Annotated in this window: 94 protein-coding genes, 1 tRNA gene and 1 pseudogene (2 of these 96 only partly in view); 29 read left to right on the top strand and 67 right to left on the bottom strand. The window is 53.5% G+C overall.

Annotated elements, in window-relative coordinates:
* From phoA to SP99_RS04590, 4 genes are all read right to left on the bottom strand, one after another.
* Window positions 1-376, bottom strand: the start of a protein-coding gene (gene phoA / locus SP99_RS04605; RefSeq protein WP_047957858.1) for an alkaline phosphatase. The gene continues 1,040 nt to the left of window position 1, outside the view; 376 of the gene's 1,416 nt are visible here — the first part of the coding sequence; it begins with the start codon at window positions 374-376; its stop codon lies beyond the left edge, outside the window.
* A 99-nt stretch (window positions 377-475) separates the two neighbouring features.
* Window positions 476-736 (bottom strand): anti-adapter protein IraP, encoded by a 261-nt coding sequence (gene iraP / locus SP99_RS04600; protein ID WP_045285202.1) that lies wholly within the window; start codon window positions 734-736, stop codon window positions 476-478.
* Between the two features lie 154 nt (window positions 737-890).
* Window positions 891-2,105, bottom strand: coding sequence for a multidrug efflux MFS transporter (locus SP99_RS04595; protein ID WP_025756222.1), 1,215 nt, complete (start codon window positions 2,103-2,105; stop codon window positions 891-893).
* Window positions 2,106-2,273: 168 nt separating this feature from the next.
* A complete protein-coding gene (locus tag SP99_RS04590) occupies window positions 2,274-2,957 on the bottom strand; it encodes an extensin-like domain-containing protein (protein WP_047957857.1) in 684 nt (227 codons plus the stop codon).
* 103 nt (window positions 2,958-3,060) lie between these two features.
* Between SP99_RS04590 and ddlA the strand changes: the two genes are divergently transcribed.
* On the top strand, window positions 3,061-4,161 hold the full coding sequence (gene ddlA / locus SP99_RS04585) for a D-alanine--D-alanine ligase (protein WP_047957856.1): 1,101 nt from the start codon (window positions 3,061-3,063) through the stop codon (window positions 4,159-4,161).
* On the opposite strand, the gene SP99_RS04580 is transcribed toward ddlA, so the two are convergent.
* Window positions 4,158-4,394 carry a DUF2754 domain-containing protein gene (locus SP99_RS04580; protein ID WP_047957855.1) on the bottom strand — a complete coding sequence of 79 codons (237 nt, stop codon included), beginning with the start codon at window positions 4,392-4,394 and terminating at the stop codon, window positions 4,158-4,160. The two genes, ddlA and SP99_RS04580, sit on opposite strands and share 4 nt — an antisense overlap.
* A gap of 249 nt (window positions 4,395-4,643) precedes the next feature.
* On the opposite strand from SP99_RS04580, the gene SP99_RS04575 reads away from it, so the two are divergent.
* Window positions 4,644-4,943 carry a DUF2755 family protein gene (locus SP99_RS04575; RefSeq protein WP_025756226.1) on the top strand — a complete coding sequence of 100 codons (300 nt, stop codon included), beginning with the start codon at window positions 4,644-4,646 and terminating at the stop codon, window positions 4,941-4,943.
* Here SP99_RS04575 and SP99_RS04570 read toward each other — a convergent pair.
* The 3 genes from SP99_RS04570 to SP99_RS04560 form a co-directional block, all read right to left on the bottom strand.
* Complete coding sequence (locus SP99_RS04570; protein ID WP_025756227.1) at window positions 4,940-6,037, bottom strand: DUF1615 domain-containing protein; 1,098 nt, start codon at window positions 6,035-6,037, stop codon at window positions 4,940-4,942. The genes SP99_RS04575 and SP99_RS04570 overlap by 4 nt on opposite strands.
* A 14-nt stretch (window positions 6,038-6,051) precedes the next feature.
* Window positions 6,052-7,272, bottom strand: a complete 1,221-nt coding sequence (gene sbmA / locus SP99_RS04565) for a peptide antibiotic transporter SbmA (RefSeq protein ID WP_047957854.1) — start codon at window positions 7,270-7,272, stop codon at window positions 6,052-6,054.
* Between the two features lie 114 nt (window positions 7,273-7,386).
* Window positions 7,387-7,920, bottom strand: a complete 534-nt coding sequence (locus SP99_RS04560) for a cysteine hydrolase family protein (RefSeq protein ID WP_047957853.1) — start codon at window positions 7,918-7,920, stop codon at window positions 7,387-7,389.
* A gap of 203 nt (window positions 7,921-8,123) precedes the next feature.
* On the opposite strand from SP99_RS04560, the gene ampH reads away from it, so the two are divergent.
* Window positions 8,124-9,284, top strand: coding sequence for a D-alanyl-D-alanine-carboxypeptidase/endopeptidase AmpH (gene ampH, locus SP99_RS04555; RefSeq protein WP_045285196.1), 1,161 nt, complete (start codon window positions 8,124-8,126; stop codon window positions 9,282-9,284).
* Window positions 9,285-9,286: 2 nt separating this feature from the next.
* Here the strand turns inward: ampH and SP99_RS04550 are convergent, their stop codons facing one another.
* Window positions 9,287-9,910 carry a helix-turn-helix domain-containing protein gene (locus tag SP99_RS04550; protein WP_047957852.1) on the bottom strand — a complete coding sequence of 208 codons (624 nt, stop codon included), beginning with the start codon at window positions 9,908-9,910 and terminating at the stop codon, window positions 9,287-9,289.
* Window positions 9,911-10,003: 93 nt separating this feature from the next.
* On the bottom strand, window positions 10,004-12,760 hold the full coding sequence (locus tag SP99_RS04545) for an autotransporter outer membrane beta-barrel domain-containing protein (protein WP_047957851.1): 2,757 nt from the start codon (window positions 12,758-12,760) through the stop codon (window positions 10,004-10,006).
* A gap of 431 nt (window positions 12,761-13,191) precedes the next feature.
* On the opposite strand from SP99_RS04545, the gene hemB reads away from it, so the two are divergent.
* Both hemB and SP99_RS04535 read left to right on the top strand, forming a co-directional pair.
* Window positions 13,192-14,166 (top strand): porphobilinogen synthase, encoded by a 975-nt coding sequence (hemB, locus tag SP99_RS04540; protein WP_025756233.1) that lies wholly within the window; start codon window positions 13,192-13,194, stop codon window positions 14,164-14,166.
* Window positions 14,167-14,238: 72 nt separating this feature from the next.
* Complete coding sequence (locus SP99_RS04535; RefSeq protein WP_047957850.1) at window positions 14,239-15,939, top strand: bifunctional ornithine lipid synthase OlsF; 1,701 nt, start codon at window positions 14,239-14,241, stop codon at window positions 15,937-15,939.
* A gap of 79 nt (window positions 15,940-16,018) precedes the next feature.
* Here SP99_RS04535 and tauD read toward each other — a convergent pair whose 3' ends face one another.
* From tauD to mmuP, 6 genes are all read right to left on the bottom strand, one after another.
* Window positions 16,019-16,870 carry a taurine dioxygenase gene (gene tauD / locus SP99_RS04530; protein WP_047957849.1) on the bottom strand — a complete coding sequence of 284 codons (852 nt, stop codon included), beginning with the start codon at window positions 16,868-16,870 and terminating at the stop codon, window positions 16,019-16,021.
* A complete protein-coding gene (gene tauC / locus SP99_RS04525) occupies window positions 16,867-17,694 on the bottom strand; it encodes a taurine ABC transporter permease TauC (protein WP_047957848.1) in 828 nt (275 codons plus the stop codon). The genes tauD and tauC overlap by 4 nt, the downstream gene beginning before the upstream one ends.
* Window positions 17,691-18,458: a taurine ABC transporter ATP-binding subunit gene (gene tauB / locus SP99_RS04520; RefSeq protein ID WP_047957847.1), complete on the bottom strand. Its 768-nt coding sequence runs from the start codon at window positions 18,456-18,458 to the stop codon at window positions 17,691-17,693. Before tauB ends, tauC begins: the two co-directional genes overlap by 4 nt.
* A 10-nt stretch (window positions 18,459-18,468) precedes the next feature.
* Window positions 18,469-19,431, bottom strand: a complete 963-nt coding sequence (gene tauA / locus SP99_RS04515; protein ID WP_025756238.1) for a taurine ABC transporter substrate-binding protein — start codon at window positions 19,429-19,431, stop codon at window positions 18,469-18,471.
* A 686-nt stretch (window positions 19,432-20,117) separates the two neighbouring features.
* The gene (gene mmuM / locus SP99_RS04510) at window positions 20,118-21,050 is read right to left on the bottom strand and encodes a homocysteine S-methyltransferase (RefSeq protein WP_047957846.1); all 933 of its coding nucleotides are present in this window, start codon (window positions 21,048-21,050) and stop codon (window positions 20,118-20,120) included.
* On the bottom strand, window positions 21,037-22,437 hold the full coding sequence (gene mmuP / locus SP99_RS04505) for an S-methylmethionine permease (protein ID WP_008503244.1): 1,401 nt from the start codon (window positions 22,435-22,437) through the stop codon (window positions 21,037-21,039). Before mmuP ends, mmuM begins: the two co-directional genes overlap by 14 nt.
* A gap of 335 nt (window positions 22,438-22,772) precedes the next feature.
* On the opposite strand from mmuP, the gene SP99_RS04500 reads away from it, so the two are divergent.
* Both SP99_RS04500 and SP99_RS04495 read left to right on the top strand, forming a co-directional pair.
* A complete protein-coding gene (locus SP99_RS04500; protein WP_008503245.1) occupies window positions 22,773-23,882 on the top strand; it encodes an AI-2E family transporter in 1,110 nt (369 codons plus the stop codon).
* Between the two features lie 119 nt (window positions 23,883-24,001).
* Window positions 24,002-25,786, top strand: coding sequence for a diguanylate cyclase (locus SP99_RS04495; RefSeq protein WP_047957845.1), 1,785 nt, complete (start codon window positions 24,002-24,004; stop codon window positions 25,784-25,786).
* 73 nt (window positions 25,787-25,859) lie between these two features.
* On the opposite strand, the gene SP99_RS04490 is transcribed toward SP99_RS04495, so the two are convergent.
* Window positions 25,860-26,771 (bottom strand): LysR family transcriptional regulator, encoded by a 912-nt coding sequence (locus SP99_RS04490; protein ID WP_047957844.1) that lies wholly within the window; start codon window positions 26,769-26,771, stop codon window positions 25,860-25,862.
* Between the two features lie 109 nt (window positions 26,772-26,880).
* On the opposite strand from SP99_RS04490, the gene SP99_RS04485 reads away from it, so the two are divergent.
* Entirely contained in the window at window positions 26,881-28,086 is a 1,206-nt protein-coding gene (locus SP99_RS04485) for an L-dopachrome tautomerase-related protein (RefSeq protein ID WP_047957843.1), read from the top strand.
* Here the strand turns inward: SP99_RS04485 and SP99_RS04480 are convergent.
* Window positions 28,083-28,487 (bottom strand): helix-turn-helix domain-containing protein, encoded by a 405-nt coding sequence (locus SP99_RS04480; RefSeq protein WP_047957842.1) that lies wholly within the window; start codon window positions 28,485-28,487, stop codon window positions 28,083-28,085. The genes SP99_RS04485 and SP99_RS04480 overlap by 4 nt on opposite strands.
* Window positions 28,488-28,610: 123 nt before the next feature.
* Window positions 28,611-29,255, bottom strand: a complete 645-nt coding sequence (locus SP99_RS04475; RefSeq protein ID WP_045286822.1) for a TetR/AcrR family transcriptional regulator — start codon at window positions 29,253-29,255, stop codon at window positions 28,611-28,613.
* A 188-nt stretch (window positions 29,256-29,443) separates the two neighbouring features.
* Here SP99_RS04475 and SP99_RS04470 point away from each other — a divergent pair, with 188 nt between their 5' ends.
* The 9 genes from SP99_RS04470 (at window position 29,444) to catA (ending at window position 40,370) form a co-directional block, all read left to right on the top strand.
* Window positions 29,444-30,928 carry an efflux transporter outer membrane subunit gene (locus SP99_RS04470; RefSeq protein WP_072060255.1) on the top strand — a complete coding sequence of 495 codons (1,485 nt, stop codon included), beginning with the start codon at window positions 29,444-29,446 and terminating at the stop codon, window positions 30,926-30,928.
* A 52-nt stretch (window positions 30,929-30,980) separates the two neighbouring features.
* A complete protein-coding gene (locus SP99_RS04465; protein ID WP_045286823.1) occupies window positions 30,981-32,123 on the top strand; it encodes an HlyD/EmrA/EmrK family protein in 1,143 nt (380 codons plus the stop codon).
* Window positions 32,124-32,136: 13 nt separating this feature from the next.
* Window positions 32,137-33,681, top strand: a complete 1,545-nt coding sequence (locus SP99_RS04460; protein ID WP_047957841.1) for a DHA2 family efflux MFS transporter permease subunit — start codon at window positions 32,137-32,139, stop codon at window positions 33,679-33,681.
* 673 nt (window positions 33,682-34,354) lie between these two features.
* Entirely contained in the window at window positions 34,355-34,966 is a 612-nt protein-coding gene (locus SP99_RS04450) for a flavin reductase family protein (RefSeq protein WP_047957839.1), read from the top strand.
* A gap of 161 nt (window positions 34,967-35,127) precedes the next feature.
* A complete protein-coding gene (locus tag SP99_RS04445) occupies window positions 35,128-36,201 on the top strand; it encodes a catalase family peroxidase (RefSeq protein WP_047957838.1) in 1,074 nt (357 codons plus the stop codon).
* Window positions 36,198-36,785, top strand: coding sequence for a cytochrome b (locus tag SP99_RS04440; protein WP_047957837.1), 588 nt, complete (start codon window positions 36,198-36,200; stop codon window positions 36,783-36,785). The genes SP99_RS04445 and SP99_RS04440 overlap by 4 nt, the downstream gene beginning before the upstream one ends.
* Before the next feature lie 401 nt (window positions 36,786-37,186).
* Entirely contained in the window at window positions 37,187-37,681 is a 495-nt protein-coding gene (locus SP99_RS04435) for a putative pterin-binding protein (protein ID WP_025756248.1), read from the top strand.
* Window positions 37,682-37,698: 17 nt separating this feature from the next.
* Window positions 37,699-39,630 (top strand): GGDEF domain-containing phosphodiesterase, encoded by a 1,932-nt coding sequence (locus tag SP99_RS04430; RefSeq protein WP_047957836.1) that lies wholly within the window; start codon window positions 37,699-37,701, stop codon window positions 39,628-39,630.
* A 62-nt stretch (window positions 39,631-39,692) separates the two neighbouring features.
* Entirely contained in the window at window positions 39,693-40,370 is a 678-nt protein-coding gene (gene catA, locus SP99_RS04425; RefSeq protein ID WP_047957835.1) for a type A chloramphenicol O-acetyltransferase, read from the top strand.
* A 65-nt stretch (window positions 40,371-40,435) separates the two neighbouring features.
* Here catA and SP99_RS04420 read toward each other — a convergent pair whose 3' ends face one another.
* A complete protein-coding gene (locus SP99_RS04420) occupies window positions 40,436-40,729 on the bottom strand; it encodes a contact-dependent growth inhibition system immunity protein (RefSeq protein ID WP_047957834.1) in 294 nt (97 codons plus the stop codon).
* A 38-nt stretch (window positions 40,730-40,767) separates the two neighbouring features.
* On the bottom strand, window positions 40,768-41,109 hold the full coding sequence (locus SP99_RS04415; RefSeq protein ID WP_047957833.1) for a hypothetical protein: 342 nt from the start codon (window positions 41,107-41,109) through the stop codon (window positions 40,768-40,770).
* Window positions 41,110-42,287: 1,178 nt separating this feature from the next.
* On the opposite strand from SP99_RS04415, the pseudogene SP99_RS25280 reads away from it, so the two are divergent.
* A pseudogene (locus SP99_RS25280) lies at window positions 42,288-42,458 on the top strand (DUF4225 domain-containing protein); the annotation flags it as partial.
* On the opposite strand, the gene SP99_RS04410 reads toward SP99_RS25280, so the two are convergent.
* From SP99_RS04410 to proB, 4 genes are all read right to left on the bottom strand, one after another.
* The gene (locus SP99_RS04410; RefSeq protein ID WP_047957832.1) at window positions 42,455-42,769 is read right to left on the bottom strand and encodes a hypothetical protein; all 315 of its coding nucleotides are present in this window, start codon (window positions 42,767-42,769) and stop codon (window positions 42,455-42,457) included. The pseudogene SP99_RS25280 and the gene SP99_RS04410 overlap by 4 nt on opposite strands.
* A 591-nt stretch (window positions 42,770-43,360) precedes the next feature.
* Window positions 43,361-43,433, bottom strand: a tRNA-Thr gene (locus SP99_RS04405).
* 111 nt (window positions 43,434-43,544) lie between these two features.
* Window positions 43,545-44,798 carry a glutamate-5-semialdehyde dehydrogenase gene (proA, locus tag SP99_RS04400; protein ID WP_047957831.1) on the bottom strand — a complete coding sequence of 418 codons (1,254 nt, stop codon included), beginning with the start codon at window positions 44,796-44,798 and terminating at the stop codon, window positions 43,545-43,547.
* Window positions 44,799-44,809: 11 nt separating this feature from the next.
* Window positions 44,810-45,913, bottom strand: a complete 1,104-nt coding sequence (proB, locus tag SP99_RS04395) for a glutamate 5-kinase (RefSeq protein ID WP_025760272.1) — start codon at window positions 45,911-45,913, stop codon at window positions 44,810-44,812.
* 304 nt (window positions 45,914-46,217) lie between these two features.
* Here proB and phoE point away from each other — a divergent pair, with 304 nt between their 5' ends.
* On the top strand, window positions 46,218-47,270 hold the full coding sequence (phoE, locus tag SP99_RS04390; RefSeq protein ID WP_047957830.1) for a phosphoporin PhoE: 1,053 nt from the start codon (window positions 46,218-46,220) through the stop codon (window positions 47,268-47,270).
* A gap of 107 nt (window positions 47,271-47,377) precedes the next feature.
* On the opposite strand, the gene crl is transcribed toward phoE, so the two are convergent.
* The 3 genes from crl to gpt all read right to left on the bottom strand — a co-directional run bounded on the left by crl (window position 47,378) and on the right by gpt (window position 49,646).
* Entirely contained in the window at window positions 47,378-47,779 is a 402-nt protein-coding gene (crl, locus tag SP99_RS04385; RefSeq protein WP_025760274.1) for a sigma factor-binding protein Crl, read from the bottom strand.
* A 57-nt stretch (window positions 47,780-47,836) separates the two neighbouring features.
* Complete coding sequence (frsA, locus tag SP99_RS04380) at window positions 47,837-49,081, bottom strand: esterase FrsA (RefSeq protein ID WP_047957829.1); 1,245 nt, start codon at window positions 49,079-49,081, stop codon at window positions 47,837-47,839.
* Window positions 49,082-49,187: 106 nt separating this feature from the next.
* Window positions 49,188-49,646: a xanthine phosphoribosyltransferase gene (gpt, locus tag SP99_RS04375; protein WP_003863205.1), complete on the bottom strand. Its 459-nt coding sequence runs from the start codon at window positions 49,644-49,646 to the stop codon at window positions 49,188-49,190.
* Window positions 49,647-49,903: 257 nt separating this feature from the next.
* Between gpt and pepD the strand changes: the two genes are divergently transcribed.
* The gene (gene pepD, locus SP99_RS04370; protein ID WP_047957828.1) at window positions 49,904-51,361 is read left to right on the top strand and encodes a cytosol nonspecific dipeptidase; all 1,458 of its coding nucleotides are present in this window, start codon (window positions 49,904-49,906) and stop codon (window positions 51,359-51,361) included.
* Window positions 51,362-51,423: 62 nt separating this feature from the next.
* Here the strand turns inward: pepD and dinB are convergent, their stop codons facing one another.
* The 8 genes from dinB to SP99_RS04330 form a co-directional block, all read right to left on the bottom strand.
* Window positions 51,424-52,482: a DNA polymerase IV gene (gene dinB / locus SP99_RS04365; protein WP_025760189.1), complete on the bottom strand. Its 1,059-nt coding sequence runs from the start codon at window positions 52,480-52,482 to the stop codon at window positions 51,424-51,426.
* A 106-nt stretch (window positions 52,483-52,588) separates the two neighbouring features.
* The gene (gene nqrM / locus SP99_RS04360) at window positions 52,589-52,792 is read right to left on the bottom strand and encodes a (Na+)-NQR maturation NqrM (RefSeq protein WP_025760188.1); all 204 of its coding nucleotides are present in this window, start codon (window positions 52,790-52,792) and stop codon (window positions 52,589-52,591) included.
* Complete coding sequence (gene nqrF / locus SP99_RS04355) at window positions 52,792-54,015, bottom strand: NADH:ubiquinone reductase (Na(+)-transporting) subunit F (protein ID WP_025760187.1); 1,224 nt, start codon at window positions 54,013-54,015, stop codon at window positions 52,792-52,794. Before nqrF ends, nqrM begins: the two co-directional genes overlap by 1 nt.
* 10 nt (window positions 54,016-54,025) lie before the next feature.
* Window positions 54,026-54,622 (bottom strand): NADH:ubiquinone reductase (Na(+)-transporting) subunit E, encoded by a 597-nt coding sequence (gene nqrE, locus SP99_RS04350; RefSeq protein WP_023334613.1) that lies wholly within the window; start codon window positions 54,620-54,622, stop codon window positions 54,026-54,028.
* Window positions 54,623-54,628: 6 nt separating this feature from the next.
* Window positions 54,629-55,267: an NADH:ubiquinone reductase (Na(+)-transporting) subunit D gene (locus tag SP99_RS04345; RefSeq protein ID WP_047957827.1), complete on the bottom strand. Its 639-nt coding sequence runs from the start codon at window positions 55,265-55,267 to the stop codon at window positions 54,629-54,631.
* On the bottom strand, window positions 55,260-56,054 hold the full coding sequence (locus SP99_RS04340; protein ID WP_047957826.1) for a Na(+)-translocating NADH-quinone reductase subunit C: 795 nt from the start codon (window positions 56,052-56,054) through the stop codon (window positions 55,260-55,262). Before SP99_RS04340 ends, SP99_RS04345 begins: the two co-directional genes overlap by 8 nt.
* Window positions 56,047-57,282, bottom strand: a complete 1,236-nt coding sequence (locus SP99_RS04335; protein ID WP_047957825.1) for an NADH:ubiquinone reductase (Na(+)-transporting) subunit B — start codon at window positions 57,280-57,282, stop codon at window positions 56,047-56,049. Before SP99_RS04335 ends, SP99_RS04340 begins: the two co-directional genes overlap by 8 nt.
* Window positions 57,283-57,285: 3 nt before the next feature.
* On the bottom strand, window positions 57,286-58,629 hold the full coding sequence (locus SP99_RS04330; RefSeq protein ID WP_047957824.1) for a Na(+)-translocating NADH-quinone reductase subunit A: 1,344 nt from the start codon (window positions 58,627-58,629) through the stop codon (window positions 57,286-57,288).
* Window positions 58,630-58,927: 298 nt separating this feature from the next.
* Between SP99_RS04330 and dpaA the strand changes: the two genes are divergently transcribed.
* Complete coding sequence (dpaA, locus tag SP99_RS04325; protein ID WP_025760182.1) at window positions 58,928-59,668, top strand: peptidoglycan meso-diaminopimelic acid protein amidase; 741 nt, start codon at window positions 58,928-58,930, stop codon at window positions 59,666-59,668.
* Here dpaA and SP99_RS04320 read toward each other — a convergent pair.
* Both SP99_RS04320 and lpcA read right to left on the bottom strand, forming a co-directional pair.
* Window positions 59,639-60,406 carry a class II glutamine amidotransferase gene (locus SP99_RS04320; RefSeq protein ID WP_047957823.1) on the bottom strand — a complete coding sequence of 256 codons (768 nt, stop codon included), beginning with the start codon at window positions 60,404-60,406 and terminating at the stop codon, window positions 59,639-59,641. The two genes, dpaA and SP99_RS04320, sit on opposite strands and share 30 nt — an antisense overlap.
* A gap of 46 nt (window positions 60,407-60,452) precedes the next feature.
* Window positions 60,453-61,031 (bottom strand): D-sedoheptulose 7-phosphate isomerase, encoded by a 579-nt coding sequence (gene lpcA / locus SP99_RS04315; protein ID WP_025760181.1) that lies wholly within the window; start codon window positions 61,029-61,031, stop codon window positions 60,453-60,455.
* 239 nt (window positions 61,032-61,270) lie between these two features.
* On the opposite strand from lpcA, the gene fadE reads away from it, so the two are divergent.
* Complete coding sequence (gene fadE, locus SP99_RS04310; RefSeq protein WP_047957822.1) at window positions 61,271-63,715, top strand: acyl-CoA dehydrogenase FadE; 2,445 nt, start codon at window positions 61,271-61,273, stop codon at window positions 63,713-63,715.
* A 108-nt stretch (window positions 63,716-63,823) separates the two neighbouring features.
* A complete protein-coding gene (locus SP99_RS04305; RefSeq protein WP_045285103.1) occupies window positions 63,824-64,594 on the top strand; it encodes an amidohydrolase in 771 nt (256 codons plus the stop codon).
* A 51-nt stretch (window positions 64,595-64,645) separates the two neighbouring features.
* Here SP99_RS04305 and SP99_RS04300 read toward each other — a convergent pair whose 3' ends face one another.
* The 7 genes from SP99_RS04300 to SP99_RS04270 are packed head-to-tail and all read right to left on the bottom strand — an operon-like array spanning window position 64,646 to window position 72,420.
* Complete coding sequence (locus SP99_RS04300) at window positions 64,646-66,247, bottom strand: gamma-glutamyltransferase family protein (protein ID WP_047957821.1); 1,602 nt, start codon at window positions 66,245-66,247, stop codon at window positions 64,646-64,648.
* Between the two features lie 9 nt (window positions 66,248-66,256).
* Window positions 66,257-67,132, bottom strand: coding sequence for an ABC transporter permease (locus SP99_RS04295; protein WP_047957820.1), 876 nt, complete (start codon window positions 67,130-67,132; stop codon window positions 66,257-66,259).
* 2 nt (window positions 67,133-67,134) lie between these two features.
* Window positions 67,135-68,076: an ABC transporter permease gene (locus SP99_RS04290; protein ID WP_045285101.1), complete on the bottom strand. Its 942-nt coding sequence runs from the start codon at window positions 68,074-68,076 to the stop codon at window positions 67,135-67,137.
* 18 nt (window positions 68,077-68,094) lie between these two features.
* Window positions 68,095-69,609 (bottom strand): ABC transporter substrate-binding protein, encoded by a 1,515-nt coding sequence (locus SP99_RS04285; RefSeq protein ID WP_197086097.1) that lies wholly within the window; start codon window positions 69,607-69,609, stop codon window positions 68,095-68,097.
* Window positions 69,610-69,611: 2 nt separating this feature from the next.
* Window positions 69,612-70,694, bottom strand: a complete 1,083-nt coding sequence (locus tag SP99_RS04280) for an ABC transporter ATP-binding protein (protein ID WP_047957818.1) — start codon at window positions 70,692-70,694, stop codon at window positions 69,612-69,614.
* Window positions 70,691-71,704, bottom strand: coding sequence for an ABC transporter ATP-binding protein (locus SP99_RS04275; RefSeq protein ID WP_047957817.1), 1,014 nt, complete (start codon window positions 71,702-71,704; stop codon window positions 70,691-70,693). The genes SP99_RS04280 and SP99_RS04275 overlap by 4 nt, the downstream gene beginning before the upstream one ends.
* Complete coding sequence (locus SP99_RS04270) at window positions 71,701-72,420, bottom strand: FadR/GntR family transcriptional regulator (RefSeq protein ID WP_047957816.1); 720 nt, start codon at window positions 72,418-72,420, stop codon at window positions 71,701-71,703. The genes SP99_RS04275 and SP99_RS04270 overlap by 4 nt, the downstream gene beginning before the upstream one ends.
* A 798-nt stretch (window positions 72,421-73,218) precedes the next feature.
* Here SP99_RS04270 and SP99_RS04265 point away from each other — a divergent pair.
* The 5 genes from SP99_RS04265 to SP99_RS04245 all read left to right on the top strand — a co-directional run bounded on the left by SP99_RS04265 (window position 73,219) and on the right by SP99_RS04245 (window position 80,184).
* Window positions 73,219-73,881 (top strand): helix-turn-helix transcriptional regulator, encoded by a 663-nt coding sequence (locus tag SP99_RS04265; RefSeq protein ID WP_082137888.1) that lies wholly within the window; start codon window positions 73,219-73,221, stop codon window positions 73,879-73,881.
* Between the two features lie 155 nt (window positions 73,882-74,036).
* Window positions 74,037-74,672: a hypothetical protein gene (locus SP99_RS04260; RefSeq protein ID WP_047957814.1), complete on the top strand. Its 636-nt coding sequence runs from the start codon at window positions 74,037-74,039 to the stop codon at window positions 74,670-74,672.
* 262 nt (window positions 74,673-74,934) lie between these two features.
* The gene (locus tag SP99_RS04255; protein ID WP_047957813.1) at window positions 74,935-77,184 is read left to right on the top strand and encodes a type I secretion system permease/ATPase; all 2,250 of its coding nucleotides are present in this window, start codon (window positions 74,935-74,937) and stop codon (window positions 77,182-77,184) included.
* The gene (locus SP99_RS04250; RefSeq protein ID WP_370513386.1) at window positions 77,181-78,458 is read left to right on the top strand and encodes an HlyD family type I secretion periplasmic adaptor subunit; all 1,278 of its coding nucleotides are present in this window, start codon (window positions 77,181-77,183) and stop codon (window positions 78,456-78,458) included. Before SP99_RS04255 ends, SP99_RS04250 begins: the two co-directional genes overlap by 4 nt.
* Before the next feature lie 4 nt (window positions 78,459-78,462).
* The gene (locus SP99_RS04245) at window positions 78,463-80,184 is read left to right on the top strand and encodes a TolC family protein (RefSeq protein ID WP_047957812.1); all 1,722 of its coding nucleotides are present in this window, start codon (window positions 78,463-78,465) and stop codon (window positions 80,182-80,184) included.
* A 74-nt stretch (window positions 80,185-80,258) separates the two neighbouring features.
* On the opposite strand, the gene SP99_RS04240 is transcribed toward SP99_RS04245, so the two are convergent.
* From SP99_RS04240 to SP99_RS04145, 20 genes are all read right to left on the bottom strand, one after another.
* A complete protein-coding gene (locus tag SP99_RS04240) occupies window positions 80,259-81,260 on the bottom strand; it encodes a hypothetical protein (RefSeq protein WP_047957811.1) in 1,002 nt (333 codons plus the stop codon).
* Window positions 81,261-81,270: 10 nt separating this feature from the next.
* Window positions 81,271-82,203, bottom strand: a complete 933-nt coding sequence (locus SP99_RS04235; RefSeq protein ID WP_082137887.1) for an ACP S-malonyltransferase — start codon at window positions 82,201-82,203, stop codon at window positions 81,271-81,273.
* A gap of 10 nt (window positions 82,204-82,213) precedes the next feature.
* On the bottom strand, window positions 82,214-83,602 hold the full coding sequence (locus SP99_RS04230; RefSeq protein WP_047957810.1) for a hypothetical protein: 1,389 nt from the start codon (window positions 83,600-83,602) through the stop codon (window positions 82,214-82,216).
* Window positions 83,599-84,387: an outer membrane lipoprotein-sorting protein gene (locus SP99_RS04225; protein WP_047957809.1), complete on the bottom strand. Its 789-nt coding sequence runs from the start codon at window positions 84,385-84,387 to the stop codon at window positions 83,599-83,601. Before SP99_RS04225 ends, SP99_RS04230 begins: the two co-directional genes overlap by 4 nt.
* A gap of 9 nt (window positions 84,388-84,396) precedes the next feature.
* Window positions 84,397-85,707 (bottom strand): ABC transporter permease, encoded by a 1,311-nt coding sequence (locus tag SP99_RS04220; RefSeq protein WP_047957808.1) that lies wholly within the window; start codon window positions 85,705-85,707, stop codon window positions 84,397-84,399.
* Window positions 85,708-86,355: a hypothetical protein gene (locus SP99_RS04215; protein ID WP_047957807.1), complete on the bottom strand. Its 648-nt coding sequence runs from the start codon at window positions 86,353-86,355 to the stop codon at window positions 85,708-85,710. It abuts the gene before it with no gap.
* On the bottom strand, window positions 86,339-87,046 hold the full coding sequence (locus SP99_RS04210) for an ABC transporter ATP-binding protein (RefSeq protein WP_025759033.1): 708 nt from the start codon (window positions 87,044-87,046) through the stop codon (window positions 86,339-86,341). Before SP99_RS04210 ends, SP99_RS04215 begins: the two co-directional genes overlap by 17 nt.
* A 9-nt stretch (window positions 87,047-87,055) precedes the next feature.
* Entirely contained in the window at window positions 87,056-88,006 is a 951-nt protein-coding gene (locus tag SP99_RS04205) for a hypothetical protein (protein WP_047957806.1), read from the bottom strand.
* Window positions 88,007-88,024: 18 nt separating this feature from the next.
* Complete coding sequence (locus SP99_RS04200) at window positions 88,025-89,242, bottom strand: beta-ketoacyl synthase (RefSeq protein WP_047957805.1); 1,218 nt, start codon at window positions 89,240-89,242, stop codon at window positions 88,025-88,027.
* A gap of 4 nt (window positions 89,243-89,246) precedes the next feature.
* Window positions 89,247-91,805, bottom strand: coding sequence for a beta-ketoacyl-[acyl-carrier-protein] synthase family protein (locus SP99_RS04195; RefSeq protein WP_047959771.1), 2,559 nt, complete (start codon window positions 91,803-91,805; stop codon window positions 89,247-89,249).
* A gap of 96 nt (window positions 91,806-91,901) precedes the next feature.
* Window positions 91,902-93,062 (bottom strand): aminomethyl transferase family protein, encoded by a 1,161-nt coding sequence (locus SP99_RS04190; protein WP_047957804.1) that lies wholly within the window; start codon window positions 93,060-93,062, stop codon window positions 91,902-91,904.
* A 29-nt stretch (window positions 93,063-93,091) separates the two neighbouring features.
* A complete protein-coding gene (locus tag SP99_RS04185; protein WP_013095701.1) occupies window positions 93,092-93,373 on the bottom strand; it encodes an acyl carrier protein in 282 nt (93 codons plus the stop codon).
* Window positions 93,374-93,394: 21 nt separating this feature from the next.
* Entirely contained in the window at window positions 93,395-93,943 is a 549-nt protein-coding gene (locus tag SP99_RS04180; protein ID WP_025759038.1) for a hotdog family protein, read from the bottom strand.
* A gap of 3 nt (window positions 93,944-93,946) precedes the next feature.
* Window positions 93,947-94,702 (bottom strand): SDR family oxidoreductase, encoded by a 756-nt coding sequence (locus SP99_RS04175; protein WP_047957803.1) that lies wholly within the window; start codon window positions 94,700-94,702, stop codon window positions 93,947-93,949.
* Window positions 94,703-94,722: 20 nt separating this feature from the next.
* Complete coding sequence (gene acpS / locus SP99_RS04170; RefSeq protein ID WP_025759042.1) at window positions 94,723-95,091, bottom strand: holo-ACP synthase; 369 nt, start codon at window positions 95,089-95,091, stop codon at window positions 94,723-94,725.
* An 18-nt stretch (window positions 95,092-95,109) separates the two neighbouring features.
* A complete protein-coding gene (locus SP99_RS04165; RefSeq protein ID WP_047957802.1) occupies window positions 95,110-96,729 on the bottom strand; it encodes a ShlB/FhaC/HecB family hemolysin secretion/activation protein in 1,620 nt (539 codons plus the stop codon).
* Between the two features lie 88 nt (window positions 96,730-96,817).
* A complete protein-coding gene (locus SP99_RS04160) occupies window positions 96,818-100,690 on the bottom strand; it encodes a beta strand repeat-containing protein (RefSeq protein WP_082137886.1) in 3,873 nt (1,290 codons plus the stop codon).
* Window positions 100,691-100,984: 294 nt separating this feature from the next.
* The gene (locus SP99_RS04155) at window positions 100,985-103,132 is read right to left on the bottom strand and encodes a polysaccharide biosynthesis tyrosine autokinase (RefSeq protein ID WP_047957801.1); all 2,148 of its coding nucleotides are present in this window, start codon (window positions 103,130-103,132) and stop codon (window positions 100,985-100,987) included.
* Between the two features lie 17 nt (window positions 103,133-103,149).
* The gene (locus tag SP99_RS04150) at window positions 103,150-103,599 is read right to left on the bottom strand and encodes an arsenate reductase/protein-tyrosine-phosphatase family protein (protein WP_047957800.1); all 450 of its coding nucleotides are present in this window, start codon (window positions 103,597-103,599) and stop codon (window positions 103,150-103,152) included.
* A 1-nt stretch (window position 103,600) separates the two neighbouring features.
* Window positions 103,601-104,740, bottom strand: coding sequence for a polysaccharide export protein (locus SP99_RS04145; RefSeq protein WP_047957799.1), 1,140 nt, complete (start codon window positions 104,738-104,740; stop codon window positions 103,601-103,603).
* Between the two features lie 363 nt (window positions 104,741-105,103).
* Here SP99_RS04145 and SP99_RS04140 point away from each other — a divergent pair, with 363 nt between their 5' ends.
* The gene (locus SP99_RS04140; RefSeq protein ID WP_047957798.1) at window positions 105,104-105,799 is read left to right on the top strand and encodes a LuxR C-terminal-related transcriptional regulator; all 696 of its coding nucleotides are present in this window, start codon (window positions 105,104-105,106) and stop codon (window positions 105,797-105,799) included.
* A gap of 109 nt (window positions 105,800-105,908) precedes the next feature.
* Here the strand turns inward: SP99_RS04140 and SP99_RS04135 are convergent, their stop codons facing one another.
* Together SP99_RS04135 and SP99_RS04130 are read right to left on the bottom strand one after the other, a co-directional pair.
* Window positions 105,909-106,748: an OmpA family protein gene (locus SP99_RS04135; protein ID WP_269431361.1), complete on the bottom strand. Its 840-nt coding sequence runs from the start codon at window positions 106,746-106,748 to the stop codon at window positions 105,909-105,911.
* 201 nt (window positions 106,749-106,949) lie between these two features.
* Window positions 106,950-115,343: the 3' portion of an Ig-like domain-containing protein gene (locus SP99_RS04130; RefSeq protein WP_047957796.1), read on the bottom strand. It continues 4,692 nt past the right edge of the window; only the last 8,394 of its 13,086 coding nucleotides appear in the window; its start codon lies off the right edge, out of view; the stop codon is at window positions 106,950-106,952.

Raw genomic sequence — 115,343 nt, 5'->3', positions numbered from 1 at the left:
CCGCCGAATCGGTTACGTAATCCGGTTTACCGGTTTTTTTATCCAGCGAATAATGGGTATATTGTCCGGTCAGGGGTAATGCGTCGATACCTTTAAAAAAGCCGCCCGCACCTTCAGCATAATTTCGCGCCGCCGTGATTTCGGAATCACCCATTCCATCGCCGATAAGCAGAATAATATTTTTCGCGGGTTTTTCATTAAGCGAAGCGCGAATAGCGGCGGTTTGATCTTCCGACAATCGGCGCGCGCCGCCAGGCTGGGTGATATCCCCTTTTGCTGCACGATTATCCAGCACGTGAGTCTGGTGGGTGTCAGCATAAATGGCAGGGGTAAATAACAGGGGAAGTAATGCAATGAAAAGTGCGCTCTGTTTCAATTTATTTTCTCCATGTACAAATACATAAAAATAAAAACAGAGCGACTATAGGCATCCTGCATGACAATTCTATGACACGTCGTTACGTCCTGTGACGGTTTAGCTGCGCGGATGCCTTAACAGCTTCTTTACGTACTGATGAAGCATCTCTGCATCCTCAACCGGCACCTGCGATTCAGGCCTGACGCTCTCCAGCGCACCTTCCACGCTCTCAATCAACGCCTGTTGCTCGCTTTTCGCCATCTGTCGCAGCAGCGCGGTAACCACAATTTCCAGTGCTTCGACCTGGGCGACCAGCTCTTTTGATTCCTCTTCCTTTTGTGCAAGCTTGACCAGCAATTCCGCAATCAGATTTTTCATCGTGCTATTTCCTTATCAGTTTTGTCTGAAGTTAGCATTCTGAATCGGTTATGCAAAGAGAAGATATTTATTATGGTATGCAAAAGTGATGTGGGCATAAAAATAAATGCCCATCACGACCAGCGAAACGTTTTTCTATTAAAAAGCGATACGGTTATCTCGCCGATTTCGCCTCCGCCATTTGTCTGCGGCGGCGCAGCGCAATTGCCAGCTGGATAATATTGATTAAAACAACCATCGCCGTGGCAGCAAATACCCAACGAAAACCCGCCATCGCCGAAACGGATGCGCCAATAAGCGGACCGGCAACATTCCCCAGATACATAAATGACTGGTTATATCCAAAAATACGCCCGGTCACCTGGTCGCTGGAATATTTGACCAGCAAGGTCTGTACCGCAGGCAACATGGCACCATCGGCAAAGCCGAGCAGAAAACGCAGGACGCCCAGCTGTAGCGGAGAGGTGACAAACGACATGGCGAAAAAGAGCACCACCGCAAAGCAAAGCGTCGCCATCAGAATGCGCGCTGTGCCGATCCGGTCACCCAGTTTTCCGAGACGCGGCGCGGAAATCAGCGCCGATACCCCCGGCACGGCGGCAATCATCCCGCTGAGAAACGCAATATTGTTGCTGTCTGGCTCCATCGATTTAATAAACAGCGCCAGAATCGGCCCCACCGAACCGTTACAGAGCTGGATAACCATGGTGGTCACAAACAGGCTGATCATCAGCCCCGGATAAGGCAGCGAGGCGAACACGGCCTTACCGCTCAGGCGTTCAGACTTGCTGATAACCGGGCGGCCGCCCTCTTTGATAAGAAAGAGCGTCACCAGAAAACTGATCACCAGCAGAACCGCAGTGATGATAAATACCGCGCGCAGCCCGACATGGTCCGCCAGAAAGCCTCCCAGCAGCGGGCCACCGATAACGCCGCTTATCTGCGCCGTGGAGAGCGTACTCAGCGCCCAGCCGCTCCGCTCACGCGGTACCTGAGAGGCGACCAGGGCCATGGCATTGGGAATATACCCGGAAGTCAGTCCCATCACCGCCCGCAGGAAGAACAGCTGCCAGACGTTGGTGGCAAAGGCCTGCAGCAGAATGGCGATCGCCATCCCGAGCGAAGCGCGCAGCAGCATCAGCTTCCGGCCCTTCCGGTCGGCCAGGCTGCCCCACATCGGCGACACAATCGCGGACACCAGAAACGTGACGCTGAAGGTCAGACCGGACCACATGGAAAGCGCTTCATGCGAGGTCACCCCCAGTTGTGAAACGTACAGTGGCAGGAACGGCAAGATCTGGCTAATGGCAAGCCCGGTAAAGAAGCAACCGAACCAGACCGAGATGAGATTAACTTTCCAGGATTCCATAAAGAAACAGTCTTCATTTTTAGGCGAATTCGCCGACAGATTAGCAAGTTACGCGTGTTGACGTCGCACCAGAGATGCGGCCCGACAGACTTTGGTGTTTTATCTTCCCTGTCATCATATTTGTGAAATAAGTCACAATTCATCCATTTCCTGGCGGAATATTATGCTTCAGCGGCAGAGCCCGAAACCGCGCATCCCCAGATGAAAGTGGTTGGCATGCGCCGCGTTATACTCCGGTCCCAGGCCGTTCCCGTAATAGCCGCAGCTCGCCGCCAGCATAGCCTTTAACCATGGTTGCGTTTTTGCGCCCTTCCAGCCGTTCAGGACCGTGACGCGCTCTCCGTTTGCCAGCCGAAATGCGGCGATATCCAGCGCCTCCGCCGTGGCATGTTCACTGCGTCGCGCGTCGGGGCGGTGATAAATATTGCGGCAGGCAAAGCTGCCGAGGTGATCGATGCGCGTCAGGTCACTGCCCATAAAGCGTTTTGTCAGTGGCCGGGCCTGCTGGTGGATATAGAGCGCTGAACCGAGCGCCAGCGGACAGCTGGCAAGGAAACTGCTGTTCAGACTGACCGGGCCGAAATCGCGCACGCGCACGACGTTGTTAAGCGGGCACGCTCCGCCGCTGTCCGCCACCGGCTGGGAGCGGATTAGCGCGCGTTGGTTAGCCTGGGACAGCAGACTCGTGCATGCCTCGGGGGTTAAACGCCGCAGCTTATACTGGGTGATTCGGCCGGGTGGGTCGTCAAGCGTCAGCGGTATGAAAGGGTTGTAGTAAGGCGGCAACCAGTGGTAACCCACCGTTGCGACTGCGATAAGAATCAAAACGGTCAGCAGCGTTTTTCCTTTCACTCGCCCCCCTCAACATTACCCAAAACATTATGGCAGAAGGTCGCGAAACCCGCCGGGCATCGTGGTATGTTATTGGCTTTTCGTCAGACTGGAAGAGAGTGAGATGGCTAAGCAGCGCGTAGGTATTGTCTTTGGGGGAAAATCAGCGGAGCACGAAGTGTCATTGCAATCGGCCAAAAATATCGTCGATGCGATCGATAAAAGCCGTTTCGACGTGGTGCTGCTGGGCATTGATAAACAGGGTCAGTGGCACGTTAACGATGCCAGCCAGTATCTGCTGAATGCCCACGATCCGGCGCATATCGCCCTTAATCCTTCGGAAATTAGCGTCGCCACCGTACCCGGCGTCGTGAAGGGACAACTCATCGACGCAGGCAATGCGCAGGCTCTCGCCCAGATTGACGTTGTTTTCCCAATCGTTCACGGCACCCTTGGCGAAGATGGTTCTCTGCAGGGAATGCTGCGCATGGCCAACCTGCCGTTCGTCGGCTCGGATGTTCTCGGTTCCGCCGCCTGCATGGACAAAGACGTCACCAAACGCCTGCTGCGCGATGCCGGGCTGAATATTGCGCCGTTCGTCACCCTGACCCGCGCCAACCGCGACAAACACAGCTTCGCGCAGATTAGCGAACAGCTGGGTCTGCCGCTGTTTGTGAAGCCTGCCAACCAGGGTTCCTCCGTGGGCGTCAGCAAAGTGACAAACGAGGCACAGTTCACCGAGGCCGTCCGTCTGGCGTTTGAGTTCGACCATAAAGTGGTGATTGAGCAGGGCATCAAAGGCCGCGAAATTGAATGCGCCGTTCTGGGCAACGATTTTCCGCAGGCGAGCACCTGCGGTGAAGTGGTTTTAAATAGCGATTTCTACTCGTACGACACCAAATACATTGATGATAAAGGCGCCCAGGTGGTTGTGCCTGCGGCTATCGATCCGGAGATCAACGATAAGATCCGGGCGATCGCCATTCGCGCCTATCAGACGCTCGGCTGCTGCGGCATGGCGCGCGTGGATGTGTTCCTGACGCCGGAAAACGAGGTGGTGATCAATGAAATCAACACGCTGCCGGGCTTCACTAACATCAGCATGTATCCGAAACTGTGGCAGGCCAGCGGCCTGAGCTACTCAGACCTGATCACCCGCCTGATCGAACTGGCGCTTGAGCGTCACGCCGCCGACAGCGCGCTGAAAAGTTCCGTAAACGGTTAATCGGCTCTCTTCGCCGTTTCCGTCTCATCCGCTGTCGACTCTTCAGGACGACGGCGGATAATCAACCCCGCCAGCCAGAAACTGATGACCCAGGTCACCAGCCCAACAGCATAGGTTTGCCACCCTTTTGCCTCAAATCCCAGCAGGCCCACGACACCGTTAAGAATAAAGATGAGCCCGATAGCAAAGGCGTAGTAGTGCCAGTCTCGGCGTAGTTTGGACGTGAGCTTCATAACAACTCCGGCAGGAAAAAAAGACATCCTCTCACAGTTTTACGGTCAGGTCTGTGGCAGATGCGGAAAATCTGAAACGCGACGCAATTTCACTTAAGTGACAAAATTGTGATGTGCTGCAGAAATCGACAATCCAGGAGAATTCCGGCAGGGAAATTACCACGATTCTGATATTGACAAATGCGATGACCTGTCAAACTCACCCCGTAAGACGCGTATTGAAACAGAGTGATATTTTCGGGAGGTCATATGGCTGACTTTACATTGTCGAAACCGATTTTTGGCGGCAAACCAAAAACCTCCACGGCGGGTAATATCGCTTATGCCCTGTTTGTCCTGTTCTGCTTCTGGGCCGGCTCGCAGCTGCTCAATATGCTGGTCCATGCGCCAGGCGTTTATGAACACCTGATGCAGGTCCAGGACAACGGACGCCCGCGGGTTGAGATTGGATTGGGTGTCAGCACCCTGTTCGGTCTGATCCCCTTCCTCGCGGGGTGTATGATTCTCGGCGTGGTGGCGTTAGTTCTGCGCTTTCGCCGTCGCCATTAAAGCCCCATACAGCGAGCCCGGCGGTCATCCACGCGTTTTGCGAACCATGCGGTGGTCAGGTTACGCGTGATCTTCGGGCTTTCCAGCTGGATCCCCGGCAGGATAGCCCTCGGTAGCGTTTTCCCGCTTTTCTTCTCTGCCAGCGCAAACACCTTCCTGTACAGATCCGTTTTCTCAAATGCCAGGCTGTCGCCTTTCTCAAGCTGACGGCGGATGTCGCTGTTGCTCATGCCAAGCGTTGTCGATAATTTCCGTACTGCCAGTTCGGTGCTTCCCGCCTCGCTGCTTCCGTAAGCGATGAGATCGCCATCCAGCGCCAGCTTCACGCCGCTTGCGCGGCTGACCGCACTCTGAAATGCCGCATTACGGCTGGCATACCAGCCCGCGTTAAAATCGGCAAAGCGGTACAGCGGCTCATCGTAGTTCGCCGGGTAGTTCAGCAGATGATATGTGCCAAACCACAGTCCACCGCGCAGGGAGAAGACCTCCTGGCGCACCGTGCCGTCGATTTTCCACGGGTAGCCGTCAGTATGCTTCTCTGCGAACGCAATACTTACCTGCATCGGGCCACCGGTATGCACCGGGTTAAGTGAGCCAAACAGCTTCTGCCCCATCGGCACCATGTTGATGAAATCATCGAAAATGGCGCTGAGCTGTTTTTCGGTTTTCACCGTATCCAGCCGGTCACTGTAGCTTTTGCCGTTCGGCGAGGTGATTTTAAGCGCGGTGTGCACGAGAAATACCGGGATATGCATGGATTCCGCGCGACGGTCGATCTCTTTCCAGGCAATTTTGTTCAGACCCGGCACAACCGGGTCTGACTGATACATCGACTCCTGCTGCGCCACCGCCAGCACCGAGCAGATATTCTCCTCAGTGGGGGCAATCTTTTGGCTTTCAAAGGTTTTTGCCAGAGCATCTGCCCACGCGTTGCGATCCTTCACGCTGGCGGGCATTTTCTGCCGTACCACGCTTGCCACATCGACGGGCTTCTCTCCTTTTTTCAGCGGAGCGGCCCCTTTTTCGGCACAGCCCGCCAGGACGAGGGCGGCCAGTAAGGACAACGGTAACGCGCGCGGTACGGCAAAAGACATAGCAACTCCCTGTATTAGCTAAACGTATTGGTCACTTCCTGCAGGTCACGATCGTCCAGCTCGCGTTCAAAGCTGCGCAGACGTTTGTAGATGGACATCAACTCCACCAGCGTGGTCCAGGAGCTGATCAGGTACTGAAACGACCCGCGAACCTGACCGAAAACATTGGTGATCTGCGTCATCAGACCGAGGGTAATCGTACCCGCAACAATCGACGGAAACAGCAGGAACAAACCGAAAACATTATCCACCTGCAGGTACAAAATACGCGCAATGTTGAAATACATATAGTGGAAGTAGAGACGGAAATAGTTACGACGCACGGCGCCAAACAGCTCGCGGACGGTCGGCGGCGAGGCGCGGCTGGCATCGTCTTCACCGTAAACCAGCTCTTTACGGTATGCGGCTTCGACGCGTTGATTTTTAAACTCCAGTCCCGGCAGTTTGATCCCCACCACCGCCAGCAAACCCGTTCCCATCAGCGACCAGACAATCGCGGCAATCACCAGACCATACGGCAGATGACCAACAATCGGCAGATCCGGCACGTGCGCCGAGAGCGTTACCAGCACAGGCAGGAAAGCAATCAGCGTCATGATGGCATTGATAAAGCTGACACCCATGTCTTCAAGGGTGGAGGCGAAACGCATGGTGTCTTCCTGCACACGCTGCGCGGCGCCTTCGATATGGCGCAGGTGCTGCCAGTGCGCCATGTAATGTTCGTTCATCGCGGTACGCCAGCGGAAAACGTAGTGGCTGACGAAAAAGTTGTTCATCACGCCGATGACCACCGCAATAAGAGCGATACCGAGGAAGATCCCTACTTCATGGTAGAACTGGTTGATGGTCACCTTATGCGGTGAACTGAGGGCAGTCTGGATCAGATCGTAGAACGGTGCATACCAGGCGTTCACCGCCACGCCCACTTCCACGAGGAACCAGGTCACAAAGATAATCAGCGATGTGCCGAGAATTGACCAGTACTGCCAGCGGTGCGGAGAATAAACAAACCAGAACAGCGCAAACAGCCCCACGCATACCATGTAATAGGCGTAAAACAGCAGGTAGCTCAGCGACCAGAAGCGCGCGGCGCTAATCGGTACTTCGCCCGTCGCGCCGGTAATGCGAGCCAGCCACGCGCCGCCGCCCGCCTGCCAGAAAATGACAGCGATCAGTGCCCAAAGAAATGCCGACAGGAAAAAAGGCCCCGGCTTTGGGAAAAAAGACTTAAACATAATGCTTCCTTCTTGTTGTTATGGCTGTTGCTGTGTACAACACATCACCACACGAAAATCTGCCTGAGCCAGTCTCCCGACTCAGGCAAAAAGGTCAGACCCAGGGGTTGATAATTAGTTCGCTTTCCAGTTTTCGAGAATTGTTTCGGTGCGTTTCACCGCGAGAGGATTCGCTGGCGCAATGAAGTTACGCCAGACGTCGTTGTGGTGGTTGATCAGGATCTGTGCTTCTGCAGCCGGGCGGTTGGATGTGGTATGGGCATCCTCTGCGACGGTGATGTGATACCCCCGACTGACGCCGTTCTTGATTGTCGCGTCAACACAATAATCCGTGGCGCAGCCGCAGATCACAAACTCGTGAATGCCCTGCTCACGCAGCAGCGTCTCAAGCTCGGTGTTGTAGAAGGCATCACAGGCAGTCTTCGTCACGTAAAACGCGCCGGCTGGCTGGTCCAGCTCGGGAAGCAGGGCAAAACCTTCACTCCCCTCCTCAAGCCCACCCTCTTCCGTGTGCTGAATAAAGATGACGGTATCGGCCGCCTGCGTAAGCTGGTTAATACGCGAAACACATATTTCTCGCTGAAGACGAGGGGTCTCAAACACCCCTTGCTGCATATCGACAACCATCACCACACGCTTCTCAGACATACCGTTCTCCGTAAAATTGAGTGACACTGGTGCCTATCATAAGCCCGATGTCACAAAATGGGAGATGGCGCCTGAGTAAATTGTTTATATTTACCCATGGTTACGTTTTTCTCGCTATGTTATGTAATTCGGGGCATTGCGCGACATCGATTAGTAGTATAAATACCCATTACTTTCCTCATTCACTTCATGGATGCTCTTCGTTGAAACGTTGTCTGCTCTTTTTTGCCGCGCTGTGTGCGGTGAGCTTTTCTACCGCCCAGGCAGCCCAACCGCTGACGGCGCCGGTTTTAGCTTCTGATATTGCCGATCGCTACGCGAATTTAATCTATTACGGCAGCGGCGCGACCGGGATGGCGTTGGTCGTGATCGACGGCAACCAGCGAGTGTTCCGCAGCTTTGGCGAAACGCGCCCGGGTAATAACGTTCGCCCGCAGCTGGATTCCGTTATCCGCATCGCGTCCTTAACCAAGCTGATGACCAGCGAAATGCTGGTGAAACTCCTCGACCAGGGCGTGGTGAAACTCGACGACCCGCTCAGCAAATATGCGCCCCCGGGCGCGCGGGTACCGACATATCAGGGGACACCGATCCGGCTGGTGAACCTTGCCACCCATACCAGTGCCCTGCCGCGTGAGCAGCCTGGCGGCGCGGCGCATCGTGACGTCTTTGTCTGGCCTACGCGCGACCAGCGCTGGAGTTACCTGAGTACCGCCACGCTGAAGGTGGCGCCGGGTTCGCAGGCCTCTTATTCAAACCTGGCATTTGACCTGCTGGCGGATGCCCTCTCAACGGCGGCCGGCAAACCCTACCCTCAGCTGTTTGAAGAGCAGATCACCCGTCCGCTGGGGATGAAAGACACCACCTTTACCCCTTCCCCGGATCAGTGCCGTCGTCTGATGGTGGCCGAGAAAGGCGCAAGCCCCTGTAATAACACGCTGGCAGCCGTGGGCAGCGGTGGGGTGTATTCCACCCCTGGTGATATGATGCGCTGGATGCAGCAGTTCCTCTCCTCGGATTTCTACACTCGCAACAGCCAGGCCGATCGGATGCAGACCCTGATTTATCAGCGTACGCAGTTGAACCGCGTCATCGGGATGGACGTGCCGGGTAAAGCCGATGCCCTCGGCCTGGGCTGGGTCTATATGGCGCCGAAAAATGGCCGTCCGGGTATTATCCAAAAAACGGGCGGCGGCGGGGGCTTCATTACCTATATGGCAATGATCCCACAGTCAAACGTGGGGGCGTTCGTGGTGGTCACCCGCTCACCGCATACGCGTTTCGTCAATATGAGTGACGGTATTAATAATTTAGTGGCTGAACTGAGCGCCAATAAAGCCCAGGTGCTCACCGCGTCGAACTGATCTTAATACTCCATGGGCAAGCGGTTGATGCTAACCAGCTTGCCCCGGCTCATGTTGATATAGTTTCCTTGCCGAAGCGCGGCGAGAACCTCTGCCACCACCGAGCGCGAAATTCGGGTGCTTTGTTGAATATGATTCATTACACCAATTTTTGAGCGCAGCGTTTCATCCCACTCCGCCATATTCAGCAGCATGGCGCGGATCTGGTGGTAGGAATTATTTCCCACCAGTTGCATATCGCGTTTCGCAAGAAGGTAATTTATCCACGATAACCAACTGAAGGCCTCTTTCCAGAGCGCATTCTGTTGTATGAGTTGCCGGGTGGTGTCAGACGATAAATAAAATCCCGTGCAGGGTGTTTTGGCGACCACGTTGTATTTCTGGCAATGTTTAATCATCACGGTGGACAGGCCCAAAATAAATGGCGATTTTGCCATACCCACCAGCAATTCATCAGAATGACGATAAATATCAATTATACCGGTTTGTAATACGATCGTGCGGGGCTCATTATACTCACCGGATAGAATGAATTGTTGTGGCGCAGATTGAAAAGGGGTACTGGCTGCTATCAGACACTGTTCGAGCCGGCTTAATTCAGCAAGTGGTTTCGCATTAACGCTCATGCAGACCTCAAGACATCCGTATTTGTCGGTTCAATATTATTTTTTATTTTTATCGATAAAAAAGCGGGGGATAATTCCCCCCGCTGACAGACATTACCAGGTATATTTCACGCCCACATTGGCGCCCCAGTTCTGGTCAACGTCGCCGCCGCCCAGATAAGTGGCATCTGTGTAAGCGCTGAAGTTCTTCGTGAAGCTGAACTGTGTCCCCAGTCCCACGCGCACAGCGGAACCTTCTACGCCGTTATCGATGCTGTCACCGTTAATATCAGCATTGTTATCAGCGTCATCATAGACCCAGGCCAGTTTGAAGTATGGCGTCAGAGCCTGGTCACCGCTGTAGTTGAAGGTGTATCCCGCATCAAGGCCGAGTTCATAACGCAGGCTATCGTAAGATTGCCCGTCAACGCGCATGTCGTTACTCAGACGGTAATCATCACCCGACTGGAACAGGCCCGAGACGGCAGCGTATGGCGTCACGTAGCCAGACAGGTTGGGTTTCCAGTCATAGCCCAGTTTCATTCCAAAGCCTACTGCATCTGTCGTGGTATTACCGTCCACGTACTGACCTTTGCTCATAGTTGCGGAAAGATCATTATTGAAACGGGTATAGCTCAGGGAGCTGTCGAGGAACATATCGTTCGCAAACTTCGCTGAGGCATAGATCATCGCCGTCTGGCTATCCTGATCAACCTGACCGGTACGATCGCTGATATCCCCCTTCGCGAACCCTGCCGCGCCACCGACGATCCACTTCGCGTTATTACCGTCGATCTGCGTATCCAGACCCACCATAATGCCGCTGACGTCCTGATCGTAGCTGATAACGCCGTTGTCACCGTCGAAGTTGCCGCCAAAGTAGCTCACCCATGCCCCACCGTTATCCGCAAGGCCGTGACGGCTGTTGGTCAGACGCGTCCCTACGGTATCCTGCTGCAGGTTCCAGATGTTGGTATTAGCAGAAGGAATGCTCAGCGCCATATTGGCGTAGTCGGTCAGCTCTTTCTGCTGCAGAACGACGGTATCCCCCTGCTGCTTCGCCTGGTAGGTATAAGCACCTAAATCGGCTTTGTTGGCGGCAGTGAAGCTGGCTGCTGTATCCGCGTTATTGTCATAGACACGGACGATCTCTCTGTTTTTGTAATCGGCAACGGAACCGGCCCCCGTCGCATCGTCGATACGCACCTTGTAGTTGCCTGCGACATCACCGTTCACCGCCAGATGGCCGTCAGAATTCAGCGCCACAACACCATAGTCGTAATCGGCTTTGTGCGTATCGTTAGTGGTATAGCGTGCGTTGTTCAGATCGCTGTTCAGCACGTAATCACGGCTGGCTACATTCAGCACACCGCCATCGGTCAGTACCATATTGTGCGTATCAACCTGGCCCAGACCCAGTGCCAGCTCAGCACCGTTATCGACGGTGATGGTGTTGGCATACAGCTCAGCCGTTTCTTCCGTGAGTGCCGCAAGGCTATAGCTGTCCAGATACAGATGGTCGGTCGCCACGCCACCGCTGTCGCCCACGTTCAATGATGAGGCATTGGTCAGAGTGATGGTATCCGCCAGCAGGCCAGAATTTTCAACATTCACCTGCGACTGGTTGTTTACCTTCAACGTATCGATATTCGACTGCTTACGGGTATCCCACTCAGAGCCGTTATCCAGCGTGACGTTAAACAGACCGCTCTGATAAACATCCTCACCTGCAACGTGACCGTTGCTGTCGTAGATGGAATCAGGCCAGATACTGTTCGGAGAGAGCGCTCGCCAGTCAACATTGCTGTATCCCTGGCCATACATTTGTGACGTGCTGATGGCTTCCACGCTGGACTGCGCAGCACCTACCCATTTGCTGCCGTTGGTCAGCGTGACATCCAGCTTGTCGGTGCCATCCCAGCCGTTGGTGGTTGGGTTATACACGCCGTCTGCGGTGGTATCGGTTGCCGGATCCCCGTTCTCATAGAAGTTGTTGTCAAAGGTGCTGGTGAAGAGGATATCGCCCGTCACGGTGGAGTGATCAAACGTCGCGGTGGTTTGCATCGCGTTGTCAGACGCACCAGCAGTAACGATCAGCGCCGCATCATCTGACGCGGTGGCATTATTCTCACCATAATCACTCGGCTTCGCTGTCTGTCCGTAGAACCCGCTGGTGCCCAGATCGCTGTATGCGCCAGACGTCAGAACAGAGTCTTTTACCACCAGGGTATTGGTGAAGACATTGCTGCTGTTGGCCACCCCTTCAACGTTATCATACGGTGTGTTGTCTCGCTCCTGCGTTCCCTGCGTCAGCGTAATACCCGCTATGTGGGAATTATTCTGAATGACAATATCCGATTCAACATCAAGCGTGATGGCATTACCCAGCGCGTAAGTATCCAGAGAGTGCGCTTCAGTGCTATTACCGTCAACCACATCATAAGCATAGTGCTCATAGGCATCGTTGATGGTCGTGTTATCCACCGTCAGGCTAAAGCGATCGTACTGAGTTCCATCATGTTCGGTACAAGTGGTATCCATGCAGGCAGAAGTGATCATGCCATTAATCGTGCTGTTAGATATACTCAGCGAATGCGTTTGTCCATTAGCACCATCGTTCAGATAATACGTTGAAATAACGCCATTCACGGTGGATTTATTAATCGCCGGATAAATATCACCGTCATGGCTGTCACCAGCGTAATCCCAGTCAGCATACCCATAATACCAGGGTGTCGTCACGGTATTATCATATCCATAAATATTATATGTCGTGCCGGAAATATCTTTCGCATTGGCCTGAGAAGCGATAGCCAGGGTACAGGCTAATCCAAGTTGAGATACAACCAGTTTCTTTTTCCATGTTTGCATTGGGTCATCCCTCCTCAGGGACATAAGCAAGTTTGTCCATCAAATCATTTGGCAATATTTTATTGCGCAGCGAATTATGCATTTTCATTTCGAAAAGGTTCAATGAATGATTCAATTAAGTCCGGATACAGACAAACAGCATCAAAAACGGGTAAACAAACACGACAAAACAGTCACATGGAAAATAAACGCCATAAGCACAGGGAATATTTTAAAGAATAAGAAATCATTATTTATGATATATCTATTTCAATACAGAAATTTCACCAATACTTCACGCCGTTAAAACCGCGCTTTTCTCGTTATATAAAGTCATCGCCTGAAACATCGCAGAGCGCATTTCGCATTAACAAAAAGCCCACTTTCGTAAAACCACAGCCGCCACTTTGATGTACACTAGCCCTCTTTGTTCCACAAACATCAGGCATACCATGACCGATTTAATTGCACGCCCCCGCCGCCTGCGCAAGTCACCTGCACTGCGCGCCATGTTTGAAGAGACAACCCTGACCTTAAACGATCTGGTGTTGCCGATTTTTGTCGAAGAAGAGATTGATGACTACAAGGCCATCGAAGCCATGCCTGGCGTGATGCGCATTCCTGAGAAGCATCTGGCGCGTGAGATCGAACGTATCGCCAACGCGGGGATCCGCTCGGTGATGACCTTCGGCATCTCCCACCATACCGACGCGACCGGCAGCGACGCGTGGAAAGAGGATGGCCTCGTCGCCCGCATGTCGCGTATCTGCAAAGAGACCGTGCCGGAAATGGTGGTGATGTCCGACACCTGCTTCTGCGAATATACCTCGCACGGCCACTGCGGCGTGCTGTGCGATCATGGCGTGGATAACGATGCCACCCTGTTGAACCTGGGCAAGCAGGCTGTCGTCGCGGCCGCTGCAGGAGCCGATTTCATCGCCCCTTCAGCCGCGATGGACGGCCAGGTTCAGGCAATTCGCCAGGCTCTGGATGCGGCGGGCTTTACCGACACCGCCATCATGTCCTACTCCACCAAATTTGCCTCTTCCTTCTACGGCCCGTTCCGTGAAGCTGCCGGTACCGCGCTGAAGGGCGATCGTAAAACCTATCAGATGAACCCGCTGAACCGTCGGGAAGCGATCCGCGAATCCCTGCTTGATGAAGCCCAGGGTGCTGATTGCCTGATGGTGAAACCGGCTGGCGCGTATCTGGATATTCTGCGCGACATCCGCGAGCGTACCGAGCTGCCGCTGGGCGCTTACCAGGTCAGCGGTGAATATGCGATGATCAAGTTCGCCGCGCTGGCGGGTGCGATTGACGAAGAGAAAGTGATCCTGGAAAGCCTGGGGGCGATCAAACGCGCGGGTGCGGATCTGATCTTCAGCTACTTCGCACTGGATCTGGCTGAGAAAAAAATCCTCCGCTAATCTTCACCAAACTGCAATACAACCGACATCTCCTCCTTCTACTGTCTGGGCAAGACGGCAGGAGGAGTGACCATGTTTAGCCTCGATAGCGTTCTCGACGATCTTTGGCCTCAGGCGAGGCCTGCACCCTGGCAAAAAAGTCTGTTAAAAAGACTGTTTTACGAAGACGAATTTCAGCAGTTTGCCGCCGCCCACCGCCACCTGAAAGGGCTGGATATGGTGGAGCAGGTTCTGGAACATCTTGATATCGTCTGCACCATTTCCGCCCGCGACCTCGAACAAATCCCCGAACATGGCCCGCTGGTCATTATTGCCAACCACCCGACAGGGACGCTGGACGGGCTGGCGTTGCTGTACGCCGTCTCCCGCGTGCGGCGCGACGTTAAAGTCGTCACTAACCGGATGCTGACCCACCTTGAGCCCCTCAGCTCGCTGTTTATTCCGGTGGACAATATGGGCGGCAGGACGGCGAAAACATCTCTGGTGCAGATGGAACAGCATCTGCAAAATGCGGGCGTGCTGATCTTCTTCCCGGCGGGCGAAGTCTCTCGCCCCACGCGCAAAGGCATTCGCGATAAAAAATGGCACCCAGGATTTATCAAACTCGCCGGCAAGCTGCGCGTCCCGCTGCTTCCGGTACATATTCAGGCCCACAACAGCCTGCTCTTTTATGCCAGCACGCTGCTCTCCCCGACGCTGTCGATGCTGCTGCTGATGCAACAGATGTTTCGCCGCCGTCACAGCCAGCTGCCGATAAAAATCGGCCAGCAGATTGCCTGGCATCACTGGCATAGCGCCACCCTTTCGTCGCGTGAGATGGCCGAGCAGTGTCGTCAGCACGTGATGCGTCTTGGCAAGGGAGTGCCTGGCGTCTTTAAAACCCAGTGCGCCATTGCCCGTCCGGAAGATCGTGCCACCCTGAAACGCGCGCTGGCGCAAGCCGAATGTCTGGGCAAAACCAGTGACGGTAAAACGATCTATCTTTGGCAGCGCAACGGCCAGGAAGATGCCCCGCTGCTGCGCGAACTGGGCCGTCTGCGCGAGATTGCTTTTCGCGCGGTGGAGGAAGGGAGCGGTAAACGTCGGGACACTGACCGTTACGATGATGATTATCTGCACCTGATCCTCTGGGATGATGAGGATCTGGAGATCGTCGGCGCATATCGCTTTATGCCAACCGCCAGCCAGGTTGAACGTCGCGGTCTGGAAGGGTTGTACAGCTACAGCCTGTTCCACTACGACGATAAAATGCAGGACGTGCTGGAACACGGCATTGAGCTGGGGCGCAGCTTTATTCAGCCGCGCTACTGGGGTCGCCGCGGCCTGGATTATTTATGGTCCGGCATTGGGGCTTACCTGGCGCGCTATCCGCACTATCGCTACCTGTTTGGCCCGGTCTCCATTTCCGGCGGCTTACCGCCTGCCGCACGGGATCTGCTGGTGGCCTTTTACCGCCTGTGGTTCCCGGCGACGCATCCGCTCGCCGCGTCACGTCAGCCTTACCCGGCCTCCCTGCCGGACGTTCTGGCGCAGTTTGGCGGCGTGGATTACGTGGACGATCTGACGAAGCTGAAATCCCTGCTCGGCAATCTTGGCTGCGGTATTCCGCCACTCTACAAGCAGTATTCCGAGCTTTGCGAACCCGGCGGCGTGCAGTTTATTGATTTTGGCAGCGACCCGTCGTTCAGCGACTGCGTCGACGGGCTGGTGCTGGTGGATTTGTGTTATCTCAAGGCGAACCGCTATCAGCGGTATATTGAGGCGCACCTTTAACCCCATTGCCCGGTGGCGCTACGCTTACCGGGCCTACATTCAAACGTAGGCCGGGTAAGGCAACGCCGCCACCCGGCAATCAAGATGCACGGTAAAACGGTTTATCCCCTAAAATCGTCGCCCGCTGCATAATCCGCCGCTGGGGCAGATAGTCTGCATTGGCATAGTGCTGTGTCACGCGGTTATCCCAGATTGCCAGATCGTTCTCCTGCCAGCGCCAGCGCACCTGGAACTCCGGTTTGGTGATATGCGCGAACAGGAAACTTAACAGCGCCTCACTCTCTTTTTCCGTCACGTCCACAATGCGCGTCGTGAACCCTTCGTTCACAAACAGCGCCTGCTTGCCCGTGACCGGATGGGTGCGCACCACCGGGTGCAGCAGCGGCGGATGTTTCGCAACCGCCTCCAGCCAGCGCTGATGCTCCGCCTCGGTTTTCCGGTACTTGTATTCCGGGAACGACTTTTTGAAGTCATGCTCCGCCCGCAGGCCGCTCAGCAACGTCCGGAACGGTGCCGACAGCGCCTCATAAGCCGCGATACCGCTGGTCCACAGCGTATCGCCTCCCGTTTCCGGCAGCTGCTTCGCCGCCAGAATCGCCCCGGCCGGTGGCGTCTCGATAAAGGTCACATCGGTATGCCAGTTATCGTTATCCGGCGGGTTATCGTTGTGGGTATCCAGGACGATAATCTCCTCTACCCCTTCGGCATGCGGATAAACCGGATGAATATGCAGATCGCCAAAGCGCAGGGCCAGCGCACGCTGCTGCTGCGGGGTGAGCGCCTGCTCGCGCAGGAATACAACCTGATGGCGCAGCACCGCATGGTACAACTGCTCGAACTGATTATCGCTCAGGGGACGGGTTACATCCAGGCCCGACACCTGCGCGCCAATAAACGGCCCCAGTGGGGTAATGGTCAGACGTTCACTCATTGTATTTCTCCATGCCAGGGCGTCAGACGGCGCTGTAACGCGCGCAGCCCCAGTTCTAATCCGAAGGCGATCACGGCGATCACCGCGATCCCTGCCAGCACCACGTCAGTCGCCAGAAACTCTCCCGCCGACTGCACCATAAACCCTAATCCCCGCGTGGCGGCGATCAGCTCAGCCGCCACCAGCGTTGACCAGCCCACGCCAAGTCCAATGCGTAACCCGGTTAAAATTTCCGGCAGCGCGCCCGGTAAAATCACGAACAGCAGCACCTGCGTTCGGCTGGCACCCAGCGACTGCGCCGCGCGGATCCTTACCTGCTGGGCGCTTTTCACCCCCGCCAGAGCGGACATGGCTACCGGGGCAAAAATCGCCAGATAGATCAGCAGGATCTTTGACGTTTCACCAATGCCGAACCAGATCACCATCAGCGGCAGATACGCCAGCGGCGGCACCGGGCGGTAAAGCTCAATCAGCGGGTCAAGAATGCCGCGCACCGTCGGGCTTAACCCCATCGCGATGCCGACCGGAATACCCAGCACCACCGCCGCCAGCAGCGCCACCAGAATGCGCGTCAGGCTTGCACCGAGATGCTGCCAGAGCGTGGCATCCATAAAGCCCTGCGGCCCGGCGATGGTAATCAGTTTGGCCAGCACCTGTCCCGGCGGCGGCAGGAACAGCGGGCTGACCCACGCCTGCGCGGCAACCAGCCACCACACCGCGAGTAACGCCAGCAACGTCCCCACGCTGAGCGTGATCTGGCGGGAGAACGGCCAGCGTAAGCTGAGGCGCGTGCGGCGCGTTTTTTCACTGAAGACAATGCTCATGAGAAAGCCTCCCGTTGGTCAAACACGCGGCTTAAGACGTATTCACGCTGTTCAATAAACAGCGGATCGGATTTGATGCTGCGCACGGGTTCCCCCGCAACGTAGCGGCGGGCAAAATCCAGCGGTAAGCGCTCCCGCACGCGACCCGGCCCCGGTGAAAGCAGCACCAGTTCGGTGGCCATAAATACCGCCTCTTCAATATCATGGGTGATCAGCAGCACCTGCTTGCCCGTTTCATGCCACAGGCGTAAAAGCAGGGTTTGCATCTGCTCCCGGGTGAACGCATCCAGCGCGCCGAACGGTTCATCCAGCAGTAACAGCTGCGGGTTAGCCGCCAGCGCGCGGGCAATGCCGACCCGCTGGCGCTGGCCGCCGGAAAGCTGCCAGATAAACCGCTTTTCGGCCCCTTCGAGCCCCACCTTTTTCAGCATCTCCCGCGCGATGGTCAGCCTTTTTTCACGACTGACGCCCGCAAGCTGCAGCCCAAATGCCACGTTTTCCTGCACGTTGCGCCAGGGGAGCAGCCCTTCGTTCTGGAAGACCACGCCGCGCTCGGCGCCCGGGCCCTCCACCCTTTTGCCTTCCAGTTGAATGGTGCCATGCTGATACGGTACAAACCCGGCGATCAGATTCAGCAGCGTGGTTTTCCCGCACCCGGACGGACCCAGCACCACCAGCAACTCCCCGCTGTCCAGCGTCAGGTTGATCTCTTCTAACGCGGGTTTACCACCGTAATCGGCAGACAGATTTGTAATATTCAGCATGGCGGACTCCTTATTTCACAAAGCGGTCGGTCACGTACTGGCTGTAATCCGTCGCCACAGCGGGCACTTTGCCCTGCTCTTTCAGGAAAGTGGCCGTATCCACAATCGCTTTGTTTACCGGCCCGGTCAGCTGTTGTACCTGCTGCGCGGGGGTCAGATAGGTATTACCCTTCACCAGCCCCGGCACGTCCGCTTCCGGCACGCCGCTCAGGCGGGAGAGTTTTTCCAGGTTGGCAGGCTGCTTCAGCCACTCATCCGGGTTGCTGATGTAGGGCTGCTGGGCGTCAATGGCGCTTTTGGCAAAGGCCTTCACCACCTCAGGATGCTTCTCAGCGAAGTCTTTACGCACGACCCATACGTCGAGGGTTGGCGCGCCCCACTGGCCCACTTTTTCGGAGTCGGTCAGCACGGTGCCCTCTTTTTCCAGCTCGTTCACGGCCGGTGCCCAGACGTAAGCCCCGTCAATATCGCCGCGCTGCCAGGCCGCGATAATGGCCGGCGGCTGCAGGTTGATAATTTGTACCTGACCCGGTTTGATGCCCCAGTGTTTGAGCGCCGCCAGCAGGCTGTAGTGAGTGGTGGAGATAAACGGCACGGCGATACGCTTGCCGATCAGATCTTCCGGTTTGGTGATGTTTTTCTTCACCACCAGCGCTTCGGAGTTACCGAGCTGTGACGCCAGCAGGAACACCTCAATCGGTACCTGCTGGCTGGCCGCGACCGCCAGCGGGCTGGATCCGATATTGCCGATCTGCACATCGCCGGACGCCAGCGCGCGCACCACGGCCGCCCCGCTGTCGAACTTACGCCAGTCAACTTTTGCGCCGCTCTCTTTGGCAAAGGTGTTATCCGCCTGCGCGACTTTCGCCGGTTCCGCAGAGGTTTGATACGCGACGGTGACGTCCACCGCCTGCGCCTGAAATGCCCACAGCGCCAGGGCGCCGAGTAGTGTGATTCGCGATGAAATTGCCATAATGCCTGCTCCCCTTGTTGTTATGAGGGCAGTATTTCCGGCGGAGGAATTTTGATAAAGGAATTAAAACGAATCGCTAATAACCATTCGTTTTTAGATAAAAAGCGGGAAAGGATAGTGAATTTTGTGCGGTGTTTTTTCCCTCTCCCCGTGGGCTGAGGGATCCCCAGTAATTTTTTTACCGAAAGCGACGAAGGTTGTTTCAGGAAAATGAATGAATTACAGCGATGCCCTGGTCCGGCTGTAAATCGCCGAGGCGTTTCCGTAAGGCCGGGGCGAGGCGCAGGGATGCGCCGAGAGGGCGTGGCCTGCAGGGATGCAGGCTCATGCCCGACCCGATAGCCTGAAGGAATAAGCTGAGGACAAAATTGCCGGGAGCAATTTTGGACAGCGCCTGCGCTGGCCCTGAAAGGGTGAGCCCCAAGGATGGGGCGAGCAATCCGCGAAGCGGCGATTTACCGCCGGGAGCCCGGGTCGCCAGGGTGGTGGCGATTGAGCCACCCTGGCACGTTCACCGGTCATGTCGTTACAGAGTAGCAAGGAACACAAAGTGAACGGAATTACCTCCACAGTCGTATGTTCCCCCCTCACCCCAGCCCTCTCCCTCAAGGGAGAGGGGGTCGACTGTGCAGACATTATTTTGTGGGGATCCCTCAGCCCCGTGGGAGAGGGTTAGGGTGAGGGCCTCAGCGCTTCGCGTTAAGCTCAGCAATATCCTTCGGCGTGGTGCGACAGCATCCGCCAATCAGCTTCGCACCGGCGTCCAGCCACTGGGGCAGATACCCCGCCAGCGTCTCACACGCTTCGCCGTGGTGGTGCCAGGTTTTGGTCACCGCATCATAATGCTCGCCCGAGTTCGGGTAGACCACCAGCGGCAGCGCCGTCAGGCTTTGCAGATGTTTCAACGCCGCCGTCGTGTTTTCCAGAGCGATACAGTTAATGCCCAGCGCGACTATCTGCGGAGAGCTTGCCAACACGCTGACCACATCACGCAGCGGCGTACCGTCGCTCAGGTGTTCGCTATCACGTAAGGTAAACGAGAACCACGCCCGGGCGCGGGGATACTCGGCCAGAAGTGCCGCCAGCGCCCTGATTTCCGCAAAGGACGGCAGCGTTTCACACGCCAGCAGATCGGCACCGGCATCCAGCAGCGCTTCCACGCGCGGGCGGTGGAAAGCAGTAAACTCTTCAGCACTGCGCACATAGTCGCCGCGATATTCCGAGCCATCCGCCAGAAAGGCGCCATACGGCCCCACGGAGCCGGCGACCAGCAGCGTGCCCGCATGCGCATTTTCAGCCAGATACGCTTCACGCGCCTTGCGCGCCAGCGCCACGCTTTTGCCGATCAGCGCCCGGGATTGCGCTTCATCGAGGCCGCGTGCCGCAAAGCCCGCAGGCGTCGCCTGATAGCTGGCGGTTATGGCCACCTGCGCGCCAGCCCGGTAGTAATCGAGGTGGACTTCACGGATGAGCTCCGGGTTTTCCATCAGTACTTTGGCAGACCAGAGGTTGTCTGCAAGATTACATCCCCGCGCTTCCAGCTCCGTCGCCATCGCGCCATCCAGCACCACAAACGGCTGTTTTTCGAGGATGGCGGTAAGCGGATTATTCTGCGACATGTTCAGGCTCCTGCGATGTCATATTTCGGGTCAGGTAGTACGCACCATAACACAGGGCGACAAACGGAATCCCGCAATAAAGGGCAATGCGCTGGCTCGGGTCAAACCACAGGCCGACACAGGCCACCACGCAGAGGATAAAACCGAGTACCGGCACCAGCGGATACCACGGCGCACGGTACTGCAGCGCAGAGAGCGGCTGGCCGGACTGCAGATGACGACGACGGAAAACGAAGTGCGACGCGCAGATGCTGATCCAGACCGCCACTACGGCAAAGCCCGAAATTGCCGAGAGCGCCACGAACACCGTATCCGGCGCCACCACGCTTGAGAACAACGCCAGTACGCCGCCGAGCATGGAAACGGAGAGCGCCGTCAGCGGCACGCCGTTTTTGTTCACCCGGGCAAAGCAGCGCGGCAGCGTTTTCTCATTAGAGAGCGACCACAGCATGCGCCCGGAGGCATACAGCCCGGAGTTCGCCGCCGAGAGGATCGCCGTCAAAATCACAAAGTTAAAGATGTCCGCCGCGTAAGGAATCCCCACCTTTTCAAACACCAGCACGAACGGACTCTTTTCCACGCCCGCCTGCTGCATCGGGATCAGCGCCGCCAGCACAAAAACAGTACCGATAAAGAAGATAATCAGCCGGGCAATGGTGGTACGGATAGCCACCGGGATCACCTTGTGCGGGTTTTCCGTTTCACCCGCCGCGATACCGATCAGTTCGGTCCCGGAGAAGGCAAAGTTCACCGCCACCATGGTCATCAGGATCGGCAGACCGCCGTGCGGGAACCAGCCCTCGGCGGTGATGTTGCTTAAGCCCGGCGCGGGTGAACCGTCCTGCATCGGGATAAAGCCAAAGACCGCCGCACCGCCAAGAATAATAAAGGCGATAATGGTGATGACTTTCACCAGGGAGAACCAGAACTCACCTTCCGCAAAGAAGCGCGTGGAGATGACGTTAAGGCCAAAAATCACCACGCAGAAGACCACGCACCACGCCCAGACGGGCACCTGCGGGAACCAGTACTGCATACAGAACCCGGCGGCGGTAAAACTCGACCCGAGCGCCACCGTCCAGGTGAGCCAGTAGAGCCACGCCACGGTGTAACCCGTCGCCGGGCCAAGATAACGCGCGGCATAGACGTGGAACGCGCCGGTTTCCGGCATCGCCACGGAGAGCTCGCCCAGACACTGCATTACCAGCCAGACCACCAGCGCGCCTATCAGGTACGCCAGTAGCGTACCGGCCGCCCCGGTCGTCGAAATAATGTATCCGGTATTGAAAAATAACCCTGTCCCAATGACGCCACCCAGCGAGAGCATAATCAGGTGGCGTGTTTTCATGGTGCGCTTAAGCTGCCCATTTTCTTGTTGTGTTTGCATATTACCTTCTATACGTATGGACATCTAAACATCCAAAGAAGGTGTGTTATACCGCGATTGTTAATAAAAAGCTAGATGACCAGACGTAATCGGGCACGCCGCGCGCTGAGTCTGGGGTGGGTGGTGAGGATCACATAGAGAATCGGACGCCAGGCCATAGACACCTCCGCAAGCAGATACTTACAGCATGGTGCCGGACGAGACGTTCTTCGGTCAGTCGAAAGTGGTATCCGTGAAGAGCGGCGTCATACCGCAACGCCACCCGGCGCAAGGGTTGGTAATTCTCACAATCAGTTCTATAGTCGACACAGTTTCTTAGTAACCAGGACTGACTGATGCGCTTTAACGGACTGACCAAAGGTTTCTTTATTTTCATCCTCGCCCTTGTGACATGGGCGTTCTTCGACGTGCTGTCGCCCTACTTTTCCGCCATTCTGTGGGCCGCCATTCTGACCGTCATCTTTAACCCGGTAAAAAACAAGCTGCGCGCCGCGCTGGGGGATCGCAACGGGCTGGCCTCGTTGTTGACCATCGGCATTATCTGTCTGATCGTCTTTATCCCGCTGATGGTGATCCTCTCTTCACTCGCCATTGAGCTGAACGTGGTGTACACCAAACTGCAGGAGAACAACACCCAATTCCCGGAGGTGGTGGCCAGCATTTTCAATCATCTGCCTGACTGGGCCAGCGGTTTCCTCGCGGATCACAACCTGACCAACGCCGCGCAGATCCAGAAAAAACTCTCCGATGTCGCCCTGCAGGGCGGGCAATATCTCGCCGGCAGCGCGTTTCTGATTGGCAAAGGCACGTTTGGCTTCGCCATTAGCTTCGGCATCATGCTCTATCTGCTGTTCTTCCTGCTGAAAGACGGCCCGTATCTGGTGCGCCAGATCCTCGACTCCCTGCCCCTGTCCGATTTCGCCAAGCAACACCTGTTCGCCAAGTTCGTCGGCGTTTCCCGCGCCACGGTAAAAGGGACGGCGGCGGTGGCCGTGGTGCAGGGCATACTCGGCGGAATTGCCTTTGCAATTGCGGGTATCGACGGCAGCGTACTCTGGGGCGCGCTGATGGCGTTCCTCTCGCTGGTGCCGGCCATCGGCTCGGCGATTGTCTGGGTACCGGCCGCCATTTTCCTCTTCGCCACGCATCAGATCTGGCAAGGGCTGTTTATTGTCGGCTTCTTCGTGATCGTCGTCGGGCTGGTAGATAACATCCTGCGCCCGCTGCTGGTGGGGAAAGACACCAAAATGCCGGACTACCTGATCCTGATCTCCACCCTCGGCGGTATGGAGTTGTACGGCATTAACGGCTTTGTCATTGGACCGCTGATTGCTGCGCTGTTTATCGCCTGCTGGAACCTCTTCTCCGGGCGCGACCACGAAGGCAACGCCGAAGAGCTGGACGCGGATTTCATTGAAGAGGGAAAAAACCCTCCAGATTTGTAAGGATGTGACGATAAAGACCTCACCAGGCGGCACTGTGCCGCCTTTTTTTTCGCCTTAAATCAAACGTTTTCTATAATTTGAAGAACGCCGTCCTCTTCATGTTGTAAAAGGATCATCTGGTGCGAATCGCGACGATAACAAACTGGGCCTACGGTGCCACGGTCTGCCTGACCATCGCCTCTGGCATCATCATGCTGATGGCGTCCAATGCCGACACGCTTGAGCGTCAGGCCGTTGAACAACGCCAGCGTTTTGATGCGCTTACGGAAGATATCGAAACCGATATCTGGGCGCAGTCTGATTTAGCCCGGCTGTACGTCATCAAAAAAGATCCGCAGGTTCTCAAAGAATATAACCAGGCCGAAAACAGCCTGAAGCGCATCGAGCTTCGGCTGGAAAAGCTGCAGGATAATGGCGCTTCGGATGAAGAACTGGCCCTGCTGCATGAAGGAATAAAGATCGTCGATGAACTGCAGGACGAACAGCAAACCGCACTGAACAGCCTTGAACAGGGTGACGACGCTCAGGCCGTTGCCCTGCTTTATGGCGCACCCTATGAGCAGGAGCTTGAGCGCGCCCAGAACCAGATCGATCACTTTCGCCAGATACTCGACAAACGCGTTATCGCCTCCGTTCAGGAGGCGACAAAAAAATCGAAAGCGCTGCGTACGGCTTCTGAAATGATGGTCGGCCTGACCGCCCTGCTGTTCCTGTTTGTCCTTGGTTTTATCCTGAAACGTCGCGTGCTGCGCCCCGTGGTGCGGTTGAGCGACGTGGTGCACCGCCTGGCGTCACAGGATTACGCGGTTGAAACGCCCAATTTCAACCAGATTGATGAGATAGGTGACATGGCGCAGGCCATCCGCATCTTCCGTGAAAACGGGCTTGCGCGACAGCGTCTGGAAAGAGAGCGTGATGCCGAATGGGCCATCCGCGAGCTGCTGGCGCGCATGACCCAGCGGCTGCAGGGGTGTGAGAAAGTTAACGATGTGATTAACGTGGCGGAGCTGTTTGCCCCCAATATCGCGCCGGGGATCGCGGGCCGGCTCTACGTCCTCGACCGCGATCCGTGGCAGATGCGCTGCGTCGCGCACTGGTTGTCGCCGACCGGTGAAGAAGCCACGTTCCCTCCGGATGAGTGCTGGGCCATACGGCGCGGGCAGAGCCACCCGCCGGTAAACGGTGAACCGGATATTGCCTGCTATCACCTGCCGGCGTCAGAAGGGGACAGTTCGCTGTGCGTCCCCCTTATCGCCCAGGGCGAGGCCATTGGTTTACTCTCCTTCCAGAATATCACTGCAGAAAATGCCCCTTACCGCGCCTATCTGGAACTGATGGCTGAAGCACTTGGGCTGGCGCTGGCCAACCAGCGTCTGCGCGACGCGTTGCTGGAAAAAGCGTTGTTTGACCCGCTCACCGGCCTGCGTAATCGTCATCATCTGGAAGATACCCTGCAAACCCAAACGGCACAGGCGATGCGCAGCGGCGAGCCGTTAAGCTGCATGATGATCGATATCGACCACTTCAAAAGCATTAATGACCGGTTCGGCCATGAAGCGGGCGACCTGGTTATCAAAAGCGTGGCGTCGATTGTTCAGCGGGCCACACATGACAACGGGTTGGCATTTCGTTACGGAGGCGAAGAGTTTCTGGTGCTGCTTTCCGGTGCCGATGAAGAAGAAGCGCACGCCTGTGCGCAGAAGATTTACATCGGCGTGCATGAGCTGTCGCTTCGCTACGGGCTGACCGAGATTGGGCCGGTGGACGTGTCGATTGGGATTGCCAGCTACCCGCAACATGCCCAGACCGACAACCTGCTGCGCGCCGCGGATGTGGCGTTATACCGGGCGAAAGAGCTGGGCCGGTCGCGGATCGTGAGCTTTGGCATGCTGGAGGCGGGTTAGCGGGGCTTTGCGCCTGCTCCTGCGGATGGCGAGAAATGGCACGCGCGATGTGTTAACTGACCAGGCAACAAAATCAACCCTCAACGCCTTCTTGCCGGGTCAGAAGATCAATCATTGCCCGGGTGGCTGCCGACTGATGTCGGTGCGGTGCAAACAGCACGGAAAAAGGTCGCGATCGTCCCCGGAGTTGTGGCAGCACCTCAACTAACTGGCCGCGCTGTATTCTGTCCCGGACGATAAATTCATAGCTCTGGCAGATCCCCATCCCCTGCTCCGCGAGCGACACCACGCCGAGTACATCGTCTGATATTTCGATGGTTGACCCCGGCAACCAGTCAATATCGCGCCCTTCATCCCGAAATACCCAGGGGGCGATACGCCCGGTGCGCGGCATGATAAACGGCAGGCACTGATGATGCTGCAACGCCTCCAGCGTCTGAGGTCTCCCTCTCCGATGCAGGTAGTCCGGGGAGGCGACCAGCAGCAATGCCGCCTCTTCCAGCTTACGCGCCACAAGCCCACTGTCGGGCAGCTGTCCCAGACGGATCGCCAGATCGAACCCCTCCGCGATCAGGTCAACGTTGCGATTGGTAATGTTCAGCTCCACCTGAACGCGTGGATAGCGTTGATTATACTGCGCCAACAGCGGGGGCAGGCGGTAGTGGGCATAGGTGGTGGGGACACTCATTCTCACGCGACCGGTCAGATCACCCTCCTGACCCCGGCCAACGCGTTCGGCGTCATCAAGCAGAGAGAACGCAGTACGCGCCTGCTCAAGATAGACGCGTCCGGCTTCTGTCAGCCCCACCCGGCGGGTCGTGCGCTGTAACAGCTGCCGTCCAAGACGCGCCTCCAGGCGGGTGACCGCGCGGCTCAGCACCGAAGGCGTGGTTGAAAGGGCAACCGCTGCGCCCGTAAAGGAGCCGTGTTCAACCACAGCAATGAAGACTTCAACGTCGCCGAGGTAATCGAATTTCCGGCTCATTTTGCTCTCTCAGGAACAAATGTTTTTCAATCTGGCTAATTTATCTCCCGTTGGGCGATGAGTAAAGTGGCCTGCATTCATCACCTGAACGTGCCACTGGAGTCTGCCAATGTTCAACCGCGCCCTTATTCTGCCCGCCATCGCGATGGCGGCATTGTTCTCTTTTCCGCTCTTCGCCAGTGCAGAGAATCACGCCCCCCTTGAGCGCTGGCGTAGCTATGCTGGCGTAACCTGGGATAGCCCGCAGGACGGGCAAACGCCGACGACGTTTACCGGCTCAGTGAATGCGCCCATTGCAGGTATCCATTTTGATGCCAGCGACCGGGCCTTTGTCAGTACGCCCCGGCTGGTTTCCGCCGCAGCCCCCGCCACGTTGAGTATTCTGGATACCACGTCGCAGTCCGGCCCTGCCCGCCTGACGGCGTTTCCGTCCCGCGAGGGCAATGCGGTGAACACCGATCCCGCTCACAGCCTGCGCAACGTGCTCGGTTTTTATATTGACCGTAAAAACGGCTGGCTATGGGCGCTGGATATGGGGTTCGTCGCGGGAGAAGCCCAATCGCCTGCGGGGTCGCAGAAGCTGGCGGTGCTGGATCTCAACTCAGGCCGCACCATTAAACGTATCGCTCTGGATGATGTGGCGGACCGCAAAGCCAGTTTCCTGAATGATGTGGTGGTCGATGAGAACCGCCGTGTCGCTTATATTTCCGACAGCGGATCGCGGAGTGCTCCTGACAACCAGGTGGGGCTGATTATCGTCGATTTCGCTACCGGTACGGCCCGGCGCGTGCTCGATCGTCACCCTGCGCTGCAGATTGAGCCTGGCGTTGACGTCGTCTCGCATGGAGCGGAAGTCTGGCCAGGTAAACCCTTACTGATTGGTATCAATGGCATTGCGCTCTCTCCCGATGCGGGCACACTGTACTGGACGGTGACAACCGGAACCCGTGCGTATGCGGTACCCACCGCGATACTGAGGCAGCCTGCGTCAACCAATGCGCAAATCGCCGAACAGATCCGCGATTTGGGTAGCGTGGGAGGCAATACCGACGGGATGGTGACAGATGAAAAAGGCAACCTCTACATCACCGATGTCACACGCAATGGTATCGTCAGATACGATCCTGAGACCCATTCCATGTCGCTGGTTGCGGCAAATGAAGAGGTGCGCTGGCCAGACACGCCGGCAATCCGTCCGAACGGGGAGCTGATCTTTACCTCAAGTCGCCTCAATGACCATTTTGCGGGAGCCGTTAAACCGGGAGAGGAGCGCTATGATTTGTGGCGCTTGCGTCTCAGTGCTTCAAAGGATTAGTCGCGCGTTACCTCAGTAATCAACATCGACAAACCATTCAGGTAATCCCTTTTTTTAGCCAACTCACGGTATTTGGTTGGGGAAAGTCCATATTGATTTGAGAACGCTCTGCTGAAGGTTGACGGCTCTTCATAGCCTAACATTGTAAATATATCTGAAACAGAAAGTTGCGTATGTCTGAGCATATGCGCGGCTTTTTCAAGTTTCCGGATTCGGATATAAAGACCTATACTTATGCCACACTCCTGGCGAAAGTTTCGTTGAATATAAGCCAATGAATAACCGGATTTTCGTGCCACATCCAGAACGGTAATGGGTCTATACAAATTCGAGTCAATCCAGTGAGTCAGGGACTTAATTACAGTTTCACGATCTTTTAAGAGAGTAAACTTTATACACATAAGTATCCACGAAATTTATTTACAAGAAGGCCGCTGGCAAAGTCATCCCATGACAATTGAAAATAAATATTTCCTGAAAGAAAAATCACCCTAAGAATAGGGTGAAAGAACGCTTACTGTATTTTAGAAGGATGTACTTGCAACACCCTCATTTTTCTCTGGACCATACAGTTTCATAAACGCATTAACGGAGGCCTGCGCTTTCCTGACGATTTCACTTTCGTCAGGCTGATCTTTTCTTGCTTTTAAAAGCAAGGGTTCCAGTATGTCAGCCTGGAGAAGAGAACGAAAATACTCAGCCGCCAGCACAGGATCATCTTTTCTTAAGATGTTTTGATTCATTAAATCGGTAAACAGCGCTGAAACATTTGAACGCAGTTTTTGCATTCGCGCATAATATAACTCTCCGATACCCGATCTTCCGGCCTCGGAAATCATTAATCTTTGCAAATCCACAATATCCGGAGAGCAAATATAACGTAAAAAGGCAACAGCAAATTGCTCGATGACAAGCTGTGGTGATTTTCTGAAAAGGCGCACCTGCCCTGCAGTTTCAATAGTCATGCTCTTTATATACTGTTCAGTTTCTGAAGACATGCACTCTACAAATAGCTCTTCTTTCGAAGAAAAGTGACTGTAAATTGTCGATTTTGAGCCACCCACAATCGCGTTAATCTCTGAGATAGACGTGGCATCAAATCCTTTTTGTCGAAACAGTCCGGATGCAACCTCCAGAATCTGTTGCCGTTTAAGCGCTCTTTTATCCATATGTTTCCTCGTTAGTTTAGGTGTCTGGCCGGGGCCAACACTTTTTGTTCTCTGATTTCGGAATCACGTCAGATAGTAGGGTTCGTAATCGTACTGACGAGTACATTTTCATTTGACGGCGCTCAGAAGTCAAGATATAAAGTGTACCGTACTGTACGGTACTGTATTTGGACTACTCAATGAACAGCATGACGAGCGTACTGATGAAAGGTTTCCAGGAGACACTCCCGGGGTGTCGTATTTCCGGTTTAACCCGGTCCAGCATAGTGATGGGTTGTGTTGTCATTTCCGCCATCAGTATGAGCGGATGCGCCATAATCCCCGATCTTGGCACCCCACCGCTTATGAAGACGGTCACACAACTTAAAAGCGATCAAAGCTTCCCGCACCAGAACGGCCAGTGGCCGAAAGATGACTGGTGGAAGAAATACGGTGACGAGCAGCTCAACGGGCTGATTGATGACGCGCTTAAAAATTCCCCTACCCTTAACATCGCCGAAACGCGCGTAAAACAAGCACAAGCAATGACGCAAAGTGCGAGCGGATCGCTTTTCCCTGAAGTCACCGCCAACGCCAGCTTTATTCGGGACAAAATGAGTTACAACTATGTGACGCCTGAAAGCGCAACGCCTCAAAACTGGAACAGCTACGGGCGTACCACACTTGACATGAGCTGGGAAATTGATTTTTGGGGTAAAAACCGCGCCGCGCTCGCGGCTGCAACGTCAGGCGAAATGGCGGCCGTTGCAGAAGCTGCACAAACAAGACTGGTGCTCTCTTCGTCTATTGTTAACGTTTACGCAGAGCTGGCGCATTTATACACCGTTCGCGAAACGCTTAACGATACTCTCGCTATACGAACCAGTACGCTTGCGTTGTTCCGGCAACGACATGACGCGGGGCTTGAGGATTTATCCAGCCTTCAACAGGTCGAGACGCGTCAACTCAACGCAAAAGCAAACCTGGTGGCGATAGATGAAGCCATTGCGATCAAAAAACATGCCCTCGCGTCATTGATCGGTGACGGGCCAGACAGGGCGCTGGCAATAACCGCACCCAAAGCAACGCTATTAGCGCATGAGGAACTTCCGCCCAATATCGCTTTAGATCTGATTGGTCGACGTCCGGATATTGTCGCTGCACGCTTACGCGCAGAGGCAGCAGCAGAGCAAATCAAACAAAAAAAAGCCGGTTTTTACCCCAGCGTGAATCTGGTTGCCTTTGCCGGTTTCCAGTCTTTAGGCATTAACAACTTAACCCAAAGTGGCTCAGCAATAGGTAGTTTTGGTCCGGCCATATCGTTGCCTATATTTAACACGCAAAAGCTTCAGGGTGATTTGAAATATGCCAGCGGTGAATATGACATTGCGGTTCAGGTTTATAACGACACCTTAACGAATGCACTTCGGGAAGTGAGCGATGCGCTGACCAGCAGAGCATCTCTTAAAGACGAGATACTTTATTCCCGAAGTGCCGTCACGTCAGCAGAAAAAGCGTATTCACTCACCAGACAACGATATGAAGGAAAGGTCGCTGATTATCTCGATGTCTTGTCTTCAGAAGATGAGCTGGTCGCGGCCCGCAGAAAATTAGCCGATGTAAATTCTCGCGCCTTCACTGTCGATGTCGCATTAGCGCGCGCATTAGGCGGCGGATATACCTCGAATAAATAGTCATTTTCAAACATCAACTTCATTACCAAATAGTGGAAACAAAGGAAATAAAATGAGTCACTCTGCAGCTATTGACAGTCAAAACATTGAAACGTCAGATATTAAAAAGAAAAAAAGAAAACGTCTGTTCTCTTATCTTGCATTAAGTATTGCGCTTGCTGGTACTGGCTCATTTATTTATTGGGAGTTAGTGGGTTCCCGATATGTTGAGACCGATAATGCCTATACCGATGTCGAATCTGCACAACTCTCTTCCGCAATTACCGGTACGGTAAGCGCCATCCTGGTGACCGATTCGCAGGTGGTAAAAAAAGGCGATGTTCTGGTCCAACTGGATCCGACTGATGCAGAGTTAGCCCTGAGTCAGGCTGAAGCAAACCTGAACCTGTCTATCCGGCGGGTAAATGGATATAAGGCCAATGATACAAAGCTTGGCGCAGAAGTTTTGGCGAATGAAAAAGAACAAAAACGCCTGTTGGCCCAGGTTGATGCCGCAAACGCTGACTTACAGCGCGCAACTGTCGACCTTAAGCGACGCGAAGCATTAATGCAGACAGGTGCGATTTCAGGTGACGAACTGACGCGTATTCAAAACGTTTATGCTTCCGCACTGGCAAACCTGAATGCCGCGAAAGCGGCTGTGGCGCAAGCTGACGCAGCGAGACAAGCGGCAGTGGGGGCAAGACAGGCCAATGCCGTAATGATTGAGGATGCGAATACCGAGACCAACCCGGAAGTTGCACTTGCAAGGGCGAAGCGCGATCAAGCCAGACTGGATCTGGAAAGAACCGTGATCCGTTCGCCAGTCGATGGCGTGGTTGCACGACGCCAGGTTGAGCTTGGGCAACGTGTACAACCTTCCACACCGTTACTGTCCGTGGTACCGGTACAGCAAATTCACGTCAATGCAAACTTCAAGGAAGTTCAGCTTCAGCATGTGAAAGAAGGTCAGAAAGTGGAACTAATAAGCGATCTGTATGGCGATAAGGTCCCTTTCCATGGAACCGTAGAAGGCTTTGATGGTGGAACTGGCGCAGCGTTTTCAGTTATTCCAGCGCAAAACGCGACGGGTAACTGGATCAAGGTTGTTCAGCGTTTACCCGTACGCATCAAACTCAATGCCGATGAGCTTGCAGCCCATCCGTTGCGGGTAGGGCTGTCCATGAAAGCGACTGTTGACTTAAAAAGTGAATAACGGAAACCAGGCCATGTCTACATTCGTTATCGATAAAGAGCCTCCTTCGCTAAAAGGCGGAATGTTATGGATTGGTGCTCTGGTCCTGGCTATGGCGAACTTTTTAGCCGTGCTCAACATGACCATTGCAAACGTGACTCAACCCAACATGGCTGGCGCCTTAGGTGCGGGAACCAGCCAGGGCACCTGGATCATCACGGCCTATGCCGTTGCTGAAGCCATAACGGTGCCGCTCTCAGGATGGTTAACAACCCGGTTCGGCGGCGTGCGCGTTTTCTCCGTTTCGGTGTTGATGTTTGGTATTTTCTCGTTGCTTTGTGGCCTGTCCACCTCGCTGGGAATGCTACTGCTAATGCGTGTTTTTCAGGGAATGGCAGGCGGCCCCCTGATGGCTTTATCACAAACATTACTGCTGCGGATCTTCCCTAAAGAAAAATCTATGCAGGCGACGGGTCTCTGGGCGATGACAACATTGCTGGCCCCCGTCATCGGCCCGGTTCTGGGAGGATGGATTTGCGATCATTACAGCTGGTCGTGGGTGTTTATCATCAACGTTCCAATGGCCATCGCTTTTGCGTTAGTCGCGTGGTCAATATTAAAGATATTCGAAGATACGCTGGTTAATAACTCCATTGATATTGTTGGGTTTATTTTATTGGTTATCTGGGTTGGCGCACTGCAGATTATGCTTGATGAAGGGAAAGACCTTGACTGGTTTGCCTCAGACGAAATATGGGTTCTGGCGATTGTCGCCTGTATTGGATTTCTGAGTTTCTGTATCTGGGAGCTCACGGCTGAACATCCGATTGTCGATATCAGAGTTTTTCGCCATCGTGGTTTTTCTGCCAGTATGTTTGTCCTCGCTCTCGCGTTTGGCTGTTTTTTTGGTCTGAACGTACTTACGCCGCTGTGGTTACAATATAACTTAGGATATACAACAACATGGGCTGGGATTGTGGTGGCCTGGGGTGGACTTCTGCAGGTGGTTTTTTCTCCGGTTGCCGCTAACCTTTCCAACAAAATCGATCCGCGCATTCTTATCTTCTTTGGCTGCGCCTGGCTCGGTCTCGACACCTTCTGGCGCTCCTACGCGACAACCGATATGGACTACTGGTCCATCTGTGTCCCCCTGTTATTCATGGGCGTTGGTATGCCATTGTACTATGTCCCGATTACGGGCCTTGCAATGGGTTCGGTAGATGAAACGGAAATGCCATCAGCGGCGGGGTTAATGAACTTTGTTCGAACGTTATCAGGTGCGTTTGCCACATCGCTCGTGACGACGTCATGGCAAGACCAGCGCTATATCGCGCATGACAAGCTGGCATCCGTTGTTGATCCGACTGGCGATCTTTCACAGTACATCAACTCGGCGCCTCAGCAAGGCGGACAGTTTGTTCGGGAGCTTTTTGACAAAATGGTTAACAGCCAGAGCATGATGCTTTCCACCAATGATCTAATGATGTCGATTGGTGTCATATTTTTTATTGCTGCATTTGCGATTGCTTTAGCACCGAAACCTTCTCGCGTCGTCGATGCCGCTTCTGTAGGGCATTAATATCTACTCAGCACAAGGACGTGAGTATCAAGTAAAAGAGAAACTTTGATGAGCCACACATCACAAACACCTTACAATCGGGATCTTCTGTATAAGAAAATATTTCTTTCAATATCTGAGATGAAATTTCTGGAAAGAGAGATAAACAAGTTTACCTGGTTAGAGCGTGCTTTCTTGAGAAAAACAGAATTTCATAAAATACAACATCTCAGAAGCAGGTGTGACAGCAATTTTTTTAGATTTATTAACAGCGACCAGGCAAACCAAAATACGCTAATTCATATCCTTGAACAATTACCTGAAAATCATCCTGACAGAACATGGTTGACGGGGTTCCTGCTTTAAACGCATCAGGTGAGTGAACATAATTTTGATATGTCAGGAAAAATATCAGACCGAGGGAGAGAAAAAAATGGATGCTTCCCAGTGGAAGAAGCATCCCAAATCAGGCAATTATTCAGACACAGATTGAAACCGTAAACTGACGATCTCATCGATAATATCTCACACCCTCTCCGCTTTGTTATTTACATTTTCTGCCATCGCATAAAAAACGCAGTCTGGACGCGTTCACGAGAGACGTGACTGAAGATGCCATTTACTTCACGCTTCACCGAAGTAAACTACGTCTGCACCACTTAGACTGGGCCTTTGTTAATCAGAGGATGATAAAATGAAAACCCAGCAAGTCGATTTTGCCTCTTTATATTTTGGTACCCCTGTCGCCATTATCTCCAGCCAAAATCCTGACGGTTCAACCAACCTGAGCCCGATCTCGTCGTGGTGGATCCTTGATCAGAATATCGTATTCGGACTTGGTACCGACGGAAAGTGTTATGAAAATATAAAGGATAATACGGGTATTGTTCTCAATATTCCGGACAGCCTCTTATGGCCGAATATTGAAGCGCTCGCCAATAAAACAGGAAAAGCCTCACCACCAGAATGGAAGAAAAAGATGGGGTATATTTTTGAACAGGATAAGTTTAGCTGCGGAAAGTTTCACAAAGTAAAGGCGGAGACGGTTAACGCATTGAGAATTAAGGAGTGTCCGATACAAATAGAAGCTACGGTTTGCGGGATATCGCCCCTTGCCGGTTCCCGGGGAAGCCTGGTATCCGTTGATGCCACGATAACCTGCGTTCACATTTCCGAGACGTTATTAATTCACACCGGGAAAGGGTTAAAATTTAATGTGGAGAAATGGCAGCCCTTATATTACCTGTTTCGTCACTATTTCTCTCTGGGCGCCCGGCTTGGTCATAACTTCCGATGTGATGAGTAACCCCACCATTCTGGCAACGGAAAGTTTTAAACTTTTCGTGATATTCTGTCTTTATGCCCCTGGCCTCATATAATCGAGTCATATTCGCCACTGTATTATCGCCTGCCACGCACAACATATTGTGCATGGCAGGTGATGATAATTTTTATGGAAAAACGTCTATGTCGAAACTGGATTTGAGGTCCAAAAAAACCTGGGGCGCCCTGGCATCGATCGCTGTAGTCGCCGGTACGCTGGCATCGGCTTTTGCATGGACTGCGGGCTGGCTTGGGTCACGCACGGTCAGCCAGGCACTGGTGAGTGAAACACCAAAACCCTTTCCGCCGGGCTTTCGCCGTGCGCATGGCAAAGGCATCTGCTTTGCCGGCACCTTTGTGCCAAACGGCTCAGCGGTTTCTCTGTCCACCTCCCGCCTCTTTTCTCAGCCGGAAATCCCCGTAGTGGGCCGATTCTCAATTGGTACTGGCGATCCTCACGCCCCGGATAGTACAACCAAAACCCTGAGCATGGCGCTGTTGCTGAAAACGGATGACAAGCAACAATGGCGGATGGCGATGAATAACGAACCTTACTTCGCCACCCGCAACCCGGAAGGATTTCTGGCCTTGCGCCAGGCCACGGCAGTTGATGCGGCCACCGGCAAGCCGGACCCGCAGCGTCTCGCGGACTTTTTGAAAGCCTACCCGGAGGCTGAGAAATACCTTAAATGGGCGGCGCAGAAACCCGCCCCCGGCAGCTTCGCCGGGGCGACGTTTTACAGCATCAACTCTTTCTACCTTGTGAACGCGCAAGGGGAGCGACAACCTGTGCGCTGGATGATGCGTCCGCACGATCCGTTCTTCTCCCTGAGCGATGAACAGCGAAAGAAAGCGGATGATAATTTCCTGTTCGAAAGCCTGCGCCAGCGCCTGGCACAGAAACCACTCTACTGGGACTACGTTTTGCAGCTCGCGCAGCCGGGCGATCCGGTGGATGACCCTTCCCGGCCCTGGCCGGATAATCGCAAGCAGATGGTGGCCGGCACGCTGGAAGTGACGCGTGTCGAAGCGCAATCCGTGGGCGCGTGCCGCGACGTTAACTTTGATCCCTCTATCGTTCCGGCGGGCGTTGCGGTGACGGATGATCCCGTCTTAAACGCGCGATCGGCCGCTTACTCACACTCCTTCAGTCGCCGTGAGCGGGAAATTGGCTACGGCAAAGCCACCGAAGCCGTGCAAAAGCAGGAGGTAAAATGAGCACGAATAAACGTCTGCGCGAGCACGCCCCACAGCATTTCAATACCCTGGCGCGAAGCCTGCACTGGCTGATGGCGGTTATGATCCTGGCGATGCTTTTCATTGGTGCCGCCATGATGACGTCGTTACATCATCGGATTTGGTTGATCGACCTGCACCGGCCACTGGGTATCGCCATTTTACTGCTGGCACTGGTTCGTCTGGTCAACCGACTCCTGAGCCGCACGCCTCCTCTGCCTGCGGATTTGCCCGTCTGGCAGGTGCTTGCAGCGAAGGCGTCTCACTGGGTGCTGTACGCGTTAATGCTGGCAATGCCGCTGCTGGGCTGGGCACAGCTTTCGGCGGCGGGCGTGCCGATCGTGATGTTTGACGGTTTCAACCTGCCTCCGATTGTTCCAGCCAGTCCGGCACTGTATGCGTGGTGCCACGACGCCCATAGTCTTCTGGCAAAATTACTTTTTGCGGTGGTGCTGGTCCATCTCTCTGCCGCATTAGTGCATGCGTGGATCTACCGGGATACCGTTTTTGCCAGCATGGCGAAAGGAAACAAGTCGGCATCAGCCGTCCGGGAAGATCTGAAGTAAGGAAAGCGGTTCTGGACAAGCACACCCGGAATGCGCGTGTCCTCGCTAATCGTCATCCTGAAACGGCAGATTCAACCGGGGCGCGTATTTTGTCTTCAAATTCGCGCCCCAAAAAAGCCACGGATACCCCACCGCTCTTGTGGTGGAAGATAATATCAATCAAATAAAGTGATCATTTTTTAAACAGAAGAGCATTTCCGCCCGCAATTTATGCTTTTATCAAAACGTTAAGCGGCGCTCGCATAACAAACACCCTGCCAACAGAAACACCTAACTCGTTGATAAAGATGAGTTTACATCAATAAAAACGATAAAAACCCTTGCTCACCAACAAAATATATCAACTCGTGTGATATCTAAATTATAATTCTTATACTTCTGTTAAAAAGGTGGAGGCCGAAATGCGATTAACCTTACTGCTGTTATGCTGTCTGGTACAGAGTGTAACCTGGGCAGGCGAACTGCCAAAACCTGTTGGTAAACCCATTTTAACGATTTACGGTAATATAGAAAATACCAATGAAAATGGAAAAGCAGTGTTTGATCTCGCCAGCCTTGAAAAACTGGGCATGGTAAGCTTTGAGACGACCTCCCCCTGGTATAATGGTCGAACTAAGTTTGAGGGGGTTCCGATGCGTAAACTCATGGATTATGTGGGTGCAAAGGGTACTAACATTAATGTTATTGCGCTCAATGATTACTCAACCGTCATCCCTCTCAGCGACTTTAAAAAATACAACGCCATACTTGCTTTGAAGGTGAATGGCGAATATATGCGCATCCGCGATAAAGGTCCATCATTCATTGTATACCCCTATGACAGTCTTCCTGAGTTGAATAATCAGATTTATTACTCGCGTTCAGCATGGCAGGTTAGCAAAATGAAGATTGAATAGCAGTTCAGGAGAACATAATGAACAGGATACTGGTTGGTATCATTTTTTCTCTTTTTATCACGACAGGATATATTGCATTCCTTGTTTACGATCGCCAGCAGGAATTGCAAAAACTGACTCAATACACCGAGTCCTGGTCCGTGGCTCAACTGGTATCCGAGTATTACCGCTTTGAATCATGGCTTGGTCTGTACGCAACCGATACCGATGACGTTACGATAGACCAGGTCCGCATGCGTCTTGAAATTATGCTCAGTCAGGGCGATTTAATGAAGGGGGGTGATTTAGGTCGCTACATTGACAGCGATAAAACGCATCAGGAGCTCGCTTTACGCTTAGAAAATATACTGAATTATCTGGATAGTCATCTTGAAAACATGAGCCATGCCGAGTTACAGGCCTACCTGAAAAATATGCATGAGCTCGATGCACCGCTCAGCCAGCTTTCTGCCACTGCATTAACAAAAGATATTAACACGGTTAATGAATCTAACACAAAAATACAGATCCTTTACTATATTTATTCCGCGCTTTCATTGCTGCTGGTGATCCTAAGTTTTATTCTTGGTTTTTTAATGATCTACCAGAATAAAAATATTCTCAAAGCGCACATGCAGGTTAAAAGCCTGGCTGACGAACTCCAGATATCAAAAGAAACACTGCAAATTCAGAATGCGAAGCTGGAATATGATGTTTATCATGATTCCCTCACCGGTATGAAAAACCGTCTGTTCTTCTGGGACGATCTCAACAAAATTAATCTTCAGGCGGATAAAAACCATACGCCTGTCACGGTGATGTTATTTGATTTAGACCGGTTCAAAGAGGTCAACGACACCTATGGCCATGATACCGGCGATTTACTGTTGAACCAGGTATCCCGACGTCTCACCTCAATGAGTAGCGCTTCTGATACGTTTTACCGGTTGGGCGGCGACGAATTTGCCCTTCTGTCCAGTGGTTTGACCGAAAACGCGGCCATTTCGCGCGCCAAAGAAATCAGCGATCAGATCAGCCAGCCCTATACGATTAATAACCAGCTGATAAAAATTGCGACCTGCGTGGGTATCGTTTTATCGGATAATGAACGACGCTCTGACTTTCTGTATAAATTTGCCGACCTGGCCCTCTACGAAGCGAAAAAAGCCGGTTCCCAGCAGATAAAAGTCTTCCGCCAGTGGATGATGCAAAAATTGCAGGAGAGCAGAACCCTTGAACATGACATGGCACTGGCGCTCGATCACAATGAGTTTGTGGTTTATTACCAGCCGATTGTCGATTCATTCAGCAATGACATTTACGGCTACGAGGCGCTTATTCGCTGGATGCACCCGGTAAAAGGGATGCTGTCGCCTGATTACTTTATCTCTGTTGCTGAAAAAACCGGGATGATCAACGCGATCGGCAAAATTGTGCTTGAGCTTGCCTGCCGGGAAGCGGTCTCCTGGGCGGTTCCGGCAAGGATCTCGGTGAACGTCTCACCTATCCAGTTGGGTAATAAATCGTTTACGACGATGGTGCAAACCATCCTGAAAGAGACAGGGTTACCGGCTAACCGGCTTGAGCTGGAGGTGACAGAGTCTTCGCTCTTCAGTGACAGCACGATGCCGATTACGATTCTGAAAAAGCTGCGTTCGCTGGGGGTGAAAATTTCCATCGATGATTTCGGAACGGGATATTCGTCGCTCTCCAGATTGAGTGAGCTTAATTTTGATAAAATCAAAATAGACAAATCCTTTGTGAATCCGATATCCACGCAAGATGATGCGCTTAATATCGTCAAACTGATTACCGGTATGGCGAAGAGCCTGAATATGAGCGTGATTGCCGAAGGTGTAGAAACCGAAGCGCAGCTTGAACGTCTTCAGGCACTTGGCTGCGATCTGGTGCAGGGATACCTGTTTGGAAAACCACAGCCGGAGATTGACAGAAAGATTAGATGCGGTTGAAATGGCTTGCGGTTGCTTCTGGCCCAACACCATTTAGATGACAGCGAATCAAAGGTTAAAAAATGAAAAACACCGTCCCGGAATATACGCCTGTTGATTTATCTCGTTGGGCAAGGAAGGAGCATTTTGAAGTTTTTCAGTCGTTTGCTGAATGTACCATCAACCAAACGGTTCTGATCGACATTACCGTACTGCGAAAACATATTAAAACGGTTGGCTGGAAGTTTTACCCCACTATTATTTTCCTCCTCTCTAAAATCATGAACCGGCATCCTGAGTTCCGTATGGCTATGAAGGACAATGAGCTTGTCGTATGGAATGAAATTCATCCCAGCTATACCATTTTCCATCCCGAAACGGAGACCTTTTCGTCATTGTGGAGCCACTACGATGGCAATATGCAACACTTCCAGAACACGTATGCAGAAGATACGGCGCGCTATGGCAATAACCTTTCCTACTGGCCTAAGGAAGAGTCCCGGGAAAATGTCTTTTTCGTATCGTCTATTCCGTGGGTAACCTTTACCAACTTTAATATGAACATTGCGCATATGAAGAACTTCTTTTCACCTATGTTCACGTTTGGAAAATACTACGAACAGGATGGGAAAGTGTTGTTGCCTATGGCGGTGCAGGTCCATCACTCGGTGTGCGATGGTTTCCATGTGGCAAGGATGTTTAATGAGTTGCAGGAGATGTGTGATGGGTTACCGGAGCTGTCAGAAGAACATAACGCATGATGCGTAAGAAGTCGTGATGGTTTCTTTTGGTCGGGATTGAGCATTAAGTCTGCCAGACATCTATGCTAAGCAATGGCTAGCCTGCGCACTGTCATCAGAAAATCGAAAGGGGTCGCGTCCCACAGCTCAGGTGAAAAATCAAATCCATATCGCATTTTGAACTCATCATCCAGCCTGCCTTTATTACACTCAATAAAAGTATCAACTTCTTCGGCTAACGCTTTTAGCATCCAACCGGGGGCTGTTTTTTTATACAGATTAATGGTGCCCTCAATGGTATCTTCCCCCTCATTGATGAGGTCATGATCCTGATTAAAATAACCCTGAATCAGCTGATCAAGATGATAAAAGCTTTGCATAATCCATCTACTCTATAGGTCGGAACTGCACATATTTGTCAGCACGTGTGAGAAGCCAACCGACCTTTCATCATTTTATGCGCTTTCCATGAAAGGCCAAGTGGTATCAGATACCAGACCGCAATAACGCCAAAAACTGCAACAGGTAAGTAATATAACAGCAGCGAGTACGTATAAAAGACAGGAAGCAGAATCAGCGGTGCCAGGATAAGCATCAGACATATCACCCCACCATAAAAACGCTTACTTAGATCATCCACTAATGTTGAAAGCGTTTCGTCAGCATTTTCATCCCTGCTCAATACCTCTTTCAGACGAGATAATTGCTTACTCGAAAAACCATTATCCAGCAGGTCTTTTTCCGTCAGTTGGCTGGTCATATGCTCGTCTGTCTTCATGATTGGTATGTTCATGAAAGGATAACTTTAAGATGAGTTTTTTTAAACACTAGCTTAAATGACGAATTGCCGGACATTGCAGGCAGGCTTGAAGATCAACCAGTACGATCGGCGGAGTTCAAGGTTTTCTCTGGGGTTAGCGATTTCTACAAGTCGCACGTTAGACATCATTGTAGGCATCGCCCAAGACTTAAAATTGAATGCCCGAGCTTATGCCCCAGCAGTGGCTTGGTCCTGGTTGAGTCCAGCTACAGGATATAAAGTACCGTCTATAAACAGCGATAATAGGAACAGAACAACACAACACAGTGCAACCACTTGATTTATAATTATTTTATTCTATACGATCTTTTACATACCCCTTTAATACCCCCAACGGTTTGTTTGACGAACATAAGTGTTGATTCGAGCCGCGAGTTCTATCAGTGTTTTGACACCTTAAATAAATGGGTATGCTGTTCAGTTTTTTTAATTGCGCTCAAAAGTATCAGGCATCGGCCCTGATAGATGGATCCTTCTGTGTAGCAGTCAACAAAATTGGTCGTTTCATTAGAACTTTCCTGCACAGATCTACTGATTCGTTTGGTGGTAATTCACTGTTATGTTCATGTAGCCTGAGCGCCCTTAATTTTTCTAAAATGTAGTCCGTAACTGCGTAATGAGCCCCGCAACACATTAAGTAACCTATCGCCATCACTCACTCATTAATATGGTTCCTAATGAAGACATTATTAACTTCGGTGTGTATTAATCAACGGGGAGCAGGTCAGCCGAGCCAGTGCTAAATGCGTTAAATCTGTCATTCAAGGTGTAAAACACAATCATCGATTGGCCCTCTCAAATCGAAAAAATAAATTTTCTTCGCAAAAACAACAGAAAACCATCGATTTCTGGGCCTGTAGGAGCCCCTCAGCGGGGCGCTGTGCTATCGGTATGTCATACGATTGTGTGGAGATGACGTGTTGTAGCGCTTCTGGTGGAGCATACGGGGCTGTTTGCATTGTTGTGGGAAATGGTGCAGAAGGGTGACGACCAGGCCGGGAGAATATCGCTTGTTAGTGGCTGATCTTTAGCCCGCTTTGGTAATGTTGCTGGAGTAGTTCTGTGTCTGCTGGCAAATGCGCAATTGTGCTTTCAGCAGGTTTGACACGCTGGCAGTTGGATTAGCGCGAAAAGCAGGAGCCTGGCGATTGTTCCGTTGGCTTCCCCACGATTACTACCGCAAAGTCAACACAATGAGCCACCCCAAATTAACTATGAAAATAGTAGGATACGGTATCAAGGCCAAAGTTATTTTTGACCTGCTTTCCACCGAAACACCGAATCATTAACCCCTGTATTTTCTCCAGAACCGCCAGGATTTGTAAGAAAGGACTGGCGGTTGAACAAAAACAGCAATCAACATTGCTATAGATAAACTGATCCCAGTTGATATGATGTATTCTATTTCATTTGAAATAATCACCCAGAGAAATATTGCAATGAAAGCATAAAAGATCCAAAGAACTATCCTGAATCGATTAGCCAGATCCTGAATCGCTTCCCCCAAGGTTCCGCCGTAGCTTTCAACGTTGTTTTTTATCTTCTGCAAATCCGATGGTGTAAACCCTGAACGTAACAAAGCCTCATCAGTCACTTTCATATCGTCTCGTCCCTTATCTTCCAGAAGTGTTTTCCTAATCGCTGATTGTGCAAGCAATCATATTGATGAACTTTACAGCAATCCACATGATGTTTGTCCAATGTATCAGATTTCAGACAATAGAAGCCATAAAGCCCCGTTAGTGGTACAAGCAACAAGCGGAGCGTAGCGACTTCATCAGATTGTCAGAATGATCACACCTTATCAGGGGGCTCGTGAACCTTTCGGAGCGTGAGCGAAGCGCTGGCAGAGCCTGCATGTCGTGTGCAGGTACGTTTACAACTATTCACCTGTTTACGTGGCTCATGGGGCCACACATCGGGCTTAAATGCGTGTGATCAATCTGTTTCGGGATGGTTTAGAGACGTTGGCGGCGTCATCAGCTTCGAGTTGATAGCGGTTCGTGTGGACTGTTCACGCCTTGTACCTGTTCGAGCTTTACAGCTACAGGCCGCTACGTGCTAACATCCCTGAATAGCCACTGTTAACCATAGCGGCAACTGTTGGTCATAGAATCCCTTAAAAAAAGATTGTATCTTGAGAGCAATAAACGCCTTAAGATATTGTTTTTAAAGAATTTTGTTGTGTGAGTGCCGATAATAGGAGTCGAACCTACGACCTTCGCATTACGAATGCGCTGCTCTACCAACTGAGCTATATCGGCCCTGAGAGGCCGGTTACGAATGTAACCACGGGGCAAAAGGTTAGATCTATCCGGGTGATGCGTCAATGCCCTTTTGAATCAAACGGCTATTTTTGCATCACCCGTGATTATTTACGCACGAATCGTATCGTCGCCGAAGCCGATCCACTTATACGTGGTCAATGCTTCCAGCCCCATAGGACCGCGCGCGTGCAGTTTCTGCGTGCTGACCGCTACCTCCGCACCGAGGCCGAACTGGCCGCCGTCGGTGAAGCGGGTGGAGGCATTCACATACACCGCAGAGGAATCCACCTCGTTCACGAAGCGATCGGCATTGCGCAGCGTACGCGTCAGGATAGCGTCGGAATGCTGCGTGCCATGCTCACGGATGTGCACAATCGCGTCGTCGAGATCGGTAACGATTTTCACGTTCAGATCCAGAGACAGAAACTCATCGTCGTACTGCTCCACTTTTACGGGCACGACTTTCGCCGGGCCATCCTGAAGCAGTGCCAGCGCGCTGGCGTCAGCATGCAGGGTTACGCCGCTCTCTGCCATCTGTTTGCTCAGGGCCGGCAGGAAGGTCTTCGCGATACCCTGATGCACCAGCAGCGTTTCCACCGTGTTACAGGTGCTTGGGCGCTGTGTTTTCGCATTCACGATAATCTTCAGCGCCGGTTCAATCTCAGCGCTGTCGTCCACCACGATATGACACACGCCGATACCGCCGGTGATCACCGGGATTGTCGACTGCTCACGGCACAGCTTGTGCAGGCCCGCGCCACCGCGTGGGATCAGCATGTCGATGTACTTGTCCATGCGCAGCATCTCATTGACCAGCGCGCGGTCAGGGCTCTCTATCGCCTGCACGGCGCCCGCAGGTAAGCCACACTCTTCCAGCGCCTGCTGAATAACTTTTACCGTCGCGGCATTGGTGCGCCAGGTCTCTTTCCCACCGCGCAGAATAGCGGCGTTACCGGTTTTCAGGCACAGGGAGGCGACATCCACCGTTACGTTTGGACGGGCTTCATAAATCACACCGATGACGCCGAGCGGCACACGGCGACGCTCAAGACGTAAACCGCTGTCGAGCAGTCCACCGTCGATCACCTGCCCGACCGGGTCAGCCAGATTGCAGACCTGACGAACATCGTCGGCGATGCCTTTCAGGCGTGTCGAGGTCAGGGCCAGGCGGTCAAGCATCGCTTCGCTCAACCCGTTACGACGCGCTTCCAGCAGATCCTGCTCGTTGGCGAGCAAAATCTCCTGGGACTGGGATTCCAGATAATCAGCGATTTTTTCCAGCACGCGGTTTTTCTCGCGGCTGGAAAGGAGCGCCAGTTTATAAGAGGCGGCCTTCGCGGCGGCACCCATTTGTTCCAGCATGTTCTGGCTCCTTAACGAATAATCATGTCATCGCGATGCACGGCAACCGGGCCATATTCATAGCCCAGAATGGCGTCGATCTGCTGCGAGTGTTGACCCGCGATGCGGCGCAGGGCATCGCTGTTATAGCGGCTTACGCCGTGGGCAATGTCGCGGCCTTCGAGGTTACGGATACGGATCACTTCACCACGGGAGAAGTTGCCTGTCACGCTTTTAATTCCTTTAGGAAGTAATGAACTTCCTCGTTCCAGAATCGCGGCGGTTGCCCCTTCATCAACAACAAGCTCGCCCGCAGGCGGCGCACCAAATATCCAGCGCTTGCGGTTTTCCAGCGGGGATTCCTGGGCGTGGAAGCGGGTACCGACGGAGATGCCTTCCATCACGTCACCAATCACCCCAGGGCGGCTGCCCGCCGCAATGATGGTGTCGATACCGGCGCGGCATGCCACGTCAGCCGCCTGCAGCTTGGTTCCCATGCCGCCCGTACCCAGGCCGGATACGCTGTCGCCGGCAATAGCGCGCAGCGCATCGTCGATACCGTGAACATCAGTAATCAGCTCGGCTTCCGGGTTGGAGCGTGGATCGGCGGTAAACAGCCCCTGCTGGTCGGTCAGAAGCAGTAATTTATCCGCACCGGCCAGAATCGCCGCCAGCGCAGAGAGGTTATCGTTATCACCCACTTTGATTTCGGCGGTGGCAACGGCATCGTTTTCGTTAATAACGGGAACGATATTATTGTCCAGCAGCGCACGCAGGGTATCGCGGGCGTTCAGGAAGCGCTCTCGGTCTTCCATATCCGCACGCGTCAGCAGCATCTGCCCGACGTGGATGCCATAAATAGAGAACAGCTGTTCCCAGAGTTGAATGAGTCGGCTTTGTCCCACGGCGGCCAGCAGCTGTTTGGAGGCGATCGTCGCGGGGAGTTCGGGGTAACCCAGGTGTTCACGCCCGGCGGCAATCGCCCCGGAGGTCACAATCACAATACGATGCCCTGCGGCATGTAACTGAGCGCACTGACGTACAAGCTCAACAATGTGGGCGCGATTTAGGCGGCGCGATCCGCCTGTTAACACACTGGTACCGAGTTTTACCACCAGCGTCTGGCTGTCACTCATGATTCTCTGCCGTTCAACGATAAGGGAAAGTAATGTCGAACGAACGTTTTAACAGGAGTCAGCCCGGTTGCCAACTGCCTTAGCACATCGCGAAACACTTTGTTGCGCGGGATCAGGAAGCGTAGCGGTGAAAATTGACACTTTTATTACCGAAATAATAAATCACAGTTTTTTAAAATTATTCTTAGTTTGTCATAAAAGTTTCATTCCAGAGCGATAAAACCCTTCCTGTTTTTTCACGGGACTTAAGCCGACGCTTATCGTCCAGCGAATTTTTTAGCGCGTTTATAAGACAGGATCGAAAATGAAAAAGAGCACTCTGGCATTAGTGGTTATGGGCGTAGCGGCTTGTGCATCAGTTCACGCCGCTGAAGTTTATAATAAGAACGGTAATAAACTGGATGTGTACGGTAAAGTAAAAGCCATGCACTACATCAGTGATGATGATTCTAAAGACGGTGACCAGACGTACGTTCGTTTCGGTTTTAAAGGCGAAACACAGATTAACGATCAGCTGACGGGCTATGGCCGTTGGGAATCCGAATTTGCGGGTAACAAAGCCGAGAGCGACTCCTCTCAGAAAACGCGTCTGGCGTTTGCTGGTCTGAAACTGAAAGACTTCGGTTCTCTGGATTATGGTCGTAACCTGGGCGCACTGTATGACGTGGAAGCCTGGACCGATATGTTCCCGGAGTTCGGCGGCGACTCTTCTGCACAGACCGATAACTTCATGACCAAGCGTGCTACCGGTCTTGCCACCTACCGCAACACTGATTTCTTCGGCGTGGTTGACGGCCTGGACATGACGCTGCAATACCAGGGTAAAAACGAAAACCGTGACGCCAAGAAACAGAACGGTGACGGTTTCGGTACTTCTCTGACCTATGACTTCGGTGGCAGCGATTTCGCGGTGAGCGGCGCATACACCAACTCTGACCGTACCAACGCTCAGAACCTGCTGACGCGTGGCGAAGGCAAAAAAGCCGAAGCCTGGGCAACCGGCCTGAAATATGACGCGAACGATATCTACCTGGCGGCAATGTACTCTGAAACGCGCAATATGACCCCAATTTCAGGTGGCTTCGCCAATAAAGCCCAGAACATCGAACTGGTTGCACAATATCAGTTTGATTTCGGTCTGCGTCCGTCCCTGGGTTATGTCCAGTCTAAAGGCAAAGATATCGAAGGTATCGGTGAAGAAGATCTGGTGAAATACATCGATGTCGGCGCGACATATTATTTCAACAAAAATATGTCCGCGTTTGTTGATTATAAAATCAACCAGATTGATGACGATAATAAACTGGGTGTGAGCAGCGACGATATCGTTGCCCTGGGGATGACCTACCAGTTCTGATAATGCAGACATAAAAAAACCGGCTTGATGCCGGTTTTTTTATCGGGGATTAATGCGGTCTGGTGCCCTCACCCTGGTCTTCTCCCACAAGGAGAGGGAGAAGAGCATCAGGCCGTCAGTTTCGCCGCTTCACTGGAAAAATTATCCGCGGGCTCAAGCTTCAGGTCCAGCGTGGCCAGCAAATCTCGCGCCTTGTCGTGGAACTCTTTGAGCGTATATTCCAGGCGATCGATCACTTCCTGATCTTTAATGGTGGTAGCCTGCCAGTTGCCGTCCTTATTAAACAGGCCAAACTGGTAGCTATAGGTAAAACGTTTCTCTTCTGCTTCCATTTCCATCCACCAGCCCCAGAATTCACGTTTTTCGGGTGCAGGCTTCACGTTGACGCATACAGCCAGGCAGTCGAAAAAAAAGCGATTCTCTTCACACTGCTCTTCTCGAATATACGGGCCAAGAGCCATGAACTTCTTAATCAATCTACTTTTCGGGTGTCCACTCGGTAACGTCATTGCGATCTCCTTTTGTGAAGCCACTGTTTTACCAAACCAGCGAAATTTAGCAATCTATTAACACAATCTCTGCGCGATCCAGCGCGTAATCTCTTTCAACGCTTTGTCGAAATTCTGATAGACCGGGCTTAACGGCACCTCGAGCAATTTGCCATCCGCAGATGACGACGTGATTAAACGCGACTCTTCTTCCGGGCTGAACGGATCGTTCTTCCAGAACCCCGAAAGCATCGGCGTCGGGCAGCGGCGTCCCAACAGGCCCTGCGTTTTTAACGAGTAGCGATTAAGCTCAACACGCAGCGCTTCGTCTGATGCATCATGCATACCCAGTCGGCTGGCCAGCACGTCGAGGTACATCTCCGGCACGCTGCCCTGGCGGGCGGGGTCGCTGAGCAGGGCGTGAACCACCGGACCAAGACAGGCCACGGCTTTCAGTCGAGAAGATTCTAGGTAGGCCAGACGCACCGCAACGTTCGCGCCAAAACGGAAGCCAAACGCCGCCACGCGGGTGTGGTCGACCCACGGAATGTTTTCCAGCGCTTTTAGCGCATGCTGGTGCAGCAGGCTGGAATCCTGAGTCAGTTTCCATTTGGATGAAAAACCAATAGAGGGCATATCCAGCGTCAGCATCGCGATCCCTTTTGGTGCGAAGTAACGCTCATACAGGCTGTAATAGTCGATCTGCAACGAATCCAGCCCCCCGCACATCAGTACGGTCGGGAACGGACCTTCACCTTCCGGCATATGCAGGAACCCGGTAACGGATGACCCACCCGGAATGGTAAATTCGAGCTCACGCATCTGACCCGGCAAGCGTTGAGCCGCCTCTTCATAGGCGCGATTGGCCAGCGCCTGCGCCTGCTCGGCCAGTTCGTCGCCTTTTAAGTGAGGATAGGCGGCAATGGCGTAGAGATTGGCCGCATGCAGCCAGTGCTTGCCGCTGAGCATGGCATCCTCTTCCTGGCTGGCTTTTTGCTGCCAGAGCATCGCCTGTTTAGACCATTCGTAGATCCAGTTTCCACCACGGTAGCCCACCACCGTATCGTAGAGTTCACTGTCGGTCCGTTCGGCTTCACTCATCACGATGCGCGCCTGTACATCGAGAATTTCACGAGGGTCAATACCGCGCCAGATCCACATCAGGCGGTTAATCATGCGGTACCAGTGGGGGACGTTTTTACCGTCTAATGCGGACTGGACGGCAGGCTGGGTACCCGGGTTAAAACGGCGCACCAGCGTCGAGGTTTCAGGGTGCTTGAAACGGGGTTTGAAGAGCGTCTCGGTGAGATTGGCCTGCGTCATTGCGTTGCCTCCATGGATACGTCGTATAGAGACTATTGTAACGCGCGTCAGACTAAAAAAAACAACGCCCGGCATCACCGGGCGTTAAAATAATTGCGGTCTGGAATTAACGACCTGAGATTGGCGGTACGAACACCACGCCCATATCCCATGGCTGTTCAATCCAGGTATCCTGAGGAATATCAATCACGTAATCGTCAACCAGAGGTCGACCCGCCGGTTTCGCGAAGATAGTGACGAAATGCGCTTTCGGGTACATTTCGCGGATTGCCACCGCAGTACCACCGGTATCCACCAGGTCATCAATAACGATGAAACCTTCGCCGTCGCCTTCCGCGCGTTTCAGCACTTTCAGCTCGCGCTGGTTGTCATGGTCATAGCTGGAGATGCAAACGGTATCGACATGACGAATACCCAGCTCACGTGCCAGCAGCGCCCCCGGTACCAGGCCGCCACGGCTGACGGCAATAATGCCTTTCCACTGTTCGGAAGGCATCAGACGCGCAGCCAGTTTGCGTGCGTGGATCTGCAACATGTCCCAGGTGACGACGTATTTTTCGCTCATGTGAAGTGTCCCAGCCTGTTTATATACGGCTTAAAAAAATGAGGGTGAACCAGGTTGCGCGAGATTATAGAGATCTGACGCACTAAAAACCAGTGTTTAGCGCCCTCTGCCTGAGTTTTTACATGCTTTATGCTACCAGCCAGCAGAGAAAGTGGTATTCTCAGTTTCATCTCGCAAGCCTGACTTGTGGTGACTATTAACCTGCTAACCCTGTGACCTGCAACCCTGTTTGCAGAGCATCGACAAGGAGACTTATCGTGTCTGAACTGTCTCAACTATCTCCGCAGCCACTGTGGGATATTTTTGCCAAAATCTGCTCCATTCCACACCCGTCCTACCATGAAGAACAGCTTGCCGAACATATTATGGGTTGGGCGAAGGAAAAAGGTCTGCACGCTGAACGCGACCAGGTTGGCAACATTCTGATCCGCAAACCTGCTACCGCAGGCATGGAAAACCGTAAACCGGTTGTGCTGCAGGCGCACCTGGACATGGTGCCACAGAAGAACAACGACACCGTTCACGACTTCACTAAAGATCCTATTCAGCCCTACATCGACGGCGACTGGGTGAAAGCGCGCGGCACCACCCTGGGTGCAGATAACGGAATCGGTATGGCCTCCGCGCTGGCAGTGCTGGCTGACGACAGCGTTCAGCACGGTCCACTGGAAGTGCTGCTGACCATGACCGAAGAAGCGGGCATGGATGGGGCGTTTGGTCTTCAGCCGAACTGGCTGCTGGCGGATATTCTGATCAACACCGACTCCGAAGAAGAAGGCGAGATCTACATGGGCTGTGCGGGCGGGATTGATTTCATCTCTACCCTGCCGCTGTCACGCGAAGCGATTCCTGCCGGTTTCCAGACCTTTAAGCTGACGCTGAAAGGGTTGAAAGGCGGCCACTCCGGCGGTGACATTCACCTGGGTCTGGGCAACGCCAACAAACTGCTGGCGCGCTTCCTGGCAGGCCACGCGGCTGAGCTGGATCTGCGCCTGGTGGATTTCAACGGCGGTACGCTGCGTAACGCGATCCCGCGTGAAGCCTTCGCGACTGTCGCTGTACCGGCCGCAAAAGCGGACGAGCTGAAAAAACTCTCCAGCGTTTACCTGGATATCCTGAAAAACGAACTGTCCGCGAAAGAGAAAAACCTGACCGTGGTGCTGGAATCCGTCTCAACGGATAAAGCCGCGCTGACCGCACAGTCTCGTGACACCTTCGTTCAGTTGCTGAACGCGACGCCAAACGGCGTGATCCGCAACTCCGACGTGGCGAAAGGCGTGGTGGAAACCTCACTGAACGTGGGCGTAGTAACCATGAGCGACGACAGCGCAGAAATCATCTGCCTGATCCGTTCCCTTATCGACAGCGGTAAAGAGTATGTGGTGAGCATGCTGGAATCTCTGGGTACGCTGGCCGGTGCAAAAACCTCCGCCAAAGGCAGCTATCCGGGCTGGCAGCCGGACGCAAGCTCGCCGGTGATGGCACTGGTGCGTGAAACTTACCAGCGTCTGTTCAACAGCACCCCGAACATTCAGGTGATCCACGCGGGTCTGGAATGTGGTCTGTTTAAAAAACCGTATCCAGACATGGACATGGTTTCTATCGGGCCAACCATTACTGGGCCGCACTCGCCGGATGAGCAGGTTCATATCGAAAGCGTGGGTCATTACTGGACCCTGCTGACTGAACTGCTGAAAGCGATTCCTGCTAAGTAATACCCTCATCCCAGCCCTCTCCCAAAGGGAGAGGGTGAACAACGTCGCGCCACCGGTTTTTTTTACAGGCCCAATACCAGCTGTCGCTCTAACTGCGGATCCAGCAACGTGACGTGCAACCCCACCAGCCTGACTCCGCGCCCTGCCCGCCGCTCATCCCAGGCCTTTTTCGCCGTCGCAATGAGATCGTCTTTATTCAGACGCGGCCAGACGTGTTCCTGCGTAGTCTGCTGAAAGTCATTGAATTTCAGCTTGATGCCCTGCCGGGCAATGAGCAGGTCCGGCTTCACCTTGATTAAGCGACGTTCCAGCTCCGGGTAGAGCTGTTCTGTGATAATAAACTCGCATTCGGACCAGTCATGAATATCTTCACTGAGGGTTCGCTCAACGCCGACGGATTTCCGTAACCGTTCGCTGTTCACATCGCGATCGTCAATCCCCTGGCTGCGTTCCCACAGCACGCGGCCAAACTTCCCAAAGCGTTTGAGCAGCATGGCCAGATCGCTGCGCTGCACATCTTCGCAGGTGCGTAATCCCATACTTTCCAGCTTTGCGGCAGAGACTTTTCCCACCCCGGGAATTTTGCCAAGCGGCAGCGTTTTTAAAAACGCAGGCACCTCTTCCGGGGTAATAACGTACTGGCCGTTGGGCTTATTTAAATCGGAGGCAATTTTGGCGAGGAATTTTACGGGGGCCACGCCCGCCGATGCCGTCAGATTGAGCTCGTTGAAAATTGTCTGACGGATCTCCTGCGCCATCAGCGTGGCGGAGCCGTGGCAGTGCACGCTGTCGGTGACATCCAGATAGGCCTCGTCCAGCGACAGCGGCTCTATCAGGGAGGTATAACGGGAGAAGATTTCACGGATATGGTTTGAGGCTTCTTTGTATGCCTCAAACCGACCGGGTAAAAGCGTGAGATGAGGGCAGAGCTTCAGCGCCATCGCCGTCGGCATGGCGCTGCGCACGCCATATTTGCGCGCAGGATAGTTGGCGGTGCTGATGACCCCCCGCTGAACGCGGCTGCCGCCTATCGCAATGGGGATATCCCGCAGCGCCGGGTTGTCACGCATCTCCACTGCGGCAAAAAAGCAGTCCATATCAACATGGATTATTTTGCGCATAGTAAGCCCTCACTCATCACTGGATAAGTATACAGTAAATAAATGAGGGTTGAGAAGTGGATATAAGAACGCCGGGTGGCGGCTTCGCCTTACCCGACCTGCCAGACTAAATAATGCGCTGCTGTTCGCGGGCCATCCGTTTTTTGCGCGCATCGCACGGTTCCGGGCAGTCGCACACCTTTTCCATCCCAATGGAAGTAATGCCGCCGCAGCTGCCCTGAAGGCTTTTCCGCTTAACGATCCAGCCTAACGCCATGCCGAAAATGACTAGCACGAAAACAACGAAGGTAGCCAGAAAGGTCAGCATCATCAGCCTCCAAAGTCATCGAGCAGGATGTTCTCATCTTCCACACCGAGATCTTTCAGCATCTTAATCACGGCAGCATTCATCATCGGCGGCCCACACATATAGAACTCGCAGTCTTCCGGTGCCGGATGCTGTTTAAGGTAGTTTTCATACAGCACGTTATGGATGAACCCGGTATAGCCCGTCCAGTTATCTTCCGGCTGTGGATCGGAGAGCGCCACATGGAAGGTAAAGTTCGGATTTTCACGCGCCAGCTGTTCAAACTCATCGTCATAGAACATTTCGCGCAGGGAGCGAGCACCGTACCAGAAGCTAATCTTACGCTGGCTGCCCAGCCGTTTGAGCTGGTCAAAGATGTGCGAGCGCATCGGGGCCATACCGGCACCGCCGCCGATAAACACCATTTCCGCGTCGGTATCTTTGGCAAAGAACTCACCAAACGGGCCGGAGATCGTTACCTTATCGCCCGGCTTCAGGGACCAGATGTACGACGACATGACGCCCGGCGGGGCATCCGGCACGTTCGGCGGTGGCGTGGCAATACGCACGTTGAGCATGATAATGCCCTTCTCTTCCGGGTAGTTGGCCATTGAGTAGGCACGCAGCGTCGGCTCTTTCACCTCCGACACAAAGCGGAAAAGATTGAATTTGTCCCAGTCGGCACGATACGCCTGCGGCACGTCAAAGTCCGCATACGCCACGGTGTGCGCCGGACATTCAATCTGAATGTATCCCCCGGCGCGGAACGGGACATCTTCCCCTTCCGGCACCCGCAGCTTCAGCTCTTTAATAAAGGTGGCTTTGTTATCATTAGAGATAACCTCGCACTCCCATTTTTTGACGCCGAAAATTTCCTCCGGCAGCTCAATTTTCATGTTCTGACGCACCGCGACCTGGCAGGCCAGACGGCAGCCCTCTTTTGCCTCACGTTTGGTGATATGCGCCAGCTCGGTTGGCAGAATATCGCCACCGCCCTCTTTTACCGTCACGCGGCACTGCCCGCAGGAGCCGCCGCCTCCGCACGCTGAAGAGACAAAAATGCCGTTACCCGAGAGCGTATTGAGCAGCTTATCCCCCGCCGGGGTGCGGATCTGATTCTGCGGCTCGTCGTTAATATCAATCACTACGTCGCCGGAATTCACCAGCTTCGCACGCGCCGCCAGAATAAGCCCTGACAGCACCAGTACAATCAGCGTGAACATCACCACGCCAAGTATTATTTCCATCTGTTAGCCCTTATAGCTGCACACCGGAGAAGGACATAAAGCCCAGCGCCATCAGCCCGGTGGTGATAAAGGTGATCCCTAAGCCACGCAGCCCTGCAGGCACGTTGGCATATTTCATTTTTTCGCGGATCCCCGCCATGGTGACAATCGCCAGCATCCAGCCGATGCCGGAACCGAAGCCGTACACCACGGACTCACTGAAGTTGTAATCACGCTGAACCATAAACGAAACGCCGCCGAAGATGGCGCAGTTCACCGCGATCAGCGGCAGGAAGATCCCCAGCGCGTTGTAAAGTGACGGGAAGTACTTATCGAGGATCATCTCCAGGATTTGCACCAGCGCGGCAATCACACCAATAAAGGTGATGAAGTTCAGGAAGCTGAGATCAACGCCCTCTACCAGCGCGCCGTCCCGCAGTACGAAGTTGTACACCAGGTTGTTGATCGGCACCGATAAGCCGAGCACCACGGTGACCGCCACGCCCAGACCAAATGCCGTCGACACTTTTTTGGACACCGCAAGGAACGTACACATGCCGAGGAAAAACGCGAGCGCCATGTTTTCAACAAACACCGCCCGCACAAACAAACTCAGGTAATGAGCCATCGTCGGTTACTCCTTTTCCTGCTGTTCTGGTCTCAACGTACGAATCAGCCAGATCAACAAACCGATAATGAAAAATGCGCTAGGGGCCAGCAGGAACAGGCCGTTTGGCAGATACCAGCCGCCGTTTTGCACCGTCTCCAGCACCGTGATGCCAAATAATTTACCGCTGCCAATAAGCTCACGCAGGAACCCCACGGTCAGCAGGATCACACCATAGCCGAGGCCGTTGCCGATACCGTCCATAAAGCTCGCCAGCGGCGGCATTTTCATGGCGTAGGCTTCCGCACGTCCCATCACGATACAGTTGGTGATGATAAGCCCAACAAACACCGAGAGCTGTTTAGAGGTTTCATAGGCGAAGGCGCGCAGCAGCTGATCGACCACGATCACCAGCGAGGCGATGATCGCCATCTGCACGATGATCCTCACGCTGTTGGGAATGTGGTGGCGGATCATGGAGATAAACATGCTGGAAAACGCGGTTACCAGCGTTACCGCCAGCGTCATCACCACCGCCGTTTCCAGCTTGGTCGTTACTGCCAGGGCTGAACAGACGCCCAGCACCTGCAGCGTTATCGGGTTATTGGCGAGCAGTGGGGCAATGAGAACCTTTTTGACTTCTTTCAGTTCACCGGTATCAGCCATTGTTCAGCGCTCCTTCACGTACGTTTTTCAGGAAAGGCCCAAAGCCCAACTCGCCCATCCAGAAATCAAAACTGTGCTGCACGCCTTTTGAGGTGAGCGTGGCGCCGGACAGCCCGTCTACCGCGTAGTCGTCACCGGGACGTGCCGCCCCTTTCATCACTTTCAGCGCGGGCAGCCCGTTGTCATCAAGCACTTTCTTGCCGATAAACTGTGCCCGCCAGTTCGGGTTTTCCACTTCGCCACCCAGACCCGGCGTTTCCCCCTGGTCGTAGTACGTGATGCCTTTTACGGTGCGACCATCCGTACCCAGGGCCACAAAGGCATACATCATTGACCACAGGCCGTTACCGTAGACAGGAAGCACCACTTCCTGAATGCGTTTTTGGGCGTCACGAACGAGATAAATTTCAGCAAGATTGCTGCGACGCTTAATGCCAGCCGGATCCTGTGACGCGTCCAGCGTCAGGCTCATCTGCGGATCTTTCAGCGCCAGCGCCTGGTTATACTTCGCCGGGTCTTTATCCAGCAGTTGTCCGGTTTTTAAATCCACCAGACGTGGCGAGATACGCTCCGCAAAGACCGCCGAGACGTCGTCTGCACTCATTCCTTTCTGCATCAGCCCGGCGACGGCCAGGATATTGCGCTGTTTATCCAGCGCACGTTGCGCCTGCTGCAGGGGTTTTAACCCCACGGCAGAGCCGGCCACGACAATCGAACAGACCAGACAGAGCACCAGCACCACCAGCAGCGTTTTGCTGATGCTGTCGTTATTTTTAACCTCAGCCACGCGCCTTCCTCCGCTTAATGTTGGCCCGCACCACCAGGTAATCGAAGAGTGGCGCAAACAGATTGGCAAACAGAATGGCCAGCATCATCCCTTCCGGGTACGCCGGGTTAACCACGCGAATCAAGACACACATCGCGCCAATGAGTACGCCATAGCTCCATTTGCCTTTATCCGTAAACGAGGCAGAGACAGGGTCGGTTGCCATAAACATCATGCCGAACGCGAAGCCACCCAGCACCAGATGCCAGTACCAGGGCATGGAGAACATCGGGTTGGTGGTCGAACCGATAACATTGAACATCGTGGCGGTCAGCACCATGCCGATCATCACGCCAGCCACAATTCGCCAGGAGGCCACGCGTCCAAACAGGATGATCGCCCCACCAATCAAAATCATCAGCGTGGAGACTTCCCCGATGGAGCCCGGTATGTTGCCAATAAAGGCGTCAAACCAGGTGACAGGCTGGCCTGTGGCGTTGTTGACCAGCGTTTCGCCGCCGTGTGCCGCCCACTGTGAAAGCGGCGTCGCGCCGGAAAAACCGTCGGCCGCTGTCCATACCAGGTCCCCCGAAATTTGCGCCGGATACGCAAAGAACAGGAACGCTCGCCCCGCCAGTGCCGGGTTGAGGAAGTTACGCCCGGTGCCGCCGAAGATCTCTTTGGCAATCACCACGCCGAAACTGATGCCCAGCGCCGCCTGCCAGAGCGGTAAGGTGGGTGGGACAATCAGGGCAAACAGAATGGAGGTTACGAAGAAGCCTTCGTTGATCTCATGTTTACGAATGATGGCGAACAGCACTTCCCAGAAGCCACCCACGATAAAGACCGTGAGGTAAATCGGCAGGAAGAACACCGCACCCAGCATCATCATGCTCACCCAGCCAGCGTCTGGCGCAAAGTTCACACCCAACGACTGGGCCAGACGGTAGTGCCAGTCTGACTGGAGCACCTGCGCCAGCTGCTGTGCATCATACATATGGTGCAGCGCCGGAATGGTCTGCAGACCGACGTTGTACATCCCCCAGAACATCGCCGGGAAAACCGCAAACCAGACCAGGATCATCATCCGCTTAAGGTCGATGGCGTCACGAACGTGCGCCGCCCCTTTCGTCACCAGCCCCGGCGTATAGAAAATGGTCGCCGTTGCTTCATACAGCGGGTAGTACTTTTTGAGCTTCCCTTCGGTAAAGTGCGGCTCAATTTTTTCAAAGAGGTGTTTTAAGCCCATCGGTTATCCTTCCTGCTCAATGCGGGTTAACACCTCGCGCAATACGGGTCCATATTCGTATTTTCCCGGACAGACATAGGTACAGAGCGCCAGATCTTCTTCGTCAAGCTCAAGACAGCCCAGCGCCTGCGCGCTGTCGGTATCGCCAGCGAGCAGATCGCGCAGCAGCATGGTTGGCAGAATATCCAGCGGCATGACGCGCTCGTAGTTGCCAATCGGGACCATGGCCCGCTCGCCACCGTGCGTAGTGGTCGAGAAGTTAAACAGCCTGTTACGCAGGAAGTGACCTAACGTGGTACGGGTGACGGAAAATTTTTCCGCACCGGGCAGTACCCAGCCGAACAGCTCTTTGTCTCGGCCTTCCTGCACAATGCTCACCTGCAAATGGAAACGTCCCAGATAGGCGTGCGCATCAACAGCATGGCGGCCGCTGAGCACCGAACCGGAAATCAGGCGGTTTTCACCCTCTTTGATTTCACCCGCCAGCAGTTCATTGATGTCCGCGCCCAGCAGCGTTTTCACCAGACGCGGGTGCTTAGCCTGCGGCCCGCCAATCGCAATGATGCGTTCCGCACTCAGTTCACCAATGGTGAACAGCTTACCGATGGCAATAACATCCTGATAGTTAAGATGCCAGACCTGTTTCGTCAGGCTTACCGGCTCAAGGAAATGGATGTGCGTCCCGACCAGCCCCGCCGGATGCGGACCCGCAAACGTATTAAACGTAACCTGCCCCTGCGGATGACCGCCGAGCTTATCGCCGCCGGCCTGGCAAACGTGGACTTTCCCCGACGTCAGGCGGGTTAAAAGAGTCAGTCCGGCATCAAAGGCTTTACGCTGCGCCAGAATAACCGGTTGTGGATCCACGCTGAGCGGGTTGGTGTCCATTGCCGTCACGAAAATCGCGGCCGGCTCCGTACCCGGAACAGGGGATTTGCTGAAGGGACGCGTACGAAGCGCGGTCCATAAACCGGACGCCAGAAGCTGAGCCTGAACAGCGTCGCGGCTTAGCGATGCGAGATCTGCGGTGTCGTAATGGGCGAATTCACACTGCTCATCGCCTTCAATGCGGATAACCACCGACTGCAGAACGCGCCGTTCGCCACGGTTGATCGCCACTACGGTACCGCTCGCGGGTGCGGTGAACATCACGCCGGGATTTTTTTTGTCCTCAAAGAGTGCCTGGCCTTTGATAACGCGATCGCCTTCCTCTACCCGCATTGAAGGACGCATTCCCAGGTAGTCGTCGCCCACAATGGCGACATGACGGACACTTGCGCCTGTCGAAACGTGCTGCTCTGGCACGCCTGCAATCGGCAGATCAAGTCCTTTTTTGATTTTAAACATGTGGTTAGCAGGTTTCCATGAACAACAATCCAGTGGGCGCGAAGTGTAACATTTTCCCCTTCTCGCGGGCAGGTAATCCGCCGTTACGCGCGCCAAATTGCGAGCTAATACGCAAAGTTCCTGGAGTCAACGCGATTTCGATGGTTTATAAAGTAAAACTAATTTGTAAACTCACCGCCCGGCTCTTGCGAAAATCTCTGGCGGTGCTAATGTGAGCGCTCCTAACAGAATAATCTGATTTCGGGTCTCTTTTGCCGTCCTGGCAAGTTGGTCATGGTTTTATCAAGGAACTAGTAGTATGCGTAAAATCGCATTGTTCATTGCGATGCTTCTGATTCCGTGCATGTCGTTTGCCGGGCTGCTCAGCAGTAACAGCTCAACGACGCCGATCAGCAAAGAATATAAACAGCAGTTAATGGGATCGCCGGTTTATATTCAGATCTTCAAGGAAGAACGCACTCTCGATCTGTTTGTAAAAATGGGTGAGACATATCAGCTGCTTGATAGCTACAAAATATGTAACTACTCCGGTGGATTAGGGCCAAAACAGCGTCAGGGCGATTTCAAAAGTCCGGAAGGGTTTTACAACGTTCAGCGTAGCCAGCTCAAACCGGACAGCCGCTTCTATAAAGCCATCAACATCGGTTTCCCGAATGCCTTTGACCGTGCGCACGGTTATGAAGGTAAATACCTGATGATCCACGGTGCCTGCGTCTCTATCGGCTGCTACGCGATGACCGATTCCGGCATTGATGAGATTTTCCAGTTTGTCACCGGGGCGCTGGTCTTTGGTCAGCCTAACGTTCAGGTCAGCATTTATCCGTTCCGCATGACCGATGCCAACATGGCGCGTCACAAGTACTCTTACTACGCGGATTTCTGGAAACAGCTGAAACCAGGCTATGACTACTTCGAGCAGACGCACAAGCCGCCTGTTGTCTCGGTGGTGGATGGCCGTTACGTGGTCAGCAAGCCGCTGAGCCACGAAGTTGTCCATCCACAGCTGGCGTCAAATTACACGGTCCCCGAGACAAAATAATACCCACTCGCCTGGCATAATCTTTTGCCAAGTTTCGTTGCCCGTCAGCGGCTGCGTTGCAATGACAGTGACCACATCGTTCGGTGTGGTCTCTTTCTGAAAGTCTATCTCCACATCCTGATCGAGTAGCGTTGCAAGGCCAAACGGCGCACGACGGGTGATCCAGAACAGGTTCGTCGAGCAGAACGCCATCACATAGCGCCCGTCAGAGAGCAGCATGTTGAACACGCCTTTTTCGCGCAGCTCAGTGGCCAGCGTCGCGATGTATTTAAACACCGCCGCCATGTTGCCCGGGGTTCGCGGATAGCGCTCCGTCAGCTTATGCAGCAGCCAGCAAAAAGCTTTTTCGCTGTCGGTTTCGCCTACCGGGCGGAAATTGCCCGTCTCCAGCGACTTATAGCCCGTGAGTTGCCCATTGTGCGCGTAGGTCCAGTTACGGCCCCACAGTTCACGGGTAAACGGATGCGTATTTTCCAGCGCCACTTCGCCGCGGTTTGCCTGGCGAATATGGGCGATCACCGAGCGCGACTTGATGGGATAGTCCTGCACCAGTTTGGCAATCGGTGAGTTAAAGCTGGGCTGTGGATCTTTGAACGTGCGACACCCTTTGCCTTCGTAGAAGGTAATGCCCCAGCCGTCTTTATGCGGCCCGGTTCCTCCACCGCGCTGCACCAGCCCGGTGAAACTAAAGCAGATATCGGTTGGCACATTGGCGCTCATCCCGAGCAGTTCGCACATACGTCACCTCCACAACAGCGGGGGCAAGGATGCCCCCAGCGAAGTCTTACTTAACCATCTCTTTTTCGATCAGTTGAATCAGGATATGGATCACTTTGATGTGAATTTCCTGAATACGATCAGCATAACCGAAGTGCGGCACACGGATTTCGATATCCGCCGTACCGGCCATCTTACCGCCATCTTTACCGGTCAGGGTGATGACTTTCATCCCTTTTTCACGTGCGGCAGCGATCGCTTTGATCACGTTTGCAGAGTTGCCCGAGGTAGAGATCCCCAGCAGCACGTCACCTTCACGACCCACCGCTTCAACGTAGCGGGAGAAGACGTAGTCGTAACCAAAGTCATTGCTCACGCAGGAGATATGGCTCACGTCGGAAATCGCGATCGCCGGGTAGCCCGGACGGTTTTCACGATAGCGTCCGGTCAGCTCTTCTGCAAAGTGCATGGCATCGCAGTGGGAACCGCCGTTACCGCAGGAAAGCACTTTGCCACCGGCTTTGAAACTGTCGGCCAGCAGGACCGCCGCGCGCTGAATAGCGTGAATATTGGCATCATCTTTCAGAAAGTTAGCCAGCGTTTCCGCCGCTTCGTTCAGTTCGTTACGAATAAGATCCTGGTACATGAGGATAATCCTTCAGTATTGATGAAATAACACAGTGGAGTGTACCGGATAGCGGGAAAAGCGAGAAGCTAAAGCCATACGAATCCCCTGGCGTTTTGCTTTTTCGTGCCGGCGAAAACGCGAACAATGTGAACCAGGTTGTAATTATTTTGTAAACACATTGCTAAAGGAAATAACATCAACTACAACCATATCATCACAAGTGGTCAGACCTCCTACAAGCAAGGGAGCTTTTCTTTATGATGATTTTGAGCATTCTCGCAACTGTTGTTCTGCTCGGTGTGTTGTTCTATCACCGCGTCAGTTTATTTCTGAGCAGCCTAATCCTTCTGGCCTGGACCGCTGCGCTTGGCGTCGCTGGTCTGTGGACTATCTGGCTTTTGGTCCCGCTGGCCATCATTCTCCTGCCGTTTAACCTTGCCCCGATGCGTAAATCCATGATCTCTGCGCCGGTGTTCAAAGGCTTCCGCAAGGTGATGCCGCCGATGTCGCGTACGGAAAAAGAGGCGATTGATGCCGGTACGACCTGGTGGGAAGGCGATCTGTTCCAGGGCAACCCGGACTGGAAAAAGCTGCATAACTACCCGCAGCCGCGTCTGACCGCTGAAGAACAGGCCTTTATTGATGGCCCGGTGGAAGAAGCGTGCCGTATGGCGAACGACTTTGCCATTACCCATGAAATGGCCGATCTGCCGCCCGAGCTGTGGGCGTATCTGAAAGAGCATCGCTTCTTCGCGATGATCATTAAGAAAGAGTACGGCGGTCTGGAATTCTCCGCCTACGCTCAGGCGCGTGTATTGCAAAAGCTGGCGGGCGTTTCCGGGATCCTGGCGATTACCGTGGGCGTGCCTAACTCCTTAGGCCCGGGCGAACTGCTGCAGCATTACGGTACCGAAGAGCAGAAAGATTACTACCTGCCGCGTCTGGCGCGTGGTCAGGAAATCCCTTGCTTCGCGCTGACCAGCCCGGAAGCAGGCTCCGATGCGGGCGCGATCCCGGATACCGGCGTGGTCTGCATGGGCGAATGGCAGGGCGAGCAGGTGCTGGGTATGCGCCTCACCTGGAACAAGCGTTATATCACGCTGGCGCCTATCGCCACCGTGCTGGGTCTGGCCTTTAAGCTCTCTGACCCGGAAAGACTGCTGGGCGGCGAAGAAGATCTGGGCATTACCTGTGCGCTGATCCCGACCTCGACCCCTGGCGTTGAAATTGGTCGTCGTCACTTCCCGCTGAACGTGCCGTTCCAGAACGGCCCAACCCGCGGTCAGGATATCTTTGTGCCGATTGACTACATCATCGGTGGCCCGAAAATGGCCGGTCAGGGCTGGCGTATGCTGGTGGAATGTCTGTCGGTGGGTCGCGGTATTACCCTGCCGTCGAACTCAACCGGTGGTCTGAAGTCTGTGGCGATGGGGATTGGCGCGTACGCCCATATCCGCCGTCAGTTCAAAATCTCCATCGGCAAGATGGAAGGTATCGAAGAGCCGCTGGCGCGTATCGCGGGCAACGCTTACGTGATGGACGCCGCCGCGTCTCTGATTACCTACGGCATCATGCTGGGCGAAAAACCGGCCGTGCTGTCCGCCATTGTGAAGTACCACTGTACCCACCGCGCGCAGCAGTCGATCATTGACGCGATGGATATCGCAGGCGGTAAAGGCATTATGCTCGGCGAAGGCAACTTCCTGGCGCGCGGCTATCAGGGCGCACCGATTGCCATCACCGTTGAAGGGGCAAACATTCTGACCCGCAGCATGATGATCTTCGGTCAGGGGGCGATTCGCTGCCATCCTTATGTCCTGGAAGAGATGGCCGCTGCGCAAAATAACGACGTGGATGCCTTCGATAAACTGTTGTTCAAACATATCGGTCACGTGGGCAGCAACAAGGTGCGCAGCTTCTGGCTGGGCCTGACGCGCGGTCTTACCAGCGCGACGCCAACCGGCGATGCGACAAAACGTTATTACCAGCATCTTAACCGTCTGAGTGCCAACCTGGCGCTGCTGTCCGACGTCTCTATGGCCGTACTTGGCGGCAGCCTGAAGCGTCGCGAACGTATCTCTGCCCGTCTGGGGGATGTGTTGAGCCAGATTTTCCTGGCCTCTGCGGTGCTGAAACGCTACGACGATGAAGGCCGTCAGGAAGCGGATCTGCCGCTGGTGCACTGGGGCGTTCAGGATGCGATGTATCAGGCAGAACAGGCCATTGACGATCTGCTGGCAAACTTCCCGAACCGCTTTGTCGCCGGCGCCCTGCGCGTGGTGATCTTCCCGACCGGTCGTCATCATCTGGCGCCGTCGGACAAGCTGGACCACAAAGTGGCGAAGATCCTGCAGGTACCGAGCGCAACCCGCTCCCGTATCGGCCGTGGTCAGTATCTGGCCCCAACCCCGCATAACCCGGTGGGTCTGCTGGAAGAGGCGCTGCTGGACGTGATGGCCGCCGACCCGATTCACCAGAAAATCTGTAAACAACTGGGCAAAAACCTGCCGTTTACCCGTCTGGATGAACTGGCGAAACAGGCGCTGGCCGGTGGCATTATCAGTAAAGATGAAGCAGCCCTGCTGGTGAAAGCCGAAGAGAGCCGTCTGCGCAGCATTAACGTGGATGATTTCGAACCGGACGAGCTGGCGACGCAGCCGGTAAAGCTGCCGGAGAAGCACCGTAAACCTGAAGCGGCATAACCCGTTTCGCCTGCACAAACCCCGCCGCGCGCGGGGTTTTTTATTGCCACATTTTCTCTTTATGTCGTGCTACAGTGTCAAAAAGCGGTCGTTTGAGGAGTCTGAATTGTGCCTGGTCTGAAGATTTCTATTTTGCAGCAACCTTTAGTGTGGATGGATGGCCCCGCCAACCTGCGCCATTTTGATCGTCAACTGGAAGACATTACCGGGCGTGATGTGATTGTCCTGCCGGAGATGTTCACCACTGGCTTCGCCATGGAAGCGGCAAAACAGTCAATGCCGCAGGAGGAGGTGGTCGCCTGGATGCATACCAAAGCGCAGCAGACTCACGCGCTGATTGCCGGCAGCGCCGCCCTGCAAACCGAACGCGGGCCGGTGAACCGCTTCCTGCTGGTTGAGCCGGAAGGGAAAGTGCATTTTTACGATAAACGTCACCTGTTCCGCATGGCGGATGAGCATCATCACTATGAAGCGGGTAACGAGCGCGTGGTATTCGAATGGCGCGGCTGGCGTATTTTGCCGCTGGTCTGCTATGACCTGCGCTTCCCGGTGTGGTCACGCAACCGCAACGATTACGACCTGGCGCTGTATGTTGCCAACTGGCCTGCGCCGCGCTCCCTGCACTGGCAGTCGCTGCTGGTGGCGCGCGCGATTGAGAACCAGGCCTATGTGGTGGGCTGTAACCGCGTAGGAACTGACGGCAACGGGCATCACTATCGCGGCGACAGCCGGGTGGTGAATCCGCAGGGCGAGATTATCGCCACCGCCGAGCCGCATCAGGCGACGCGGATTGATGCCGAGCTGTCATTGACGGCATTGCAGGAGTATCGCGAGAAGTTCCCGGCATGGCAGGATGCGGATCCGTTTAGTATTGGGTGACATTTTCCCCTCACCCCGCCCCTCTCCCAAAGGGAGAGGGAGGATAAAACATTAACTCACCAACGCCTGCCCGTCTTTGCGGCTCTCCGTCGCGGCCACGTAGTGCCCTTCTGGCATTCGGTAAATCACCTGGGCTCCACCGAAGTTGTAATCCTGAAGCGGATCCTCCACCACGATGTGGTGCCCGCGCTCGCGCAGCGCCGCGATAGTATTGCGATCGAACGTCGATTCGACGATCACTTCCCTGCCCTGTACCACGCGCCAGCGCGGGGCATCGATGGCCGCCTGCGGGTTTTGCCCGTGCAGCATAATGCGCAGCGCCATCTGCATATGACCCTGCGCCTGCATCGGCCCGCCCATCACGCCGAAGGACATCAGCGGCTTACCGTTACCGTCCATCGCAAAGCCCGGAATGATGGTGTGGAACGGACGTTTGCTGCCCGCCAGCGCGTTCGGGTGCTCAGGATCCAATACAAATCCGCAGCCGCGGTTTTGCAGGCTGATCCCGGTATCCGGCACCACAATCCCGGACCCAAAGCCCATATAGTTGGACTGAATAAACGAGACCATCATCCCGCTGGCGTCCGCGGTGCTGATGTAGACCGTGCCGCTCTGCGTCGGGGAACCGTAGACAAAATCAGACGCGCTGTCGTGGTTGATCAGCGCCGCCCGCGACTTCAGATAAGCGTCGCTCAGCAACTCTTTTGCCGCGAACGCCATATGATCTTCATCCGCCACGTAGCGGTCGAGGTCCGCCAGCGCCAGCTTCATCGCCTCAATGGACAGGTGCAGGGATTGCACGGAATCCGGATGGTGCTTCTCAATACCACACTGCTCAAGAATGCCCAGCGCAATCAGCGTGGCAATTCCCTGGCCGTTCGGCGGCAGCTCCTGCACCGAGCCGCCCGCGAAGTCGCGCGACAGCAGCTCTACCCAGTCGACGCGATGGTTAGCCAGATCCTCCGCCGTCAGGTGCGCGCCATGTTCTTTGGCAAAGGCGGCAATTTTCTGCGCCAGCTCGCCACGGTAAAACGCCTCGCCGTTGGTTCTCGCAATCAGCTCCAGCGAGTTCGCCTGCGCCGGGTTACGGAAAATCTCCCCCACGCGCGGGGCGCGGCCTTCCGGCGCGAAGCAGGCGCTGAAGCCCGGCTGATCTTTCAGCTTGAGATAGCCGCGCTGCCAGAGATGCCCAATCAGCGGCGAGACGGGGAAACCGTTACGTGCGTAGTCAACCGCAGGCTGCGCCAGGGTGGTCAGCGGCAGCGTGCCGAAGCGTTCCGCCAGCGCGACCCAGCCGGATACCGCCCCCGGTACGGTCACCGCGTCCCAGCCGATTTCCGGCACCGCGGTTTTTCCGGCAAACAGATCCGCATGCCAGCTCGCCGGTGAACGACCCGACGCGTTCAGTCCGTGCAATTTTTCACCGTCCCAGACAATGGCGAAGGCATCGCTGCCAATCCCGTTGCCGGTCGGCTCTACCACCGTCAGGGCCATCGCGGTGGCAATGGCCGCATCAACGGCATTCCCTCCCAGTTGCAGCATCTTCATCCCCGCCTGCGCCGCCAGCGGCTGAGACGTTGCCACCGCGTTATGGCCTATCATCGGTGGGCGGCGTGAAAGGTAACCGGACGTAAAATCAAGCGCTTTGGTCATCATGACTCCTTAGTCATGGCGAGGATCGAGCGCATCGCGCAGCCCGTCGCCGAGTAAATTAAAGCCCTGCACGGCGAGGAAAATCGCCACGCCGGGAAAAATGGACATCCACGGCGCCTGCTCAAGAAACCCTTTCGCGGTGTTGAGCATCGAGCCCCAGGACGGATTGGGCGGCTGCTGCCCCAGCCCTAAAAACGACAGGCTGGCTTCGGCAATAATCGCCGAGGCAATAGCCAGCGTGGCCTGGACCAGGATCGGCGACATCACGTTGGGTAGGACGTATTTGATGATGATCCAGCGATCCGGCAGGCCAATCGCCCGCGCGCCGTCGATGTACTCTTCGTTGCGAATGGCGATCACCTGGCCGCGCGTCAGGCGGGCGAAGATCGGCATGGCGGAAAGGCCGATGGCGATCATCGCGTTGGTGAGGCTCGGGCCTAAAAATGCCCCGAGCGCGATCGCCATGATCAGGAACGGGCAGGCCAGCAGCGCCTCGATAAGGCGCGAGATCACTCCATCCCACATCTTCTGGAAGTAACCTGCCACCAGCCCCAGCGGCACGCCGATGACCACCGCGATAACCACCGACATACAGCCCGCCATCAGCGAGGTGCGCGCCCCCCAGATAATGCGGGATAAGATGTCGCGCCCCAGCTCGTCGGTGCCGAACCAGTACATCGCCGACGGCGCTTTGCGCACCGCCAGGAAGTTGGCCTTGACCGGATCGAACGGGGCTACCCATGGCGCCAGCAGCGCCACCAGCACAAAGAAACCCACTATCACTGCGCCAGCGACTGCGCTCTTGTTCGCGAGGAATTTCTTCAGCACCCGGCTCTGCGCGCGCGGCAGCGCAGGCACAACGGTTTGTGTCGTCAGTTCCGCCATCGTTAACCTCGCATTTTCGGGTTGATAAGGACGTAGAGCACGTCGGCCAGCAGGTTCAGCAGCAGGAAGCCGATCGCCACGATCAGCACCACGCCCTGCACCACCGCGTAGTCACGGTTAAACACCGAGTCGACGATCATCTTGCCGAAGCCCGGAATGGTGAAGACCTGCTCGGTCAGTACCGCACCGCCCAGCAGCTCGCCGAACAGCAGCGTAGTGAGCGTGATCACCGGCACCAGCGCGTTGCGAAACGCGTGCTTTAAGATCACCGCTTTCGGCAATAGCCCTTTTGCCCGCGCGGTGCGGATGTAATCCGCTTTCAGGACCGCAATCATCGACGCGCGCGTATGGCGCATCAGCGTCGCCGCCAGACCGGTTCCGAGCACGGCTGCCGGCAGCAGCAGCGTTCGCAGGTTCTGGATCGGATCTTCACTGAACGGCACGTAGCCGGAGGCGGGCAGCCACTGCAGGTTCACAGAGAAGACCAGAATCAGCAGGATCCCCAGCCAGAAGTGCGGTATTGAGATCCCGGAGATCGCCACAAAGTTCGCCCCGTGATCGACCCAGCTGTTTTTGTACACTGCGGCGAGGATCCCCATGCTGATGCCGAACACCAGCGCAACAATCATCGCCAGCAGCGACAGCTCCAGCGTGACCGGCAGCTTGCTGGCAATTAACTGCGTCACCGGTTCGTGGGTGCGCAAGGAGACGCCCAGATCCCCCTGCAGCGCGCGCGTCAGCCAGTGGAAATACTGTACCGGGATCGGGGCATCGAGATTCAGCTCCGCACGCAGCTGGGCGATGACCGCCGGATCGCGCTCCTCCCCGGCCATGGCGATCAGCGGGTCGCCGGGCAGCAGCTTTTGCAGCCCGAAGACCATCATGCTCACCAGCAACAGCGTCGGGATGGCCAGCAGCAGACGTTTGCAAATCAGTTCCAGCATGGGCTCTCCTCAGGACGTTTATTTCGCCAGCGTCAAACCGGCCAGACGCACAATGCCGTCCGGATACGGTTTAAAGCCCTGCACTTTCTTGTTCAGGCCAAAGATGCGCGGCTCGAAGTAGAGCCAGGCAATCGGCATGTCGGTTTGCAGCTGCTTCACCACCTTGTCGTACAGCGGCTGACGAACGGCTTTGTCGTTGCTGAGACGCGCCTGGGTCAGCCACTCATCAACCTGCGCGTTGCTGTAGCGACCGTCGTTCAGGGTGCCTTTGCTGTGAATAAACCCGTAGATACTGCCGTCCGGATCCGGGCGACCCGACCAGCCGGAGAAACTCAGCTGATAATCACCGCTCTGCTGGCGATCCAGCAGCGTGGCGAATTCGGTCATCTGCAGATTCAGGTTAAAGCCCGCCTCAGCGACCATCGCCTGCAGCACCTGACCGACCTGCTGCGAGGTTGGGTTGTTCGGCACCAGCAGGTTGACGGTCAGCGGCGTGGTGACGCCTGCCGCTTTCAGCAGCGCTTTGGCTTTGTCGACATCGCGCGGTGGCACCGGCAGGTTGACGTGATACGGGCTCACCGTCGAAAACGGCTGGTTGGCTGGGGTATACAGCCCTTCAAAGACCACCTGGTTTAGCGCATCGCGGTCGATGGCCTGAGAAAACGCCTCACGCACGCGGGCGTCCCTGAACGGATCGTTCGCCGGTACCTTGCCGTTATTGATGTTGAAGGTAATGCCCTGATAGCCCAGACCGGTCACTTTTGCCAGCGCCAGCTTGCTGTCGGCTTCGACGGTTTTGACGTCGCTGGCGGCAATCCCTTCGGTCAGGTCGAGATCGCCCGCACGCAGGTTCGCCAGGCGCACGGAGGCATCCGGGATCGGCAGATAGATAATTTTGTCGAAGTGGTAGGCGTCTTTGTTCCAGTAATTGTCGAAACGCGTCAGAACGATGCGGTCCTGGGACACGCGGCTGTCGAATTTATACGGGCCGGAACAGACGGGATGGGCGGCAAAATCAGGCTTTTTCGCCGCTTCGGGGGCCATCATCGCGCCCGCACGGTCGGTGAGCTGCATCAGCAGCGCGGCGTCTGGCGTTTTCAGGTGGAGGGCAATCTGCATCGGGCCTGTGACCTCAACGGACTCCACGGAGGAAATCTCGCTTTTACGCAGGGAGCCTTTTAAGGTCAGGGCGCGGTCGAGGTTGTATTTTGCGGCGGCCGCATCGAATTTCTCACCGTCGTGGAAGGTGACGCCCTCGCGCAAATTCAGGGTCAGGGTTTTGCCGTCGTCACTCCAGGCCCAGTCTTTCGCCAGACCAGGCACGACCTTCAGATTTTCATCCACGTCCACCAGCCTGTCGCACAGAGAGGCAAACACGAAGCGGCCATAGTAGGTGCGCGCCAGATGCGGGTCGAGCATGTCCGGGTCAGCCCCCAGCCCCACACGCAGCACGCTTTCAGAATGGGCGGGCAGCGCCGCGCCAAGCAACATAACACTTCCCAGTACGGTCAAAAGAGAATTACGCATTGTCATTATCATGAGTTCCTTGAAGGAAGGGAGGAGTGAGTGGCCGCGTGTTCAAACAGCGCGCGGCGGCGCAGAAAAGCAGCGGATGGCGGTGCAATCTGAATAACACTGCGATCGCGATTAATCTCCTGCCAGCGATGACAGGCCACCTGACGTCCACCGTCCAGGAGCTGGTTAATGGGTTCAACCTGGCGGCATTCGTCAGTGACGTACGGGCAACGCGTATGGAAGCGACAGCCGGTCGGCGGGTTGGCCGAGTTCGGCAAATCTCCCTGCAACAGCGGGGCGTCACGTTCCACGCCGGGCTGCATCTGCGGCGCCGAGGCGATCAGCGCCTGCGTATAAGGGTGCAGCGGTGCGTCAAAAATCTCATCGACGGTGGCAAGCTCGACGATTTGCCCGAGGTACATGACCGCCACGCGATCGCTCATATGGCGGATAACCGCCAGACCGTGGGCGACGATCACCATTGTTAGCCCCAACTGGTGCTTCAGGCTTTCCAGCAAATTCACCACCTGGGCCTGCACAGATACATCCAGCGCGGAGACGGGTTCATCACCCAGCAGCAGTTTGGGTCCCGACGCCAGCGCGCGCGCAATGCCAATGCGCTGACGCTGCCCGCCAGAAAACTCGTGCGGATAACGTCCGGCCCAGGCGGCAGGCAGGCCAACGGTCTTCAGCAGTTCAGCTACGCGGTACTGGCGGTCGGCTTTTTTCATGTTCTGGTGCAGCCACAGCGGCTCGCCAACGATCTGCTCCACCGTCATGCGCGGGTTGAGCGAGGCAAAGGGATCCTGAAAGATAATTTGCAGCTCGCGCCGGAGCTGGTTGAGGCGCGCGCCCGAGGCATGCGTGATCTCCTCCCCCTGGTAAAACACGCGCCCTTCGCTGGCGGCCAGCAGACGCAGCAGCAGACGACCGAGGGTGGATTTCCCGGACCCCGACTCCCCGACAATCGCCAGCGTTTCGCCCGGCATCACGGCCAGCGACACGCGGTCGACTGCCGTCACAAACCGGGCCGGGGTAAAGAGTTTTTTAGGGCCGGGGAACAGCTTGCTGAGATCGCAGGCTTCAAGGATCGGCGTGGTCATGCGGTCTCTCCCAGGGCAATGTGGTGTTCAAGCGGTACGCGGAAGCAAGCGACCTGATGGCCGCCCCCCTGCGCAGTGAGCGGTGGTTTTTCAGCATGGCAGCGCGCCTGCGCAAACGGACAACGGGTGGCAAAACGGCAGCCCTTCGGCATGAATTCCGCCAGCGGCACCGATCCGGGAATGGTGGAAAGCGGGCCCTTACGTGCGCCCAGAGAGGGAATCGACCCCATCAGGCCGATGGTGTACGGGTGCTGCGGGTCGGCAAAGATGGCCTCCACGCTTCCCTGCTCCACCACCTGCCCGGCATACATCACCGCCACCTGCTGGGCGACCTCTGCCACCACGCCTAAATCGTGAGTGATCATCAGCACCGCCGTGCCGGTCTCTTCTTTGAGGGTGTTCAGCAAGGCGAGAATTTGCGCCTGGATCGTTACGTCGAGGGCGGTGGTCGGTTCATCGGCAATCAGCAGTTTCGGGTGGTTAATCAGCGCCATCGCAATCATCACGCGCTGGCGCATGCCACCGGAAAGCTGGTGGGGGTACGCCTTCAGCCTCATCTCTGCGGCCGGGATCTGCACCTTCTCCAGGATCTGCAGCGCGACCTTCATCGCCTCTGTTCGCGAGACGCTCTGATGGCGCATGACCGCTTCGCTTAGCTGATCCCCCAGCGTAAATGCCGGATTAAGCGAGGTCATTGGCTCCTGGAAAATCATCGCCAGCTCGCTGCCGCGCAGGTCGGCATATTCCCGCGGTGAAAGCTTGCGCAGATCGTGACGGCGAAAATGCATCTCCCCGCTGACGATCCGGGCGCTGGCGGGCAACAGGCCCATCAGCGCTAATGAGGTGATACTTTTCCCGCAGCCTGACTCCCCCACCAGCGCCAGGGTTTCGCCCGCTTTAACCGTCAGTGAAATATCTTCCAGCACGCTCACCGGCGAGCCGGCGAACCTGACATTCAGATTGCGTACGCGCAGAACAGGCGTGGGATCGTTAAATGGGATCGTCGTCATAGCGTGAAGTCGTCCTCAAGGTGGATCGCATGGATCAGGGCGGTTTGCAGGCTGAGCAGGTGTTCGCGCATGGCGGCCGCGGCCTCATTTGGCTGGCGATGGATAATCGCAGACATGATCTTGTGATGGTGGTCGTTATAACTGTCGACGCGTTCGGGGGTGCGGGCTAATTCGCGTAGGTGCTGCCAGCCCGGTTCACGTCTGACGGCATCAATGGCATCAAACAGGCCGAGCATCAGGCGGTTACCCGCGGCCTCCGCAATGGCGCGGTGAAAGGCGCTGTCCCACAGTTCGTTGAGATCGCGGTCATCCGGGCTGACCTTATCAATGCGTTCCAGCATGCGCTGCATCAGCGCGAGGTTTTCCCTGGTGGCACGCAGTGCCGCAAGCCGGGCTAAGCCGGGTTCGAGCTGCAGGCGAGCTTCCATCACTTCCAGAAGGTTGGTTTGCTGAACCAATCCCTGAAGGGCCAGCGGTTCGACAGGGGCAGAAGGACCGATAAAGGTGCCTTTGCCCTGCTTACGCCAGACGCGCCCCTCTTCTTCCAGCACATCCAGCGCACGACGCACTTCACGGCGTCCTACGCCGAGAGTCTCCGACAGCTCACGTTCCGTGGGCAGAGGAGTGCCTGGTGTTGACTCATGCTGGTTGATTAGCCCACGCAGTTGCTCAAGCGCGGTGCTGGAATTTGCCAGAAACCGTGACGGTTTTTCCATATTGGTTCGCTCGCTTTCATCATTGTTTTATTTTTATTAACGATAAGTTATTGATATGACGTGCTACTTACCGTGCTAATGATTAAGCAATAAACGAACCAATTGTGCATTGGTTCAAATACTTTACGTGATAAAAAGAGCAACCTGCTCATTATTAAAGAGATCTCAGGCACATCAGACACGCGTGGGGCGTTATGCCAGAGCGCATTTTGCACGCCATTTGCACAATAAAGGTGCAAATAACGCACCAAAAACGATCAATTGTTAAATTAATGCACCAATGTTGTTTAAACTTTGTTAACCTGAGATTATGTTACCGGCTATTTGCTCAGGGAACCCGGCGAATAACATTCAGGATAATGACGGCGAAACGATCGGATATTATCCAATAACATGTCATAAAAATAAGAAAATGACTTTCCCGGCAAGCTTTTTTTGCTATTTCATGCGTCAACCCTGATTACTTTAGTTAATAAACTAAAGTCATTTTTCACCCATATTTATCGATTTCCACCCCGCTATTCTGATAATTAAAAAAGGCCATTAAAAGTTAACTAAAATACAACAATTACAACATTTTAAAACACAGTAAACAAATCTCACTCTCATTTAAGAAGTTCAATAAGTCATTGTTTTTATGAAATTTAAGTCTTAATAAGAACTCTACACCCTCACTTCAGACTATTTAATTAAGAATAATGCCTGGTGCATCATATGATTATTCCTAAAGAACGACGGCGTCGGTAAGACCCTCTTCAATGTTATTATCGTAAGACATCATTGCGTGTGAGGTATAATATGTATAGTGCCACTAACAACCCAATTTATTTATCTCATACTGACGGACAACCGGTTTGTCATACTCCAGCCATGCATTGTTATGGCTGTGAAAAGAAATGCCGCTTTAATACCCTGGAACGTGGCCAAAGCCATGACTGTAACGGACTGGAATATGCTATCTGGCCTGATAATAATACTTTTTTAGTTGAGGGCATCCGCCACCATTTTGGTGAGGTAAGCGACAAATACGTTTCGCAGCCGGTGGTGATCATCGACTTCAGCCACAAAAACATTAATTATTTTTTATCCGATAACTGGTTAGATCAGTTCAAAAACATGAGATTAATTCTGGTCACCGATAAAAAGATGACGGCAATTGCGCATTACTGGTTCTATAACGACACGTTAGAAACCACCATCAGTTCCGTTATCTTTTATGACGATACCGCAGAAGAAGTCGCGGCGAAACTGAAGAAAACATTCCTGGCGAAAACGATTAAGCCGACAGGTAACAGACCCAAACTGAGTCAGAATGAATACAACCTGTTTTCATTTCTCTTTAATGGCTGGTCACCAAAGAAAATCGCCTACAGGAACGGCACCAGTGTTAAAAACACCTATGCCATGAAGAACAGGATTGAACGCAAACTGGGCGTGTCTATAACGCGTCTTGCAAGCTAGCGTAAACACCGTGAATACGCTCTGTCGATAATTCCTGGACGAACAGAGCGTAATCTTACTGTGACGCGTATTTTTCCGTAATGCAAGAATAATCTGATTATTGATATATTACTTAATATTTACATATATTATATGGACGCGTAGCGTTTTATCACATGGATATAATTACTATTAAACCTATTAATCACGACAACAACACTATGCGCTGTTATGGGTGTATTCATAAATGCGCCTATGCTTCCATTCGTACCGCAAAGCATGATGAATGCTGCGGAACAGAATTTTATATCTGGCCTGAAAATAACGCATTTCTGATAGAAGGAGTTTTACAGTATTTCACTGAAATTAATACAAAAATAATTTCGCAACCCATTGTCGTGATAGACTTCAATTACAAAAACATCAATTACTTCTTATCAAACAATTGGTTAGCTCAGTTCAAAAACTCACGTTTAATTCTGATCGCTGATAAAAAAATGGCGGCTATTGCTCACTACTGGTTCTACAACGACACGACAGATACGATCATCAGCACGGTCATTTTTCATGATGATATGTCCGAAGACATTAAAATGAAGGTCAGCCAGTCATTTATGGGTAAAATTATACGTCCGTCAGAAAAACGAGCCAAACTGAGTGCGAATGAATATGCATTATTTGCTGAATTGTATAAAGGGCAATTACCTAAAAAGATCGCCATGAAAAATGCCACGAATGTCAAAAACATTTACGCGATGAAAATAAGGATAGAAACAAAGCTGGGCGTCCCCATTTCACGGCTCGCCAGTTAACCCATCACGCGTATAAAAAAGAATGGTGAAACAGCAGCATAACAAATTGTACGTAGAGTATTCTTAAAGGGACAGTTACTTTTCTTTATTGTGTATCAGAGGGGTAACCCCCTACACTAAGCTATTACCAGAGCTTGTATTTTCAGCATAATCCATCCGCGTCACCCGCTGTATTTACGGATGCCCCCGGTCTTTTTTAAATACACTATTCTTTACTTTTTAAATCTAAGTGAGGAACGCAACTACAGGTCTGAATTCTAAAATGAACACACATTTCTCCACGGTAAAAATTAATTCAGAGCACGCTCTTAATGATATTGACGCCCCTGAAAAAGATTCTCTTCTGTGGGGTGTTGAATGGCTTTGTAGACATCATGCTAAGTATGCCAGCAAAGAGGTGCTGTACGCTGGCCTGCCAAAAAGCGACAAGCTCGAGCCTGAAATGGCGCTGCGTATGCTTGAGCAGATGGGCATATCCGCAGGGTGGGTAAAGCGCGATCTTAATTCCCTTTCCTCCTGGCTGTTCCCTTTGCTTATTGCCCGCAAGGACGGGACATACTGCATGCTTACCGCGCGCAATGGAAAGCGCGGGCAACACACTTACCAGATAATCGTGCCTGAAAACGAAGGGACGCTGGTGCTTGATGAGGCGGAACTCCAGGCGGGTTATGGCGGTTTCGCCCTTGTCACGACGCCAAAACCTACGCTTGATGCACGCGCCGAGGACCAGCTGTTACCGAAAGCCCAGGATGAAGGTCACTGGCTCTATTCGACGCTGTGGCGTTACCGGCATTATTTCTACAGCGCGGCGCTGGCGGCATTGCTGGCAAATATTCTTACGCTGGCCGGCACCTTCTTCACCATGAACGTGTATGACCGCGTGATCCCCACCCAGGCATACGTCACCCTCTGGTCCCTGGCCATTGGCGTGGTCATTGCGATTATCTTTGAATTTGCCAGCCGGCAAATCCGCGCATATTTGATCGACATCGCCGGTAAAAAAGCCGATCTGATCCTCGGAGCAAAGCTGTTTCGCCAGGTGATGTCGATGCGCATGGAGTACAAGCCGCAATCCTCCGGAACCTTCGCTAACCAGTTACGCGATTTTGAAGCCGTGCGCGACTTTATTACCTCTGCGACCCTCGCCACGCTGTCTGATCTGCCGTTCTGTCTGCTGTTCATGTTCATCATCTACATGATTGGCGGCCCACTGGCCGTTGTACCGCTGGTCGCGATGCCGCTCATTTTGATTGTCAGCGTCATTATCCAGTGGCCGCTGGGTCGCTATATGGAAGAAAACGTCCGGGAAATTTCGCTTAAGCAGGGTTTGCTTATTGAGAGCATCGAAGGGCTTGAGGCGTTAAAAGCCGCCCAGGGTGAAGGGGTCATGCAAAAGCGCTGGGATGACTTCAGCGCACTGGCGGCAGCGTCCTCCATGAAAACCCGCTATCTCTCAATGCTAACCACCAACTTTGTCTCGTTTGTGCAGCAAATTACCACCGTCTGCATCGTGGTGCTTGGCGTCTATTTAATCCACGCCGGGGAACTAACGATGGGGGCCATGATTGGGGTGGTGATCTTGTCCAGCCGTTCGCTTGCACCCCTGGCTTCTGTGGTCGGGCTGGCGTTGCGTTATCAGCACGCCAAAACCGCGCTGAAATCCCTGAACCAGCTGATGGAAACGCCGACCGAGCGCGACGCGCTCATGAATTATCTGCCGACGCCCAATTTCACCGGCAGCCTGCGTCTGAAAAAGGTGGGGTTCACTTACCCGGTACCGGGAATGATGGTGGCGCCACGCATTCTGGACAACATCAATATCAACATCGAAGCCGGGGAGCAGGTGGCCATTCTGGGCAAAATCGGCAGCGGTAAGTCTACCCTGCTGCGCGTCATGGCTCGCCTGTACCAGCAGAGCAGCGGACAGCTTTTCATTGATGGTGTGGATGCAACCCAGGTAGATCCTGCGGACTGGCGCGCCGCGGTGGGCTACGTCGGGCAGGACTGCCGTCTGTTTTACGGCACCCTGCGCCATAACATCGTCATAGGTAACCCGGGCGTGAGCACGGAAGAATTTCTGCGGGTGGTGCGTCTGACTGGGCTTGATCACGTGGCGGCCCGACATCCGTTGGGTTTTGACATGCCTATCGGCGAAATGGGCAATTGCCTTTCCGGTGGTCAAAAACAGCTTGTCGCCCTCGCCCGCTGCCTGTTGCTGCGGCCAAAGATTTTGCTGATGGATGAACCTACCAGCTCCATGGATGCGATGACGGAAACCCTGTTCCTTCGCCGGTTAAAAGAGGCGACGCAGGGACAAACGCTGGTCATTGTGACCCACCGCATGTCGGTGCTGAGCCTGGTGGAGCGTCTGATCGTCATGGAAGACGGGCATGTCGTGAAAGACGGACCAAAAGATCAGGTGATGGCCAGCCTGAATGAGAATGTACTGAAGAAAAAACAAGCAATGCATTCAGTCGAAGAGAAGCAACAGAAACAAGGTGTGAATGGATGATGAACGAGGACGCTACGCAGAAAAGAGCCGGCACCGGGCTGGCATTACCCCCCACACAGCCAACGGGGAAAGTGAAAGCAGACGATCTGAAATTCATGCACGACCTGCAGGGAGCCCTGATCGCGCAGAAAACCCCTTTCAGCATGATCATGCTCTACACCATCACGCTGGTGGTGGTGGTGGCGCTGGTGTGGGCGCATTTCGCCCGGGTTGAGGAGATTACCCGTGGCGACGGGAAAGTGATCCCCGCCAGCCGTGAGCAGCTGATTCAGAGCCTGGAAGGCGGCATTCTCGAAGAGCTGAATGTGCAGGAAGGCGACATTGTCGAGAAAGGACAGGTTCTGCTGAAAATTGACCCGACTCGCGCCGGGGCCAGCTATGGGGAATCTTTGTCGAAAGTGCAAGGGCTGAAAGGCAGCATCGCCCGCCTTAGGGCGGAAGCCTACGACACGCCACTGACCTTCCCGCCGGATATCGCCGGGATTGAGTCTATCGTGCGTGATGAGACCCAGGCCTATAACGCACGCCTGAAAACCCTGAATGAGAGCGTAGAGGCCTTAAAACGGAGCCTGTCGCTGGCACAAAACGAAGTCAGTTTGTCAGAGCCGCTGGCGCGCAGAGGGCTGATGTCGGATGTCGAAATCCTGCGCCTTAAGCGCCAGGCAAACGAATTTAGCCTGCAGATCGCCGAGCGGACTAACCGCTTTCGTTCCGATGCCAACAGCGAGCTGAACCGTCTGGAATCTGAACTGGCGCAGGCGGAAGAGATTCTGCGCGGGCGCCAGGACGTGATGAACCGTACCACCGTGGTGGCTCCCGTGCGCGGTACCGTTAACAACATCCGGGTGACCACGCGCGGCGGCGTCATTCAACAGGGGGCGGAGATCATGACCATCATTCCGCTGGAAGATAACCTGCTGGTTGAAGCCAAAATCAAACCCTCTGATGTGGCCTTTATCCATCCCGGTCTGCCCGCCACGGTGAAAATTACCGCCTACGACTATGCCATCTATGGCGGATTAAACGGTGTCGTCGAACACCTCAGTTCAGACACGTTGATCGATGAAGAGAAAGCCCGCCAGGGGCGTGGGGATTCCACCTATTACCGGGTGTTCGTCCGCACCGACCGGGCCGCGTTACAGGTAAAAGACAAGTCGTTCCCGATCATACCGGGAATGGTGGCAAACGTAGAAATCAGAACGGGGGAGAAGACCATTTTGTCTTACATCCTCAAACCGATACTGAAAGCGCGCGAAGCCTTCAGGGAGAGATAATTTTATGGTTAAGGCACGTAAAGAGCGTCGTTGGGCAAGGGTTGCAACCGCAGTTGCCCTCTGCTTGCCCTGCTCTTCTTTTGTCATTCCGCTCCACGCGGCTGACATTGCGCAGGCTAAAAGCAGCCTGGCGTCATTGCCGCCAATGCGCACCCAGTCACAGCTCAACCGGGAACCGCAGCCTGTGCCGAGGACAACGTCGCAGGGTACGACATCGCAGACATCATTGCCCGCTATGCGTACCCAGTCACAATACGCCAGCACGCATAAAGCGGTACCGGTGCCATCCACTGCTCGCCCTGCGCGTTACGCTTCTGCAACGCCAGACCGGGAGTTTGCCCCTGCCTCGTCAACGCCAGCGGCAAGCCGGGCAGCACTGAAGAAAAACGCAGACTTCTTCCCGCCCGTCACCGAGTACTACAAACCGGACCCGGCGTACGCCGGGGTGCGTCAGGAGGGAGATGGGCGGCACGCCATCAGCGGCAGGTCGCAGAGCTACCTTGCCGGCAGTCAGGATTCGCTTGTCTTTCTGCGGAGCATGGTGGCCAGAGCGCTGGCGTATAGCCCTGAATTGCGGGCGGCCTCTGCTGAGGTGCTGGCGTCTGACTACATGGTCGATCAGGTAAAAGGTCAACGCATGCCACAGGTACGTCTGGGCGTGACCTCGCCGCTGTCGACCGTGGGCGGCGATCGTCAGTCGTCCTCCAACAATAGTCATATCAGCGACTCCAGCGGCACGGTCTCCGTCAATACACCGATTATTGACTGGGGAAGGATCAGCAACCAGGTGGACAACTCTCTGGAAACGGCAAAAGCAGCCCGTTATTCAAAAGAGTATTCCCGCGAACAGCTGGCCTATAACACCGTGTCTGAACTGATGAATATGGGGCGCTACCAGCGCAGTAAGGTTGTGGCGAAACAGTATGTCGGCCGCATGAAAGAGCTGGTCACCATGCTGTCGCAAATTACTCAGGCGGACCGCGGAAGAGAGAGTGAACTGGTACAGGCAAAAGCAAAACTGATGTCGGCCCAGGCGAGTCTCGATAACATTGAGCATCAGCTGAGCGCCAGCAAAATCAAACTGGTGCGCCTGCTGGGGATCGAGCCTGAATTACCGGAAGGCATAAGCTGGCACGACACGGTCATTCCGGCCTCAGTGGCCCTCTCCGCGCTGGATAAAAATCCGATGATGCTGAACCTGCAGTCCAAAGTACGGGCGGCAGAGTATGAGGCAGAAAGCATTAAATCCTCGGCTCTGCCACAGGTGAACTGGGTTATCTCCAAAAGCACCGCCAAAGACAGCAACGGTAACGAGGCCGGGTGGTATACCGGTTTAAACGTCGAGTGGGAAGCGTTTAGCGGCGGCTCTCAGCGTGCCGCCGAGATGTCGGCGCGCGCGAAAGCCAATATGGCGCAGCAGCAATATGAAGTGAGTTACAAAGATCTGGAGTATCAGATCAACTATCAGATCCAGGTCCGTGACTCCTCCTTCCTGCGCGCCGATGATTACGATCGTCTGTCAGGTGAAACGGATCGGGTTCGCCGCATGTTCTATGAACAGTGGTACCACCTGGGCAAACGCACTTTGCTCGACGTGCTGACGGCAGAGAACGATCATTTCAATAATCAGCTTTCTGCCATTAACAACCGCTACGACGGCTATATTTCCAACATTAACGTCATTGCCAGCGCTTCCATGCTGCTGTCATGGATGAAAATGAGCTAAGCGAAACGGGCGTAGTAAAAAGCCAGACCGTCATTACTGACGGTCTGGCTTTTTTTATCCCGGCAATAAGGTCACTACCAGAGCGAGTTCTCTCTGCTGATCTCCGCCCAGCGCAGATACATATCGCTCGACATCATAAAGTCGGTATGCCATTTCCACCAGGTATGCAGCGTGTAGTACACCAGACACGGCAGATAACAGAGCAGGAAATAGACCTCAAACCAGACCTGCCATCCCGAAAGCGTAAGCAGCACACCGATAATAGCCGACCAGAGACATTCAACCCCCACCAGCATCGCCAGCCTTAACCACAGGGGTTTCTCAGACAGCGTCCGCCACGGGATTGACGGGGAGAAATAGAGGTCAATCTCGTTAAGAAACAGATGGCCAAGAAAAACATAGCGTCGGGTAAAGCGTAAGAACAGCAGGTTGATTGCCAGCACCACCACGCAGAGCACCACCATGGTAATGATGGCGGTTAAGGTGAAGTAGCGTCCATAGAGGTCAAACTGCTCGCTGTTACGTAACGGGCTTATCGTCAGGAGATTCAACACCAAGCTCATGATGACAGCGACGGCCACATACTGAGAAAGCCGTGTGTACTTGACTTTGTCTCTGGCTGATTCAATGACCTGCAGCGTATAGATATAGCGCAGTGCGGCAAACATTCCCCAGATAAGCAGCGGCGCAACGAGGGCCAGAATCAGTAACACCATCCCCGGCTGAGCCAGCGCAAGGAGGAGCGCGATGATACCTGCAAACATCAGGGTAGCGATGACCAACACAACCAACGGTTCAAAAATGAACGCCTTTATCTTCGGGCTTTTTTTGCCGATAAAAAACGATAAATCAATATTCTTGATGGCACATTTATAGGCCCAGAAGGCCTTAAGATCGGCAATAAAGCTGTACAGGATCAGCGCGAAAATACCGCTCGCTACCCAGGCATCTTGCCGGGAAAAAGAGAAACCGGCATTTTTCCAGTAAAAAGCCAGCAGGATAAACGTCACGATATAGATAAAAAGAACGTTCCTTTTATCCTGAAAACGGATGAAGGTTAAATAATCAGGAATCATAGCTCGGCCATCACATCTCTAAAGCTTTTCTGCAGTGCAGGACACGTTCGGAAGAGAAACCGGCAAAATCATTCAGCATCTGTCCCAGATATGGCTTGTTGCTCATCTCCAGGAACAGCGGTTGTTCTGGATGATGGATGAACCTGGCCATGGAATCAGCCCATTTCACCGTATGCGTCAGATGCAGGGAGAGGTTTTCTTTGATGATGTCCGGTGCCGTTTCTATTCTGGCTGTCACGTTCATCAGCACGTCATAAGCCGGCGAGGTGAAAGGCTGTCCCGCCAGGAAATCCCGCATCAGCGGCACTCCCTCAGCCATTAAACGGGTATGCCAGGCTCCGCTAACGCCGAGCTTGATGGGTTCATAGCCTTCGTCCGCCAGCACTCTGGCAAAATCACTCAGCGCAGACGGCGTTCCGCCAATCACCTGCTGACGCGGTGTGTTGTCGCAGCTGATATCCAGCGCGATCCCGCTGCGGGTGATGATGTCACTCAGGGTGGCAAAATCGGCCCCCTTCAGCGCCAGCATCGCGCCTTTATGTTTTTTACTCACCGCATCCATGGTGCTGGCACGAAAATGCAGCGTACGGAACAGGGTCTCAAGCGAAATTGCGCCTGCCGCGTACAGCGCACTGTATTCGCCAACGCTATGGCCGCAGGCGCCCACGACGCGGAGCGCCGGGAAGCGCTCGCGGCAGAGGCTGTACAGCGATACGTTGATCGCCGTAACGGCCAGCTGTTGTACCGTGGTCTGGATCAGCCTGTTCATCGGCCCTTTGAGGCAGAGTCGGCGCAGATCGAGACCCGACACATCGCTGGCACAATCCCAGATCTGTTTCGTCGTTGCATTCAGATCCCACAGATCGCTGCCCATACCAATCACCGGGTTTCCCTGGCCGGAAAACAGCAGCACCACAGGCTGCGATGGATTATCACGCATCATAGTCATTTCCTTATAAGTAATACTTAAAGCCAACATAGCCACCGGCGACATCACCGAAGAAGGCAAACTCAGAATTTGCGCTACCCAGCGCGGAATAGACGCCGGTATACGCTTCCAGCTGGTCATCGATAAAGGTCAGCGGTGCGCTGATGTGGAGTCCCGCCATAGTGCTTTTATCCATCAGGTTGAGGATAAAATAGGGTTGCAATGCAATCTGATGGGTGAACTGCACGCTGGACCAGGCGTTAAGATAGTGTTTCCCCTGCAGCATGCCTTTATTGCCCGTATTGCTTATCTCGGAAGCCATCAGGTACTTATAGGAATCAAATGCCCTGTCGAGCGGCGCATAGCCTGTCGGGGTATTTAAGAAGGTCATCAGCTCACGCTGTTTGCGCCATTCCGAGCGGGAATACCCTTCGCTCTGGTAATAATATTCCAGGCCGAAAACGTTAAATTCATCAGAGGTATATTGCCCGCCAACGGCCAGCTCTACGCCATTTTTGTCCCCAGCGTCATACAGCGACGAAGGAAAGGCATAGTTCTGGACTTCGGCACTTTTCTCCTCAGAGAGATGACGCCAGCGCTGCTCCCGGTGCCAGGCCATCTCGGCGTTCAGGGTTAGCTGTGGGGTGTAGTGATAGCTGTCAGAAACAGCAATCGACTGCGACTCACCCAGCAGGATGCGCATTCCCGGCGTATGGTGACGGAAGGCATGTGAGGTATAGCTCAACAGCCAGGCCTCGCTGCTGTTGCCACGCTGGTTCGCGGACCAGTTGCCGGAGGTCAGGTAGTCTTTACCGATCGTCGCCAGCTTCGGAATCACGGTCAGTGAGAGCGACTCGTCCCGGTTATCCATTGACAGCGTCGCGGCCCAGGACGAGGACTGATACGCCGTGCGAAGCGCGGGATCGTAAAGCCGCGTCGGTTTGAACCCGGCGTAGTAATGCGGGGTCAGATCGGACGGTGAACGCAGGAAAAAGAGCCCTGGCTTCGCCTGAAGTTTTCCCACTTCAAGCTGCACGCTGTCTGACACGGCGTAAACCAGTCTCAGACGTTCAATCAGCAGTTGAGAGCGGCTGTCGTCTTCTTCAAATGCCCCCAGCTTACGCGGGGAGTACCAGGTCAGCCCGTAGAGGGATAAGTCCAGTTCCAGCGCATTATCAACAACGGCGCACCGGCTGGTGAGATTCACACCGGCGTCATTGTAGATATTGTGTCTGGTATACGGGTTTCGGCCAGCAATTCGCCAGTCTGAGATTTGTTTTTTGACCAGCGACACCTGCTCATACAGCGTGACCGTGCTGTTTTTAGCCACGTCGGAGCCGGACAGGCAGTCCGCCACTCCGCTCACCGGCAGCGCGGAGAGTGCCAGGGTTAACCCCATGAGTGTGCGTTTCAATTGACACCTCGCTGAATAGACTCGCGAGTAAAGTGGGATTCCGGCAAGGATTCCAGGCGAACATCGCTGTACTCCATCACGGAATAGCTTTTACCGTGACGGGCCTCCTGGACGATAATTTTCATCGGACGCATCTTCCCTAATACCATTTGAAAATCCTGATACAGCACCTCTTTAATCAATTTATTATCCAGAGAGTAATACGACGCTTTAAAAGGACGGTTCTCCCCCTCTTTTTCGACGTAATAGATAACTTTTGGCCAGGTGACGTCATTCGTTTTGCGCACTAACGCCAGCTTATAGCACTGTGTTTCGCCGCACGGCTCTTCACCCAGCAGGGTGGCGTGGTAGGCATACTCAAAATTGGTCACAATGACGTCGCCATTGGAAATTTGTCCCACCAGACGCTGCTGGCGCGAAACGGGAACCGGGCGACGAAGTTCCGGGGTGTAGAACCAAAGATCGTACCAGTCAGAGAGCAGCACTTTGCCCTTGTCGCGCGGGGGATAAATAAACCGTGCCAGCGAACGGGCGTCGGCTTTCATTTCCCCTTCGGGTTTCATAAAGCGCATGGAAATATCCAGCACCTGCTTATTGTCAGGTTGAGACGCTCCCGACTTATATTCATAAATGGTCAGGGTGTAGCGAAAAGGTTTATTCGGAGAACGCACCTCATCGGCACGGCGAATAATCTCTGAGGCTTTGTTATCCACCGGGGCTGAAAACGCCCCTGCGGAAAACAGGCCCAGACAAAAGAGCAGTTTTATGATGACAACGCGTTTCATATCGCTTCCTTACGAAAATTTAAAAGCATCTGAAATATTCAGCCGTGACGCACGTAATGCGGGCAGCACAGAGGCACCGGTGGCGGCCAGGATCGGTAATACCAGGGTTATCCAGGTAAGCGCGACGCTGTCGGTTTTAATAAATGCCGTATAGCCCAGCGTTTGTCCCGGTGACGGCGGCATCGCAATACCGTAAAGATTGATGGCGGAGGCAATGGCATAACCTGTCGCCAGACTGCCAATGGCGCCGATAATGCCAATAAAAATCCCCTCCAGTAAAAACAGCCTTGTAACGTGCAGCGGTTTCAGGCCAATCGCCCTGAGGGTGGTTATTTCCCGGGTACGTTCAATAATATTCATGGTCATCGAATTGCCGATCATAAAGATCACGATCAACCCGACGATGAGCTTAATGAAGAAATAAATCCCGGATAATAAGCCTTCCACTTGCTGATAAAAGATCGACGTCTCTTTCCAGTCTTTTACCATCAGCGGTAAATGATGCTTCGTAATAAACTGGCGCAGTTTGGCGCTGAACAGGGCGGTATCTTCGTCCTTCAGCAGTATTAACACCTTGCTGACGCTGTTGGTCCCCATGATGCGCTGCGCGGTATCAAGCGGGATTTTCATTGCCACATCATCGTAATCCTTAATACCGGACTCAAAGATGCCGCGAAGCTTCATCGATAACGCGCCCTGCCCGCCCTCGGTATTCACCACCAGCACATCCAGCCAGTCGTCATAGCGGGCATTAAGCGTTTTCGCCAGCCCACTGCCCAGCGTGATTTCGTCCGTACGCACCCGGGACAGGTCGCTGCCGGAAATTAATTTATCAAACGATCCCAGCTTTAAGGCAGGCAGAGGCTCCACACCCAGTGCGGAAAAATAACTGGACGTTTCGCTTTCATACTGCGAAATCACCCCGGTAAATTCCAGCTGACCGGATAGCGTCGAAATATGCGGTGCGAGATCGCGATCGTTGAGAATCGCTTTTTTCAGGGCTGCATAATCTGCAATCAGGCTTTTATTCTTATTCGACGTCTGGAAATAATTTTCATTATAAATTTGCACATGCCCAATATTGGTTCGAATCGTTTGCTCTTTCAAAATCCAGAAAGAGTAATCGATAAACCCGCCATACAGAAAAATCGACACACCACCGAGCATAATCGCGGCAATGGTGGAATACGATCGTCTCTTGTGGCGAAAGAGGTTTAAAAAAGCAAACTTCACGTCCCGCGAGCGGAATAATACGCACCAGAGGACAAAAATCAGAATCAGGACAACAACACTATTCGCTAACACCATAACCCCGGACATTTAGTTCCCTTTCACCAGCGGTAACAAGACCTCTGTCACTTCGTTGATATCCCACTCTGGCGCATCGCCAGAAGCCAGCGGTAATGCTGAATTGGCGTTACGCAATTCAATGTGTGCCAGTAGCGCTTCTGCCTCAGCGGTACGTTTACAGCTCAGCAGCGCGCGATAGCGCATTTCGTCAATGTGCTTCATCAACCCGGCATTAAATACCTCAGGGCTTTTCGCCATCAGCTCCGTATCTTTTAACGTCACCACACAGCGTCCAATATCCGCTGGCAGGTAAGCGTCGACACGGGCGCGCATGTAGCGCACCAGCAGATTGCCCTCATTAAGATCTACCGCTTCATCAAGGTAGAAAAAGCCCGTTTTGCCGTATTCAGACGCCCGGATCAGGTCATTCGTTTTGAGGGAATGCTCTGCCTGGCGCAGCATGCCGTAGGCATAAAAAACCAGCGACAGCGCGTTATCATTGGCCTTGTATTCGGTAAACAACGCACGAGTGATATCGGCAAGCTTTTCCGCCTGCGCCGGAAAGCCATTTTTTATCACCTGCTCAGCCACGGGGGCCGCTGCGGCTTTAACGCTCCCGGCATAGGCCATGCAGATCAGCAGCCAGCAGAGAATGAAAAAATTACGATTGTGAATCATGAACTAACACTCCGTCCTTAATTTCAACGACACGCCGCGCGCGCTCTTTCAGCTGGCTTGAGTGCGTCGAAATAATGAAAGTGGTACGCGTCTCCCGGTTGATTTTCAGCAGCAGATCCAGGATGGCTTCACCGGTCACCAGATCGAGGTTCCCGGTCGGCTCATCGGCAATCACCACCTGAGGGTCATGCGCCAGCGCACGGGCGATAGCCACGCGCTGCTGTTGTCCACCCGAAAGCTGGCCCGGCTTACGATCGGTATATCCCATCAGCCCGACGCTCTCGATAAAATACAGCGCCCGCTCTTTCGCCTCTTTTTTGCTGGTATGACCGTTTAATACCAGCGGAAAAAAAACGTTATCAAAGACGCTCAGTACGGGTATCAAGTTAAAAAACTGAAATATGAATCCCAGATGCTTGCCGCGAATCTCCGATAATTGTTCTTCCGGTAAATTATTGAGTAACTTTCTCAGAAACATCACCGAGCCAAAGCTGGGCTTATCAATACCCGACAGGATATTTAACAGCGTACTTTTGCCGCTGCCGGAAGGGCCGCACAGGGCCAAAAACTCGCCTTTCTCTATTTCAAGGTTAATATTTTTCAGGGCATCGACTTTGCCTTCACCCGAGCCATAACTCTTATAGATATTGTTCAGCGATAGCATTGGGAGTTCTTTAATTATTCCGCTCATGGGTTGCCGTTATTCCTTGCACGAGTCAATGTCGAAATAGCTGTAACCGAACTGCCTGTCAGGAACGACAGTTCTTAATTTTCCTGCGAAATGCGGCGCCTGCTGGATATACGCAAAGCTTAATGCCGGCGTCAGGCAGCCACTGGCACCATAGGTGTCGACCAGATCTAACGTCTTTACCGGCGAAACGGTTGAGCGAGACAGCATCTCTTTACGCAGACCGGCAAACGCCACGCGATCCGCAGCGTCCGTGTTCTCAAGGATATCTGCCAGTACGTATTGCCCGCCGTTTACCCGGATCGCACTTTCCTGCTGACTAAAAATGAAACATCCCGCCCGCTCGACGGTTAAATTGACATCCTGGGCTTTACCCTTGTGCTTCTCTCTCCACTTAAGCGCAATATCTTCGTCCGAAAAGACCAGCACCGGGATCGCCCGGTAGGCGGCGCAGATCACCACGTAATCAAACACATCCCAGCTCAGGTAATCCTTTGCCAGACTCATGGCCTGAATGAAAGATTGCCTCTCCCCCCGGAGTTTGCAGGTGGGTGAATTTACGGAAAATTTCTTCACCAGGTTTTTGGGCAGCGTATCAATCATCGAGATATGTAATGCGCTGGAGATATTTTCAAACGGCCCGGATTCGCCCCAGGAATCGACATAAATAAATGCCGTCCGCTGCTTTAACAGCCTCATCCGCTCTTTCGCCGGCAGCGCCATGAGGGCGTTATCTGCCGCTTGCTCCATCGCTTCAAGGTATTTTTGATACTGAGGATTACGGATCATCTCACCGGGATATAACTCCGGCTGCGTACCAAAACGTTTTAAGCCCCAGCCGTTGGCATGGGTTGATTTAAGCGCTTTATTAAATAAATGCGCCTCCCAGGCGTTTAACCAGCTGGGCTGATAGAAATAAAATTTATCTTCCGGCTCAATGAGCGAAAATGAGGATAAATACATGTTACTCTCCATGATCGTTCAACAGCCTGGATGAATATCAGACATCACGGCGCCAATAATTGAGCCATCGACACCTACCCCGACTTTAAGCAGATGATTTTTTTGATGTCCAATAACGCCCTGGTCAATCAGGACATGCTGAGCAACGGCATCAATAATGGTGTCGTTGCCAACGGGTGAAATAAGCTCTCGCTGGGTTAGCGAATGATGCCCAATAATTAAATCGACAATCCCTGAGCCGGTGGCGGTATAGCCAATCTGGCCTTTATAGGCCAGTACCGGGATGGTATTCCCCTCAGTAAACATCTCTATCGCTTTGGCTTCCGCTTTATCGCTGACGGATGAACCATTACCGTGGGGGATAATCGCGCATAATGCCTCCGGGTCGAGTTCGGCTTTTTTCATCGTGGCCTGCATCACTTTTAATATATTGGTGCTAAGCCAGGAACTGTCGTTGCTTCTGCCCGCGCTGATTTGGGTATAGGTTGTTTGTAGCCGCACCCCTCCCTTTGCTTTTCTGGCACGACGGTGACGGCAATTTTCCAGCAGAATCGCACTATAACCTTCAGCGAAAAGCACCCCCTGACTGTTTTCACCAAAGGGCTGAACAAGATGGCTATCCAGCATCGACTGGGTATCCAGAAACCAGATATCCTGGGTTTTTATTTTCGAGCAGTTCACGACTAACACAATATCCACGCCGCCATGCTCAATAGCCTGGCACCCTAAATGCACCGCCGTCAGGGCTGAATTACTGGTGCAATTCATATTGGGGGGTAAATACTGCAGGTTATATTTACGCGCAAGATGTCCGGCAATACGATCCTGCGACATATTATCGACATGCAACTGCATCAATGATTTTGAAAGATAAATATCCTCAACGTCATTTTTGTTGTAGAAACTTTTATAGGCCATACCATCGACCCGCGGGCCAATACCGGTTAAATAAACCCGGGCATTGCACCCGGCCAGCCATTGTGCATCCAGGTTTGCCTGGCCGAGTGCATCGTCAATCAGACGATAAAGCAGATCTAATGCGCTATCATCCGTATGATCCAGCGTGGCAATATGTTTATTGCCATCGAACCCACATTTAATTGCCTCGTCGTCGGATTTAAACCAGGGTTTTCTTTCAACGCGTTTGCCCAGCTTCAGATTATGAATTAACTGAAGACTGTCTTCGGCAAACGGCAGACAGGAACTGAACCCCGAAATGATAGCGGCATTATCCACAATATTATCCTTTAATCACAAACGCGTAGTAGTTGCCGCCTTCCGTCGCGCCCACCAGCAATACGTGCTTCAGGGCAAGTTTCAACGGTTCACGAACGAAGTTAATTCGCTTATCGAAGAACTCAACGGTATGAGGAATAGCGGGAACCGCCTGCTTCTTAATACAGTCAATGATGACGGCCAGGTTAAGCAGTCCGGCAGCAGACGCCACAAAGCCAAAGCAGGCGTTGTAGTTAACAACCGGCACGTCCGGCTTTGTCCGGGCGAAGATTTCGCAAATCGCATCAATTTCAATGCGTGAGCTGTCATCGCTACCGTTGCTGGTACCGCAGACCAGATCGATCTCCTGCGCCGTTACACCGGCATCCGCCAGCGCACGGGCGATGGCCAGCGCCATGGAGGAGGATTTCTCGTCCCGCTGAGAGGCGTCAAAATAGCTGTTGCTACAGGCTTTACCGTAACCGGCCACTTCCGCCAGCACTTCTGCACCCCGCGCGGCGGCACGCTGCGGATCCTCCAGCAGCAACATGCAGGCACCTTCGCCAGGAATGTAGCCCTTCGGATCGTTACCGTAGACCTGATATTCTCCGGCGTCGGAGGTCATATGCAGCTTCTGAGTAACGGCATCCATATAGAGGGACATGGACGGGAAATACTCATCCGCACCGCCCACCAGCACCTGCGGCTGCAGATCCTGACGCACGATTTCGTAGCCGTAGGTGAGTGCGCCTAATGCTGCGTTCTCACCGGTCGCCAGCGTAGTGGTGTAACCCTTGATGCCTTCCGAAATGCCGCAGAACGTTGGGATAGAGTTCATCAACGATCCCGGGAATTCGGAGGTTCTGACTTTGCGTGGGTCCGGCTTAAGGCTCTGCAGATATTTGTAGGTTGTCTCCTGCGGCCCGCTGGACATTCCCATGACCATGCCAAGCGCGTCGCCATCACGCTTGATTTTACGCTTCGCCTGCTCCAGCGCTTCGGACAGGGCAATCAGCGCGAATGTCCCGCCACGCGTGGCCTTACGAGGGTCAAAGCGGCGCAGATGTTTACGCGGCTCGAGCCCGGTAACCTGGAAGGTTTTAAAGTGTTCATTGGCTTCCGGCAGCGTTTCGGCCAGCGCGCTGAAATCTTCCCCAAACAACGCTTCGAACTGACGGGTGGTTTCAAGCACCTCCAGCAGTTCTTTCGCCTCTTCCAGCGTGTCTTCCGGGAAGGTGACGCCGCCCAACTCAACGGTATGGTGTTGTTGCCATACGTTGTCGAGGATCTCGTTAACGGTGTGGCCAATCGCGGAAACGGCACCCAGACCGGTGATCGCCACACGCTTTTCGTCGTAGGCAGTGACCGGGATCGAACAAGGCTCCATGCTGATAATCATGCTGCAGTTGTTACCGCCGAAGGCATAATTGTTCTTCATGAAGAGGTTGATTTTCTGGTCACGGAAGTCGTTTGGCACGTAATCCAGATCGCAGTTTGGACGCGCGTTCGTGAAGTTCAGCGTCGGCAGAACGCGGTTATCCGGCAGCGTGACCAGGCAGGCGATCAGTTCGACGATGCCCGCCGCACCGATGTTATGACCAAAGTAAGACTTGGTTGAGCTCACCAGCAGTTTTTCATTGTTGGCGAACACCTTTTTCATCGCCAGCGTTTCGATACGATCGTTGGCTTCTGTTCCGGTACCGTGGGCGTTGACGTATTCAATCTGATCCGGGGTGACGCCGGCATTTTCCATCGCCTTATGCATGACCTGCACCGCGCCGCTGGCGCGTGGATCCGGTCCGGTTTCGTGGAACGCATCGCAGGAGGTGGCATAAGAGAGGATTTCACCGTAAATGGTGGCGCCGCGTGCGACCGCATGTTCGTACTCTTCAAGTACGATCGCCCCGGCCCCTTCACCGATGGACATCCCCGAGTTGCCGGAGAACGGCGTGCAGGCCTCCGGATGCATCACGTTCAGGGCATAAAAGCCCGCGAAGGTTGGCAGGTAGATCGGTTCCGTCCCGACGGCCAGCATGGTTTTACTTTTGCCGTTCTGGATATAGTCAAACGCCATACCGACCGCGTTAGGGCTCGCCGTACAGGCGGTCGCGACCAGCTCAACGCCGCCCTGTAAGCCGAGCAGCGTGGAGACGCTGGAACAGCAGGAAGAGAAACCGCCAGAGAACAGCGCTTTACGCAGGGAGAAGTCTTCCATGCGTTGCTCAAACAAGGGCAGAAACGCCTCTGTCCCGGCAGACGAGACACCGACAATTAAACCGGTCTCTTTAAGTTGCGCCTTATTCTCAGCCAGCCCCGCCTGTTTCAGCGCATCTTTCCCCACCTTCCAGGCCCAGAGTGCGGCATTATCCAGGGAGGCGATAACGTCCTCCGGTAATTCCGAATAATCAATGTCATGCAAGACTTCGGCGGCTCTGGCATTTTCAAACCATTTTGAAAACCGCACGCTGTCCGTGACGCCATTTTTTTTATTCAGTAATGCGTTTCTGAAATCCTGCAGGTTTTCAGCCAGCGAAGAGAGAATACCGATCCCGGTAATGACAACCCGTTTTCTGTTTGTCTTCATAAATATATGTACCGCCATGTACAGGCAATAAACCGCGAAAAGGATCCGTGGTGTTAATATCCCCACGGATTCTTTTCTCGCCGTTTTAATTAATAATTACAGTGCGCTTTTCGCTTTAGAGGCATCAACAAAACTGTGTTCAGTAGGATTAACCAGCATGCTCAGGTTATAAATAAATGGCATACCTTTGGTTTTCGCGGTCACCGTTTCCGAACGCGTTTGAATCGCAAAGCCGCTAATATCAGACCATGCATATTCATTGTCCATCAGCGCCAGCGCAATAAAGCACTGCAGGGCGGGAGAATAGATGGCCTTAGCCACGTTCCCGACCACCTGACCATCAACCAGTACGTTATCGCCTGATTCAATGCCCGAACAGGCACCCTCGGTAATCATGCCGATAACCTTGCGTGCGCCTTCGCGGTGAGACAGTTCTTCGGCCGCGTCTTTACCCACAAAGCCTTCTTTGTCGTACTGCACGGCCCATTGCAGCTGCAGCTCTACCGGATTGAGGTTGTACTCCGCCCACAGCGCGTCGTCCCAGCCTGGGTTTTCGATACGCACAATTTTCTGGTAGTCCAGCCCGCCGGTCTGCAGCTGGTATTTGCCGCCGTGCTCCAGCAGCTGCTGCCACTGATCCAGCAGCTGTTCCTGCTGGCCAACGACCATATAGGCGAATTCACCGTGTTTACCGCAGCGGAATACCATCAGCTCATCGTCGGTATTCATATACTCATAGTAGGGCAGACCAATCACGTCGAAGCCGTGGATCTCGGACATCAGCTCCCAGGAGTAAGGCCCTTCCACCATGATCGCACCCCAGTTCTGCTCACGCATATCAGCCAATTCGGGCGCTTCCTGGATATCCAGCTCGTCGGCTTTTTCCAGAAGGGCGTTCAGACCAGCGATAATTTCCGCCGCCGGAATGTTCTCGGACATGATGTAATAGCCCTCGGATGAGCAGAGCACATACACATCGCCGCGCACGGTACCGTCTTCATTCAATACCAGCGAGTAGATCCCCTGCTCATCGCGGATAATCGAGACATCGGCCGAGACAAAATAGTTCACCAGTGCCCAGGCATCATCACCCATCACGCTGACAATCGACATGTGGGAATAGTCAACCAGCAGCGCATTTTCACGCACCGCTTTATATTCCACCATGGGGTCGTGATAGGCAGAAGGCACGTTGGCATTGTTGTAAATGCCCATTTTCGCTTTGTTTTTTAAATGAAAATCATAAAGAGATTTCATAACGTAATCCTGTTATTCGCAATGATAAATTAAGCTTTTTTCTTCTGGATGATAAATGTCGCCAGATTATTGATACTTCTCATATAAGAAGGATCGTCGCTTTCGCTCACTTTGATATCGAAAACTTTATCCAGCATGACCACAATTTCCGTCGCATCAACGGAATCCAGTTTTAAACCATTACCAAACAGGGCAGTATCATCATCAATTTGAGACTCATCACGTTGGATATTCAAACGCTGAATAATCTCAGTTTTAATTGTCATCAGCACGTCCTTGCGCTGGTCAATTTCGTTTTTCATTGTAGACATGGTTATAACTCTCTCAGGGGTTTACTTTGTTTCGCGGAAATTAATAATGGTGCCATGGCTAATTAACCGCTTACCGACGTTTGCCGTCACGGAATAGTGCTTAAAGCCATGGGCATCAGAAAATGCCAGCTTGCTGGTCACTTCAATCGAATCGCCTGGGTAGGCAATATCTTTAAATTTCAAATTCTGGGCCGCCAGCACACCGCGAACCTGTGCGCGGCGCGTGCGAATGATTGCCAGCATCTCGTCACGCTGAATGAGCGCATGAATGTCGCGTAACGATTTCAGCTCACCACCGAACGTCTCATTGTAGATATCGCAAATGTCGGTGAGGAACGACAGATACTCGCTGGCCTGACCAAAAATCTCAGAAATAATGACCCCGGGCATGATCGGATCGTCCGGGAAATGCCCCAGCAGATAAGGTTCGTTATAGGTGATGTGTTTGGTCACCTTCACGTAGCCATTTTCGCCATATTTGAAGTCATCAATTCTGTCGACCATCAGCAGCGGCTGGCGCCAGCCGCCCATTTCCAGAAAAATCTTCGAGGGGATAACGTATTTAGACATAACTCACCGCATCACCAGACCGCCATCGATAACGATGGTTTGACCCACAATGTAGCTGGACGCTGTCGAGCCCAGATAAACGATGGTGTTGGCCACTTCATCACACTGGCCGAGACGGCGCAGAGGAATGGAGGCGGTGACGCCACGCACGACGGTACGGGATACCTTCTTCACCATTTTGGATTCAATCATTCCCGGCGCGATGGCATTTACGCGCACGCCATACGGCGCCAGTTCAGCCGCCAGGGTACGGGTGAATCCGAGGATGGCCCCTTTAGACGCGCTGTAGTTTGCCTGCCCGACGCTGGGGATAATGGCCGCAATGGAGGCCACGTTGATGATGGCCGGGCTTTCGGCGGAGCGCAGCAGCATTAAGGCTTCTTTCGTCAGGCGGAAAATGCTGAACAGGTTGGTGTTCACCACCTGGCTGAAATCATCAAAACTCATCGAGGCAAACAGGCTGTCTTTCACAATCCCGGCGTTGTTAACCAGCACATCCAGCTTGCCCGCTTCCTCGGTCAGGCGTGAACAGAGCGCAGTGACGCTCAGTGGATCGGCGAGATCGCACTGAATCAGCGTGAGTTTGCCCCCGGCCGGGTGGGTTTCTTTCAGTTCGGTTAACTGCGTGGCATTCGATTTATACAGCGCATAAACGTCGCAGTCCTGGTCAAGAAACTTAGCGCAGATCGCCAGGCCAATATCACCACTGGCGCCGGTGACCAGAACCGTCTTTTCCTTAAGATCGTTATATTGATACATAATATTCACTGATAGTTAGGTTAATAAAGTATGACAACAGCCGTCGCATAACTCTGACAATGCGAAATACTCAACGATGAATTCGCAATTTTTTTCTCGACCAGCAACGCTTTTACGCGTCCGTTAAAAATAAAACTGGGGCATCCATAATCATCATGGCTGATTTCGATGTCCTGAAATGTAATACCGTCCCGGAAGCCACACCCCAACGCTTTTACGAGCGCCTCTTTCGCCGCCCAAAACCCCGACGCACGTTCATAATTGGGATCGGCCAGATCAATTTTTTTGATTTCTTGTTCGGTATAGACCCGCTGTAAAAAATCTGCCTGCCAGTGGGTTATTGCCCGACGTATTCGTGAAACCTCGACGATATCCGTACCGATACGCATTTTTTCGCCAGTCCTTTTTTATAACTGATAAGTCAGATTCAGATTAAAATTAAGCTTATCGACATCCATGCTGCCCGGGTATTTCAGCGGGACTGACAATGACGAGTCATAGCCCAGACTTTTTATGCTTCCCTGAATACCCACTGTCCCACCGATAATAAATTCCTCACCCCAGGTTTGGTCCCGCCGCATTTGCCCGCCATCTACGCCGATATAGTAGCTGGCGTTGATATCTCGCACCGGGTGATAGAGTGTATTTTGCAGGTAGTAACCGCTGTTTCCCGTCAGGCCAACGCTATTTTCAAACCCACGAACGCTCCAGCGATCCCCTATCGTTATTTGATCCTGGAGGGTCAACTCACGCGGCGCGTATTGCGCAAAAAAAAAGGCGCTATATACGTTATTGCTAAACTGTCGGGTATAGCGACTTTCAACATTAACCCGCTGACTGACGGGGCTGACATCGCCATAGACCATATCCGGCGTTTTTTCGGCACCGAACCCAGTGACAAAACGCTGCCAGGATAAGGTGGAATCCCAGTTTGCATTCACCAGCTGCTGCGTGTAATTCACACCAAACTTGACGTTATCCATGTCACGCTTCTGCAAGACAAGCTCTTCGCCATTAATGGTATAACCGGATTTTCGCCGAATCAGCTCGGCACTCCCCGTCACCTTCCGGCTTTTATCCCGGTAGACCGTACGCGACGCCTTGACGCTGCCGTACTCACTCTTTCCGGCGTAATCCACCGAGGTGTAATAGAGCGGTATCGCCTGCCGCGAACGACTGCCGCTGTAGAAGAGCGAATAGTTCCAGTAGCCTACCGGCAGGGCATAGTAACCACTTACACTCTGGTACTGCCCCGTCGTGCTCTTCGTTCCTGCCAGATAAAACAGGTCACTAAAGCGGGCGGTGTTGTATAAATATCCCACCACTGAGGCCAGGTATTCTCCTGTCGCTTTATCGCCCCAGTTGTTATAGCTCGCCCGCACGCTCCACTGCTTTTCCCGGTTGGTGGTGATGCGAATCGTGCTATACCCGTGCTTCGTACCCGGTTCAATATTGATCTTCACATCCACGCCGGGTTCTTGCTGCAGGTTTTCCAGGCCCTGCTCGATATCGCGAATATTCAAAATGTCTTCTTTCGCAAACGGCAGCATCCATGGATTAATATCATTATGCTCGACAATAATTTTTTCTATTTTCCCGGCATTCACATCAAGCTTCAGCGTGCCGGAGGAAATATCCTGCGAAGGAATAGTGATACGGGTCGTGATGTAACCGGCATCAATATAAAAATCTTGCAACGCGGTGGCAATTTTCACCACACCGATGCTGCCAACGCAGCGTCCGAGGATCTCTTTTTTAACCGCTTTTTCGGTTTTACGTTTCAAAAAATCATTATCAAGAACAAGCGCCTTTAGGGTAAAACAGTTTTCCTCCTCCGGTAGTTTATCCAGTCTGAATACTTTACTTTCGGTGCTGGAGAATACATCCTGCCGATACACCTTTTGTTCTTTGAAAGCATTCAGATCTGCATTTTGCTGCTGTTTAATCAGAGTAGAAATGTCGTCAACCGCAAACAATTGAAAAGACATCACCAGCAATAACAGTAAAAATTTAAATCGCAGTTCCATTCACTTTCTCAGAAAAAAAGGCAGCAGGGTCTCGTTCTGACTTTGCGCTATCAGGCGATAGCTGCTGCCTTTTGTTACACCTTATCGATTACATACCAACAATGGTGCCGGTATTGGTTACTTTATTGGTAATCAGTTCCATACCGTATAAGCCACCGAATACGGCATCCTGACCGCTGTTTGTCACGTTATTCGCCGCGACACCAGCAACGCCATAAGACAGCATATTGAGGTAGTTATAGATATTCCCTGCCGTTTTCACAGACAGCGTATAATCGCTCACAATATTACCGCGGTTGGAAATGTCGGCACCGGCATTCAACGCGATATTCTGAGCAAGAATATTGCTGTTGCTGTTATTGGTAATGTGACGCTGAGTATCCATTTTCAGATTAGTACCCGCGACGATGTCTTTGAAGTTCTCAACACCGTTCAGGGCATTAATTGTCAGCGCGTTATCTGCAGAAAGCGCATTGCGGTTATACAAAGTACCTTTCAGCACGTTGACGTTCACATCGCCTTTACCGCTGATCCAGCCGTAGTTGGTGACGCTGTTATCCACAGTCAGATTAAGATTCTTATCTGACGCGATAACGCCGGTCGCGGTGTTGTTAGCCATGCTGCCATCGCTGTAGTTGCTCAGCGAACCCGCTGTCACGTCCAGGTTGCCCGCACTCCAGAGGGTCGCGTAGTTGTTGTAGAACGTGCCTGCCGCTTTGACGATCGCATCGGCGCCGCTCACCAGCATCGCACGGGTGTTATCCAGCGTCCCTTTCGACAGCACGCTCAGTGCACCGTTATCCGCGATGATGCTGCTGTTGTTGTTGTAGACGTTCTGCCCGGAAACAGACACACCTTCTCGGCCAATCATGCCGCCAACATCGCCCGTCACACCAAAGGTTTCGCCGTGATAACGAACAAAGTTGTTACCGTCACGGTTTTCAACATTTCCGGCCGCATTCACGGACAGCTTTTTGTTCGCCACGATCATTGCGGTGTTGTTATACACCGTTGATTTCGTCTCAACAGCGACATTCTCACCTGCAATCAACCCGTTGTTGTTATCCACGATGTTGGCTGAAAGTTTGATATCACCGGCCTGAGAAAGCAGTGAACCACGGTTGTTGTCGAAATACCCCATCAGCGCCAGGTCGATATTGCCGTAGGCAGCCGTCCGACCGTAGTCGTTATTCAGTCGGTTTGCCTTAAGAACGATATCGCTACCGGACTCGATTTTTCCGTAGTAGTTATCAACGGTTCCACCCGCGGTAATCGTCACATCGCCGGCCTCAGCGATGAGCTTACCGCGACTGTTATTCACATTGCCTGTCGCCGTCAGCGTCAAATTGCCGTCGGCTTTGATCGTGGAGGCGTTGTTATCAATGTTATTGGCACTGAAGGAGGCATCGCCATAGCTGACCATATTCAGGTCGTTATAGAGATTACCTTTAGTGGTAATCACCATACCGTTGTCAGCGACGATGTTACCGCGGTTGTTGACATCATAGACTGCCGAGATCGTGACGCTATCGCCCACCATGTTGCCGTCGGAGTTGTTCGTCACGCCACGCTGGGTATTCACCACCAGAGCGCCACCCGCAGCGATGTTTTTCTGGTTTTCAACACCCGACTGAGCAGAAACCGTCAGCGATTTCTCAGCGGAGAGCGTATTACGGTTGGTCAGGGAGCCGTTCAGAATGTTCAGGATGGCATCACCCAGGCTGCTGATCCAGCCATAGTTGGTCACGCTGCTCGCCACATTCATCGTCAGATCGCTGTCAGCCGCAATCACCCCCGTCGCATTGTTGTCTTCGAGCGCGCCGTTGCTGTAGTTGCTCAGGCTGTTAGCCTCGATCGCCAGATCGCCCATGCTGTAGGTGGTGGAATAGTTGTTATTAAACGAACCACCCGCCTTGATAGACGCATCTCCACCGCTCACCAGTAACGCGCGAGAGTTATCGATGTTACCTTTTGCCTGTACTTTCAGCGGGCCATTTTCAGAAATGATACGGCTTTGGTTGTTGTAAATCGTGTTCCCGGACAGCGAGACGCCTTCTTTACCAACCATGCCGCCATTCTGCTGAGGCATGCCGAAATAGGTACCAAATGCAGAGCCGAAATCCGTACCGTAACGGTTTTCGATGTTATCGCCTGCAGTAACGCTCAATACCTTACTGGCAACGATGAACGCGGTGTTGTTATTAACCCCGGCATTGGCATTAATGGTGACGTTTTGTCCCATAATGAAGCCACCGCGGTTGTTCAGGGCATTTGATGCCAGGGCAACATCACCTTCTTCAGAACTGAATACGCCAATGTAGTTGGTGATATTTCCACCCACTTGCGCGCTCACGCCGGTACGGCCCGCTACACCGCCGTTGTCGTTACGCATGGAGGCGGCTTTAGCAATCACTTTGCTGTTGGAGTTCAGCTTACCGGAGTAGTTATCAATCGTGCCGGCACTTTCGAGGGAGATATCGCCATTCGACGCCATCTGCCCACCGTTATTGTTGATGCTGTTCGCGGCAATCTGCACGCCCTTCTCAGCAATAATGCCTAACGAGTCATCGCTGGCCGTATCGGCGGTTTTGGTCGCGCCGTTATTAACCGTACCTTTCGCGGCAATCTTGGTGAAACCACCCGCAGAACGGATCATGCCTCGGTTGTTATCGACGTTACCGCCGCTCACAACGTTCACATCACCGAGGGCGTCAACTAAACCGCTGTTGTTGTTAACAGCAGCAGATTCAAGGCCAACATAACCGCCCTTGATCTGGCCGTTGCTGTTATTCAGGGTGCCGGTTTTTAACGCCACGATCCCGGCTTCAATACCGACAGTCTTCCCTTTACCGTAGTTGGTTAAGGTGTTGTTGTTGGTATCAACAGCCAGCATGCCCGCTGCGGCCATTTTACCGTTGGTGTTATCAATGGCGCCGCTATTGACGTAGAGGTCGCCCATCGTCGAAATGTTGCCTGAGCGGCTGTTGACGAGGGTATTTTTATTGGTGTCCAGCGCAATGGTACCGACGGACGTAATATCCCCGGTGGTGTTGTTCAGTGCACCATTGGTTTTAATATTGATCTGACCAGAGGACTCAATGCGCGCGTTGTTATTCAGCAGTTGACCGTTAGCGTCAATATTTACGCCGTTAACGCCACCCGCAATAATGCCCTGGTTACGCACGCCCACACCGCTTTCGGTGCTGACGAGGGTGATCTTGTTAGCATACATCCCGCCCAGGGCAGCCACGTCAATGCTGTTGGCATTACGAATGCCAGCCGCAGTAACAGAACCGGTGACCTGACCTGCCGCGTTGACGTAGTTATTACCCGCCACAACGTTCAGCTCACCCGCGCTCACTTTGTCAGTGACCACCACATTACGGGACAGAATTTCTGTCGGGCTGGCGTTATTCAGTTTACCCAGCGTAATGGTGCCGCCATTGACAGAATAACCGGCTAACTGATCGTTCTGAATATCCGGCGTACCGGTTGTCAGGGTCAGTTTACCGGTGTTAATGGAGCCGCCACCATTAACGGTAATCCCGTTCGGGTTGGCAATGATTAAATCAGCTTTATCGCCCGCCACTTCCATCATACCGTTAATAGCAGAGGCATTTTTAGAGGTGACTTCGTTCAGGATGACTTTCGCCGACCCGGAGGTCAGATTGCTGTTCCCCTGCACCTTACCCGCCAGCACGGTGTTGGATTCAGTCGTGCTGTTATTGAAGATAAGCCCATTCTTATCAACGTTTAACTTGTCATACACATTATGAGAAAGCCCCTTATCGTTGGCTTTATTAATGTTAATGACGGGCACATTTCCGGCCGAATACACCACGCCGTTCTTGATGTTAATCTCTGCTGTGTGCGCAACAAATGGCAGAGCGAGCAGAACAGAAGCAGCAACGGGATGCCACTTCAGCTCCAGCTGAAAGACTTTATTTTTTTTACTATTCATTTAATCGACTCTTTATTACGGAATTATTACATTTTTCAAAATATAACATCACCACTCTAAATAATTACTTCATATCCGTTGATTGCTTTTGGTCCCTCCTGTCACTCCCTGATGGTTCATTAATTTAGATTTTTAAGAGCATTCCTTGACATTAATTCTGGCATTTTTATTCTGAACTGGCATTCAGACTGCACCACATAACGGGAACTTTTAATTAGGAACTCGTCATCAGGCCTTCGGAATTTTATACATTCCAGACCTGTCAATACGTATTCATTAAAGAACAGAGATGAATTATTCCTGGTATGAGTAATCGCCATAGCTATAAGAGGCTGAAGCCCGCTTCTCAACACCGTTGAATATCACACCCTGGATGGCGATACCGTTTTGATCAAATCGACGCAGTCCCGCTTCAACCTCCTGGATCGAGTTCTGTTCGAATCTGACGACCATCAGAGACGTTGAGGCGAAACGGCCAATGATCGCGGCATCCGTGACGCTCAGAATCGGTGGCGTATCCAGAATAATGACATCGTACTGGGCTGAACAGGCGTCAATCAGCGTTCGGAATTTCGGCGTCATAAACAGCTCGGCAGGGTTGTTGACCATTCTTCCACGGCCAATAAAATCAACGCCCTGGTACTCTGTCTCTTCTATTACCCGGGCCACCTCCGCATCCGAAGATAAATAATCGGCAAGCCCGGCATGGCCGTCCGTTTGCGAGAAGATACTGTGCAAATAGCCCCTTCGCAGATCGCAGTCAATCACCAACACCCGGGTGCCGGCCTGCGCCATCAGCACCGCGAGGTTGGAACTGATGAAGGATTTACCCACCCCCGGTGAGGTACCTGAAATCATTAATATTTTGTTCTCCGCCTTCAGCATGGCGAAATGAAGGCTGGTCCGTAGCCCTCTTATCGCCTCAACCGCCAGCGAGGTGGGCGAAGATTTGGCTAACAGCTCGTCAGACTGGTAGGTTGTAATGGCACGGCAGCGTCTGCTCTTCGTCCGTTCAGGCGCCAGCGGAACGACGGCATGAACAGGAATACCCCGTTTTTCCAGCTCCGCGGGCTGTTTGATCCCTTTGATTAACATGTTGCGTATCAGAATCACGCCGGAGGCGAACAGGAAGCCCGTCAGCGCCGACAGGATGACAATCAACAACTTTTTCGGTTTAACCGGCTTATGCTGGGTGACGGCATTGTCAATAATGCGAACATTACCCAGCGTACTGGCCTTATTGATATTGAGCTCATGCTGCTTGTTCAACAACAGCATATAGATATCATTTCCCATCTGCACATCACGGGTCATGCTCAAAATTTCCTGCTGCGTTCGCGGCATGGTGCTGATACGTTGATTAAGTTTCTCTTTTTCTTCCTGCAGGACGGCTCGTTTTTCTGACAGTGCTTTATAAGCCGGATGCGAACGCTTATATAGCTTTGAAATCTCGGCCTCTTTAAAGGTTAATTCATTCAGTTGGGTATCGATGGACACCACATTGTCGAGGATGAATTTAGCCTCCAGCGATAAATCAACCGACTCATTATTCTTTCTGAAATCATTGAGTTTATTTTCGGCCGTCACCAGATTGTTTTTAATTTGCAGCAATTGTTCATTCACGAAGGCCAGACTCTTGCTGGCCTCTTCTGACTTACGTGCAACATCCTGGGCAAGATAATTGTGGCTGATCGTTTCAAGAATTTTGCTGATCATCACCGGATCGGAACCGGTCATGCTGAGATGAAGCATCCCATTGCCACCGGATTTTCCATCCACCACCAGGTTGTTTTTGATCTCATCAATCACCGAATATTCATTGTGTTTACGTAAAATGAAGACGGTATTCTGCGTCAGTTCGGCATGTTCAATCATAAAATCAATGCCGTGCGCGTGAAGCGGGACGCCGACGTTACCCTGCAACACGGTCTCGCCGACCTGCAGGGTGTAGTCACCCGCCATCGTGATAGTCAGGATCATCGCTTCGTTCAGGAACGCCTCGGGCACGGCCAGGGTTGAAATCTCAATCTTACCCGTCGGTTTGCCAAACAGGCGCAGGAGCAGCGCATTCGCAAACGGATAGCGTTTCTCAGTCACGGAGATATCCAGCGCCAGATCGCGCACGGTTTTGCCAATCACCATCCGCGATTTAATTAACGAAATCTCTGATTCTGAAGCGACGCCGGAGCCTTCAGGCAGCATTGTGGATAACTTATTTAAAAGCCCCGTAGAAGCATTTTTCTCAACCTGAATTAATGCATCACTTTTATAGACGGGCGCTAAACTGTAAGCGATAACAATGCCGAACGCGATAAACAGTAATGTTGTCACCGCTATCCAGACCTTACTGTAATATAACACTTTAAGGATTTGGAAAAGGTCAACATCCTCCTCCCGCGGAACATTATCGGTTTGCGATTTGCTAATGTGTTTGTCAAACATGCTCTAATCAGCCTTGATTATTTAACCTGCTGGAAAACCCTGACCCATTCTTCAGCAGCGGAAAAAAGTTGTTGAAAAATAACACCTGAAATATCTCGTCCCCGACGATAAGGATCAGCGATCTCCAGTTGCTGGAGCCAGTAGCCGAATAAAAATGTCTTTCCCCGGGATTCCATTGCCAGGCGGGTGACGGCTTCAATATGATTTTGCTCCATGGCCAGAATCAAATCATATTCGCGACACATCAACGGCGTGAGTTGTTTTGCACAATGGCCCTCTAATGAAAGGCCATACTCGCGGGCCGTCTCTGCCATTACAGGATCGGCCGCCTCACCTGTTAACGCAGCAATTCCGGCTGAATCCACCTTCATATCGGGCAAGCGTGAACGCAAAAGGCGTTCCCCCACCGGGGAACGACAGATATTGCCTGTGCAGACGACAAGAATGGACTGGTATCTTCCATTCATATTAATTACTCCAGTTCCTGATGAAGCGCGTCGTTTCCGTCAGGCTGTAGACACCACTAATGGTGGGCATTAATTGATTAATGACTCTGTTCCAGCGAGAAACAGGCGCAGTCGTCACATACACAATATCGTACGGCTTGAGCCTGAATTCTGTTCCAAGCACCAGCGCCGTCGCATCCCGGGCATCAAGCTGATAAATATTTGCCTGCTTTCCTTTTGCCGCATCCGGTTTGTTTTCCGAGCGGATCACAAAGATACCGCTGGCATCACTGGTTAATTGATTCATTCCCTCCGCATTGCCCAACGCTTCCGTCAGGGTCATGCCAGAACGATCCATCTTCAGGGTGGTTTGCTTCACGACATCCCCCATGACAAAGACCTTTAATTCATCATTGCGAGGGATATACAGAATATCGCCGGCATAGAGCAGCTTATTCTGCTGCAGATCGCCGTATTGCATTAACGCCTGCAGGGAGATAATTGATTTTTTACCGCCCTGGGTTAAAACCGCGTTGCCCCAGTCCGCATTTTCAGTCAGCCCACCCGCCAGATTAACCGCATCAATAATGGTCAGTGGAACGTTGGTGATGGGCTGCTGCCCGGACTGATTAACTTCGCCTGAAACATACACCTTTTGAGAACGGAATGCGGCAATCCCCACATCAACCTGTGGGGACTCAATGTATTTCGCCAGGTGTTCAGCGATCAGCTCCCTGACTTCGGTGACCGTTTTATCCTTAACATGGATTTTCCCGATGTAGGGGTAAAATATCGTGCCGTCTGAATGCACCCAGTTCCCCGTATCGCTGGCGCTACGGTACTGGCCGGACGGGGTGGTGAGCTCAGGGTGTTCCCACACCGTAACCATGATGATATCTCCGACACCAATGCGGTATTCATACGCTTCAAGCCGTTTATTCAGCTCCGCATTGGCGTGAGCGACCACCACGTTCTCCCGTAATTTTTCAATCAGCGCCGGGGTTACAGGATAAACGTTAACCTTTACATCATTGAGGTTCTCGGGATCGGGTGTTTCGACCACCGTTTTCCCGGCGGTATCAATATGACTGCCAGGCGTGATCTGACACCCCGCCAGTAAAAATAGCGTGGTGAAAATAAACAGAACTGAAAATTTTCTCATACTTTTCTTTATGCCATTTCAGGGAAATGACATTTCCTTATAATTAATCAACCACCCGTGGTGTTGCAGAGAGAATGAAGAGTGGAACCCGCAATTGATTAAATGATAAACCTTAAAAGTATGCCTGTCCTGCAGACGTAGAGTAATCCTACCCACAGACGTCTCTTTCTTACCATTAATATAAAGCAAGACCAAAATGGCGGATACGTAAACAATTCCCATTTATGTGGGGAGTATTCTCAAATAATAAGCCGGCGACATCGTGTAAAATGAAAATATATACATACCGTATCATAAGCTCGATAGCATACAAATCTTAGGCTAAAAAGAGACGTGCTGAATAAATTAACCAAAGGGATAACCATGGATACGTCGCGAGTCATACTATCAAGATGTCATTTCAGCAATATCGGATTGCGTCACTTGCTTTCCGGCATGTTCAAAAAAGAAGAGATTATCTCTTTTTATAATCAACATCATTTATATGACTGGGCAAAAGGTATCAAAAAAGATAATTTTTTTACCTTATACCTGGTACTTCCTGACTCCATTTATAGCAACATTGTCTATTTTCAGTGGCTTATCTCACTCAAGCGAAAAACAAATCTCCGCGCGCCTGAAGAAATCATCATCGCCTACCACTCAGACTTTTTCCCGGAGCTTTTCGCCTGCATTTGCTCGCACTATAAACATCGCCTGGTGAACATCAATAATCTGACCAACGATGAGATTGTCAAAAAAATGCATACCCAGCGCCATCCCAGTAAAAGTGGGGTGGTCAAAAGATACATCGAGCTAACGCATATGGAGTTCTGTGTGTTAAAGCTGATGATCTCGGGCTATACCATTGATGACATCAGTACCTTATATAACATCAAACCGAAAACCACGTACACCTACAGCAATAACATTATGAAACAGCTGGGGTTTAACTCGTTAAAGAAAATTTACTCCTGCGGTGAAATCATTCGATCATCGATTGAGCATGAAATAATAAGAGAAAAGAAAAAATACTACAGCCTTGCCCGCATCCAGATGTACGAACCGCAGACTGCTTAATACCTCATACCCTGTTACACCTCTCGCTGTGTCTTCAAAACCCGTTGCAATTCTCCAAAAAAATACGGAAAGCATTTCTGCAATCCGTATTTTTTGTTTCTACGCGAACTTAGTGGCTTTTCACTAAAATTTCTACGCGGCGACTGTTGACGTTACATCCTGCCGCCTGTTGGCTGGCCGAAGTCCCGCAGCCTTCGGCACTTTGCGCGACCCCCATGCCCGTGGTGTTATTGATCAGCTCCGGTTTAATGCCTTTGGCAATCAGTAACGAACGAACGGTATCGGCACGTGCTTCAGACAAACGCTGGTTAGCCTCACGGCTGCCAATCGCGTCGGTATACCCCACAATCTGGATCTCCCGAACGTTATTTGCTTTTCTGACGAATTTCACCACCTCGTCAAGCTTATTGCGCGACTCCGCAAAAATTCCCGCCGCATTACTGGCCGCAAAGCGGAACAGAATTTGCTCCTGAATAAGCACCACGCCGGTGTTATTCACGTAATCACACGCTTTTACCTGTGACGCACGGTTAATGATTTTGCTCTGCTTATGCATGTTGCTCAACAGAGATTCAGCCCGTGAACGCTCTTCCAGTGCCGCCGTATTTCCTGTCGTGCCTGGATTAACCTGAATAAAATAGGTTTGCGCACTCTCGGTGCTGAGCTGCTGCAGGGGGTTTTGTTTGCCCTGATAAGTGGGATGATCGTTGAACCAGGACTCCACCGCATGCGCGCCTGGCGCGGCGCACAGGACGGTAAATTGCCCTGGCAACAGCACCGACTGCAGCTCGCGATCGACATAAATTGTCGCGGGTACGCTCCCCTCAGGGTAATAAACCACAATCTGCGCCAGTTCAGGGGTAACATCAGCTACAGGACGATATGGCTGAGGCGCCGCCTTTTTAGATACCGGCTTTGTCTCTGCCGGTATATCGATGACATGCTTCACTCTTTCCGCTGACAATGCAGCGCTGGATATGAATACGCTGAGCGCGGCAGTAATCGCACACGCCAGGTTTATTTTTTTAAACTTATTAAGGGTTACTTTCATTTATCCAATTCCCGATTAACCCAGTGATTGACTGTGTAACAACGATATAAAGATGTGCGCAGAAAGCCCGCCATCCGAAGATGGCGGGTATTGACTGGGTTACATCATGATTTGGTTATTCTGCAGCAGCGTCACCAAATCCGTTTGCACGTCGGCCAGCGTGACAACCTGCGTAAATCCATGTTGTCCGCCCTGACCGTCACGGTCGATACTGATCACGGTGTCATTACCCACAACCTCAACCTTGACGTAGTCAAGTACGCCGCGGGAGGAGTAATCCAGCTCCAGTTTTCCTTCGTCTTCGAAGAAGGAGACTGAACCTTTGTAGTCAAGCAGCTCGCTCATATCGAGCAGATCTGCATCACTGTCTTTCACCAGATTACCCACCTTGAAGCCGTGGATCGTGTCGTGACCGTTGCCACCGGTACTGTCGTTGGTCATACCTGCCAGCACTTTGTACATCAACGTATCGTTGCCGCCGTTGACCAGATAGAAGGCGTCGTTACCCCCACGTCCTTCAAACACGTTATTCGCGGAGTTATCCGTAAACGTGTCCTGCTGGCTGGAGCCTACAAGACCCTCAATGCTGAGGAGCTTATCGGTACCATTACCGGTTGCAGTACCTGTCCACAGGTTCGCGTTGATGGCCGTTGTTGAATGGCTATAGTCAACGACGTCCATGCCGGCTTTTTCACTCCAGACTGGCTTACCGCTCACAATCTGGTTCCAGCCACCGCCACCGTTGTAGGTGTCGTTGCCTGCCGAACCGAAGAAGGTGTCGTTATAGCCGGTACCGATGATCCCGCTGTTGCCGGTGGTATTGTTCGCGGCAGTGCCGCTTTCCGCCGTCAGTACGTAGGAGTCATGAGCTTTACCTGTTGTCAGGCCACCCCAGTTCTCATTCACCGTACCGTTGGTATAACCACCGATGCTGCCCGTTGCGCCAACGTGATCCGCTTTACCGTCGGTAATGCGCAGCATCTGCACGGAGTAAACTTCGTTCGGATCCAGTCCGAAGAAGCTCACCAGACCCATGCTGTTGCTGGAACCGGAGGATTGCGGGTTAATCAGCTGGGTTGCCACAAGCTCGCCCGCGGAGTTATAGAGCTTCACGGTGTTGCTGTAGAAGGTATTGATGCCGTTACCGTCAACAATACGGATCTGCAGGCTCGTGCCGTCCGCCGCGATGTTGGTGTTTTTCACCAGCAACGTGCGTGCCGCGTCGTCTCTTGCCACCACATCGGCATCTGCCCCAGAACGGTACAGTACCAGGTCCATCGAACCGTCCCAGTCGTAGTCAAGCGCCACGGCACCGGTCAGGTTGTTAAACGTCGTGCTCCCCGTCAGGCTGACTTTATTGGTACCCCAGTTGTTACTACCGGTATTGGTATACAGCATCGGCGAGCCAGTCACGCCAGAGCGTGGCACTTCGATGATGTCCATCTTACCGTCGTGGTTCCAGTCCACTGCCAGCGACGTACCGCCGTCAACGTTATCGCCAAACCACAGTGCCTGGCTGTCAGTTGCATTGAGCTTGCCGGTACCATCGTTGAGATAGATACGGCTCTCATCGCTGTTACTACCGCCCTTCGATCCTCGACTCAGGAACAGATCCAGCCAACCATCGTTGTTGTAATCTGCATAGGTCATGGAGATTGACAAGTTACCGTAGTCTTCATGGCCATCGTCACGGAACACATTCGTGTAGTAGCCAACTTCACCGAAGTTAGTCTTCGACGTTCCGGTTGTCTGGTTATACAAAATACCCAGACCACGTGAGTTGTTACCGACGAGGTTGCCAGCGCCGTTGTAGTCGATATGTGCCGTAATATCTACGGTACCGTTGTTATCGATATCCACAGCGCCCACCTCGTGCAGCACACTCAGTGACGCTGGCAATGCCCCGCCAGGATGTCCGTCAGAGAAGCCGGCATTATCCTCGTAACTCAGCGTGCCCTGCGTATTCTTGATGAACGAGATGGAGTCCGCTTCTGAGTCACCCAGCACAAAGTCCAGATAACCATCACCTTCACGGTCATAGGAAATCACGCCGCCGAGGTGGTTCAGGGTGCCCTGATCCAGCGCCTTCGCAGAGTAACTACCGTCAGCGTTCTGCAGCCAGTAGGCGGTACGACCCGCGTTACTGTAGCTACTGATCTGAGACATTACGTCGGCATAGCCATCGCGGTTGATGTCCGCAAAGGCTGCGGAGTTAACATAACGGCTGTAGGACGTGCTATCTACGTTGTAACCCGCACCGTTGTCAGTTGACGGCTGTGCAAGGTACGTTGAATCGTAGTCTTCACGCGTGACGGAGTCATAGACACGTCCGGCGTTCGCGGTTGTCGTACCGGAAGTGCCACGGGCACTCTGGAAGAATGACCACAAACCATCCTGACTGATCGTCACCGCAGCGGCGTTCAGACCACGGCTATCTGCATCGGTCGTTCCCCCCCAGGTTTGTTCAATCAGCGTACTGCCGCCACCTTCGGTGACACCTGTACTGGTGCTGGCGCTCATGCTTGAGCGGTTACCCGCTTCATCCCAGACCACAAAGGCCAGGTTATGTGCGCCAGAAGGCAGCGACGTATTCAGACTCCAGGAGCCGTCAGCGTTAGCCTTCACGAAGCCAATGACCTGATCCAGACCTTCCTGATAGGTCCCGTTGTTGTTCACATCACTCACCAGCGAGACAATCGCCCCCGCTTCAACACGGCCGTACTGACCACTGGAGAAGGTGAACGAATCTCCTGTGGTGGTGTGCTGCGGCACATTCGGCGCACCGGTAATACCGTCCGGAGAATCCAGATCGATAACCACGTTGTAGCTGTCCGCAAACTTCGTGTTCGTGCCCGGGTTGCCTGCAACGTCAATCACCTGCAGCTTGAAGTTATGCGTGACGCTGGCCATCGCTTCCGGCAGTTCATAGCTCCAGCTCTGGCCGTTAAGGGCCAGCGTTTTCCAGGTTTTACCGTTATCCAGCGAAATCTGCAGATGCTCACCCGCCTGCAACGCAGCACTCAGGTTACCGCTGATGGTCACCGTACGGTCACGGGTGATCATGTCGCCGTTAGTCGCCGTTGCGGCATGGCTGAAGTGATCCCCGGTCGTCAGACCATGGCTGGTATCGGTGGTGACTTTGGTGGTCGTCGTCAGACCATTCATGTCACTGCCGCCCGATGCCACCTGCAGCGCCTGAGAATCGGTGCTGCCAACGTTACCGGCGTTATCCACCACGCGAGCCTGGATGGTATAAGCCCCATCGTTCAGCGGCGTGTTCTGCATATCCACAGTCCAGGATGTGCCGGTTACCGTTGAGGCACGCGTCCAGGTTGCCCCGTTGTCGAGGCTCACCTCAACCCACTCGTCCGCCTGCAGAGCTTTGTTCAGCTCACCGTTAATCAACAGCGTGTTATCGCTGGTAATAAAGTCGGTGTCTGAAGCGCCACGGTCTTCCGAGACAGAGCTGATGTTGATCACTGCGTCAGAGACAGTGGTATCGACAACAATCGTCCAGGTATTGCTCGGCGTACTGATGTTGCCAGCCGCATCCGTAGAGGTTGCCACCAGATTCCAGGTGCCTTCAGCCAGCTTGTTCGCATCGCTGATTTGCAACGTCCATTGACCCGTCGTGCTATCGGCAACGGCGGTACCCAGCAGAATGCGCGTTGTCGCATCCACCTGATGGTACACATTCACCGTGCTTCCCTTCTCCGCCGTACCGGTAATTTCCGGCGTGGTGTCGTTGGTTGGCTTGCCGTGGGCAACGGACCCCTGAACCGGGTTAACGTCATCCAGCACATTCGTAATAACCGGTGCGACAGGCGCAACCGTATCCACCACCAGATCGAAGTCAATCGGCGTGAGTGGGTTATTGGACGGATCGGTCCCGGTAATACGCAGCGTATGCGCGCCATCTTTCAGGCTGCTCAGCGGCGTGAATTCCCAGTTACCGTTGGCATCCGCTTTCACCGTGCCAAGCTGAACGCCACCGACGTCGGTGATGATAATGGTGCTGCCTGCCGTCGCCTTACCGACCAGCTGTACCTGGCTGTCGTTGGTAACGTCACCCTCGCGAAGCACGCGTGAACCACCCGCTTCCTGGACGTCATCCACCACCTGCAGCAGTTGCAGATAGCTTGCGCCCGTGGAGACGTTGACAGTGATATCATCCACGATCGCGCTGCTGTTACCCGCCGGATCCGTTACCTGGGTCGCGAACTGGTGTTCACCATCCGCTAACGGCGTGGTTGGCGTGTACTGCCAGCTACCATCAGTGTTCGTCACAACAACCGAACCAATCGCCTGGCCGTTATCGTAAATCGTGACAGTACTGCCCTGCTCCGCTTTACCGGTGAAGGTCGGCTTGTTGTCGTCGGTGGTCATACCGTCGGTTAACTGACCTTTCCAGGCACCCTGATCGTCAGCCACCTGCAAACCGGAGACCGGATTTGGCGCTGTTGAATCAATGGTGAGGGTGAACGAACCACTGCGATCGCTCTCCTGACCTGCGCTGTTGGTATTGGTCACCGTAAAGGTGTAATTACCGTCAGCCAGCGCTGGTGATGGCGTAAAGCTCCAGGTGCCATCGCTGTTCAGCGTCGTCTTACCGACAACCTCAGTACCGTTGTAGATGGTGATCGTATCGCCTGCAGCACCGTCCGCCGTTCCTTTCAGGGTCGGCGTGTCGTCTTTGGTCAACGCATTGTTGGCCAGGTTGATAACGGTGGTGCCGGTATCGTCCAGAACGTTAACGATCGCTGGCGCATCCGGCGTGTCGGACATAATGACGTCATAGCTGTCAGCCGGTTTCGCCACGTTGCCAACACGATCGGTTTCCGTCACGGTCAGTTTGTTGATGGAGTCGCCATACAGAGACTCAGATGGCGTCAGTTCCCATTTACCATTCTTATCAACTGTGGTGGTACCCAATATCTTCGTGTTGCCGTCTTTATCCGTGGTGTAGACGGTAATGACGTTGCCCGCTTCCGCACCCGAGCCACGAATCACCGGACGTGAATCGTCCAGAACGCCGCCATCCGCAACAATCCCCTGAACGTTACCCACGTTATCCGTTACGGAATCGATGGTCACTTTCCTCGCATCCGGCGCGGTGTAGTCGGTGGTCAGAATGAAGTCCGCAGACTTGTCACTGACGTTGCCGGCTTCATCCGTGGCCGTCACGTAGAAGGTGTTTTTGCCTTCCGGTAACTTGCTGCCCGGCTTGAAGTTCCACGCGCCGCTGCTGTTCGCAGTGACTGAACCCAGTAGGGTGCCGTCAAGGGTGTAAATATTGACGGTGCTGCCCGCTTCAGCCGTACCGTGCAGGATTGGCTGCGGATCGTCAGTGACATCGTTGTTGCTCAGATCGTCCTTGATCGTCCCCACCTGATCTTCCGCGTAATCGATACTCGGACGGTTCGGTGCTTTACTGTCAATTTCGAAGCTGAAGGTGCTGGAGGTATCCTCTTTACCCGTCAGATCTTTCGCGGTTGCCGTAATGTTGTGTACGCCATCGCCCAGATCGCTGGTAGGCGTAAATACCCAGTTGCCACTGGCATCGGCCTTGACGCTGCCCAACACCACGTTGCCATCCATGATGGTGACAGTGCTGCCTGCTTTCGCCTTACCGCTGAATTCCGGACGCGCGTCGTCAGTGACGTCGTTCGCCTTCAGTTCGCCGGTGACCGTGCCTTTATCATCCATGACGCGAACGATGGTGACCGGAACGCTGGAGGTATCAAGCGTGACGGTAACACCGGCATTTTCAGCTCCCAGGTTGCCTGCTGAATCTTCAGCACGCGCGGTGAAGGTATATTCCCCATCCGCCAGTGAACCGGTGGTGTAAGACCAGTTACCGTTCGCATCTGCTACCGTCGTACCGTTTTCCTGGCCGTTCACATAGATGTGAACCACGCTGCCTGGCTCTGCTTTGCCGCTGATGGTCGGTGTCGCATCGTCAGTAGTATCGCCATTGGACAACGTACCGGTCTTCGGACCTTCGTTATCGCTCACGATAAAGCCAGTGACCTCACCCGGTGCGCTGGTATCCACCGTGATCGGGAAGCCGCCAGTCTGTGGGCTTACCTGACCAATGTCGTTAATCGCTTCCGCGACAAACGTATGAACGCCGTCCGCCAGTTTCGGCGTATTGAAGCTCCATTTGCCCTGGGGATCGGCCTTGGTTTCACCCAGCAGGGTGGTACCGTTCGGGCCGCCATAAATGCGAACCGTGACACCGGCTTCAGCCGTACCCGTCAACAACAGGGTGTCGTCGTTGGTTGTCGCATCCTTTTGTAATGGGCCGGTATGCGGCGCAACATCATCTTCCACACTGCTCAGGGTCGGTGGCAGCGGCTGACCGCCGGCATCGATCTGAATAATGTATTCCGGTGATGCCGCCGTGGTGTTACCCACGCTGTCGGTCTCTTTCACCGTCAGGTTGTAGGTCCCGTCAGGCAGGGCTTTCGTGACCTGAAGTTCCCAGGTACCGTCAGCCTGTACTTTCGCGGTGCCGATCACCTTGTCGCCGTTATAGACGGTGATGGTGTTGCCCGGCTCTGCGCCCGTACCCTTGATCAGCGGCGTGTTATCGTCCGTCTTACCACCTGAGGCAATCGATCCGGTTACGGAACCAAAATCATCCACCACATCGGTAATGCTCACTTTGCTGGCATCCGGCGCGGTGAAGTCCAGGTTAAGGACGAAGTCGTCCGACGCTGCACTGGTGTTGCCCGCCTTGTCGGTCGCCGTCACGTGGAAGCGGTGCTCGCCTTCCGGCAGTTTCGCCACCGGCGAGAAGCTCCAGGTGCCGTCGGCTTTCGCCGTCACTTCGCCCAGCAGGCCGTTCTGATCGTAGATCTTCACGGTGCTGCCCGCTTCCGCCTTGCCGCTCAGGGTCGGGGTCGGATCGTCGGTGCTGCTGCCGTTAGACAGTGCGCCCTGCACGCTGCCCACGTCGTCCAGCGCCGCGTCGATGGTCGGTTTCACCGGTGCATCGGTGTCGATGGTCACGGTCCAGCTGCTGCTGCTCGACTCATTACCCATCGGGTCTTTCGCCGTGGCGGTGAAGGTGTGGTCGCCGCGGCCCAGGTCCACGCTCGGCGTGAAGCTCCAGGTGCCGTCCGCGCCCGCGGTGGTGGTGCCCAGCACGTTGCTGCCGTCCATGATGGTCACGGTGCTGCCCGCCTTCGCCGTGCCGCTGATTTGCGGACGGGTGTCGTCGGTTACCGCGCCCTGGGACAGGCTGCCGGTCACGCTGCCGGTGTCGTCGGTCACGGCGGTGATTTCCACCTTGCCCGGGACCACGTCAACGGTGATGACCACGTGTGAGCCTTCCGGTCCGGTGTTGCCTGACGGATCGGTGACGGTGGTGGTCAGGTCGTGTGCGCCGTTCGCCAGCGGCTGGTCCGGGGTGTAGCTCCAGGTGCCGTCCGGGTTCACCTTCGCGGTGCCGATGACCTGGCCGTTGTCGATGATGTTCACCGTGCTGCCCGGCTCGGCCTTGCCGCTCAGGGTCGGGGTGTTGTCATCGGTGGTGTCGCCGCTCACGACCGGGCCCTGGTAGGCGCCGACGTTGTCGGTGACCAGCAGGTCAGAGGCCGCGTCCGGGGCTTTTGTATCGATAACGATACCGAAGCCGCCGGTCGGCTCACTGGTGCGGCCCACGCCGTCGGTGACGGTGGCGGTGAAGTTATGGCTGCCGTCAGAGAGCGCCGTATCCGGCGTGAAGCTCCAGCTGCCGTTGCTGCCCACGGTGGTGGTGCCAATCAGACGACCGTTGTCGTAGATACTGATGGTGCCGCCCGCCACGCCGCTGCTGCCGCTCAGGGTCGGGGTGGTGTCGTTGGTGACATCGCCCTTCTGCAGGTAGTCCGCGTGCGGGGCCACGTCGTCATAGACGGTGTCCAGCGTCGGTGCCTGCGGCGGTACGGTGGCCACGTTGATGATGTACTCACCGGACGGACCGGAGACGTTGCCCACGCTGTCGGTCTCTTTCGCCGTCAGGGTGTACTTCCCGTCCGGCAGCGGAGTGGTCGGTTCGAGGGACCAGGTGCCGTCGGCCTGCACTTTCGCGGTGCCAATCACCCTGTCGCCGTTGTAGACGGTGATGGTGTTACCCGGCTCTGCGCCCGTACCCTTGATCAGCGGACGGTTGTCGTCGGTTTCTTCGCCGGAGGCAATCACGCCTGCGGTGTTCACGTCGTCATAGACTTCAGTGATCGCCAGTTTGCTGGCGTCAGGCGCGGTGTAGTCGGTGATCAGCACAAAATCATCTGATTCCGGACTGGTGTTACCGGCCTTGTCGGTTGCGGTGGTGGTGATATGGTGTTCACCCTCTGGCAGAGGTGTCGTTGGCGTGAACTGCCAGCCGCCATTTTCATCCACAACGGTAGAACCAATCAGTTCGCCGTTGTCATAAATATCGACACGGCTGCCCGGCTCAGCGGTACCGTTGAAGGTCGGGTTCGCATCATCGGTGGTGCTGCCGCT

Source organism: Enterobacter sp. BIDMC92 (genome assembly GCF_001030225.1).
In the GTDB taxonomy this organism is placed as follows: domain Bacteria; phylum Pseudomonadota; class Gammaproteobacteria; order Enterobacterales; family Enterobacteriaceae; genus Enterobacter; species Enterobacter sichuanensis.
This window is presented reverse-complemented; position numbering and strand designations above follow the sequence as displayed.

Coding starts and splice junctions, on each gene's coding strand:
- iraP (WP_045285202.1), bottom strand. CDS start 736: ATGAAAAATCTGATTGCGGAATTGCTGGTCAAGCTTGCACAAAAGGAA.
- SP99_RS04595 (WP_025756222.1), bottom strand. CDS start 2,105: ATGGAATCCTGGAAAGTTAATCTCATCTCGGTCTGGTTCGGTTGCTTC.
- ddlA (WP_047957856.1), top strand. CDS start 3,061: ATGGCTAAGCAGCGCGTAGGTATTGTCTTTGGGGGAAAATCAGCGGAG.
- SP99_RS04580 (WP_047957855.1), bottom strand. CDS start 4,394: ATGAAGCTCACGTCCAAACTACGCCGAGACTGGCACTACTACGCCTTT.
- SP99_RS04575 (WP_025756226.1), top strand. CDS start 4,644: ATGGCTGACTTTACATTGTCGAAACCGATTTTTGGCGGCAAACCAAAA.
- SP99_RS04570 (WP_025756227.1), bottom strand. CDS start 6,037: ATGTCTTTTGCCGTACCGCGCGCGTTACCGTTGTCCTTACTGGCCGCC.
- sbmA (WP_047957854.1), bottom strand. CDS start 7,272: ATGTTTAAGTCTTTTTTCCCAAAGCCGGGGCCTTTTTTCCTGTCGGCA.
- SP99_RS04560 (WP_047957853.1), bottom strand. CDS start 7,920: ATGTCTGAGAAGCGTGTGGTGATGGTTGTCGATATGCAGCAAGGGGTG.
- SP99_RS04550 (WP_047957852.1), bottom strand. CDS start 9,910: ATGAGCGTTAATGCGAAACCACTTGCTGAATTAAGCCGGCTCGAACAG.
- SP99_RS04545 (WP_047957851.1), bottom strand. CDS start 12,760: ATGCAAACATGGAAAAAGAAACTGGTTGTATCTCAACTTGGATTAGCC.
- hemB (WP_025756233.1), top strand. CDS start 13,192: ATGACCGATTTAATTGCACGCCCCCGCCGCCTGCGCAAGTCACCTGCA.
- SP99_RS04535 (WP_047957850.1), top strand. CDS start 14,239: ATGTTTAGCCTCGATAGCGTTCTCGACGATCTTTGGCCTCAGGCGAGG.
- tauD (WP_047957849.1), bottom strand. CDS start 16,870: ATGAGTGAACGTCTGACCATTACCCCACTGGGGCCGTTTATTGGCGCG.
- tauC (WP_047957848.1), bottom strand. CDS start 17,694: ATGAGCATTGTCTTCAGTGAAAAAACGCGCCGCACGCGCCTCAGCTTA.
- tauB (WP_047957847.1), bottom strand. CDS start 18,458: ATGCTGAATATTACAAATCTGTCTGCCGATTACGGTGGTAAACCCGCG.
- tauA (WP_025756238.1), bottom strand. CDS start 19,431: ATGGCAATTTCATCGCGAATCACACTACTCGGCGCCCTGGCGCTGTGG.
- mmuM (WP_047957846.1), bottom strand. CDS start 21,050: ATGTCGCAGAATAATCCGCTTACCGCCATCCTCGAAAAACAGCCGTTT.
- mmuP (WP_008503244.1), bottom strand. CDS start 22,437: ATGCAAACACAACAAGAAAATGGGCAGCTTAAGCGCACCATGAAAACA.
- SP99_RS04500 (WP_008503245.1), top strand. CDS start 22,773: ATGCGCTTTAACGGACTGACCAAAGGTTTCTTTATTTTCATCCTCGCC.
- SP99_RS04490 (WP_047957844.1), bottom strand. CDS start 26,771: ATGAGCCGGAAATTCGATTACCTCGGCGACGTTGAAGTCTTCATTGCT.
- SP99_RS04485 (WP_047957843.1), top strand. CDS start 26,881: ATGTTCAACCGCGCCCTTATTCTGCCCGCCATCGCGATGGCGGCATTG.
- SP99_RS04480 (WP_047957842.1), bottom strand. CDS start 28,487: ATGTGTATAAAGTTTACTCTCTTAAAAGATCGTGAAACTGTAATTAAG.
- SP99_RS04475 (WP_045286822.1), bottom strand. CDS start 29,255: ATGGATAAAAGAGCGCTTAAACGGCAACAGATTCTGGAGGTTGCATCC.
- SP99_RS04470 (WP_072060255.1), top strand. CDS start 29,444: ATGACGAGCGTACTGATGAAAGGTTTCCAGGAGACACTCCCGGGGTGT.
- SP99_RS04465 (WP_045286823.1), top strand. CDS start 30,981: ATGAGTCACTCTGCAGCTATTGACAGTCAAAACATTGAAACGTCAGAT.
- SP99_RS04460 (WP_047957841.1), top strand. CDS start 32,137: ATGTCTACATTCGTTATCGATAAAGAGCCTCCTTCGCTAAAAGGCGGA.
- SP99_RS04450 (WP_047957839.1), top strand. CDS start 34,355: ATGAAAACCCAGCAAGTCGATTTTGCCTCTTTATATTTTGGTACCCCT.
- SP99_RS04445 (WP_047957838.1), top strand. CDS start 35,128: ATGTCGAAACTGGATTTGAGGTCCAAAAAAACCTGGGGCGCCCTGGCA.
- SP99_RS04440 (WP_047957837.1), top strand. CDS start 36,198: ATGAGCACGAATAAACGTCTGCGCGAGCACGCCCCACAGCATTTCAAT.
- SP99_RS04435 (WP_025756248.1), top strand. CDS start 37,187: ATGCGATTAACCTTACTGCTGTTATGCTGTCTGGTACAGAGTGTAACC.
- SP99_RS04430 (WP_047957836.1), top strand. CDS start 37,699: ATGAACAGGATACTGGTTGGTATCATTTTTTCTCTTTTTATCACGACA.
- catA (WP_047957835.1), top strand. CDS start 39,693: ATGAAAAACACCGTCCCGGAATATACGCCTGTTGATTTATCTCGTTGG.
- SP99_RS04420 (WP_047957834.1), bottom strand. CDS start 40,729: ATGCAAAGCTTTTATCATCTTGATCAGCTGATTCAGGGTTATTTTAAT.
- SP99_RS04415 (WP_047957833.1), bottom strand. CDS start 41,109: ATGACCAGCCAACTGACGGAAAAAGACCTGCTGGATAATGGTTTTTCG.
- SP99_RS04410 (WP_047957832.1), bottom strand. CDS start 42,769: ATGAAAGTGACTGATGAGGCTTTGTTACGTTCAGGGTTTACACCATCG.
- proA (WP_047957831.1), bottom strand. CDS start 44,798: ATGCTGGAACAAATGGGTGCCGCCGCGAAGGCCGCCTCTTATAAACTG.
- proB (WP_025760272.1), bottom strand. CDS start 45,913: ATGAGTGACAGCCAGACGCTGGTGGTAAAACTCGGTACCAGTGTGTTA.
- phoE (WP_047957830.1), top strand. CDS start 46,218: ATGAAAAAGAGCACTCTGGCATTAGTGGTTATGGGCGTAGCGGCTTGT.
- crl (WP_025760274.1), bottom strand. CDS start 47,779: ATGACGTTACCGAGTGGACACCCGAAAAGTAGATTGATTAAGAAGTTC.
- frsA (WP_047957829.1), bottom strand. CDS start 49,081: ATGACGCAGGCCAATCTCACCGAGACGCTCTTCAAACCCCGTTTCAAG.
- gpt (WP_003863205.1), bottom strand. CDS start 49,646: ATGAGCGAAAAATACGTCGTCACCTGGGACATGTTGCAGATCCACGCA.
- dinB (WP_025760189.1), bottom strand. CDS start 52,482: ATGCGCAAAATAATCCATGTTGATATGGACTGCTTTTTTGCCGCAGTG.
- nqrM (WP_025760188.1), bottom strand. CDS start 52,792: ATGATGCTGACCTTTCTGGCTACCTTCGTTGTTTTCGTGCTAGTCATT.
- nqrF (WP_025760187.1), bottom strand. CDS start 54,015: ATGGAAATAATACTTGGCGTGGTGATGTTCACGCTGATTGTACTGGTG.
- nqrE (WP_023334613.1), bottom strand. CDS start 54,622: ATGGCTCATTACCTGAGTTTGTTTGTGCGGGCGGTGTTTGTTGAAAAC.
- SP99_RS04345 (WP_047957827.1), bottom strand. CDS start 55,267: ATGGCTGATACCGGTGAACTGAAAGAAGTCAAAAAGGTTCTCATTGCC.
- SP99_RS04335 (WP_047957825.1), bottom strand. CDS start 57,282: ATGGGCTTAAAACACCTCTTTGAAAAAATTGAGCCGCACTTTACCGAA.
- SP99_RS04330 (WP_047957824.1), bottom strand. CDS start 58,629: ATGTTTAAAATCAAAAAAGGACTTGATCTGCCGATTGCAGGCGTGCCA.
- dpaA (WP_025760182.1), top strand. CDS start 58,928: ATGCGTAAAATCGCATTGTTCATTGCGATGCTTCTGATTCCGTGCATG.
- SP99_RS04320 (WP_047957823.1), bottom strand. CDS start 60,406: ATGTGCGAACTGCTCGGGATGAGCGCCAATGTGCCAACCGATATCTGC.
- lpcA (WP_025760181.1), bottom strand. CDS start 61,031: ATGTACCAGGATCTTATTCGTAACGAACTGAACGAAGCGGCGGAAACG.
- fadE (WP_047957822.1), top strand. CDS start 61,271: ATGATGATTTTGAGCATTCTCGCAACTGTTGTTCTGCTCGGTGTGTTG.
- SP99_RS04300 (WP_047957821.1), bottom strand. CDS start 66,247: ATGACCAAAGCGCTTGATTTTACGTCCGGTTACCTTTCACGCCGCCCA.
- SP99_RS04295 (WP_047957820.1), bottom strand. CDS start 67,132: ATGGCGGAACTGACGACACAAACCGTTGTGCCTGCGCTGCCGCGCGCG.
- SP99_RS04290 (WP_045285101.1), bottom strand. CDS start 68,076: ATGCTGGAACTGATTTGCAAACGTCTGCTGCTGGCCATCCCGACGCTG.
- SP99_RS04285 (WP_197086097.1), bottom strand. CDS start 69,609: ATGACAATGCGTAATTCTCTTTTGACCGTACTGGGAAGTGTTATGTTG.
- SP99_RS04280 (WP_047957818.1), bottom strand. CDS start 70,694: ATGACCACGCCGATCCTTGAAGCCTGCGATCTCAGCAAGCTGTTCCCC.
- SP99_RS04275 (WP_047957817.1), bottom strand. CDS start 71,704: ATGACGACGATCCCATTTAACGATCCCACGCCTGTTCTGCGCGTACGC.
- SP99_RS04270 (WP_047957816.1), bottom strand. CDS start 72,420: ATGGAAAAACCGTCACGGTTTCTGGCAAATTCCAGCACCGCGCTTGAG.
- SP99_RS04265 (WP_082137888.1), top strand. CDS start 73,219: ATGTATAGTGCCACTAACAACCCAATTTATTTATCTCATACTGACGGA.
- SP99_RS04260 (WP_047957814.1), top strand. CDS start 74,037: ATGGATATAATTACTATTAAACCTATTAATCACGACAACAACACTATG.
- SP99_RS04255 (WP_047957813.1), top strand. CDS start 74,935: ATGAACACACATTTCTCCACGGTAAAAATTAATTCAGAGCACGCTCTT.
- SP99_RS04250 (WP_370513386.1), top strand. CDS start 77,181: ATGATGAACGAGGACGCTACGCAGAAAAGAGCCGGCACCGGGCTGGCA.
- SP99_RS04245 (WP_047957812.1), top strand. CDS start 78,463: ATGGTTAAGGCACGTAAAGAGCGTCGTTGGGCAAGGGTTGCAACCGCA.
- SP99_RS04240 (WP_047957811.1), bottom strand. CDS start 81,260: ATGATTCCTGATTATTTAACCTTCATCCGTTTTCAGGATAAAAGGAAC.
- SP99_RS04235 (WP_082137887.1), bottom strand. CDS start 82,203: ATGATGCGTGATAATCCATCGCAGCCTGTGGTGCTGCTGTTTTCCGGC.
- SP99_RS04225 (WP_047957809.1), bottom strand. CDS start 84,387: ATGAAACGCGTTGTCATCATAAAACTGCTCTTTTGTCTGGGCCTGTTT.
- SP99_RS04220 (WP_047957808.1), bottom strand. CDS start 85,707: ATGTCCGGGGTTATGGTGTTAGCGAATAGTGTTGTTGTCCTGATTCTG.
- SP99_RS04215 (WP_047957807.1), bottom strand. CDS start 86,355: ATGATTCACAATCGTAATTTTTTCATTCTCTGCTGGCTGCTGATCTGC.
- SP99_RS04210 (WP_025759033.1), bottom strand. CDS start 87,046: ATGAGCGGAATAATTAAAGAACTCCCAATGCTATCGCTGAACAATATC.
- SP99_RS04205 (WP_047957806.1), bottom strand. CDS start 88,006: ATGTATTTATCCTCATTTTCGCTCATTGAGCCGGAAGATAAATTTTAT.
- SP99_RS04195 (WP_047959771.1), bottom strand. CDS start 91,805: ATGAAGACAAACAGAAAACGGGTTGTCATTACCGGGATCGGTATTCTC.
- SP99_RS04190 (WP_047957804.1), bottom strand. CDS start 93,062: ATGAAATCTCTTTATGATTTTCATTTAAAAAACAAAGCGAAAATGGGC.
- SP99_RS04185 (WP_013095701.1), bottom strand. CDS start 93,373: ATGTCTACAATGAAAAACGAAATTGACCAGCGCAAGGACGTGCTGATG.
- SP99_RS04180 (WP_025759038.1), bottom strand. CDS start 93,943: ATGTCTAAATACGTTATCCCCTCGAAGATTTTTCTGGAAATGGGCGGC.
- SP99_RS04175 (WP_047957803.1), bottom strand. CDS start 94,702: ATGTATCAATATAACGATCTTAAGGAAAAGACGGTTCTGGTCACCGGC.
- acpS (WP_025759042.1), bottom strand. CDS start 95,091: ATGCGTATCGGTACGGATATCGTCGAGGTTTCACGAATACGTCGGGCA.
- SP99_RS04165 (WP_047957802.1), bottom strand. CDS start 96,729: ATGGAACTGCGATTTAAATTTTTACTGTTATTGCTGGTGATGTCTTTT.
- SP99_RS04160 (WP_082137886.1), bottom strand. CDS start 100,690: ATGAATAGTAAAAAAAATAAAGTCTTTCAGCTGGAGCTGAAGTGGCAT.
- SP99_RS04155 (WP_047957801.1), bottom strand. CDS start 103,132: ATGTTTGACAAACACATTAGCAAATCGCAAACCGATAATGTTCCGCGG.
- SP99_RS04150 (WP_047957800.1), bottom strand. CDS start 103,599: ATGAATGGAAGATACCAGTCCATTCTTGTCGTCTGCACAGGCAATATC.
- SP99_RS04145 (WP_047957799.1), bottom strand. CDS start 104,740: ATGAGAAAATTTTCAGTTCTGTTTATTTTCACCACGCTATTTTTACTG.
- SP99_RS04140 (WP_047957798.1), top strand. CDS start 105,104: ATGGATACGTCGCGAGTCATACTATCAAGATGTCATTTCAGCAATATC.